Annotated in this window: 95 protein-coding genes and 6 pseudogenes; 34 read left to right on the top strand and 67 right to left on the bottom strand. The window is 67.4% G+C overall.

Annotated features, from left to right (window positions below):
* Positions 1-254: 254 nt before the first annotated feature.
* The 3 genes from A3CU_RS46425 to A3CU_RS54640 are packed head-to-tail and all read right to left on the bottom strand — an operon-like array spanning position 255 to position 1,678.
* The gene (locus tag A3CU_RS46425) at positions 255-1,304 is read right to left on the bottom strand and encodes a tyrosine-type recombinase/integrase (RefSeq protein ID WP_084143675.1); all 1,050 of its coding nucleotides are present in this window, start codon (positions 1,302-1,304) and stop codon (positions 255-257) included.
* A gap of 42 nt (positions 1,305-1,346) precedes the next feature.
* A complete protein-coding gene (locus tag A3CU_RS54645; protein WP_245617303.1) occupies positions 1,347-1,523 on the bottom strand; it encodes a hypothetical protein in 177 nt (58 codons plus the stop codon).
* The gene (locus tag A3CU_RS54640) at positions 1,520-1,678 is read right to left on the bottom strand and encodes a hypothetical protein (protein WP_245617302.1); all 159 of its coding nucleotides are present in this window, start codon (positions 1,676-1,678) and stop codon (positions 1,520-1,522) included. Before A3CU_RS54640 ends, A3CU_RS54645 begins: the two co-directional genes overlap by 4 nt.
* Before the next feature lie 479 nt (positions 1,679-2,157).
* Between A3CU_RS54640 and A3CU_RS0124460 the strand changes: the two genes are divergently transcribed.
* Positions 2,158-3,402 (top strand): metal-dependent hydrolase family protein, encoded by a 1,245-nt coding sequence (locus A3CU_RS0124460; RefSeq protein WP_211246499.1) that lies wholly within the window; start codon positions 2,158-2,160, stop codon positions 3,400-3,402.
* 282 nt (positions 3,403-3,684) lie between these two features.
* On the top strand, positions 3,685-5,496 hold the full coding sequence (gene nhaA / locus A3CU_RS0124455) for a Na+/H+ antiporter NhaA (RefSeq protein WP_027944527.1): 1,812 nt from the start codon (positions 3,685-3,687) through the stop codon (positions 5,494-5,496).
* A 152-nt stretch (positions 5,497-5,648) separates the two neighbouring features.
* On the opposite strand, the pseudogene A3CU_RS51355 reads toward nhaA, so the two are convergent.
* A pseudogene (locus A3CU_RS51355) lies at positions 5,649-6,435 on the bottom strand (5-dehydro-4-deoxyglucarate dehydratase); the annotation flags it as partial.
* A 48-nt stretch (positions 6,436-6,483) separates the two neighbouring features.
* On the bottom strand, positions 6,484-7,851 hold the full coding sequence (locus A3CU_RS46410; protein WP_084143673.1) for an MFS transporter: 1,368 nt from the start codon (positions 7,849-7,851) through the stop codon (positions 6,484-6,486).
* A gap of 156 nt (positions 7,852-8,007) precedes the next feature.
* Here A3CU_RS46410 and A3CU_RS46405 point away from each other — a divergent pair, with 156 nt between their 5' ends.
* Positions 8,008-8,916: a LysR family transcriptional regulator gene (locus tag A3CU_RS46405; protein WP_052372085.1), complete on the top strand. Its 909-nt coding sequence runs from the start codon at positions 8,008-8,010 to the stop codon at positions 8,914-8,916.
* A 92-nt stretch (positions 8,917-9,008) separates the two neighbouring features.
* On the opposite strand, the gene A3CU_RS0124435 is transcribed toward A3CU_RS46405, so the two are convergent.
* The 3 genes from A3CU_RS0124435 to A3CU_RS0124420 form a co-directional block, all read right to left on the bottom strand.
* Positions 9,009-9,167: a hypothetical protein gene (locus A3CU_RS0124435; protein ID WP_156960525.1), complete on the bottom strand. Its 159-nt coding sequence runs from the start codon at positions 9,165-9,167 to the stop codon at positions 9,009-9,011.
* Between the two features lie 27 nt (positions 9,168-9,194).
* Positions 9,195-10,430: a threonine/serine exporter family protein gene (locus A3CU_RS46400; protein WP_052372083.1), complete on the bottom strand. Its 1,236-nt coding sequence runs from the start codon at positions 10,428-10,430 to the stop codon at positions 9,195-9,197.
* 666 nt (positions 10,431-11,096) lie between these two features.
* On the bottom strand, positions 11,097-12,248 hold the full coding sequence (locus tag A3CU_RS0124420; RefSeq protein ID WP_027944525.1) for a glutathione-independent formaldehyde dehydrogenase: 1,152 nt from the start codon (positions 12,246-12,248) through the stop codon (positions 11,097-11,099).
* A 264-nt stretch (positions 12,249-12,512) separates the two neighbouring features.
* Between A3CU_RS0124420 and A3CU_RS0124415 the strand changes: the two genes are divergently transcribed.
* Positions 12,513-12,902 (top strand): MFS transporter, encoded by a 390-nt coding sequence (locus A3CU_RS0124415; RefSeq protein ID WP_027944524.1) that lies wholly within the window; start codon positions 12,513-12,515, stop codon positions 12,900-12,902.
* On the opposite strand, the gene A3CU_RS0124410 is transcribed toward A3CU_RS0124415, so the two are convergent.
* Both A3CU_RS0124410 and A3CU_RS0124405 read right to left on the bottom strand, forming a co-directional pair.
* Entirely contained in the window at positions 12,874-14,232 is a 1,359-nt protein-coding gene (locus A3CU_RS0124410) for an NAD(P)/FAD-dependent oxidoreductase (protein ID WP_027944523.1), read from the bottom strand. The two genes, A3CU_RS0124415 and A3CU_RS0124410, sit on opposite strands and share 29 nt — an antisense overlap.
* A gap of 123 nt (positions 14,233-14,355) precedes the next feature.
* The gene (locus A3CU_RS0124405; RefSeq protein WP_027944522.1) at positions 14,356-14,646 is read right to left on the bottom strand and encodes a 3-hydroxyacyl-CoA dehydrogenase NAD-binding domain-containing protein; all 291 of its coding nucleotides are present in this window, start codon (positions 14,644-14,646) and stop codon (positions 14,356-14,358) included.
* Between the two features lie 143 nt (positions 14,647-14,789).
* Here A3CU_RS0124405 and A3CU_RS0124400 point away from each other — a divergent pair, with 143 nt between their 5' ends.
* Positions 14,790-15,365: an NADPH-dependent F420 reductase gene (locus A3CU_RS0124400; protein WP_027944521.1), complete on the top strand. Its 576-nt coding sequence runs from the start codon at positions 14,790-14,792 to the stop codon at positions 15,363-15,365.
* 66 nt (positions 15,366-15,431) lie between these two features.
* Here the strand turns inward: A3CU_RS0124400 and A3CU_RS0124395 are convergent, their stop codons facing one another.
* The 3 genes from A3CU_RS0124395 to A3CU_RS0124385 form a co-directional block, all read right to left on the bottom strand.
* On the bottom strand, positions 15,432-15,818 hold the full coding sequence (locus A3CU_RS0124395; RefSeq protein ID WP_245617307.1) for a hypothetical protein: 387 nt from the start codon (positions 15,816-15,818) through the stop codon (positions 15,432-15,434).
* Positions 15,819-15,970: 152 nt separating this feature from the next.
* Positions 15,971-16,210 carry a hypothetical protein gene (locus A3CU_RS52665; RefSeq protein WP_156960524.1) on the bottom strand — a complete coding sequence of 80 codons (240 nt, stop codon included), beginning with the start codon at positions 16,208-16,210 and terminating at the stop codon, positions 15,971-15,973.
* A 117-nt stretch (positions 16,211-16,327) separates the two neighbouring features.
* The gene (locus A3CU_RS0124385) at positions 16,328-16,978 is read right to left on the bottom strand and encodes a trimeric intracellular cation channel family protein (RefSeq protein ID WP_027944519.1); all 651 of its coding nucleotides are present in this window, start codon (positions 16,976-16,978) and stop codon (positions 16,328-16,330) included.
* Between the two features lie 169 nt (positions 16,979-17,147).
* On the opposite strand from A3CU_RS0124385, the pseudogene A3CU_RS55950 reads away from it, so the two are divergent.
* From A3CU_RS55950 to A3CU_RS0124370, 3 genes and pseudogenes are all read left to right on the top strand, one after another.
* Positions 17,148-17,291: pseudogene (locus A3CU_RS55950) on the top strand (Clp protease N-terminal domain-containing protein); the annotation flags it as partial.
* A gap of 196 nt (positions 17,292-17,487) precedes the next feature.
* The gene (locus A3CU_RS55945) at positions 17,488-18,009 is read left to right on the top strand and encodes a hypothetical protein (RefSeq protein WP_169739680.1); all 522 of its coding nucleotides are present in this window, start codon (positions 17,488-17,490) and stop codon (positions 18,007-18,009) included.
* Between the two features lie 51 nt (positions 18,010-18,060).
* Positions 18,061-19,077: an MsnO8 family LLM class oxidoreductase gene (locus A3CU_RS0124370; RefSeq protein ID WP_027944516.1), complete on the top strand. Its 1,017-nt coding sequence runs from the start codon at positions 18,061-18,063 to the stop codon at positions 19,075-19,077.
* Here the strand turns inward: A3CU_RS0124370 and A3CU_RS52660 are convergent.
* The gene (locus A3CU_RS52660) at positions 19,011-19,409 is read right to left on the bottom strand and encodes a hypothetical protein (RefSeq protein ID WP_156960522.1); all 399 of its coding nucleotides are present in this window, start codon (positions 19,407-19,409) and stop codon (positions 19,011-19,013) included. The genes A3CU_RS0124370 and A3CU_RS52660 overlap by 67 nt on opposite strands.
* 150 nt (positions 19,410-19,559) lie before the next feature.
* Here A3CU_RS52660 and A3CU_RS0124365 point away from each other — a divergent pair, with 150 nt between their 5' ends.
* From A3CU_RS0124365 to A3CU_RS0124345, 4 genes are all read left to right on the top strand, one after another.
* On the top strand, positions 19,560-21,188 hold the full coding sequence (locus A3CU_RS0124365) for an MFS transporter (protein ID WP_027944515.1): 1,629 nt from the start codon (positions 19,560-19,562) through the stop codon (positions 21,186-21,188).
* A gap of 169 nt (positions 21,189-21,357) precedes the next feature.
* A complete protein-coding gene (locus A3CU_RS0124355) occupies positions 21,358-21,639 on the top strand; it encodes a hypothetical protein (protein WP_027944514.1) in 282 nt (93 codons plus the stop codon).
* 243 nt (positions 21,640-21,882) lie between these two features.
* Entirely contained in the window at positions 21,883-22,023 is a 141-nt protein-coding gene (locus A3CU_RS51345; RefSeq protein ID WP_156960521.1) for a recombinase family protein, read from the top strand.
* 100 nt (positions 22,024-22,123) lie between these two features.
* The gene (locus A3CU_RS0124345; RefSeq protein WP_027944513.1) at positions 22,124-23,446 is read left to right on the top strand and encodes a dicarboxylate/amino acid:cation symporter; all 1,323 of its coding nucleotides are present in this window, start codon (positions 22,124-22,126) and stop codon (positions 23,444-23,446) included.
* Between the two features lie 19 nt (positions 23,447-23,465).
* On the opposite strand, the gene A3CU_RS0124340 is transcribed toward A3CU_RS0124345, so the two are convergent.
* Entirely contained in the window at positions 23,466-24,782 is a 1,317-nt protein-coding gene (locus A3CU_RS0124340) for an aromatic ring-hydroxylating oxygenase subunit alpha (RefSeq protein WP_027944512.1), read from the bottom strand.
* Between the two features lie 239 nt (positions 24,783-25,021).
* Between A3CU_RS0124340 and A3CU_RS46395 the strand changes: the two genes are divergently transcribed.
* Complete coding sequence (locus tag A3CU_RS46395) at positions 25,022-25,951, top strand: LysR family transcriptional regulator (protein ID WP_052372081.1); 930 nt, start codon at positions 25,022-25,024, stop codon at positions 25,949-25,951.
* A gap of 288 nt (positions 25,952-26,239) precedes the next feature.
* Here the strand turns inward: A3CU_RS46395 and A3CU_RS0124330 are convergent, their stop codons facing one another.
* The 4 genes from A3CU_RS0124330 to A3CU_RS0124315 form a co-directional block, all read right to left on the bottom strand.
* The gene (locus tag A3CU_RS0124330; RefSeq protein WP_027944511.1) at positions 26,240-27,466 is read right to left on the bottom strand and encodes a Zn-dependent hydrolase; all 1,227 of its coding nucleotides are present in this window, start codon (positions 27,464-27,466) and stop codon (positions 26,240-26,242) included.
* A gap of 122 nt (positions 27,467-27,588) precedes the next feature.
* Positions 27,589-28,704, bottom strand: a complete 1,116-nt coding sequence (locus A3CU_RS0124325) for an ABC transporter substrate-binding protein (protein ID WP_052372079.1) — start codon at positions 28,702-28,704, stop codon at positions 27,589-27,591.
* Positions 28,705-28,744: 40 nt separating this feature from the next.
* On the bottom strand, positions 28,745-29,620 hold the full coding sequence (locus tag A3CU_RS0124320; protein ID WP_211246498.1) for an ABC transporter permease: 876 nt from the start codon (positions 29,618-29,620) through the stop codon (positions 28,745-28,747).
* On the bottom strand, positions 29,617-30,450 hold the full coding sequence (locus A3CU_RS0124315; RefSeq protein ID WP_027944508.1) for an ABC transporter ATP-binding protein: 834 nt from the start codon (positions 30,448-30,450) through the stop codon (positions 29,617-29,619). The genes A3CU_RS0124320 and A3CU_RS0124315 overlap by 4 nt, the downstream gene beginning before the upstream one ends.
* Before the next feature lie 121 nt (positions 30,451-30,571).
* Here A3CU_RS0124315 and A3CU_RS0124310 point away from each other — a divergent pair, with 121 nt between their 5' ends.
* Positions 30,572-31,315: an IclR family transcriptional regulator gene (locus tag A3CU_RS0124310; protein ID WP_245617300.1), complete on the top strand. Its 744-nt coding sequence runs from the start codon at positions 30,572-30,574 to the stop codon at positions 31,313-31,315.
* A 129-nt stretch (positions 31,316-31,444) separates the two neighbouring features.
* Here A3CU_RS0124310 and A3CU_RS0124305 read toward each other — a convergent pair whose 3' ends face one another.
* From A3CU_RS0124305 to A3CU_RS0124275, 7 genes are all read right to left on the bottom strand, one after another.
* Complete coding sequence (locus tag A3CU_RS0124305) at positions 31,445-32,209, bottom strand: DeoR/GlpR family DNA-binding transcription regulator (RefSeq protein WP_027944506.1); 765 nt, start codon at positions 32,207-32,209, stop codon at positions 31,445-31,447.
* A 60-nt stretch (positions 32,210-32,269) separates the two neighbouring features.
* Positions 32,270-32,923: an HAD family hydrolase gene (locus A3CU_RS46390; RefSeq protein ID WP_052372078.1), complete on the bottom strand. Its 654-nt coding sequence runs from the start codon at positions 32,921-32,923 to the stop codon at positions 32,270-32,272.
* Positions 32,920-34,179 carry an NAD(P)/FAD-dependent oxidoreductase gene (locus A3CU_RS0124295; protein WP_027944505.1) on the bottom strand — a complete coding sequence of 420 codons (1,260 nt, stop codon included), beginning with the start codon at positions 34,177-34,179 and terminating at the stop codon, positions 32,920-32,922. Before A3CU_RS0124295 ends, A3CU_RS46390 begins: the two co-directional genes overlap by 4 nt.
* On the bottom strand, positions 34,176-35,579 hold the full coding sequence (locus A3CU_RS0124290; RefSeq protein ID WP_043842347.1) for an NAD(P)/FAD-dependent oxidoreductase: 1,404 nt from the start codon (positions 35,577-35,579) through the stop codon (positions 34,176-34,178). The genes A3CU_RS0124295 and A3CU_RS0124290 overlap by 4 nt, the downstream gene beginning before the upstream one ends.
* Positions 35,576-37,015, bottom strand: coding sequence for an FGGY family carbohydrate kinase (locus A3CU_RS0124285; RefSeq protein WP_027944503.1), 1,440 nt, complete (start codon positions 37,013-37,015; stop codon positions 35,576-35,578). Before A3CU_RS0124285 ends, A3CU_RS0124290 begins: the two co-directional genes overlap by 4 nt.
* Complete coding sequence (locus A3CU_RS46385) at positions 37,012-38,532, bottom strand: amino acid permease (protein ID WP_052372076.1); 1,521 nt, start codon at positions 38,530-38,532, stop codon at positions 37,012-37,014. Before A3CU_RS46385 ends, A3CU_RS0124285 begins: the two co-directional genes overlap by 4 nt.
* Positions 38,533-38,645: 113 nt before the next feature.
* Positions 38,646-38,855, bottom strand: coding sequence for a hypothetical protein (locus tag A3CU_RS0124275; RefSeq protein WP_027944502.1), 210 nt, complete (start codon positions 38,853-38,855; stop codon positions 38,646-38,648).
* A gap of 396 nt (positions 38,856-39,251) precedes the next feature.
* On the opposite strand from A3CU_RS0124275, the gene A3CU_RS50000 reads away from it, so the two are divergent.
* Together A3CU_RS50000 and A3CU_RS49995 are read left to right on the top strand one after the other, a co-directional pair.
* Positions 39,252-39,587, top strand: coding sequence for a hypothetical protein (locus tag A3CU_RS50000; protein ID WP_027944501.1), 336 nt, complete (start codon positions 39,252-39,254; stop codon positions 39,585-39,587).
* Positions 39,587-39,997: a hypothetical protein gene (locus A3CU_RS49995; protein ID WP_027944500.1), complete on the top strand. Its 411-nt coding sequence runs from the start codon at positions 39,587-39,589 to the stop codon at positions 39,995-39,997. The genes A3CU_RS50000 and A3CU_RS49995 overlap by 1 nt, the downstream gene beginning before the upstream one ends.
* Before the next feature lie 64 nt (positions 39,998-40,061).
* Here A3CU_RS49995 and A3CU_RS55195 read toward each other — a convergent pair whose 3' ends face one another.
* Complete coding sequence (locus A3CU_RS55195; protein ID WP_281174142.1) at positions 40,062-40,196, bottom strand: hypothetical protein; 135 nt, start codon at positions 40,194-40,196, stop codon at positions 40,062-40,064.
* A 174-nt stretch (positions 40,197-40,370) separates the two neighbouring features.
* Entirely contained in the window at positions 40,371-40,799 is a 429-nt protein-coding gene (locus A3CU_RS0124255) for a pyridoxamine 5'-phosphate oxidase family protein (protein ID WP_027944499.1), read from the bottom strand.
* 82 nt (positions 40,800-40,881) lie between these two features.
* Here A3CU_RS0124255 and A3CU_RS46375 point away from each other — a divergent pair.
* Positions 40,882-41,817 (top strand): annotated as a pseudogene (locus A3CU_RS46375) (AraC family transcriptional regulator); the annotation flags it as partial.
* Positions 41,818-42,953: 1,136 nt separating this feature from the next.
* Here the strand turns inward: A3CU_RS46375 and A3CU_RS0124245 are convergent.
* Both A3CU_RS0124245 and A3CU_RS55745 read right to left on the bottom strand, forming a co-directional pair.
* A complete protein-coding gene (locus A3CU_RS0124245; RefSeq protein ID WP_169739684.1) occupies positions 42,954-43,883 on the bottom strand; it encodes a cyanobactin maturation protease PatG family protein in 930 nt (309 codons plus the stop codon).
* A 323-nt stretch (positions 43,884-44,206) separates the two neighbouring features.
* A complete protein-coding gene (locus A3CU_RS55745; RefSeq protein WP_483756959.1) occupies positions 44,207-44,971 on the bottom strand; it encodes a S8 family peptidase in 765 nt (254 codons plus the stop codon).
* A gap of 504 nt (positions 44,972-45,475) precedes the next feature.
* Here A3CU_RS55745 and A3CU_RS46370 point away from each other — a divergent pair.
* Positions 45,476-46,051: an IS630 family transposase gene (locus A3CU_RS46370; protein WP_052372072.1), complete on the top strand. Its 576-nt coding sequence runs from the start codon at positions 45,476-45,478 to the stop codon at positions 46,049-46,051.
* A 46-nt stretch (positions 46,052-46,097) separates the two neighbouring features.
* Here A3CU_RS46370 and A3CU_RS51325 read toward each other — a convergent pair whose 3' ends face one another.
* Entirely contained in the window at positions 46,098-47,192 is a 1,095-nt protein-coding gene (locus A3CU_RS51325) for a DUF3466 family protein (RefSeq protein WP_169739683.1), read from the bottom strand.
* A 1,063-nt stretch (positions 47,193-48,255) separates the two neighbouring features.
* Positions 48,256-48,435: a hypothetical protein gene (locus A3CU_RS52655; RefSeq protein ID WP_156960520.1), complete on the bottom strand. Its 180-nt coding sequence runs from the start codon at positions 48,433-48,435 to the stop codon at positions 48,256-48,258.
* Between A3CU_RS52655 and A3CU_RS51320 the strand changes: the two are divergent.
* Positions 48,433-48,715: pseudogene (locus tag A3CU_RS51320) on the top strand (transposase); the annotation flags it as partial. The gene A3CU_RS52655 and the pseudogene A3CU_RS51320 overlap by 3 nt on opposite strands.
* Before the next feature lie 875 nt (positions 48,716-49,590).
* Here A3CU_RS51320 and A3CU_RS46360 read toward each other — a convergent pair.
* The 12 genes from A3CU_RS46360 to A3CU_RS0124170 all read right to left on the bottom strand — a co-directional run bounded on the left by A3CU_RS46360 (position 49,591) and on the right by A3CU_RS0124170 (position 62,023).
* Positions 49,591-50,409 carry an ABC transporter permease gene (locus A3CU_RS46360; RefSeq protein ID WP_084143663.1) on the bottom strand — a complete coding sequence of 273 codons (819 nt, stop codon included), beginning with the start codon at positions 50,407-50,409 and terminating at the stop codon, positions 49,591-49,593.
* Positions 50,406-51,536, bottom strand: coding sequence for an ABC transporter substrate-binding protein (locus A3CU_RS0124215; protein ID WP_211246496.1), 1,131 nt, complete (start codon positions 51,534-51,536; stop codon positions 50,406-50,408). Before A3CU_RS0124215 ends, A3CU_RS46360 begins: the two co-directional genes overlap by 4 nt.
* 11 nt (positions 51,537-51,547) lie before the next feature.
* Entirely contained in the window at positions 51,548-52,282 is a 735-nt protein-coding gene (locus tag A3CU_RS0124210) for an ABC transporter ATP-binding protein (RefSeq protein ID WP_027944496.1), read from the bottom strand.
* Complete coding sequence (locus tag A3CU_RS0124205; protein ID WP_027944495.1) at positions 52,258-53,313, bottom strand: acyl-CoA dehydrogenase family protein; 1,056 nt, start codon at positions 53,311-53,313, stop codon at positions 52,258-52,260. The genes A3CU_RS0124210 and A3CU_RS0124205 overlap by 25 nt, the downstream gene beginning before the upstream one ends.
* Positions 53,310-53,840, bottom strand: a complete 531-nt coding sequence (locus A3CU_RS0124200) for a DUF4242 domain-containing protein (protein WP_027944494.1) — start codon at positions 53,838-53,840, stop codon at positions 53,310-53,312. The genes A3CU_RS0124205 and A3CU_RS0124200 overlap by 4 nt, the downstream gene beginning before the upstream one ends.
* 78 nt (positions 53,841-53,918) lie before the next feature.
* Positions 53,919-53,984: a putative leader peptide gene (locus A3CU_RS55740; RefSeq protein WP_425388278.1), complete on the bottom strand. Its 66-nt coding sequence runs from the start codon at positions 53,982-53,984 to the stop codon at positions 53,919-53,921.
* 383 nt (positions 53,985-54,367) lie between these two features.
* On the bottom strand, positions 54,368-55,567 hold the full coding sequence (locus A3CU_RS0124195) for a cytochrome P450 (protein WP_027944493.1): 1,200 nt from the start codon (positions 55,565-55,567) through the stop codon (positions 54,368-54,370).
* Entirely contained in the window at positions 55,564-56,031 is a 468-nt protein-coding gene (locus A3CU_RS0124190) for an FAD-dependent oxidoreductase (protein ID WP_027944492.1), read from the bottom strand. The genes A3CU_RS0124195 and A3CU_RS0124190 overlap by 4 nt, the downstream gene beginning before the upstream one ends.
* Positions 56,028-56,228, bottom strand: a complete 201-nt coding sequence (locus A3CU_RS0124185) for a ferredoxin (protein ID WP_027944491.1) — start codon at positions 56,226-56,228, stop codon at positions 56,028-56,030. Before A3CU_RS0124185 ends, A3CU_RS0124190 begins: the two co-directional genes overlap by 4 nt.
* 38 nt (positions 56,229-56,266) lie before the next feature.
* Positions 56,267-57,280 (bottom strand): cytochrome P450, encoded by a 1,014-nt coding sequence (locus A3CU_RS0124180; RefSeq protein ID WP_027944490.1) that lies wholly within the window; start codon positions 57,278-57,280, stop codon positions 56,267-56,269.
* 25 nt (positions 57,281-57,305) lie between these two features.
* Positions 57,306-58,802: an MFS transporter gene (locus tag A3CU_RS0124175; protein ID WP_027944489.1), complete on the bottom strand. Its 1,497-nt coding sequence runs from the start codon at positions 58,800-58,802 to the stop codon at positions 57,306-57,308.
* An 89-nt stretch (positions 58,803-58,891) separates the two neighbouring features.
* Positions 58,892-62,023 carry an AfsR/SARP family transcriptional regulator gene (locus tag A3CU_RS0124170; protein ID WP_027944488.1) on the bottom strand — a complete coding sequence of 1,044 codons (3,132 nt, stop codon included), beginning with the start codon at positions 62,021-62,023 and terminating at the stop codon, positions 58,892-58,894.
* A gap of 330 nt (positions 62,024-62,353) precedes the next feature.
* Between A3CU_RS0124170 and A3CU_RS54630 the strand changes: the two are divergent.
* A pseudogene (locus A3CU_RS54630) lies at positions 62,354-62,941 on the top strand (aminotransferase class V-fold PLP-dependent enzyme); the annotation flags it as partial.
* A gap of 87 nt (positions 62,942-63,028) precedes the next feature.
* Here A3CU_RS54630 and wrbA read toward each other — a convergent pair.
* Positions 63,029-63,640: an NAD(P)H:quinone oxidoreductase gene (wrbA, locus tag A3CU_RS0124160; RefSeq protein WP_027944487.1), complete on the bottom strand. Its 612-nt coding sequence runs from the start codon at positions 63,638-63,640 to the stop codon at positions 63,029-63,031.
* Between the two features lie 105 nt (positions 63,641-63,745).
* Here wrbA and A3CU_RS0124155 point away from each other — a divergent pair, with 105 nt between their 5' ends.
* Positions 63,746-65,032 carry an MFS transporter gene (locus A3CU_RS0124155; protein ID WP_043842344.1) on the top strand — a complete coding sequence of 429 codons (1,287 nt, stop codon included), beginning with the start codon at positions 63,746-63,748 and terminating at the stop codon, positions 65,030-65,032.
* On the top strand, positions 65,029-66,384 hold the full coding sequence (locus A3CU_RS0124150; RefSeq protein WP_027944485.1) for an LLM class flavin-dependent oxidoreductase: 1,356 nt from the start codon (positions 65,029-65,031) through the stop codon (positions 66,382-66,384). The genes A3CU_RS0124155 and A3CU_RS0124150 overlap by 4 nt, the downstream gene beginning before the upstream one ends.
* Positions 66,385-66,431: 47 nt before the next feature.
* Here the strand turns inward: A3CU_RS0124150 and A3CU_RS0124145 are convergent, their stop codons facing one another.
* The gene (locus A3CU_RS0124145) at positions 66,432-67,211 is read right to left on the bottom strand and encodes an IS5/IS1182 family transposase (RefSeq protein WP_027944484.1); all 780 of its coding nucleotides are present in this window, start codon (positions 67,209-67,211) and stop codon (positions 66,432-66,434) included.
* Positions 67,212-67,624: 413 nt separating this feature from the next.
* Here A3CU_RS0124145 and A3CU_RS0124140 point away from each other — a divergent pair, with 413 nt between their 5' ends.
* The 3 genes from A3CU_RS0124140 (at position 67,625) to A3CU_RS0124130 (ending at position 69,774) form a co-directional block, all read left to right on the top strand.
* Positions 67,625-68,203: a cysteine dioxygenase gene (locus tag A3CU_RS0124140; protein ID WP_043842342.1), complete on the top strand. Its 579-nt coding sequence runs from the start codon at positions 67,625-67,627 to the stop codon at positions 68,201-68,203.
* Positions 68,200-68,592, top strand: a complete 393-nt coding sequence (locus A3CU_RS0124135; protein ID WP_027944482.1) for a rhodanese-like domain-containing protein — start codon at positions 68,200-68,202, stop codon at positions 68,590-68,592. Before A3CU_RS0124140 ends, A3CU_RS0124135 begins: the two co-directional genes overlap by 4 nt.
* Before the next feature lie 354 nt (positions 68,593-68,946).
* Positions 68,947-69,774 (top strand): IclR family transcriptional regulator, encoded by an 828-nt coding sequence (locus A3CU_RS0124130; protein WP_027944481.1) that lies wholly within the window; start codon positions 68,947-68,949, stop codon positions 69,772-69,774.
* A 68-nt stretch (positions 69,775-69,842) separates the two neighbouring features.
* On the opposite strand, the gene A3CU_RS0124125 is transcribed toward A3CU_RS0124130, so the two are convergent.
* The 9 genes and pseudogenes from A3CU_RS0124125 to A3CU_RS0124085 all read right to left on the bottom strand — a co-directional run.
* Entirely contained in the window at positions 69,843-71,312 is a 1,470-nt protein-coding gene (locus tag A3CU_RS0124125) for a dihydroorotase (RefSeq protein WP_027944480.1), read from the bottom strand.
* A 31-nt stretch (positions 71,313-71,343) separates the two neighbouring features.
* Positions 71,344-72,708 carry an FAD-dependent oxidoreductase gene (locus A3CU_RS0124120; protein WP_027944479.1) on the bottom strand — a complete coding sequence of 455 codons (1,365 nt, stop codon included), beginning with the start codon at positions 72,706-72,708 and terminating at the stop codon, positions 71,344-71,346.
* A complete protein-coding gene (locus A3CU_RS0124115; RefSeq protein WP_027944478.1) occupies positions 72,705-73,340 on the bottom strand; it encodes an aspartate/glutamate racemase family protein in 636 nt (211 codons plus the stop codon). Before A3CU_RS0124115 ends, A3CU_RS0124120 begins: the two co-directional genes overlap by 4 nt.
* Positions 73,322-74,695, bottom strand: a complete 1,374-nt coding sequence (locus A3CU_RS46350) for an MmgE/PrpD family protein (protein WP_052372066.1) — start codon at positions 74,693-74,695, stop codon at positions 73,322-73,324. Before A3CU_RS46350 ends, A3CU_RS0124115 begins: the two co-directional genes overlap by 19 nt.
* On the bottom strand, positions 74,692-75,393 hold the full coding sequence (locus tag A3CU_RS0124105) for an ABC transporter ATP-binding protein (protein WP_027944477.1): 702 nt from the start codon (positions 75,391-75,393) through the stop codon (positions 74,692-74,694). The genes A3CU_RS46350 and A3CU_RS0124105 overlap by 4 nt, the downstream gene beginning before the upstream one ends.
* Positions 75,380-76,114, bottom strand: a complete 735-nt coding sequence (locus A3CU_RS0124100) for an ABC transporter ATP-binding protein (protein WP_245617298.1) — start codon at positions 76,112-76,114, stop codon at positions 75,380-75,382. Before A3CU_RS0124100 ends, A3CU_RS0124105 begins: the two co-directional genes overlap by 14 nt.
* The gene (locus A3CU_RS0124095; protein ID WP_027944475.1) at positions 76,111-77,157 is read right to left on the bottom strand and encodes a branched-chain amino acid ABC transporter permease; all 1,047 of its coding nucleotides are present in this window, start codon (positions 77,155-77,157) and stop codon (positions 76,111-76,113) included. Before A3CU_RS0124095 ends, A3CU_RS0124100 begins: the two co-directional genes overlap by 4 nt.
* Positions 77,154-78,173, bottom strand: a complete 1,020-nt coding sequence (locus tag A3CU_RS0124090; RefSeq protein WP_245617297.1) for a branched-chain amino acid ABC transporter permease — start codon at positions 78,171-78,173, stop codon at positions 77,154-77,156. The genes A3CU_RS0124095 and A3CU_RS0124090 overlap by 4 nt, the downstream gene beginning before the upstream one ends.
* 152 nt (positions 78,174-78,325) lie before the next feature.
* Positions 78,326-79,417: pseudogene (locus tag A3CU_RS0124085) on the bottom strand (ABC transporter substrate-binding protein); the annotation flags it as partial.
* Positions 79,418-79,679: 262 nt separating this feature from the next.
* Between A3CU_RS0124085 and A3CU_RS0124080 the strand changes: the two are divergent.
* From A3CU_RS0124080 to A3CU_RS0124065, 4 genes are read left to right on the top strand one after another with little or no spacing between them, the layout of a single operon-like run.
* Entirely contained in the window at positions 79,680-80,867 is a 1,188-nt protein-coding gene (locus tag A3CU_RS0124080) for a CaiB/BaiF CoA transferase family protein (RefSeq protein ID WP_027944472.1), read from the top strand.
* Positions 80,864-81,712, top strand: coding sequence for an HpcH/HpaI aldolase/citrate lyase family protein (locus A3CU_RS0124075; protein ID WP_027944471.1), 849 nt, complete (start codon positions 80,864-80,866; stop codon positions 81,710-81,712). The genes A3CU_RS0124080 and A3CU_RS0124075 overlap by 4 nt, the downstream gene beginning before the upstream one ends.
* Positions 81,709-82,530: a cyclase family protein gene (locus A3CU_RS0124070; protein WP_027944470.1), complete on the top strand. Its 822-nt coding sequence runs from the start codon at positions 81,709-81,711 to the stop codon at positions 82,528-82,530. Before A3CU_RS0124075 ends, A3CU_RS0124070 begins: the two co-directional genes overlap by 4 nt.
* On the top strand, positions 82,527-83,930 hold the full coding sequence (locus A3CU_RS0124065; protein WP_027944469.1) for an MmgE/PrpD family protein: 1,404 nt from the start codon (positions 82,527-82,529) through the stop codon (positions 83,928-83,930). The genes A3CU_RS0124070 and A3CU_RS0124065 overlap by 4 nt, the downstream gene beginning before the upstream one ends.
* A gap of 638 nt (positions 83,931-84,568) precedes the next feature.
* Here the strand turns inward: A3CU_RS0124065 and A3CU_RS46345 are convergent.
* Entirely contained in the window at positions 84,569-85,798 is a 1,230-nt protein-coding gene (locus tag A3CU_RS46345; protein WP_063628882.1) for a transcription termination factor Rho, short form, read from the bottom strand.
* A 1,055-nt stretch (positions 85,799-86,853) separates the two neighbouring features.
* On the opposite strand from A3CU_RS46345, the gene A3CU_RS0124055 reads away from it, so the two are divergent.
* The 3 genes from A3CU_RS0124055 to A3CU_RS0124045 are packed head-to-tail and all read left to right on the top strand — an operon-like array spanning position 86,854 to position 91,887.
* On the top strand, positions 86,854-87,774 hold the full coding sequence (locus tag A3CU_RS0124055) for an ABC transporter ATP-binding protein (protein WP_027944468.1): 921 nt from the start codon (positions 86,854-86,856) through the stop codon (positions 87,772-87,774).
* Positions 87,771-89,129 (top strand): ABC transporter permease, encoded by a 1,359-nt coding sequence (locus A3CU_RS0124050; RefSeq protein WP_027944467.1) that lies wholly within the window; start codon positions 87,771-87,773, stop codon positions 89,127-89,129. The genes A3CU_RS0124055 and A3CU_RS0124050 overlap by 4 nt, the downstream gene beginning before the upstream one ends.
* Positions 89,130-89,133: 4 nt before the next feature.
* Positions 89,134-91,887 (top strand): bifunctional YncE/alkaline phosphatase family protein, encoded by a 2,754-nt coding sequence (locus A3CU_RS0124045; protein WP_027944466.1) that lies wholly within the window; start codon positions 89,134-89,136, stop codon positions 91,885-91,887.
* Between the two features lie 186 nt (positions 91,888-92,073).
* Here A3CU_RS0124045 and A3CU_RS0124040 read toward each other — a convergent pair whose 3' ends face one another.
* From A3CU_RS0124040 to A3CU_RS0124010, 7 genes are all read right to left on the bottom strand, one after another.
* A complete protein-coding gene (locus tag A3CU_RS0124040) occupies positions 92,074-92,997 on the bottom strand; it encodes a sugar kinase (protein WP_027944465.1) in 924 nt (307 codons plus the stop codon).
* Positions 92,994-93,635 carry a bifunctional 4-hydroxy-2-oxoglutarate aldolase/2-dehydro-3-deoxy-phosphogluconate aldolase gene (locus A3CU_RS0124035; protein WP_084143677.1) on the bottom strand — a complete coding sequence of 214 codons (642 nt, stop codon included), beginning with the start codon at positions 93,633-93,635 and terminating at the stop codon, positions 92,994-92,996. Before A3CU_RS0124035 ends, A3CU_RS0124040 begins: the two co-directional genes overlap by 4 nt.
* Before the next feature lie 95 nt (positions 93,636-93,730).
* The gene (locus A3CU_RS0124030) at positions 93,731-94,549 is read right to left on the bottom strand and encodes an enoyl-CoA hydratase/isomerase family protein (RefSeq protein WP_084143657.1); all 819 of its coding nucleotides are present in this window, start codon (positions 94,547-94,549) and stop codon (positions 93,731-93,733) included.
* Positions 94,550-94,570: 21 nt separating this feature from the next.
* The gene (locus A3CU_RS46340) at positions 94,571-95,737 is read right to left on the bottom strand and encodes a CaiB/BaiF CoA transferase family protein (RefSeq protein ID WP_052372064.1); all 1,167 of its coding nucleotides are present in this window, start codon (positions 95,735-95,737) and stop codon (positions 94,571-94,573) included.
* Position 95,738: 1 nt separating this feature from the next.
* Complete coding sequence (locus A3CU_RS0124020; RefSeq protein WP_169739682.1) at positions 95,739-97,292, bottom strand: class I adenylate-forming enzyme family protein; 1,554 nt, start codon at positions 97,290-97,292, stop codon at positions 95,739-95,741.
* A gap of 223 nt (positions 97,293-97,515) precedes the next feature.
* Complete coding sequence (locus A3CU_RS0124015; RefSeq protein ID WP_027944461.1) at positions 97,516-98,766, bottom strand: type 2 periplasmic-binding domain-containing protein; 1,251 nt, start codon at positions 98,764-98,766, stop codon at positions 97,516-97,518.
* Positions 98,767-99,092: 326 nt separating this feature from the next.
* Positions 99,093-100,136 carry a LacI family DNA-binding transcriptional regulator gene (locus tag A3CU_RS0124010; RefSeq protein WP_063628881.1) on the bottom strand — a complete coding sequence of 348 codons (1,044 nt, stop codon included), beginning with the start codon at positions 100,134-100,136 and terminating at the stop codon, positions 99,093-99,095.
* A 290-nt stretch (positions 100,137-100,426) separates the two neighbouring features.
* Between A3CU_RS0124010 and A3CU_RS46335 the strand changes: the two genes are divergently transcribed.
* On the top strand, positions 100,427-101,737 hold the full coding sequence (locus A3CU_RS46335) for an MFS transporter (RefSeq protein ID WP_052372063.1): 1,311 nt from the start codon (positions 100,427-100,429) through the stop codon (positions 101,735-101,737).
* A gap of 157 nt (positions 101,738-101,894) precedes the next feature.
* On the opposite strand, the gene A3CU_RS0124000 is transcribed toward A3CU_RS46335, so the two are convergent.
* The 4 genes from A3CU_RS0124000 to A3CU_RS0123985 all read right to left on the bottom strand — a co-directional run bounded on the left by A3CU_RS0124000 (position 101,895) and on the right by A3CU_RS0123985 (position 105,073).
* Complete coding sequence (locus tag A3CU_RS0124000) at positions 101,895-103,109, bottom strand: beta family protein (RefSeq protein ID WP_281174141.1); 1,215 nt, start codon at positions 103,107-103,109, stop codon at positions 101,895-101,897.
* Positions 103,110-103,233: 124 nt separating this feature from the next.
* On the bottom strand, positions 103,234-103,428 hold the full coding sequence (locus A3CU_RS54025) for a hypothetical protein (protein WP_043842339.1): 195 nt from the start codon (positions 103,426-103,428) through the stop codon (positions 103,234-103,236).
* A gap of 499 nt (positions 103,429-103,927) precedes the next feature.
* The gene (locus A3CU_RS46325) at positions 103,928-104,659 is read right to left on the bottom strand and encodes a hypothetical protein (RefSeq protein WP_027944457.1); all 732 of its coding nucleotides are present in this window, start codon (positions 104,657-104,659) and stop codon (positions 103,928-103,930) included.
* A gap of 177 nt (positions 104,660-104,836) precedes the next feature.
* A complete protein-coding gene (locus A3CU_RS0123985) occupies positions 104,837-105,073 on the bottom strand; it encodes a hypothetical protein (RefSeq protein ID WP_027944456.1) in 237 nt (78 codons plus the stop codon).
* A 146-nt stretch (positions 105,074-105,219) separates the two neighbouring features.
* Here A3CU_RS0123985 and A3CU_RS51310 point away from each other — a divergent pair, with 146 nt between their 5' ends.
* Positions 105,220-105,546: a hypothetical protein gene (locus A3CU_RS51310; protein ID WP_245617296.1), complete on the top strand. Its 327-nt coding sequence runs from the start codon at positions 105,220-105,222 to the stop codon at positions 105,544-105,546.
* The last annotated feature ends 269 nt before the right edge of the window (positions 105,547-105,815 follow it).

Genomic DNA, 105,815 nt, shown 5'->3' with positions numbered 1-105,815 from the left:
GTTTCGATGTCATTTTGATCATAACGACGCGTCTTCGATGGTTCACTTGTATTCGCCTTCCCGACCCCCACCTGACACCGTCTCGCAGTGCCTTTTCCCTGTCGCTCACCACCACGACTCATTCACCGCAGCAACACAGGGCGGTTTGAGATCTCCGCCTGCACAGCGATCCCGAAGGGCCCACCTTCATCACAAACACAGCACCGCTCCAGTTCAGATCTCGCCTTCTACACCGAAACCCTCCCCTTTCACGTTCATGGCACACACAAGGTGTGATCCCGGCTCATGCGTAGCGCGGCGGTGTGCCGGAGGTCGTGCATCGACCAGTTGGCGCCCAGCGCGGCGTTGACCCGGCGAAAGACCGCGCGCAACGCCTCGTAGTTCAGCGGATGTCGGCGAAGCCCGTCCCCATGATCGCGGCTGCGGAGTGTCTGCCACAGCGGCTGGGCAGGCTCCACCGGAGTAGTCAGGTCCGCTAGGTAGAGGCGGATCCAGACGAACGCCTCCGGGCTGGCCGGCAGCCACTGCTCGGCCTGAGTGCCTTTGCGGACCACGCGAACGAGTTGCTCACCCCAGTCCAGATCGGCGCCTCGGATCCCGAGGATCTCCGAGGCGCGAGCGCCGTTGCTGATCGCCAGGGCGAGGATCGCGCGGTCCCGGTTGGACCGCAGCATGGCGAACAGTTCGTTCCACCGCTCGTCGGGCATCTCCCTCGGCCTGCCCTTGGGCAGTTTCGGGTTGTAGCGCAGGCGGCCCTCGGCCTTGAACGGCTCCAGCGGGTTGTGGTGCGCGTTCGGCCTGCGCCCCCGCCGGTCCAGCGGCACCGGGTTGATCAGTGGGCCCGCGCCGACATCGTCGATCCAGAACCGGTAGAAGCTGCGCAGCACAGCGTTCGAATGCCGGATCGTCCTCGGCTCGTACTGGTCACCGAGATGGCGCTTGCGAGTCACTGGGTTGACGCGGCCAGCCGTCGCCGCTGACGTGGTTCGCGCCGCAGTCCTGGGCTTCGTGGCCTGTTTGAGCCACAGCACCAGATCCCGCACCTCGGCAGGCGTCGCCTTGTCCCACTCGACGCCAACGACCTGCAACCACCGCCACCAACGCAGCAGGTCATAGGCGTAGCTGCGTACCGAGCCCAGCCGATTGTCCTGGGCCACGAAATCGACGAGGAACCGTCGGATCGGCTCCACCGGCACACCATCAGGGCCGACCACCAGCCACGGCACCACGCCCTCGGCCGGGGCCACCCGGCCCCATCGGGGAAGCCGAATCGAGCTGACATCCCGCTCGACATGATCGAACACGCCATCCACCTCTCTGTGATCAAGGTGGATGAGGTCTACCGGTCAACAGCCCCCAATGACCTCCACGATGTCGGCGTGTCGCCCCGTAGTCCGGTCAACAGGTAGCTCGAACACGGTGTTGGCCACCTCGCGGATGGTGATCCGATCCGGGTCGGCTTCGACCGACAAGCCCGCTACCCTAATTTCCGGAACCTGCTGCTGCGGGAGCACAGTGGTCATGGTGCGCACACCGGCCGGATGCCGCCGTCGTCACGCAACTCGGCGATATCGTTGGCCAGGCGTACGACGGCTGCCTCCAGGGTGAAGCCGGGGCCAACCCCGGCGCATGCACCCCACACGATGAGAGAATCCACTGTGGACTCTGTGTTGGTCATCGTGAGCTTGTCCGACCGGCACCGCCGCCCGCAGTTCCTCGGCCGACTCCGCACTCACCACGCACAACCGGTCACTACCCCGGAGCACCCACAACTGGGCCGTCTCGCCGGTCTTCGCCTGCAGATCGCCCAGCACCGGCGCCGCCGCAACCGTCAGCGCCGACGAGGCGAAGCGCGGCCCAACGTGATGAGGCGATCGAGCATTCCCACACCAGTCGAGCCGTTGTCCGCCTTCGCCACCACCACACCGTAATGCCAGTGGTCCACTCGGAGTACGATCTGCGGCCCGACGACTACGTGGCCCGGGCGGGCGCTCGCGACAACCACCGTGAGGGAAACGGATGTGCTGCACCGCCGCCCGCAACGACCGACAATCACCGAAGAGCAGTACCCTCGCACACCCTTGATGGACCTTGACGACCAGCACGCCGAGACGCGAGACGGCTCACGATGCTGCTGACGAGGTGATGGTGATGGCCGTGGCAGAACACGATGGAAACACAGACGTGGTCTTGGTCGCCGACCGATCCTGGGACGGGATGGCAGACCAGCCAACGGGTCATACCGAGGTGCTCATCCGCGGCACCCGCGTCGCCGAGCTCGGCCCGCAGGTGGATCGACGGCAGGCCAAGGTGTCGGAGCTCGGTGACCGTCTGCTGCTACCCGGATTCATCGACTGCCACATCCACACCACCCTCGATCCAGCCCACCTGCTCGGTGCCTTCGTCTCCGATCCGGCCACCGTGATCGCCTTACACGCGCTACCGGTGCTGCGGGACTTGCTGGACCGTGGTTTCACCACCATCCGGGATCTCGCGGCCTTCACCAGCGAGCCGATCACGCTGTACCTACGCGACGCCGTCGCGGCCGGGTTCGTCAGCGGGCCGCGCATGATCGTGGCTCCGCATCTGATTTCCGCTCGTGGTGCCCATGGCGACTTCTCCTCCCTGCTGGCTCCGGAGTTCCGCCGGGAGATCGGTGTGCTCGCCGACGGGCCCGCGGCCGTCCTCCGGGCGGTGCGGGAAGAGATCCGAGCCGGCGCCGACTGGATCAAGTTCGGCGCTACCGGCGGGTTCGGCACGCCCACCGACGATCCCGGCCAGGCCACCTACAGCCAGGACGAGATGGACGCCCTGGTGGCGGGCGCCCGGGATCTGGGCGTCCCCGCTACTCCGCACGCCTACGGCGACGAAGGCGTCGCGCGGGCCGTGCGCGCCGGGGTGCGCTCCATCGAGCACGGCAACCTCGCCTCCAAAGAGACGCTGTTACTGATGCAACAGCGCGGCGTGTTCCTCGTACCGACCCAGTTCATGGTCATCGACGCGCTCGACCACCTCGAAGACGACACCTACTGGCAGGGCAAGGACCCCGCCGAACGCGAGAAGTTCGACCGCTACGCAGACCAACTCCGCGAGTCCGCACGCAACGTCGCCGCCAGCGACGTCCACGTCGCCTTCGGCACCGATGCCGGCATGTTCCCCCACCGCGAGAACTGGCGAGAGTTCCCCACCATGGTGGAAGCCGGCATCACCCCGCTACGAGCCCTCCGCGCCGCGACCAGCGTCGCCGCCGACCTGCTCAACCGATTCGACCTCGGCCGGCTCCAACCTGGCGCCACCGCAGACCTCATCGCACTGCCCGGTGACCCCTTCGACGACATCGAGGCCACCAGGCAGGTCGATTTCGTCATGCAGGCCGGCACCATCCACCGCCCAGCCGGCTGACCAAAACACCACCGGCCGAGAGAAGCACCCCCTCTGCCGCCGGCGCGCACAACCGCAGCGGGCTGGGAACCTTCCCTCTTCCCGGGTTTGCACCAGTCGCGCGGGGGTAAGCAGTTTCCGCGGCGTGGAGCTGGCATCCCTTCTGCCGGCGACCGTTCACGATCTTGCTGAGAGTGATCGGTCAGGGTGGTATGGCTGCACCGCTCTATCCTGCAGACGCTGGCGCCATGCGCACGCTGATGCGCCGGCGACGACGGAGAGCCGAGACAATGCGGGTGCACCGTGACACAGTCGCCCTTCGAGCTGCGTCGGCGAGCGGTGCTGCGGTTCTTGGACAGTGAACCGCTGGCTGCCGCAGTACTCGGTATCGTCACCGTCGCCGCGTTGGTGTGGGCGAATCTCGGGCACAGCTACGAGGCGTTTTGGTCCACCAAAGCAGGGGTGGGAGTCGGCGGGCTGGACCTGTCGATGCCCGTGGCGAAGTGGGTCGACGACGGGGTCATGGCGGCGTTCTTCTTCTCCGTCGGCTTGGACGTGCGGCGCGAGTTCACCCTGGGCGAGCTGCGCGACCGTACGCGGGCGGTACTCCCGGTGTGTGCCGCGCTGGGCGGTATGGCCGTTCCGGTGCTGGTGTTCTTCCTGGTCAACGCTGGGAGCCGGACCGCGGACGCATGGGGTGTGGTGATCTCCACCGACACCGCGTTCGCGCTTGGCATGCTGGCCTTGGTCGGTCCGGCCCAGGCGCCCCGGCTGCGGGTCTTCTTGCTGACGCTCGCGGTCGTGGACGACATCGGTGCATTGAGCGTGATCGCCATCTTCTACACCCGCGCCCTGTCGGCCATCTGGCTCGTGGTCGCCGGCGGAGGCCTGATCGTCATCTGGCTACTGCAACGGGCCCAGGTATGGCGGGTCATGCCATATCTCGTGGCCGGGGCGCTCGTATGGCTGGCGATGTACCGCTCGGGGGTGCACCCCACGCTTGCCGGAGTGCTGATCGCGCTGCTGATGCCCGTCTACCCCACGCGCCTGCAGGACGTCGACACGGCCTCACGCATCGTCCACCTGTTCCGGCAAGCCCCGGTAGCCCGGGCCGCCCGGCTGGCTCGGTGGAGCATCGACCGGTCGGTACCGATGAATCAGCGCTTGACCGATCTGATCCGTCCGTACGTGAACTATCTCGTGGTGCCGCTGTTCGCCTTGTCCAACGCAGGAGTACCACTGTCGGCGCAGGCACTGTCGGCCGCGCTGTCATCCCGGCTGACCTGGGGCATCGTAGCCGGGCTGGTGCTCGGCAAGTTCGTCGGGATCACGGGGACCTCGACACTGGTCCGAGGGCTGCTGCCCGGCAAACGCACACCCAGCCTGGACGGACCGCGGCTCGCCGGTGTCGGGACGCTGTCCGGGATGGGCTTCACGATCTCGTTGCTGGTCGCGAGCCTGGCACTAACTGATCCTCGGTTGCAGGACGAGGCGCGTGTCGGTGTCTTGCTCGCCGCCGTGCTCGCGCTAGCGCTGGCGTGGGCCGTGTTCGCCATCGGGAACCAGGTCCGGCCGCTGCCCACCCCGGCGGACAGGAAGCTGCAACGGCAGGTGGACCCCGAGCGGGACCACATTCGTGGCCCAGTCGAGGCCGAGACGACCATCGTCGTCTACGCGGCGCTGGATCATCGATACCGGACCCGCACGTTCGAGGTCGAAAACGAAGTCCGCGAAGCGCTCGGCGACGAGCTCCGCCTGGTGTTTCGCCACCACGCCACTGAGCAGGCCGATCTGGTGCAGGCACTCGCGCTGGAAGCCGCGGCAGCGCAGGGGCGGTTCTGGCAAATGCACGACGAGATCGCTGGTCGTCCAGACGGGTCAGACGCCCGCACGTTGCGCCAGCTCGCCGGCGGCCTCGGCCTCGACGTGGAGCGGTTCTCGCACGACGTGCGCACATACGCCCAGCTCGGCCGCGTTGAGGACGACAACCTCGATGCCTCTACAGCCAGCCTGCCCAGCTACCCGGTGTTCTACGTTGACGGTCGCCGGCTCGCCGGCCCGGCCAACTCCTGGAACATCGTCCGAGCCGCACACCAAAGTCAACAGAACCAGTAGGCCGGCGCTGAAGATCGTCTACCCGGCCATCTGTCGGCCGGTGCGGGGGTGGCCATGGCTTTGGGTTCTCTCCGGGGCGAAATGTGAGTAGCTCCTCGGGCCGGCGCAGCGGACGACCAGCGAGGACGAGCGGCGAAACGGTCAGGCCGTGGCGTTGGGGGCAGTCCGGTGACCAGTTCGGCGAGGACGGCGAGTTCGTCCTCGCCGAGGTCCACCAAGGGGGTGCGGACTGGGCCGGCCGGACGGCCGATGACCTTAAGACCTGCCTTGATAATGCTGACCGCGTAACCCTCGCGCCGGTTACGCAGGTCGCAGTAGGGCAGGACGAAGTCGTTGAGGTGCTTGGCCACGAGGTCGTACTCGCGGCCGCGGACCGCGGCATAGAACTCAAGCGCGAACTCGGGCAGGAAGTTGAAAATCGCCGAGGAGTAGGTGGTCACACCCAGCTCGAGGTAAGGCAGGGCGAACAGCTCCGCGGTCGGCAGCCCGCCAATGTAGGTCAGCCGGTCCCCGACGCGGGCACGAATGCACGTCATCTGCTCGATGTTGCCGACACCGTCTTTGAAGCCGACCAGGTTGGGACAGCTGGTACGGCGGGAACAGCAGGATACCGTCGGCGCCGGCGCGCTCCGCCGCGCGAGCCAGTTCGATAGCGGTGGCCGTGCCGTAACCCGCCGGTGCGACGATCGGGAGGCCGGCCGGTGCCTCCTTTACGGCGGCGGTGACGACCCTTTCGACCTCCGCAGGGGTCAGCGAGAAAAACTCACCCGTGCCGCCAGCGGCGAACAGGCCGGCGGCCGGGCGCTGCGACAGCCAGGCAATGTGCTCCCGGTAGCCGGCCTCGTCGAAGGAGTAGTCGTCGCGGAAGTGGGTGACGGGAAAGGACAGCAGGCCGGAACCCAGCTTCCGGGCGAGCGCGGCGGGGGTGTAATCGGTCACGAGGGCCGTTCTCCCGGGTGGTAGAGCTGTACTCGTGGGTAGTGGCGCTCAGGGCGCTTCGAAGGTCGTGGTGCGTTCCTGCGTCCCGACCGCTGGCGCGGATGCCGCGGGTGCGTCGTCGGCGCTGCGGCGAGGACGGAAGGCGAAGACGGAAGCGGCGCCGAGTAGGCAGGCAAAGGCCAGCGCGTACAGGCCGCCGGTGACCTGCCCGGTGGCGGACTTGACCAGACCGAAACCGTAGGGGGCGACGAAGCCGCCCAAGTTGCCCAACGAGTTGATCAGCGCGATGGCGGGGGCGACCACCGCGGGGGCGAGCCCGTTCTGCGGGAAGGACCAGAACAGCGGGCTGGCGCTCTTGAACCCCATCGCGGCAATGCAGAGGAATACCAGCGCCAGGACCGGGGAGACGATGGCGGCGAAGAAGGTACCGACTGCCGCGGTGAGCAGCGCCCCGACCAGGAGACCCTTGCGATTGCCCCGGCGGTCACCGATACGGCCGGTGATGTACATCGCGATGATCGCGCAGATCCACGGCAGCGCGGAGAGCAAGCCGACCGTGACGTCATTGGTGCCCTTGATCCTGCCCACGATGGTCGGCAGCCAGAACGTGTTGGCGTAGATGGCCAACTGGATGGCGAAGTAGACCCAGCAGAACAGCAGCACCTTCGGACTGACCAGCAGCCGCCACCGGGACACGCCGTGTGCCCGGCTGTCGGCGGTCTTGGCCGCGTCCTCGCGGCCGATCTGCTCAGCGAGCGCGGTCTTCTCGGCGGCGGTGAGCCAGCGGGCGTCCCCGATGCGGTTGTCCAGGAGGAAGTAGGCGATGACGCCGACGACCACGGACAGCGCTCCCTCGATGCCGAACATCCACTGCCACCCGTGCAGCCCGGCCACGCCGTCGAGGGTCAGCAGCGGGCCGGACACCGGGCCCGTGATCGCGGTGGCGATCGAGGAACCGGCTATGAACAGCGCGGTGGCCCGCCCGCGGTGGCTGTTGGGCAGCCAGCGGGTGAAGTAGTAGATCACCGCCGGGAAGAACCCGGCCTCGGCGACCCCGAGCAGGAACCGCAGAACATAGAACGACGTCGGGCCCTGCACCAGCATCATCGCCGCAGACACCAGCCCCCAGGTCACCATGATCCGGGTCAGCCACATCCGGGGGCCGAACTTCTCCAGCAGCAGGTTGCTGGGGACCTCGAACAGCGCGTAGGCGATGAAGAACAGGCCGGCGCCGAGGCCGTACGCCGCAGCGCTCAGGCCGATATCGGTGTGCAGGTGCTTCTGCGCAAAGCTGATATTGCCACGGTCGATCTGGTTGCAGATCAACATCACGATGAACAGCGGGACGACGCGGCGTGACACCTTGCGCACCGCGCCTGCGAGCGCACCGTCGCGCTCCTGCGTAGAAAGGGTCATCGTTGACTCACTTCTGACGGATGCGGTGCTCCGCAGTCGGCCGGCAGCTTCAGCGCCGGTCGTGGCGGGCGCCATGGACGGATGCGAGTCACGGTAATAAGCGCGACCGATACCTGTCCAAGTCTAATTTGGCAGCTTCTGATACCTTTCGTGCATATGTTCACATTGGCTCAGCTTTCCGGCTTCGTCGCGGTCGCCGAGGAGTTGCACTACGGCCGTGCTGCGGCGCGACTTCGCATGACCCAGCCGCCGCTGACCCGGCAGATCCAGGCCCTCGAGCGGGAACTGGGCGTCCAACTGATCGACCGCACCGACCGCGCGATCCGGTTGACCCCGGCCGGCCGCGCTTTCCTCCGCGACGCCCGCCGTCTCCTGCACGATGCCGACAGCGCCGTGCTGGCCGTGCGCCGCGTGCCGACCGGCGAGGCCGGGACGGTGGCTCTGGGATTCACCGCCGCCTCCGCTCCCGCCGCCCTCGGCCCGATGCTCGCCCGCATGCGCACCCAACTCCCGCAGGTCGACCTCGTGTTGCATGAGATGGTCACGGCCGACCAGTTGGATGCGCTCTCCGGCGGGAACCTCGACCTCGGCCTCGTCCGGCCCCCGGTCACCCGCCCCGAACTGTCTTCCCGAGAGGTCAGGCGAGAACCGCTCGTCGCCGCACTGCCGGCTCAGCACCGACTGGCCCAGCGGGACAGCCTTCAGGTGGCGGATCTCGACGGCGAGGACGTGGTCATGTGGTCCCCGACGGAGTCCCGCTACTTCCACGAACTGCTCGTCGGCCTGTTCCGCGATGCCGGGATCGCGGTCCGCTATAGCCAGCACCTGACTCAGGTCCACAGCATCCTTGCCCTGGTGGGAGTCGGCGTCGGGCTGGGTCTCGTCCCTGAAGCCGCAGCGCGGGCTCGCTTCACGGGTATCACCTTCCGGCCCCTGATCACCCCGGACCCCGAACCCGTGCGACTGCATGCCGTGTGGCGCACCACCAATGCCAACCCGGCACTGCGGGCCATGCTCGACCTGCCCTGGACCGCACCCGACCTCCGGACCCACAGCGGTCTATAAGACGAGCGGCTCTGTCCAACGTTTATGATCACTTGCCGGGTTGGCCGCGGGGACCGACGCGGTGTCCCGGCCGGCACTGTGTGCACGGGCGATCAGGTGTCGACGGCCGTGCGGTCGGGGTTCCCGCGGAGGCGACGCACGAACGGGGCGCATAGCACGGCGATGATTCCCAGGCAGCCGCCCACGGCGTCGTAGATCCGGCCGATGATCGGAGATAGCACACCCTGGATCAGGCCGCCTGACAGCAGCAATGGTGCGTGGGTGACGGGCGGCCTCACCTACGCGTCGCCAGGCTTGTGCACGAGCACTCCGCCGACCACCAGGCCAACGGCGAGTGCGGTGACGATCGTGACCAGCTTCAGCAGGTCCCGGAAACCCTCGACATAGCCACCGGCCAGAGTGCTCAGGCCACGCAGGCCGAGCGAGCCGACCGTGAGCGTGAAGAAGCCGGGCAGCATCAGGACCAGCCGGGGCGGGCGGCGCGGCCCGCGCGCGATCACCGTGGCCGCGGCGGCCAGGACGACCGCGGCTACGAAGGTGCCGCCCGTCTCCCCGACGAGCTTCGTCAACGCCGACTGCACGCCGACGGCGACGTAAACAAGCAGGAGCAGCACCCAGAAGAAGCGCAGCGGGATCGCAAAGGCGAGCAGGGTTCCCACGACGAAAACGATCCAGGCCAAAAACAGCGCCCACCTGGGCAGATCGGAGTGGCCGGCGACATCGAAGAGAGCGTGGGGGGAGGCACCGGCGAAGAAGACGCCGAAAAGGACACCGACATACAGCTGGATCAGCAGGAAGATGGAGTACACGAGCCGTATCGCACCGGTCGTGATCAGACCGGCGGCCAGTTCGGCGGTCGCCGCGCTCAAATAGTCTCCGGGGACGAAATAGAACAGTGCAGGGAGCATCAGCAGGACGGGACCGCCGTGCGCAGGGTCGTTGGCGAACAGTTCGATCGTGGCGATGGAGACCACCGTCGACACCGTCAGCGGAAGGATCCGGTGCAGCCGGGGCACACGGTCGGCAATGACCACCAGAGCCGCGGCGAGCGCACCCAGCACGGCCGTCGTGGCGACCTCGTACCAGGTTGGCTGCATCGCCGGCGCGAACCCCAGCGCGAACAGCACCACGCCGAAGAACTTCAGCCACCACGGGTACGGCGCCGCCGCCGTCTCGATCTCCGTGAGCCTCCGGTCGGCCTCCGCGATGCCCATCCCGCCAGCCCGCAGCTCGGCGAGGAGCGGCCCGGTCGCGACGAGTTGGTCGAGGCGGAAGGCTTCCGGAAAGCCATGCACGATGACGGTGCGGGTAGCACCGTCCGCTGCGGTGACCGTGAGCGCCGCCCCCTCCGGCACCAACAACAAGGACGCGGCGCCGCCGAAGGCACGGGCGCTTCCGGCCACGGCTCGCTCGACGAGATGGGCACCCTCGCCGGACGAGCGCAGCAGCAAACCGGTCAGCCGGGCCAAGAACGCCGTAAGGTCATCGAGACCCGCGACCGCACGCTCCTCCATGCCCGTCTCCTCGCTCCGGGGTCAGGAATTCCTGCTTACACAAACGGCTGCTTCTGGGCATCTCAGGCAGCACGGCGCCCGTCACTCAAACGGCTCACTCGTCTGTTGTCCGGCCGCGCCCCGTCATCCTTGTCCCGTCCGGTCGTCAGCCACGGGAACCGACACCACCTGGGCCACTAGAGCGTCTCCAGCTAAAGATGACAGGCCCCGTCGCTTACCGTTTGAGAACGCCCTCGTTCCCTTTTCTTCGGCCACGGTTGTCACGCACGGCCATTCCCATAGACGACCCGGATGTGCGAGTTCAGCGAACAGCTCACCCGGCGCGCGTTCACCCAGGTCGCGCTTCGCAAGACGACTCGCAGAACTGTTGGGGGCGGTGCGGAGCTGTACAGCCAGGAACGCGGCTGAAGGCACAGGACGCGACATGTTCGAACAGCACGGTGGGACACGTCTCTACCGTGCACTTCTCGGCCGCGTCACGACAAAGCGTTGGTTGACCGGCGCGGTCGGGTCCGGATCTGCGCCGGGCCCGAGGGGCCTCTTGGTCTTGGTCAGAGCCGATTCCTCTACCCAAGCGGGCGACGCCAGCCGCGTGCCACGCGGGATCGTCGCTCCACATTGCCCACATCGACGTGAAGACTGGCGTCAGTCCGCTGCGAGCCGGGGTCAACCCGACATGGCGGGTTTGAGCACGACCTTTGTCCAGCCGTCGTCGCGTTTGTCGAAGTGCTCGTAGGCCTCCGGAGCCCGCTGTAGCGGCAGGTCCTGGGAGACGATCCAGGACGGCTTGGCCCGGCCCTCGTGGATAAGATCGCGCAAATACCGGTTGTAGCGCTTGACCGGGGCTTGGCCGTTACCGATCTTCTGACCCTTGAGCCAGTGCCACCCCATGTCGAAGGCGATCTGCCCGCTTTTCTCCAACTCGTCCTTGGAACGGGGATCGGAGGGCAGGAAGATGCCGACCACCCCGATCCCGCCGGTGAACTTCACCGAGGCCACGAGGCTGTTCATGGTCATGTTGGGGTGTTCGACGCCTTGCGGGTCGTGCGCCTGGTAACCCACGCATTCGCAGCCCCGGTCCGCGCCCCGCCCATTGGTGTGGTCGAGGACCTGCTGGACCGGATCGCCCTGGGAATCGTCGATGGGGATCACGCCGATCTGCTCGGCCAGCCGCAGCCGGTCGGGGTGGCGGTCGACGATCATCACCCTGGACGCGCCCTGGAGCATCGCCGAGTAGGCCGCCATCAGCCCCACCGGGCCGCAACCGTAGACCACGCACGTTTCGCCGGAACGCAGCCCGGCCAACCGGGTGGCGTGCCAGCCGGTCGGGAAGATGTCCGCGACCATGACGTAATCGTCTTCCTTCTCCTCGGCATCCTCCGGCAGACGGAGGCAGTTGAAGTCGCCGAACGGCACCCGCAGGTATTCCGCCTGACCGCCGTTGAACGGCCCCATCCCGGCGAACCCGAACGCCGCCCCGGCCATGTTCGGATCCGGGTTGACCGTCAGGCAGTAGGAGCTCATGCCCTCTTCGCAGTTGCGGCAGAACCCGCAGCCGATGTTGAACGGCAGGCACACCCGGTCACCGACCCGGATCCGCTCGACACCGCTGCCAACCTCGGCCACCTCGCCGAGGTTCTCGTGCCCCAGAACCATCCCGGGCGCCAGGTCGGTGCGGCCCTCGTACATGTGCAGGTCCGACCCGCAGATGTTGCTGGACGTGATTCGCACCAGCACGTCGGTGGGACGTTCGATCCTCGCATCCGGCACGTCGGTGACCGCGACGTCCCGGGCGCCGTTGTACACCAAGCCCTTCATGATCTGCCTCCAGGACATGTCGTCGAAAACAACCAAATGCGACGAGCCCGGCGACGGGTAACAGCGAAGAAGCCTTGATTCGACCCGGCAGAGCGGGCCGGCCGCACCTAGGTAGTACCCTGCCGCCACCTGGAAAAACCCGGGTCGAACCAAGCAACAGCGGACCTATCGCGTCGAGAGGACCGCAAAGAGAAGCCAGGGTGGCGGCAAAGTCGGTAGCGCTCGTGCCCGCCCTTCACCGACCCCGATCCCGCGTTCGACGCGATGCTCGACGCCGCCTGCCGGGAGATGGACGAGGACCACAGCGGGGCAGTCCGGGTGTCTCCCGATGAAGATCCGCGGTTTCGCGATGGGCGGCGCGGTTTCGTGCCGCGAATGGTGAAATTCGCCATTTCCATCTCCTTCCCCGTGCTCACCACCTCCCTGGGGCCGACCTGGACCTTCCTGGTGTTCGTCCTGCTCGGCGTGCTCGGCATCGCCTTCATCTCGACGTCGATGCCCGAGACCAAGGGCAAATCCCTGGAAGAAACTCGAACACGGGTTCCGCGACCGATACTCATCCTGAGAAGCAGGCCGGGGCAAGCCCGGCGGGCCTGCCCCGGCACCCTGACGTGCTTGCGGCGTGCTATCTCGCGACGTCAGACGGCCTGGTGAAGCTGTGCATCCGGTCCTTGCTGAGGTAGGCATCGGTGTGTTCCAGTTCCCGCAGCGTCGCCGGCTGGTTGGCGAGGAACCCCATGCGGACGTAGTCGTCCCCGGACGTGGCGTTGAGCAGCCAGTTCGTCAGCACCCGCGTCTTCGCGACGGGCGTGTGCAGCGCCAGCATGTGGTAGCCACGTGTCACGGCCTGTGCGGGCAGGCCCTTCAGTGGCACACCGAGCGGGTTGGCCACCGCGTCCGCGCCTCCCAGGTCCACGACCAGCCCCATAGCCCGGTGCCGATACGGCTCCATGGGGTGGCCGCGGAGCGTCGCGGCGACGTTCCGGGCGACCACCCGTCCCTGGCGCTGTGCGTGTTGCGCGGTGGGTGGGCAGACGGCACCGTCGCCCTTGCCCGGGTCGGGCACCGCGGCGGCGTCGCCGACCGCGAACACACCGTGGTATCCGGGGACGTCCATGTACTCGGTGACCCTGAGCCGTCCTCGCACGGTCTCCGCGTCGAGCGTGCCGATCAGAGGGCTCGGTTGCACCCCCGCCGTCCAGATGAGGGTTCGGCACGGCAGGACCCGGTGGTCGGTCAGCCGCACGGTCTTCTCATCGACCTCGGCCACCGACACGCCAAGCGAGACGTTGATGCCACGTCGCTGCAGCAAGTTCATGGCCTTCTCACCCAACTCGTCACCGAGTTCGGGCATGAGCTTGTGGGCGATGTCGATGAGATGCCACTTGATCGCGTGCGGGTCGAGTTGCGGATACCGCTCCGCGGCCGCCGACGTGAGGCGGTGCAGGGCCGCCACGGTCTCCGTACCCGAATAGCCGCCGCCCACCGCCACGAACTGCAGGCGGGCTTCCTTCTCTTCGTGATCCGGCGCGGCCGCCGCGATGTCGAGCTGTGCGATCACGTGGTCACGCAGATACGCCGCCTCGGCCAGGGTCTTCATGCCGAGCGCCTGCTCAGCGAGGCCGGGGATGTCGAACGTGCGTGTGACGCTGCCCGGAGCCAGCACGAGATAGTCGTACGGCTCGGTGACGATCTCGTCTGTGATGGCCCGGACGACGCAGACCTTGGCCTCGAGGTCCACGCCGATCGCAGCACCAGGCGCCACCCGGGTGCGGTGTAGCAGCCTACGCAGCGACACCGCCACCGACTGCGGCGTGAGCATGCCGGCCGCCACCTGCGGCAGCAGCGGTAGGTAGAGCTGATAGTTACGCGGCGCCACCAGCGTGATCGACGCTTCGTCCGGTGCGAGCAACCGTTCCAGCCTGCGCACGCACTCCACGCCGGCGAACCCGCCGCCGACCACCAGGACGCGCGGTGGTTCCATGGTTTCCCTCCACGAAAGCTCGGGCGACCCGCGCGCGGGGCGCCAGAATGCCTGGCCGATCGACTACCACCGCCGCCACAACGGGAAACCCGCCGGGCCGCCCAGGCGGGACCGGGCCTCGCACTACGGTTGCGTCTCGGCCCGACGCCAGGCATCGGTGACCGCGGCGGCGAGGTCATCGCTGGCCTCCACCCGTCCGGTGCGTGGTGCATCGACACCGAGTGTGTGCTTGAACTGCTCGGTGTGAGCTGCTGCGTAATCGCGGGCGGCGGCGCGCTGCTCGGCGACGAGGTCGAAGATGCGTACGTCGGTGCCGCCGGCGGCGAACACCGTAGCGATGCGCCTGCCAAGCGTCCCGGCACCGTCGATGGTCACCGGTCGATCGTCGAGATCGGATGGGAGGTGGTAGGCCATGGGAGTGCTTCCTTGGATCCGTGTACCCGCAAGCGGCACGGGTATACCCGCTGAAGGTGCGGCCGCGTAGCACCAGCGCGTACGTGGCCAGGTGCGTTTCTTTCGCGCTACGCGTCCATTCGGTGGGAAGGGGTGTTCTTCTCATGGCAGACGTCTCGATCATCGGGGCCGGCAACATGGGCCAGGCGATTGCGAGTGTCGTCGGCAAGGGCGGCAGCAGCGTCGAAAAATTCGACGAGAGCGACGCCGACAAGCCGGCCAGCGGCCACATTGTTATCCTCGCCGTCCCCTACCCCGCCGTCGACGAAGTGCTACGCCAGCGCGGTGACCAGCTTGCCGGGAAGATCGTCGTGGATATCACCAACCCGGTGGACTTCGACACCTTCGACTCCCTCACCGTGCCCGCGGACTCCTCGGCCGCCGCGCAGATCGCCGCCAAGCTGCCCAACTCCCGGGTGCTAAAGGCCTTCAACACCACCTTCGCCGGGACGCTGGCCGCGGGGACCGTCGGCCCGCTGACCACCACCGTCCTCATCGCCGGTGACGACGCCGATGCCAAGGCCGCCCTGGCTGGGCTGATCACCAGCGGCGGTCTGAAGGTCATCGATGCCGGCACGCTGAAGCGGGCTCGGGAGATGGAGGCGATGGGCTTTCTGCAGATCGCCCTGGCCGCGAGCGAGAAGATCCCCTGGACCGGCGGGTTCGGGATCATTGACTGAGGCCTGCCGTCATCATGATCAGCGCCCCCCCGGCCGCCGGCGCGCCCTACGCCACGACACCAGCGGTCAGCGCCGCGTCCGCTCCATGAGGTCGTCGACCACCAGCGACGCCCCGATGCCCAGCAGCCAGACATCCTTGGCCAGGCCGAGCCCCTCCTCGGTCGGCCGGATGCTGCCCTGTCGCCGCATGCCGGGCGTGCCGAAGTACAGCCCTACCAACCCTCCGGCGAATGCGGCCAGACCCGCCCCGGCGACCGCCGAGGGAATCACCGGGATCAGTAGCGCCGCGCCGAGCAACATCTCACCGCCGGACAGCAGGCGTACGAAGATCTGCGGATCGACCTTGCGCAGCCCTGGGTAGGTTCCGGAAGCGAAGCCGTGCAGCCGGCCCGCCGCTGCGGCGTCCGCACTGCGCATCGTGTATCCCGAGTTGAGGATGAAGGCGCCGGTCATCACCCGTACCGGCAGATGTGACGGCTTGACCAGCCATATCCGCTTCCCGCGCTTCACGATTCACTCCAAAACGATGATTGCGGTCCTTCCCGGCGGACCGTTGCGCCTCCGACTTGGTATTCCCCCACCGTCGGCGGTCTAAGCGCCCGCTCTCACCGTGCGCTCCTGGACCGCTGCTGCTCCTTGACCCATACGCCGATGCCGATGCCTGGCAGCAGCACGCCGCGCTGCTGACCTCGGTCGATCGGTTTCGCCTCGAGGTCGACGCCGCCGTCCGTCATCCCGAGGCCCACTGGCGGCCGCCGACCTTCACCGGCCACGCGCGGGAAGCGCTGCGTCGGCAACGGGAACAGTGGCAACGACGCCGGCGGGCGAAGCAGTTCGAGCGACAAGACAGTACTGGCAGCAATGGCGGCCCGCCCGAGAACTGACCCCGTCGGAGATCGAGAACACAGGATCGATTGACCGGCGGCACCAAGCAGCGCGATACGGCCGCGTGAACAACTGACTCAGGAATCCGGAGAATCGTGATCGTTGCCTGTTCGTGGCGGTCGTGGCGCTTGGAGGCCAAAGTAGACGCCGAGCATCCGGATGACGAAACAGACCGCCGCGGCGCCCAAAGCGGCCGGTAGACCGTAGACACCCGTTTCGACCGTGCCCACTGTGATAGCGGCGGCAACCAGAGCGGGGATGGCGTACAGGTCGCTCACTAGCACCGACGGCAGCTGCCGGACGAGGGTGTCACGAATCGTTCCCCCACCCACACCGGTGATCACCCCCAACGCCAGCGCGGGCCCGATCTGGAGCCCGAAGGACAGCGCCTTGCTCGCTCCAATAACGGAGAACACGCTCAACCCGACCGCGTCAAGCACCGTGATCGGCATCCCCAGCCGATCCAACCGCCTACTGAGGGCGAACGCGATCAGCGCGCCGCCGGCGGCGAGTACGAAGTAGCGCCAGTCCTGGAACGTAGCAGGCGGGATCGCACCGATTAGGACGTCGCGAATAACCCCGCCACCCAACGCCGTGATCATGCCGAGTGCGAGAACACCAACAACATCGAGCCGTGCAGCGCGGACCGCCGTCAGGGCTCCATTTAGCCCGAAGGCAAAGGTGCCGGTCAGGTCCAGCGCAGGCAACAACGCTGACTCGGTGGACATACCCCGTGCCTACCACAAGGCGACCGGGTGAGCTGGCACGACGACTAGTTCGGCACCGGCGGTAACTCGCTGGTCACCACCGGCCTGCGCCAGCTGCGGGGCAGGACATCGCCGAGCGGCTCGGCGTCACCAAGCAAACCCCGCAAGTACGGCCGACGAGTCGGGGGCGATGATGTTCGAGCGCTTCACTGTGGACGCCCGCACCGTTGTAATCCATGCCGAAGAGCACGCCCGCCGTCTCGGGCACCGCTATATCGGCTGCGAACATCTCCTGCTCGCCGTGGCCTCCACCAGCGCGCCCGCTAGCGCTGTCCTGTGCGAGCAGGGGGTCACGCCAGAACACGTCGAGGAGGAAATCGTCCGCCATGTCAACCTTGGTGGCGCGGCCGGCCTATCCAGTGACCTCGACCGGGATGCGCTGTCGGCCATCGGGATCGATCTGGACGCCCGGGCGCCCGTCGCCCCGAACAACCGTGCTCCACACCAACTCCAGACACTCCCACTCGCCAATGAGCTATCAGGCTCCAACCCGGTCCGTGCCGGCTCTGAACCGCGAACCCCAGGACGTGCAGCCGTCCAAGGAGCCGCCACGCCAGCTTCAGAACTTCCCCGGGCGAGGTGCCGTCTTCGACAGCTCTCTCAACCATCTTCAGAAACTGCTTGTGCCGCTCACGCACCGGCTTGGACCAGCGGCCATCCACATCCATGGACGCTTGAAACGATTCCGGGTCAGCATGGGCTCGCGCGATGCCGCACACCGTCGCGAGCTGCTCCCACTGATTGGACCAACCGGCCGTCGCGACCGCCACCTGCTGGGAATCAGTGTCGAACTTCTCGACCTCGGCGAGCAGCGACCCGACGAGCTTCACCGTCTCATCATCGCTCTGGACGAAGTTCGGCGTGGCTCGACAGGCCACGGCGAGCGTTACCTCGGCTGCCTCGTCGCCACACTCGACAAGAAGGTCATCGACTGGGTGCGCGGGACCGGTCTGAAACGACGCCCTTCGCACCGGCAGGTTCTTACGTCTTGACCAATCGACCCCCTTCTGGAATCTCGCGGTTTTGCAAGTGTTGATACGGATATGAGCTTGCGTCTTTCCGTGCTGGATCGCTCGCACGTCCGGCAGGGGGTGAGCCCGCAGCAGTCGCTGCGGGACACGGTTCGCTTCGCCCAGCAGGTCGAGGACCTCGGCTACCACCGGTTCTGGGTGGCCGAGCACCACAGCGTGCCCGGCGTCGCCGGGGCGGCGCCCACCGTGCTGGCCGCGGCCGTCGCCGCCGCGACCAGCCGGATCCGGGTCGGCACCGGTGGCGTCATGCTGCCCAACCACCAGCCGCTCGTGGTCGCCGAGCAGTTCGGCGTGCTCGGTTCGCTGTTCCCCGACCGAATCGACGTCGGGCTAGGCCGCTCGGTCGGATTCACCGACGGCATCCGGCGCGCGCTGGGGCGCGGTAAGGACGCCGCCGAGCGGTTCGGCGAGCAACTCGCGGAGTTGCTGGACTACCTGAACGGAAAGGCGGCTTCCGGTGTGCACGCCGTCTCGGCTGAGGGACTGGATCTGCCGGTGTTCCTGCTCGCCACCGGTGCCGGCGCGGGCACGGCGGCCGAGTTCGGATTGCCGCTGGTGATCGCGCCCGCCCACGGCGACGACCGGATGATCCGCATGATCGAGGAGTATCGGGCGGCCTTCCGCCCGTCGGCGCAGGCCACCGAGCCGTACGTGGTGCTCGCACGGTCCATCGCGGTCGCCGACAGCACCGAGCGGGCCCGGCGGCTGCTCGTCCCCGAGGCGTGGGCGACCGCCTACTCCCGCACACACGGCGAGTTCCCGCCGCTGGAGCTCCCGGAGCAGGTCCTCGCGCGATCGATGTCCGACCGACCGCGCGCGCAGTTCGAACGCGCCTTGCGGGGGCACCTGTGGGGCACCCCGGACGAGGTCGCGACCGCCCTGGACGAACTGGTCGCGCACACTGGCGCAGACGAAGTCCTGGTCACCACCACCGCCCATGACCCGGCCGACCGGCTCGACTCCTACCGCCTGCTGAGCAAGGTCTCCGAAGCTCGCTCTCCAGCGCTGAGCAGGCCCGCAGTCAATTGATTCCGGTTAACCGCGACGCCTTCGGAAATAAATGACGAATGAACCGTCGCAAGCACGTAGCGCTTAGCCAACAACCCGTGTGTTGTACTCAGTGTCAACGCAACCTTGCGGCCATCGGTTAGTACGGTTGTCCGGTCCGTGCCAGGTGCGGTCGCTTCGGCGATGAGGCTGGTTGTCTCCTCGTTCCAGGTGCTGGCCTGGTCCAGATCCCAGCGTGGAGTCGCCGGAGTTACGAACGATGTCCGCACGGCCAATTCCAGCTGTTTGATCAGGCACAGCAAGGTCGGCCGGCCGTATTCGCGGGCCGCATGCGACAAATCGGGCTTCCACACCTTTCCATCTTGGCTCACCGTCCGGTCCACCGCCGAAGGCCGGAAGAGGCCGCCGGAAATTTACACAGGGTATATGTATTTCGGCACCGGGACGTGGCACAGTACCCATGGTTTTCTCAGCACCGACGCTGATCCGCCCTGGAGGCACGCATGAGCAATGTCGCCACCGGCGCCCGCCGCGCGATCCACACGCCGTCGCTGAAGCCGGGCACCCGGATCGCCACCGCTCTTGCCGTGCTTGTGGCGCAGGTCGGCCTTGCCATCCCCGCCGTCCTCAACGGTCTCTTCCAGGAAGACCTGCACACCACGTCCTCGCAGCTCACCTGGATCTCCGACGCCTTCCTGGTGCCGGTCACCCTGCTGGAGTTGACGTTCGGCGTGCTCGGTGACCTCTTCGGCCGCAAGCGGCTGCTGATCGGCGGAAGCCTGCTGATGGCGGTCGGGGAACTGCTCAGTGTCCTGACCCCCGGTGTGCAGGGGTCGAACACGGCGGCGATCGCGACGCTGTGGACCGGCCAGGCGCTGACCGGTATCGGCGCCGCAGTGTTGTTCCCGACAACACTGGCCATGGTCGCCGCCGGCACCCACACGGCGCACGACCGGGCCAAGGGCATCGCGATCTGGGCTGCGGCGCTGTCCTCGGGCGGGTTCATCTCGCCCCTGCTCGGTGGTCTGGTCACCAAACTGTCGTGGGGCAGCGAGCCGACAGCAAGCTGGCGGTGGGCGTTCCTCGCGGTCGGTGTCCTCGCCGTGATCAGCGCCCTGGTGGCCTTCACCGCCCAGAACTCCTCGGCACCCCAAGGCCGTTCGCTCGACTGGCCGGGGCAGATCACCATCGCGATGTCGCTGTTCGCCTTGCTGTTCGCAGTGATCCAGGGCGCCAACGGCGGTTGGTCGGACGCCTGGGTCATCGGGGGATTCGTCGTCGCGGTCGTCTTCTTCATTTTGTTCGTCGCCGCCGAACGCCGCTCGTCGGCGCCGCTGCTCAGGCTGGATCTGTTCCGCAACAACGCGTTCGCGGTCAATTCGATCATCACCGTCGTCGGCATGTTCGCCTTTCTCGGCACCGCCTACGCGACCAGCATCCGGCTCTCGGCGATCCAGGCGTTTTCGCCGATGGAGACCGCGGTAGCTTTCGTGCTGTTGCAAGGCTTCGCGTTGGTTCTCATGCCGCTGACGGCGCGGGTCATCCACTCGTTCAACCCGCGGTGGGCGCTCGGCGGCGGTTTCCTGCTGATCGGCGCCGGTGACCTGTGGATCTCCACACACTCGGTGGCCGACCTGTCCATCCTGCCGATCATCGCGCCGCTGGTGCTGGTCGGCGTCGGCTTCGCGTTCGCGCTCTCCAGCGTCACCGCGGTCGCGGTCAACACCGTGCCCAATCATCTGGCGGGCATGGCTTCCGGCACGACCAGCCAGCTCCGCGACTTCGGCTTCACCCTGGGGCCGGCGGTCATCGGTGCGGTCGCACTGAGCAAGGCCGCGTCGGAGATACAGGGCGCGATCGCGTCGGACCCGGGGCTGCGGTCCGCAGTGGACGGATTCAGCAAGTCCGCGCCGCCTTCCGTGGCCGGTGCGGTGCAGTCGGGGCCGCTCGGTGCCAACGCCATTCCCGGAAACCCGCTCAAGGACGCCGCGTTCCATGCGCTCGACCACGCCTACTCGTTGGGCTACGTCGTCTGCGGGGTCGCCGCGCTCGTCGCCGCGGTCCTGGCCGTTGCCGCGCTGCGCGGCGCTGCGGACAAACCGCTGGTGACCACCGAGTCGCTGACAGACTGACGAATTCCTCCGCGACGTCTGTCGTTAGTGGACGGTCGCGGCGATCAGTACTCGGTGCCCGCCTGCACCAGCGCCGCGACCCGGACATCGCGCGTGCGTTCCAGGTGCGCGGTGAACAGCGTCCGGGCGGTGTCCTGATCGCCCCGGGCGATGGCGTGAGGCGATGCGATTGGCCGGGATCCCGGAAGACGCCGCACCGATCGACGTGATCAGCACCGAGTCGGGCCTGCAGTACAAAACGGCCGGCCTCATGACGTGTGAATGGTCGTTCGTCGCCGCCAACCTGATCCCCCTGGCACACGCGAACGGCAACGGTTTCGTCGCGGCCACCAGGAACTGGACCGGCGTCACAGTCGTCGATGTCGAGGAAGAGGATGGCGAAGTCGTCTTCCCGATAGAAGCGTGGGGCGTTTTTGTCCGCCGTTGGCACTGCAGCCAGCGCACACCGTGATCGGGAAGTGATTGCCCGGCGGTTGCGACCTGGTCAGAAGCTCGTCGCCGTCTACTGGTGCCAGGCCAGTCCGGGTAACTGCTTCGCGGGGAAACCTGCGGGGTCAGAGCCCAGCGTCGAAAACCCCATTGGGGAAGCAACTGAGCGGTCATGGCGGAAGCGAAGCCTGCCGCGTCGTTAGAGACTGTCAGCGACCCAAGCGATCGAACCAGTCCGCTCACGTAGGTCAAAACGTTGCGCACGGTGGCGGTGATCTTGGCCAACCCGCGTTACACCGGACGTCAGGTCTGGAACCGCCACCGCACCGACCACCGCGGGCACCAACGGACACATCGATCAAACCCGACCGGTACCTGGGTCATCTCCGCAGCGATCGACACCTGACCACCCACCGGATTCCCTCATCGTGGAACGGAAGCGGTCTTCTTCTTTTTTGATGTAGACCATCTCAGGGTAAACCGTTGTCTCGTTCCGGAGTGATCCCATGAGCCTCGTGCGGACCTATCTCAGACCCAAGGTGTTCGGCCTCGCCGTCGTCGGTGCCCTGGTACTCGGCGCGCTGCTCGGCCTGCTCGCTCGGCAGGCGTCGGCCGGCTGGCCGGCCACCACCCTCGAGACCATCGGCACGATCTTCACCGACCTGCTCCAGGTGACCGTGCTGCCGCTTGTGTTCACCGCGATCGTGCTGGGGATCTCGAGCCTTCGTGAGCTCGGCGGCGCACGCACGGCCGCCCGGCTCGGCGGGAAGACCGTGTTGTGGTTCGCCACGACCTCGCTGATCGCGGTACTCATCGGGCTCGCGGCCGGCACGATCGTCAACCCGGGCAAGGGCGCGTCCATCACCCCCGACCAGTCCACCGTCGACAAGCTGGCCGCACGGGACCACGGTTCGTGGCTCGACGTGGTGCGCGACCTGGTGCCTGACAACCTGTTCGCGGCGTTCGCCGACGGGCAGGTCCTCCAAGTCGTGGTCATCGCGGTGACGGTCGGGCTGGCCGCCTACGGCCTGGGCGAGCGCGCCGAACCGTTCGTGCGCTTCAACCGCGTCATCTTCGACCTCGTACAGAAAGTGCTGAGCTGGATCATCCGGCTGGCCCCGCTGGGCGTGCTAGGCCTGATCGGGCACGCGTTCGCCAGCTACGGCAACCAGTTCCTGCGGCCGCTGCTGACTTTGATCGCGACCGTGTACGCGGGCGCACTGCTGGTGCTGTTCGTGGTCTATCCCCTGCTGCTGCGATTCGTCGGCAAGGTGCCGCCCGCACTGTTCTTCCGCAAGGCCTGGACCGCACTGCAGTTCGCGTTCGTGTCCCGCTCCTCGGGCGCGACGTTACCGCTGAGCAGGCAGACCGCGATCAACCTCGGCGTCGATCCCGGATATGCCAGTTTCGCGGTGCCGCTCGGCACAACGACCAAAATGGACGGTTGCGCTGCCGTCTACCCCGCCGTGGCCACGATCTTCATCACCAACCTCTATGGCATCTCCCTGTCCCCCGGCGATTACGTGCTGATCATCGTGGTCGCTGTGTTCGGCGCGATCGCGACCGCGGGCGTCACCGGCTGGTTCACCATGCTCACGCTGACCTTGACCACCCTCAACCTGCCGCCCGGGGTCATCGCCACCGGGATCGCCGTGGTCTACGGCATCGACCCGATCCTCGACATGATGCGCACCGCAACCAACGTGGCCGGGCAGATCGCCATCCCGACCTGGATCGCGCGGACCGAGGGCCTGCTCGACGACGAGACGTTGCATGCACCAAGCGCTCCTCCGCTGCTGGAAACCGCTCCGGTCCCCGCAGGCGGGTGACATCAGGCCACAGTCGTACTCATGCCGAGTCCGGGAACACGCGGGTCATGGAGTCGTCGTCGCCGGCGGGGACGCGGTCGATACCGACCATCCTGTCGATGATCATATTCTGGAAGCGGTGCAGCGGTTCCTCGAATCGGAAGCACATCCGCCCGCCCCGGTAGGCCGGGTTCTCGATGCCCTGCTGGACCTTCTCGATGATCTCCAGATCCTGACGGTTGACCAAGTCCCAGAACTTCTCGAGCTGATCGAGGCCATTGGCGATATCCGGGTCATCGAGGGACTCGGGATGGGTGAGCAAGACCGCCGTCTCGACCGTGCGGTTCGCGGCGATGGGCCGGCTGAGCAATACGAAGGCGTGGTTGGGCAGGACGACCAGTGCGGTGCTGGGAAACAACCAGACGAACCGTCCGCTGTCGGCGTCCTGCCGGCCGAGCGAACTGAGCGGGCGCAGACCGTCCCAACCGCCGGCCTCGGTGTTGCGCGACACCGGGGTGGTGCACATGCCGGTGTACATGCCGGTGCCCTGCCAGCGGTAGTGATCGGAGAATTTCGACACCTGGTTGAGCTCGGGATGCACCGAAGGCAGGTGGTAGTACTCCATGAAGTTCTCGCCGACGAGCTTGTAGTTCGCGGCGACATCATAGGTGCGTCGGCGTTGCGGCACCCATCGGTCCAGCTGGTAGTCGAGGAAACGCTCCGGGAGATCGCCGAGTTGGGTGGCCAGCGGTCCGGGGTCGGTGGCGAGATTGACGAACAGGAAGAAGCCCCACGTGTCCACGGCGACCGGGAGCAGGCCGTAGTCAGCGCGGTCAAAGCCCTTGGCCGCCGAGGTGTCGAAGATTTCTTCCCGGCCGGCGGGGATGCCGGAGCCCTCGAACAGCGGTGCCCCGAGACACGTGCCGTCGGTGTCGTAGGTCCAACTGTGATAGGGGCAGCGAATGCGTCCACGCTTGCCAACCTCGCGGGCGTCCGGGGCGAGCAGCCTGGTCGCTCGATGGCGACACACATTGTGAAAGCCATGCAGCCCGCCCCGCCGGTCGCGGGTGATGATGATCGAGCGGCCGCCGACCTCCACGACGACGCAGGCGCCGGGACGGTCGACGTCGGTAGCGAAACCAACCGCCACCCAGCTTGTGGCAAAGACCTTTTCCTGTTCGAGGGCGAAGAACTCCGGTGCGGTGTAGGCGTCGGGAATCAGGGTCGAAGCCAGCTCCACCGGCAGGCGGGTGGCGCGGTAGGTGCTCTCGTCGGTGAAGCGGGCAGGGTCGACGGGGCGGGCCGGGAGTGCGGCGTACGGGTCGACGCGGTGAGCTGTGGTGGTCTCAGCGGTCATCGCAGCGGGTCTCCTTTCTCGGTCGGGCTGGGGAGGTGTCGGGCCACGAACTCGGCTTAACGCTTGCGCCGCAACGGATCGGACTCGAACGAGCAATCGTGCTCCTGCGGATTTCCCGAACCCGAGTCGGATAGCTGACGAGATGCACACTGGCGCCGGCGTGTGGTGGTCTCAGTGTCGAGCCGGCCACTTTTCTCGTCTATCGAAGAATTGAACCAGGGATCTTGTACGTTTGATACATGATCGATCGGCGTCTCCGCGTCCTCCGAGCGATCGAGCGGCACGGGACTGTGACCGCGGCGGCGGAGGTGTGCCGGCTGACCCCGTCTGCGGTCTCGCACCAGATCCAGGCGTTGTCGCGGGAACTCGGCGTCACGTTGCTCGAACCCGTCGGGCGCGGTGTGCGACTCACCGCCGCTGCGCGGACCCTGCTCGCGCACGGCGAGACGCTCGCCGCTCAGTGGGAGCAGGCACGCGCCGACCTCGCCGCACACCGCACCGGCGGGGTGGGTGGCACGCTGCGGTTCTGCGGATTCTCCACAGCCGCCGCGGCCGTCGTCCCGCAAGCCATGGCCCAGCTGCGCCGCGATCACCCCGCACTGCGGTTGCACCTGCGAGAGACCGAACCGGCCCGGTCCTTCGACCTGCTCGCCGCCGACGACACCGACATCGCCGTGGTCGTCGCAACTCCCGACATCCCGGCCGCCACTGACGGAACCTTCGACCAGCACGTCCTCTACGACGAACCACTAGACATGCTCGTCGGTCCCGAACACCCGGTGGTCGGCCGCGCGGACATCGCCCTCAGTGAACTCGCCTCCGATCCCTGGATCGGCAGTAACCCCGGGCGCGCCTACCACCAGTTGGTCACACTGGCGTGCACCAGCGCCGGTTTCGTACCAAACATCGCCCACTACGCTGACGAATGGGACACCGGCGCCGCCCTCGTCGCCCGCGGCTTCGGCGTCGCCCTCGTCCCCCGGCTGGCCGAGCTACCCGCCCGGCACGACACGCGCCGCGTCCCAGTCGGCGCCCCACCCGTCCCGATCCGCCGAGTCATCGCCGCCATCCGCGCCGGCTCCCGGGAACAGCCCGCCATTGCCGCCGGACTCGCCGTGCTGCGACAGGTCTGCGCCGACCTGTCGACAACCCTCGACGCACCCAAGTAGCAACAACCCACCTTGTCGAAGGTGCTCGATCACGAGCACGACTTCCTGCGCTCGTCGTGGACAAGCCCGTCCCGAGCCGATCCGCGGCGATTTCGCCGCCGTGGCAACACCTCTCGCGTTTTGACTGCCGGTGGACCCGACGCAGTCCGCCGGTTGAAAACCATGGCCACGGCGGCAGGGCGATCCGCCGTAACCCGCCAATAGTCCTATGTGGACATTTTCCGAGAATCGGGACTGAAGTTTATTGATCCGCTCGCCTTCCCAGGCTCGCCGGCAACCCCCACAACCCTAGGAAGCGAGACTGAGCAAGGTGGTCAGCAGCACGTTGGCACCGCGGACGAGTTGCTCGGGATCCGTGTATTCGACCGGGCAATGGCTGCGCCCCTCGTGGCTCGGTACGAAGATCATCCCCGTGGGCGTGATCGTCGCGAGGTTCTGGGAGTCGTGGCCGGCCCCGGAGGGCATGTCCTGTCGCGAGAAGCCGTGTGCGTCGCAGGCGTCGCGAATCGCCTGTTGCTTTCCGGCATCCATCGGTGTCGGGTCGATGATCTGGTCCGGCTCCCACACCACGTCGACGCCGTGCCGCTCGGCCACCTCACGGGCGGTGGTTTCGACCGCGGCGTGCAGAGCCACGATGCCGGCGCGGCTCGGCTCACGGAGGTCGAGAGTGCAGACCGCACGCTCGGGTACCACGTTGGCCGCGTCCGGAGACAGCCGCAGGATTCCGCAGGTGGCCACCGCTGCATCGCTCACCTTGGCGGCGAGTTGGGGCAGCGTGGTGAGGAAGTCGGCCGCGGCCTGCAGCGCGTCGGCGCGCAACGGCATGGGTGTGGTGCCCGCGTGGTCGGCGCGGCCCCGGAACTCCATCCGGCCACCGCCCAGGCCCACGATCGAGCTGACCACGCCGATGTCCAGCCCCGCAAGCTCCAGTTTGGGACCTTGTTCGATGTGAAGTTCGATGAAGCCGGCCACCGTCGCCGGGTCGAGCGGGGTGATCGGCTGTTCCGAGCGAAACGGGAAATCCTGCCAGGTGTCGATCAGGCGGTCACCGTCGCGGCCCACCATGCCCGCGAGGTCCTCGGCGCGGTAACCGTTGACCAGTCCATACGACCCGAAGAGGTGGCCATAGTTGCCCTCCTCGTCGGTGAAGACGAGCGCGCGGACCGGGCGGGCCAGCGGCAGGCCCTCCTCGGTGATCCGGCGCAGGCACTCCAGCGCCGCCAGGGTGCCGTACGCTCCGTCGAGCGGACCGCCGTTCGGCACCGTGTCAATATGCGATCCGCTCCAGACGGCCGGGGTCCGACCCTCGTCATCGGGGTGGTGGGCCGTCATGTTCCCCAAACCGTCGAAGGTGAGTTTGAGGCCGGCCTCCTGGCAGCGGTCGCGGTACCAGCGCCGGGCAAGGATGTCCTCGGCGGAGAAGGCGGTGCGGCTGATGCCTCCGCCGTCCCGCGCACCGATGCGCGACAGCGCCCGCAGGTCGGCCAGCAGCCGATCGCCGTTTATCTCGATCATCGCAGCGCCTCATCTCTGGCTACCGAGTGGCCCAACGTCCCGCTGCCGGATCTTGACGGGCGTCGAGCCGAGTGACGGGCTGAGTATGGCGGGGCGCGAACCGCTTCGCGCCGGCCACCGGATCAGCCGCTGACGAAATCATTGGTGTACGTCTTGCTCAGGTCGATCTCCTTGTCACCGATTTCGGGGTTGGCCACGCGCTGGGTCTTGAGGACCGCCTCGACGCCGTCCTTCGAGAAGGTGCCGTCCTTGCTGAGGGTCTTCTTGAGATCTTCGATGACCTTCGCGTACTGCCCCTTGTCACCGGCCGCGAACTTCTCAGGCATCTTGTCCGCGATCTCCTGGCCCGAGTGCGTGGCGACGTAGTCGAGCGCGCGCTTGACCGCCTTTGCCAGCTTGCGCGCCGTGTCTTGGTTCTTCTCGAGCCAGTCCGTCTTGGCGTAGAGGCATGCGGACGGCCACGAGTCGGAGCCGAAGACTTGCTTGAGGCCGTCGGCGGTCCGGACGTCCTCGAGGATCACGGGAGCCTTCCCGAGTTGCTTCGCGAGGGCCGAGATGTCCGGCTCGAGCATGACGGCGGCGTCGACCTGGTTGTTCTGGACGGCGGCGACGGCGCTGGAGCCCGAACCGATCCCGGACACCGCGGCGTCGGTGGGCTGGGCGCCGTTCTTCGACAGGAGGAACTTCACGAACATGTCCGTGGAGGAACCGGGCGCGGTGACACCGACGTTCTTGCCTTTGAGGTCCGTGATGCCCTTGATGGTCCCCTCGTTCTTGGGCGCCACGACGAGGGCGAGACCCGAGGAGAGGCCCATGTCCACGAACGCCTTGATGCTCTGGTTCTTGGCCTGCATCTGGATCGCGTGCTCGTAGTAGCCGGACGTCACGTCGGTGCTGCCGCCGAGCATCGCGGTGAGAGCCTTCGCCCCGCCCTGGAGGTCCTGGAGCTCGACGTTGAGGCCCTCCTCTTTGTAGTAGCCGAGCTGCATCGCGAGGGTCGTGGGCAGATAGGTAAGGAGCGTCTGGCCACCGACGCCGATGATCACCTTGGTACCGGAACCGCCGTCTGTGCTGCCCGCCTGTCCGGGCGGGGCCGATGCCGGAGTGCCGCACGCGGCGAGGGCGAGGACGGCTGCGGCAGCCATGCCGGCGACCGCCGTGACGCGCCGCCGGCTCAGCAGCCGGGAACCCGCCGGGAGGGCGCCAGCATTCCGGGATTCACGGGACGACGACGTCATGAGAAATAGTCCTTCCTTGGACTGTGGTGCGGTGTGGTTACTAACTCGAGCGAACGGGGCGCCAGCGGAGCAGGTGGCGCTCCAAGCGGTTGACCGCGAGGTCGACGATGAGGACGACGATCATGAGGATGAACATGCCCGCGAAGACGCCCTTCGTGTCGAAGACCCCCTGGGCTTGGGCGATCGCGTAGCCGACGCCGCCCGAAGCGCCGAGGTACTCACCGACGACGGCGCCAGTGATCGCGAAGCCGACGCTGATGTGCAGACTCGAGAAGATCCAGGTGAGGGCGCTGGGGATGAAGACGTGGCGCAGGAGCTGTTTTTCGGTGGCCCCGAGCATCCTCGCGTTGTCCACGAGAACGTGGTCGACGCTCTTGACGCCCTCGAGCGTGTTGAAGAAGACGATGAAGAACACCAGTGTGAAGCCGAATGCGACCTTCGACCAGATACCGAGGCCGAACCACAGCAGGAAGATCGGAGCGAGGACGACGCGCGGCAGGGCGTTGAACATCTGAAGGAACGGCTGGAAGAGCCGCTCGAGCACGTTGACGCGAGCGAGGACGAACCCGAGGGCGAGGCCCGCCGCGCCGCCGATGAACAACGCCAGGACCGCCTCCTGGAGGGTGAACCACAGGTGCGGGAACACGTAGCCCGAGGAGGTCCATACCCAGACGGTCTTGAAGATCTCCGAGGGCAGCGGGAAGAAGAAGTCGTCGATCACGTCGGTCCGCACGAGGACTTCCCAGATGACGAGGACGACGAGGGCGAGCGCGACCTGGAGCAGCCGCATGCCGACGCTCACGGTACCCCTGCGGCGCGCCTTGCCGTGCGTCGTCGTGCCCGCCGGTGCAATGCCGTCCTTGCCGGTGCCGGCCGCGGTGGCCGGCCTCTCGGGGTTGAGGTCCGCGCGCGTCACGCTCCACCTCCCGCGACGGCCGAGTTCTCGTAGGTCCTGGAGACCTCGACGCGCAGGCGACCCCAGATCTCCCGATGGAGTTCGACGAACTGCAGGTCGTCGCGGATCTCGAGGAGATCGCGTGGCCTGGGCAGGGTGATCTCGTAGGTCCCGACAACCGTGCTGCCGGGACCCGCGCCGAGGATCACGACCTCGTCCGAGAGGGCGATCGCCTCGTCGAGGTCGTGCGTGATGAAGATGACCGCCTTGGCGGACTCCTGCCAGAGGGTCAGGAGCTCGTTCTCCATGATCTGGCGCGTCTGGACGTCGAGCGCCGAAAACGGCTCGTCCATGAGCAGAATGTCCGGGTTGCCGATCCAGGCCTGCGCGATGGCGGTGCGCTTGCGCATACCGCCGCTGAGCTGGTGCGGATAGCGGTCGGCGAAATCCTTGAGCCCCACCTTCGCGAGCCAGTTCAGAGCCTCGGCGCGTGCATCAGCCTTGCTCACGCCGGCCAATGTGAGCGCGAGGCTCACGTTGTCGATGACCGTCTTCCATGGCAGGAGCGCGTCTTGCTGGAACATGTAGGCCGCACGCCGGTTGACTCCGCTGACCTGCTCGCCGAAGCTCTGCGCCGTCCCAGCGGTCGGCGCCAGCAGCCCGGCCGCGATGTTCAGGATCGTGGACTTGCCCGAGCCCGTCGGCCCCACGACCGACACGAATCGTCCGGGCCTGACCTTGAGGTTGATGTCGCGCACCGCACAGTAGGTGTCGCCACTCGGAGTCGTGAACTCCTTCGTGCAGCCTTCGAGGTCGACCGCGTACTCATCGGCAGGCGGCTGTCCAACCATCCCATCCCTCCCGATCCACCACATTGTGGATTAAGATCCATATTATGGGCAGACCGTAGCAGCGGTGTGTGTCACACTCAAGGCCGTGACGGACCCAAGTCCCGGGGTTGCGCCCCTGTTGGTGCTGAAAAAGATCACCGCGATTCTGAGCACCTTCTCGCTCCCCATGCCGGAGCTCGGGCTTGCCGATATCCGCGCCGCAACGGGCATTCCCCACTCGACCGTCCAGCGGCTCGTGGCCAACATGGTCCAGGAAGGTCTGCTCGACCGGCACGGCGACAGGTACCGCGTGGGACTCAAAGTGGCCCACTGGGCGGCGCCCGCGACGACGGGACTCGACTACCTCGAGATCGTGCGGCCGGTGCTCCAACGCCTCCGCGACCAGCTCGCGGAGACCGTGTGCATCTTCCGCGAGTCCGGGAATCAGCGAGTGTGCGTCGCGATGGCAGAAACGCGCCACGTGCTCCGCTGCGCCGTCGAGGTCGGGAGCATCAGCCCGCTGTATGTCGGATCGGCCGGCCGCGTGATCCTCGCATGGAACCAATCCCTCGCCGACGAGATCTACGCGTCCGGCCTTGATGCGTTGACGGAGGCGACCATCACGAGCCCGGAAGCGCTCAAGAAGGCCGTCACCCAGACGCGCGCCGACGGTTTCGCGATCACGGCCGGCGAGCGCGTCACGAGCGCGAGCGGCCTCTCCGCCCCGATCTTCGGACCTCATGCCGAGCTGTTCGGCGCGCTCACGGTCATGGGGCCGTCCGTGCGGATGCCGCGCGAGGTGTGCGAATCGTTCGTCGAACCGGTCCTCGCGGCAGCAGACGAAGCCACGCGCCTCCGTAGCGGGAGAATCCCGAAGGGCGAGTGAGCCCACAGCGACAGGGGGAATCGTTTATTCCACAGTGGACTGTCGTTAGTGGATGATGAACTCGACCCGTCCGACTCGCCGTGGATACCCGCCGCGCCGCGGTAGTAGGTGTATTCGTTCCCGTTCAGCTTAGGCGGTGACGATCTCCACCGAGTGGTCGTCCAGAGCGGCTTTCAGCTCTCCGTCGGGCTCGGTGTCGGTGACGATTCCGGTCAGTTCGCCGAGCGAACACACGCGGTGGCCGGCGATGCGGCCGAACTTCTCGGCAGCGACGAGAGCATACGAGCGGCGGGCGTTGTGGAGCACCGTCTTCCGGACGGTGATCTCGTCGAGGTAGTAGTCGGTCAGGCCGACCTCGTGGTGGAGACCACCCGAGCCGAGAAAGGCGAGGTCCGGGTAGACGTTGGAGAAGAACCGGACGGCGGTGGCGTCCGACAGGGCCAGATCACCGGACCGCACCCGCCCGCCCGAAACCAGCACGTCAAGACCCGGACGATCGGCCAGCTCGGTCGCGACCACCAGCGAGTTGGTCACCACGGTGGCTTCGAGCTTCGGCGGAAGCGCGTGCGCGACCGCGGCGGCGGTCGTGCCGATGTCGATCATGATGATCTGGCCGTCACGGACCAGTGAGGCCGCCGCCTGCCCGATCCGCCGCTTCGCCCCGGCGCCGAGGCGACGGCGCTCCTCGACCGGAAGTTCCTGGAACACCGACGGCTCGGCCGACGCGGCGCCGCCGTGGACCCGCTTGAGAACGCCACGTTCCTCCAGTGCGAGCAGGTCGCGGCGGATGGTCTCGGCGGACACCCCGAGCTCGCGTACGAGCACATCGGTCCTGACGATTTGGGCGCTGTGCACCATCTCCGTGATGCGTGCATGTCGTTCGGCGGCGAGCACACCTCATCATACTGTGGAATTCTGTGGAATCGTGGCCGGACCACACAGAAACCCAACGCCTCAGCGGCGACCCCACCGAACTGTCTCCGGCTCGCTGCCCAGACGTCCGGCGGCCCTGCGGTACACCGCATCACTCGGGTTGACCAGGATTCGCCGTCCGGCCCGCGCCAGCAGCGGCAGATCCGACAGCGAGTCGGTGTAGGCCAGATCCCATCGTGGGCAGCCGGCGAGTTCGAGCTGCCGCACTTTCTCGGCTCCGTAGTTGTGGAGGACGAAACGGCCGGCCGCGGGATCGAGCCGGGACGCGATCAACTCGACCGCACCGAGGCCGGCGCCGTGCAGATACGCCGAGGCGAGTTCGTGTTCCGACGCGGTGACGACGATGACTCGCCATCCCGCCTCGCACAGTGCGGTCAACACCGCGACACCGTCCCACGCGACCCGGCGCGAGCACGCCATTCGCTTACCCAGTTCCCGGGCGAGGGCGTCGTAGCTGGGCCGTGGCATGCCGGCAACCGCGCGGACGGCAAGTTCGCGCAGCACGCCAGGGCGCCGATGTTCGTGGCACCAGGCCCTGGCCAGGCGCGGACTGTTCGCGGCGACGGCGAGCGCCCGCCCGGGCGACCGCAGGTACCGGTGCCGGGCCAGAACGGCGAACGTGTCGCCCGTGTACAGCACGCCGTCCAGATCGACGACAGCGGTGCGCGAGGTCACCGGCGCAGCGAGATCCGCACGTCGCCGTGCCCGGGACGAGCGGCGTCAAGCAGGTCGCCGGGGATGCGGAAGACACGGCCCGGCGCGGCCGGCCACATCAGCCGCTTCTCGGCGATCACCTGGGCGCCCTGCGTCGCCACGACCCGCGGGAACGGGACGTACTCATCGACCCAGGCCAGGTACCGGTCGCGGGCGGGGCGGCGATCACCCGGCCGGTACATCGTGGGGGCTACCCACCGCAGCGGTGCGTCGGCGACGATGCGAATTCCCTTTTCCAGCGGCCGGCGGTCACCGCGCAGGTACTCCAGGACAGTCGCGGCGACGTGCTTCCCGTCGAGTGCGGCCACATCGGCGGTGTCGACCGGGTGCAGCATGTTCCCGGCCGCGAACACGCCAGGACGCTCGGTGCGCAGCCCCGTGTCGACGACCGGCCCCAGCGTGGCCGGGTCGAGTTCGAGCCCGGTGGCGCGGACCAGTTCGTTGTCCGGGATCCAGTCACCGGTGAACACCACGGTGTCGCAGGGCACCGTCGTGCGTCGCCCGGTGTCGAGATCTTCGATCTCGACGGCTTCAACGCGGTGCTTGCCCAGAATTCGGGTCACCTTGGTGCGGGCGCGCACCGGAGTCCGCAGGGCCAGCTTGCCTGGCACCGAAAACACGGCGTATGCCTCGGGCTTCGGGTACTCGCTGGTCATGAGCACGGTGGCACAGCCCGCCTCGCGCAGGGTCAGCACCGCCGACCACGAGACCAGCTCGCTGCCGACAATCACGGCCCTGCTGCCGACGTGCCGGTGGTGGAGGTGCACGAGGTTCTGCAGCTGCCCGGTGGTGTACACGCCATCCGGACGGTCACCGGGCACCATCCTGGCCGGGCGCGGCCGTTCGCGCGCGCCGGTGGCCAGCACGACTGCTTCCGGATGCACCTCGAACAGTCCGTCGGGGGAAGTGACCTCGAGCGCGCCGTCGGGCGACCACCCGGTGACCATCGCGCTGGTGCGAATCACCGCGCCGGCCCGTTCGGCGCCGGAAACCATGCGGCGGGCGTAGTCCGGGCCGCGGTGGAACCGGTGTAGGTCGCGTATCCCGAAGCCGGGGTGAGCACAGTGCCGTGGAATCCCACCGGCCTGTTGTTCCCGGTCCAGTACCAGCACTTCGCCCGGCAACACCGGAGCCAGTTCCTGCGCCGCGCGCAGACCGGCCGGGCCCGCTCCGACGATCGCGACCGCCGGTGTCAGCCGGGTGCGTGCCGTGCTCATCGGTGTGCCTTCCTTTCGTTGCCCTGCAACATCTCGGTCACATTGGCGCCGCAGTAGAACCCCTGACAGCGTCCGTTCATCGCGCGGGTGCGCCGGCGCAAGCCGTCGATGTCGCAGGGCGGAATCACGCTGTTCAGTGCGTCCCGGATCTCGCCCTGGGTCACCCGCTCGCAGAAGCAGACCACCGTGCCGTAGGCGGGGTCCTGCGCGATCCGGTCTCCATCCGCGTGGGGCCGCAGGCGAGCCTCCCCGATGTTGGGCATTCGCGGTGGCGCCGGCAGATCGGTGCGCTCGCGCAGGTCCAGACCCGCCTTGGCGAGCAGTTCCGACAAATACTCGGCGATGGCCATGCTCGAGGTGAGCCCGGTTGAGCGGATGCCGCCGGCGACCGCGTACCGCTGCTCGGCGTCGACCTCGACGGTGTAGTCCGGTGCGTCGCTGGCCGCACGCAGCCCGGCATAGCTCGCGGTCACCTCCTCCTGAAGGAGCCGCGGCATGATGCGTTCGCCCTTCTCCCGGAGAAACCCGAACCCGTCCTCCGTGGTCGAGGTGTCCGTGCGGTCGGTCATGTCCTCGGCGGTGGGCCCCAACATGACGTTGCCGTAGATGGTCGGCGACACGAGCACGCCCTTGCCCAATTTGGACGGCACCGGCAGCACGATCTTGTCCACCAGGGGCCGGGCCTGCTTGTCGAAGACCAGGAGCTCGCCCCGTCGGGGATACAGGTGGAACCGGTCGTGCCCGAACTGAGCGTCGATCGTGTCGCTGCCAAGACCGGCCGCGTTGACCACCCACCGGGCACGGAGGTCGCCTTGGCTGGTGTGCAGCACCGTCGACTCGGCGCCGACGGTCACCGAGTCGACGCGGTGCGATCGCAGCAGTCGCGTGCCGCGCCGGACCGCGTCGGTGGCGAGCGCGAGATTCGTGGTCCACGTGCAGATGATGGATTCGCCGGGCACCGTCAGGCCGCCGAGCGCACCCGGGCCCAAGGTCGGCACCTGCCGGTACACCTCCTCGGACCCGACGATCTCGCTCTCGGCGTACCCGTTCTGCTGGGCCTTTTCGCGCAGTCCCGGCAGCGCCGCCAGTTGCTCGTCGTCCCAGGCCACCAGCAGCGCACCGGTCGGCTCGTACGGGATGCCCGTCTCGTCGGCGAAGGCCTTGAGAAGGTGATAACCGCGTGCCACCAGACGCGATTCGAGGGTGCCCGGCTTGGCGTCGAACCCGGTGTGCAGGATCGCCGTGTTGGCCTTACTCGTGCCATCGCCGACGTCGCAGCGGGACTCGATCAGCGCCACGTCCAGCTGATGTCCGGACAGCAGCCGGGCAATCGCGGAACCGACCACGCCGGCGCCGATCACGGCGACATCGACGCTTCCCAAGGCGGGTACGGAAATCATGCGTTCTCCTGGTTCTCGCGGATAAGCGTGGCATCGACCGCGGCTCGCCAACGGGCACGGAAGGCGGCCGCCTCGACGGCACGCATCCGGGGGGTGAAACTGGTGTCCGGGGTCCAGCGGACGATCGCCTGCCCGAGCGGAAGGCCGGGCTTGGCCGCGACTCGCGCGAAACCGGCTGCGCCGAGCGCGGTAGCGTGCGCCGAGGGGTACACGTCGACCTGGACCTGGAGCAGATCGGCGACCGCCTGCATCAGCACCCGGCTGCGGGTGAGACCACCGTCCACCCGCAGCCGTGACAACCCGCCGCCGATGTCTCGAGCGGCGCAGTCGGCGAGTTCGGCTACCTGGGCGGCGATGCCGTCGAGCACCGCCTTGACCACGTGTCCGGCCTCAGTGGACAGTGTCATGCCGCTAAAGCTCGCCGTGGCGTCGGGTGCCCACCACGGGGCGGACAACCCGGCCAGGGCGGGTACGCACAGCACGCCGTCGCTGTCGGCCGCCGCGACTCGGTCCAATTCGGACGCGCCCTGGATCAGCCCGAGACTTTGCAGCCACCGCACCGCCGATGCTGCCGTGGCAACCTGACCGTCGAAGCAGTACGAGGTCTCGCCGCGTATCCGCCACGCGGCTGAGGCCGCCAGCCCGGAGGTCGACCGGACCGGCGCCTGCCCCATGTTCGCGAGCAGGAAAGCGCCGGTGCCGAAGGTGCACTTGGCCTCGCCCGGATCCAGGCAGCGTTGCGCCAGTAACGCAGCCTGCTGGTCGACGACGAGGCCGCCGACCGGCACGGTCCCGCCGAAAAGCGTCGTCTCGCCGACCAGTTCGTCGTTGGCCACGATGCGCGGCAGCTCTTCCCCGGCAAGGCCGAAGAGCGCGAGGAGTTCGGGGTCCCACGACACGGAGTCCAGGTCGGTCAGCAGCGACCGGCTGGCGGTGCTGACGTCGGTGACGAACTCGCCGGTGAGCTGGTGAATCAGCCAAGTGTCCGAAGTGGTCACCACGCCTTCGGTGGTGAGGTTTTCCCGGACCCAGCACATTTTCGGCGCCGAGAAGTAGGAGTCCAGCACCAGCCCGGTGCGTTCGGCGACCATTCCCGCGGAGTCGCTGCGTTGCGCGCAGATCTCCGCGGCCCGCCGGTCCTGCCAGACGATGGCTTGGCTGAGCGGGCGCCCGCTCGGCCGATCCCAAGCGAGCACGGTCTCGCCCTGGTTGGCCAGGGTGACGCAGTCGATGGGCACGCCGGCCTCGGCGACCGCCTGCCGCCCGGAGTCCAGGACCGAGTCCAGCAGTTCTGCAGGGTCCTGTTCCACGCCGCCGCCGGAGAGGTAGCGCGGGCGGATCGGCAGTTCGACGACGCTTCGCACCTGGTCCGCGCCGTCGACCACCATCGCCTTGGTGCCCGAGGTCCCCTGGTCGATCGCCAGCACGGTCGTCATGACCGGCCGCCTTCCGAGACGGAGCGCCCCTCGTGCGGGTTGGCGTCCAGCGCCCTGTCGATGTCGTGCATGTCCGGCATGGTCAGGCTCTTCGCGCCGTAACGGATGAGCAGGTAGCCGAGATAGAGTGCACCGATGCCGAACATGATGAGCACGTAGATCCACGGTTCGGCGAACGAGGCATCCCGGAAAATCAGCAGTTCGTAGCCGAGCCAGGCGACCGCCAGGACCAGGACCGGGACCTCCCAGCGGCCCAGCTCGAAGCCCTTCGACGGCGGCAAGCTCCGGCGCTTGACGATGTACAGCAGCACAGTGGCCGCGTAGATCAGCGCGGGTAGCAGGGTCGCAGCCGAGAACAGTGAGAACAGCGCCTGCGTGGAGCCGGCGAACAGCGCCAGCACGATCTGGCTGACGACGAACATGAACATCGAAGCGTTCATCGGCGTGCCGGTCTTACGGTTGATCTTGTTCAGTAGTTGCCAGCCGGGGAACCGCTTGTCGCGCGCCATCGCCCACACCAGGCGGGCGCCGCTGAGTGAAATCACCAAGCCGCAGGAGAAGATCGAGATCACGACGAGCACCAGCAGTGCGTTGCCCACGTAGGAGCCGAGTACGCGAGCAATGACGTCTGCGACCGGGGTATCGGACTGTGCCAGCGCCACCGGGTCACCGGCCAGTGCGGTCACCGCGATGAGGAACAACATGCCCAGGACACCGAGCCCGAGCACGGCCTGTGCCATGGCCTTGGGCACCACCCGGGCCGGGTTCTTGGTCTCCTCCGCCAGGTTCGCCGCCGACTCGAAGCCCACGATGGTGAAGGCGCCGAGCAGGAATCCCAGCGCCCACGGACCGGCCGAGGTCAGTCCGCCGAGCGCGAAGTAGCCCTCGCTCGGGACGTCGCCGGTGCTGAACAGGGTGCCGAAGTCGAGCACACCGGTGACCGCGCCGACGATGAACAGCAGCACGGTCAGCGTCACCATCCCGATCATCTGGATGGTGACCGCGACGTTGTTGACCCGCTGGCTGGCCCGGGTGGACAGCGCGACCAGGATGGCTTGCAGCAGAAGGACAACCGCGGTGATGACCCAGGCATTCTGGTTGGTGCCCTGGTAGTGGAAGAGCACCGGCAGGATCGTGGCCGCAATCGTGTAGTCCACGGCGACGACGACCACCCCGAGGAAGGTGAACGACACCCAGCCCATGATCCAGCCGAGGACCGGGTTGGCCAACCGGGAAATCCACTGGTAGGCGTAGCCGCTGACGGGAATGCGCGCGGCGAGCGAGCCGAAGACCAGCGCTACGCACAGTTGCCCGAGGACGACGACCGGCCAGGTCCAGATGCCCATCGGGCCGGACGAGCTGAGCACCGATCCGTAGGCGGTGAAAATGCCGGTCGCGATCGACACGAACCCGAACGCCACCGCGAAGGACGTGTACCAGCCGAGCTCTCGTTTCATTTCCTGCGCGTAGCCGAACTCCGAGAGACCGTTCGCACCGCGTTCACCAGGCGACGTCATGGGCGCCCTTCCTCCGATCGTGGACAGCGGTACGGGGATCGACGACGAGCATCTTTGACCGCTTCTGTGGATATCTGTGGGGAGTTGTGGAGAGTATGGAATTAGTCGCACGGTCAAGCAACGGGTCTGCGAGGTGGCTCACACCGTCCGTCGAGGAAGGCATGGAAGACCGCGTCACCGATCAGCTGGGCAGCGGCCAGGAGGTTGTCGCGGGTGGTCTCCGCGTGATTGGCCGACCGCAACGTGCGATCCCAGTCACGCAGGTAACCGGCCCACGTCTTCGACAGGCCAAGGGTGATCTTGGTCAGGTCCAGCAGAGGCATCGGGCAAACCCTCCGAGTCAAGGTGTCGAACAGCGGCGTGCTCCACCTCGAGAACTCACCAAGATCACGCAAAGAGACAGGCGGAGATGCCCCTGTTTGGTCACACCGAACACGCCGCGACCGTCACGACGGATGACCAAGAGCCCGCCCGATTCGCAGATGTCCAGGCGGGTGCCGGGCACCCAGCCCAACGCCGTCATCACCGCGTGATCGGCCACACTGCCCCGGCAGTCCACCGCCGCCAGCCCATACACAACACTGCTCACGCGCGGCGGGTCCAAGCCCCGATCGCGCAGCACGCTCTACGCCTACTTCGAACGCGTCCGGCCGCACCTGATCACCTGGTCGAACCACTAACAGAGCCTGCGCGAGATCACCGAGAGGGACGTCGCCGACGTGCTCAACAGGCAACGCGGGCACGACCGGCAAGGCACGTTCACCTCGCTACGATCACTGTTCAGGTTCGCCCACCGGCACCGCCCGGTCTTCACCGACCCGGCCCGCCGCCTGCATGTCGGCCAAGCCCCGAAGCACGCGACGATGCCCATGACCGAGCAGAAAATCGCGATAGTCAAACGCGCCGCGGTCACCGCGGTACAACGGCTCACGGTAGCGTTGGTGGCCATCTACGCGGCCCGCGCCACGGCCATCCACCAGCTCACGCTCGACGACATCGACTGTCCCGACCACGCATCCGTATCGACGGTGTCGTACGGCCAGAGCCTGAGCTGATGCACCGTCCGCTGCGCGAGTGGCTGACCAAGCGGCATCAGCTCTGGCCGCACACTCCGAACCGGCATGTCCTGCTCTCCCTGGCGACCGCGGCCGGGACCGAGCCGGTCAGCGACTACTTCCTGTCCTGGCATCTGTCCATGCAGAACGTCGCGTTGGAACGCTTGCGCGCGGACCGCATTGTGCACGAAGCGCTAGCGGTCAACGCCGACCCGCTGCACCTGGTCGCGGCCTTCAAGGTGTGCATGCAGACCGCGGTCGAACACCGACATCGCGCGCAAACTCCTCGCCGGCCCGATCGAGGGCACACCAGCAGGTCCGAACCAGTAGGTCGACAACGCCTTGCGTCGTCCCATGCCCCACGTCACGAGACCGGGTTCACGACCAGCCCGATGCGATTCGTGCGGTAGAAACCAGAAGTTGCTTGAGTTCCCACAGGTCCAGCTTCAAGGTGCGTGAACATGAGCACTCCGGCTACTGGCCGCAGGGCCGGACCGGGAGCGTCGACGAACAGGGCTGGCGCGCCCCCAGGATCACACCGTCTTCGGCGCCGAAGGCCAGCCTGGCCACGTCGGTCGGGTCGGTGATGTCGGGGTTGTCCGCACGCATGTCGATCAACGTTACGGGCTCAAAGCGCACCCGCGTGGCGGATTCACGATCGATGTGCTGACCAACGACGAGCTGGCCACCGTCCGGGAACAGATCGTGAGCACAGCGCGGTCTGCAAGTCGAATTCCCGCGCACTCTTCGAGGATGGCGACAGACGTGAATATGTCGCGGAGGTCAATACTGGTAGCGGCTTACGGCCTCCGGGTGGATGACAACCCGGACCATGTCGGCCGCCATGATCCCGGCCAGATCGGCGGCGCGGACCGGATCGTCGAGGTCCCAGTAACGGGCACCAAGGCGAGCGGCCAGGTCGTGTGCTCCGTCGGGTTCCACCGTGGTGCGGCCGGCGACCGACAGCCAGCGCTCGTGTTCGCCCACCGGGGCGGCGACGACGATCGAGGCGCGAGGGTCACGGCGCAGGCGCCGCACCTTGAGCGAGTCCGGCTCGGTGAACAGGTGGATCGTGCCCTCGGCGGTGACCTCGAACCACACCGGCCGAGGCTGGGGCGGGAGCGGCGCCCCGGCCACGGACAAGAACCCGTGCAGGGGACGCCGGAGGAACTCGAGGTCCTCGGTGGTCAGCGAACTGGTGTCGGTGCTCATGAGGTCGATTCAACACGACCGGCTCGGACGAGCCCATAGGCAAGAAGCCGGATCGCCTGTGTATTCGTCTAACCTCGGTGAGGTGGACGTGTTCAGTGACCTGATCCGCGGGGTGCGAGCCCACGGCTCGTTGTTCGGCAGTTCGACCCTGTCCCCGCCCTGGGCGTTGCACTTCGTGGACGGCGCGCCGCTGACTCTGTGCACGGTCCTCACCGGGGCGGGCTGGATCGTGCCGGAACACCATCCGCCCGAGCCGCTTCGTGCCCGCGAGACGATCATCGTGCGTGGTCCCGCCACGTTCACCTTCGTCGACGAAGTCGGCACCGGGGCCGAACCGGTCGCGTGCGGCGAGCATTGTGCGACGCCCGAGGAGGGCGGGACCCGGCACCGGCGCGGCTGGCACGACCGCGACGAGGACGGCAGCGCCGGATCCGGGGCGACGACCTTGATCGTCGGCGCGTATCCCGTACGTGGCGAGATCAGCCGCCGGCTGCACGAGGCGCTGCCCGTCGTGCTGCGCGTGGACGCCGGGGGCGCGGCCGACGCCGTGCTGGACCATCTCGCCGCCGAGGTCTCCGTCGACACGCCGGGCCAGCAGGTGGTGCTCGACCGGCTACTGGACTGGATGCTGGTCTGCACGCTGCGCGAGTGGTTCGACCGGCCCGGCGGCGAGCCGCCGGCCTGGTGGGCTGCCCAGCGGGACCCGGTGGTCGGTGACGCGCTGCGCCTGCTGCACGCCGAACCGGCGGCACCGTGGACGGTCGCCGCGCTGGCCGCGCACACCGGGGTGTCGCGTTCGACGCTGGCCAAGCGGTTCGCCGATCTGGTCGGTGAACCGCCGCTGACCTACCTCACCCGCTGGCGCATGACGCTCGCGGCGGACCTCCTGGCCGAGCAGGAAACCGCAACCCTCGCGGACATCGCCCGCACCGTGGGGTACGCCGACCCGTTCGGGTTCAGCGCGGCGTTCAAACGGATCCGAGGCGTCAACCCAAGCGAGTACCGGCGCATCGCTGTCTCCTCGGCGGCCGAGCCATCCGTCCCGGCCCGCGGCAGCTCGACGCGGTGCTGCTGGAGCTGCACACCGAAACGCCCTACCGCCGCGCTCGCCCTACGCCTGGCCGACCTCGATACCGAGCAGTACCTGGTCCAGGTACGGGAACCCGCTGGCAACCCATCAGCCACGCCTGGCACAGAGCCTGGCCGACCACGCCGCCAGCCGCGGCCCGATCCTGCCCACGACCAACTCCTGCGTTACCGCGACGGCCGTGCCTTATCCACTCGCCGCTACGACCACCTGTAGAAACGCCTCGGCCAACTGCTGCCCTGGAGCGCCACGCAAACCACCTCTACCCACTGGCTGCGCCCCAACGCGACAGACCAAACTGGTCGGGGGCGGGACTAGACGTAGATACGACGTCGATTACCAGGTGTAGGGACAGCAATAGCAGCCGCAGATGTCTATCGCCGGGTCGCAGGGCGCGTACCCCAGGCAGCACAGCGAGAGCCAATACTGACACATGCTCGACGCATACGGCCTGCTGCAGCATTCCCACCAAGCTTGCGGCACTATGACGTCCGCCTCGCGTGGCGCTGATGCATATTCGGAAGTCATCCAGTAACGCTGCTGTGACCGTTCGGTAACGTCAGCTGTAAAACCAGGCACTCCCATCTCCAACAACTCCTTAAACTAACTTCGGCGCTTCTTCGCTGATCCATTCATGCAACCTTAAATAGCGCGATAGTGAAGTTATTCTGTTAGTGAAGGGTAAAGATCTAGCCGCTCCCGCAATCGGTTGTGCCATACCAGACCCCATCGTAGAACCAGTTGCACATACAGTCACCACTGGCTGTGTAGAAGCAAGTGTAGCAAAGCCGTCCATCAGGGCTACAGTTGCTCCAAGACTGTTGCGGCATGATTCTGCGAACATTAATGGGCCAGCTCGATCTCCTGGCAATATATCTAGCGGTGGCCCGCGCTATGTTGCTTTGTGCCGTGAAGCCTGGCAACATTTTTTCTCCTAAAATTCGTTCTCCTTGTGGAACTGTTCTGTACGATATTCATGTAGGTTTTGTTTGCCGTGAGTGAATTCCTTCCCTGCCTCCTCGCGCTTTCACGTGAATAGTTCATTCTCGTAGTACCTCCGTTCGCGGTCAGGGGCGGTCGTAGTATGGTGAGAGCTTGGTGACAAGAAATGGGAACTCCTCGGTCACGTCAACTCGCGCGAAGTATTTCTCGGTTACGTCGGTACGCCGGTCGGTGTACGAGAAAATAGTGTCGACGATCCGTCGGGTGCGACTGAGTGGTGAAGGCCGAACCTGGACTTCAGTGAGCGAGGCGCCAGCGCGATGGGCCTCGGCGGTTCTGACATAGATAGCAGGGTAGCGCACCGCCAAAAAATTGAGTGCTCGGTGCTCATCGGTATTTCCGGCATTATCCGCGATACGTAGAATCCTGTCCAGCAACTCGGCAGCCGTGGCCCGAAAGTACTCCTCGTCTTCCTCCTCCGGTCGGGGGATTGCAGTGATTAGTTCGTCGCGCTCGAAGGAGTATAGATTGTCGAATGCGACAACGGGGACTATCAGTCCTCCACACGCTTCCGCTGGGGCAAGGGGCCCGCGCTGACCGATCACAACGTCGAGATCGGCGGGTTGGGGTTCAGGTCGCACGGCCTCGATCAATAACTCGACGTCGGCAGGGTCACGAGGGACTAACAGATAGGTTTCTAGCCCCTCGATTGTAAACACCCAACACATTTGACGCGCCAGGTAGCGGTTGTTCCGCTCTCCCAGCACGGAACGGAGCATCTGTCGGTCGGTTTGTCCCTCAGTCTCCTCCCGTGCGGCCACCTGGGTGAATTCTTTTTCCACCGAGGGACTGGGGAACCGCGGCTCCACTTTACCCAGCGCAAACACGAAGGAAGGCGTCGTCGGAGGTTCTGTCGTATCGGAGCCGGGAACAGCGGACAGCCCTCCATCGGCAGGCCTCGCCGGTGCAGCTTCACCGGCCGCCGCGGAGCCTGCGTAATCTTCACCCGGCGCGGAGGACGGGTTTTGCTGCTCGGCAATTTCAACCTGCTCCATTATTACCCCATATCTCGCGTCGCGGCCTTAGGAACTACTTCGAGAAAGTGATCCAGCGGTTCAATCGACGAGCGCGTTCAGCGCACCCGGCACATGGCCGGATCCCGATAACCGAGGTCGCTCTCTTGACGACATCACCCAAACCAATGTCTTCCTCTTTGATAAACCCAGGGAGTCTTACCCGATGTGGAGGCTTCCGCTCTTCGCTGCCCGTGCAGTTGTTTCCAATTCGTTTCTCATGTGTTGTCAACGGGTCCTCCTCTCGGCACCCTTGTCAACATCTGATACGCATTCCAGGAGTCCAGCAACGGAGCCACAACATTTCAACAACGTTGTCTCGGAGAAGAGACGACGGCACTTTTCACCTCGAGCGCCGAAGCATGTGGAAATAGTGACCACAATAACGCAACTGACGCCGTGACAACGGCCGCAGCAACGCTCGTCCCACTTAACGTCACCGACCCACCGTCGGGGGCAATGCTGGTAATACCCTCGCCGGGAGCTCCCACACCACGTTTCCCTGACGAGCTGCCAAGGTTCGACTGCGGCATCAGCCGCCCATCGGTACCATACCCCACTACTGGGATCACCCAGGGATGGCGAGTAATGGCGCTGCTGCCGAGACTTCCTTGATTGCCCGCCGCCGCAACCACCAAAACGCCCTTACCGGCCGCGAAATCCAAAGCCTCGCACAATTGGTGCTGGGCACTGGCGGACGGCGCTGCCATGGATGAGCTTAGGTTCACTATCCAGGCGCCGGCCCTGACGCAGTCGCAAAGAGCTTGGGCTAACTGCTGAGGTGTCGCGCTTGGCAGCTGCTCACGCTCAACGACAGACTCGCTGAAAATCGGTCGGACGAGCAGGCTGCAATCAGGACAGATGGCCGGGGCTGACGAACGCCGAGTCGCCGCAAAAATCCCAGCGACGAACGTTCCGTGACGACACGCCAAACTACTCGTCCGCGTGCATCCGCCCGACATGCGCGGAATCTCCCGAATACTCGCCGTAGCCAAGTTCTGATGACCTAGGAAAACAGGTCCGTCAATTAATCCAACTACGACCTGCCTCCGGCCACTGGATATCGCCATAAGCGCCGGAAGTCCCACCAACCCCAGAACCTCCATTAACTTGCCTTCCAAGACGGGTGTGCCCGAGATAGGCATTAAAAATTTAACTTCATCACCACAAACGACGTCGCACATCACCCATCGTGGGTGATTTGGGCGGCGACGTGACCACCGAGCGGTTCCCAGGAACTCCAGCCTGGTCTCGTGTTCGTACCAGGCCCAGTTGTGTGTCGTGGCCGGATGACGGGCGAAACCCCTGAAAGGAAGCAGTCTGTCAAGATCAGCTTCATCCCGTGAGGGCTCCCTGGTTACCTATCCTGCCATACTCGACGCTGCCGCGCGAACTGGTGTGGTTCCTGTCGCGTCTGTTGGCCGCCCACCGCCGTGAGCTGGGCACTCGTCCGGGATCGCGGGCGTTGTCGTGCTTTCGCCAGGCACTGTTCGCGTTGGTGTGATTCCGGGAACGGCGGCCTCGAAGGTGTTCGATGTTGTCGGCCTGTATCTTGATCCGCCCGAGGGGCGATCGTGCTGTCGGTGGACGAGAAGAGCGGGGTCCAGGCGCTCGATCGGGCACAGCCGATGTTGCCGCTGGACTTCGGCAAGACCGCGCAGCGCACCCACGAGTACGTGCGGCATGGCACCACGAATCTGTTCGGCTCCCTCAATGTCGGCACCGGTGAGGTCGTAGGACGTTGCTTCCCGCGCCGACGTGCCGCCGAATTCATCAAGTTCATGGACGAGATCGTCAAACCGCACGGCGATCGCGAAATTCATGTCATACTCGACAATCTCTCCACCCATGACGGCACCGATGTCGAAAAATGGCTCACCAAGCACCCGAACGTGAAGTTCCATTTCACCCCCACTGGAAGCTCTTGGCTCAACCAAATCGAAATCTGGTTCGGCATCATCACTCGCCAAGCAATCCGCCGGGGAACCTTCGGGTCTCTGCGGCAACTCATCGACACCATCAACAACTACATCATCAACTGGAACCAGGATGCTCAACCGTTTACCTGGACTGCCAAACCCGGCGACATCATCACCAAAGTTCGCCTGCTTCACCGAGACTTCAGGAAAATGATCGCCAACAACTCGTAACACCCATTTCATTACGACACACTAGGCTCGCGATACTCTCTTCGCGCTACACCGGAGTAAGCAAGAAGGCTCCATATTGACCGCTACTCTTGTAACCCGAGCCCACGATCTGTCCCTTGTCGTTGATATCCGACGCTTTCCAAAGTTCCCAACCGGAACCCGGCGGAATAAGATCATTCAAGTCATACATCGCGCCATCCCACAAGATGAACGCTTTCGACTTCGACGATCCGATTTGATCTGGCTGAGTGTTACTTGCGCCCACGATCTCGCCGAGGTCATTAATCCCAAAGGCGAAGGTCTGGGAGCCGAACAACGTGGGAAGCTCAGTCATTGCGCCTCCGTCGTAGATAAAGGCGCGCCTATCTACGTCCTTGTTGCTTGCGGTATATGAGAAACCCACAATCTGCCCGCTGCTATTAATGTCATACGCGCTACACCAGTTTCCGCCTAGGCTACCGAGGTCGATCATTTCTCCATTGCTGTACAGGAAAGCGTCGCTGTTGTTGGGGTTACTGGGGGCTTCTGACATCCCAACGACTTGACCCGAATCGTTGGCCGCGTTTGCTATCGACCTACGTCCGCCCACATTCAGAGTCCCTAGATCAATAACGGTTCCGCCGCTCTCCAAAAAGGCCTGTCCTCGATACGTCGTACCGCGGCCGTGCCACGACATCCCAACAATCTGACCCTGCGGATTACTGCGCCCTGCTGAGTTAAGCAAATCGCCTGGCAGCATTTTGACCGGTGTCATGGTTCCCTTGTCCCAGGAAAAAGCTCGCTGGGCATCCCACGTGTCGACTATGCGGGTATATGATCCCGAAGTGCCGGCCACTCGCCCAAAGTTATCAATGCCGGTGGCGTAGCTGTAGTCATCATTGTCCAGCGTACCCAAATCGATTGGTTGTCCGTCTTGCCACAGCACGGCATGTGTGGTCTTGTTGTCAACTAGTTTGGACCAGCCGACAACCTGCCCGGATTCACTGATGGAATATGCGTCGGCGTCTCCTCCAAGCGAATCTAACTCTGTTATCGTGTATGTCCTGCGCGGGGCAGGGCGTCCGGTGAAGAGCGACGGGGCGAAAGCGCCGTACTGATGGGGGTAGATGGGCCTCCAAGAAGGCCCCTTGGGCTCAGGCATCCTTTCTATGTGTCGGCTTGTCTCATGCTTCCTTGGATCTATGTCTCTGCGCATCTGCTGTTCCATTCCGTGATTAACTGGCACTGCACGTTGACGAACCCGCGTCAGAACCCCTGTAAGACTCGGACTGACTCCCTGATCGACGAGTGCCCGCTCCGAAGCTCACGAGTCGATCTCGAGTTGTTGGTCGAGCCATCTGGCCGAGCGCCATCAGGTCGAAGCGCACTTGAGGCGGCAAGCACGTGCGCACGTGGCTACAGCCCTGGCCTCGATTTGACGAGGGAGTCCCTACAGTCAGTTGACAGGTTGGCGACTTCATCTCGTCGTTACTAGCCTCCCACGAGGGATTCGGCCGGCCACTGAATACGTCGATCTCGACCTCCATTGGACTATCCTCCCGATAGTCGCACAACGCGACAATCATTGCTCACTCTGTGGCCTTCAGAGTCTCCGAGATCAAACGATACGAACGGTACCAGACACGAGCCTATTGGCACGATAAGGGCCAAGTGATCCGCTTGGATCTTTCTGACTGTCTGATCGTGCTACTTTTTGTAGATTAGTCGATCGTCTAGCGACAGAATTCCATTTCTTGCTCCACAACACTAGGGGCGAAAGTCACTCGATTGTTTCTACACTGAGCCCGGATCCACCGATCGAATGAGCGTGCTGCTTCCAGGGGAGACGGCGGCGCAGGTCGGCGAGGTGGCGCTGTGGTGGGGATGGCGATCTCGTTCCCTCCCTGTCGCCGGTCGGCCGGGTGGTGCAGGGGTTTGAGGGTGTGCCGTGCCTGCCACGTGCGGGTCGCAGCGTCGTGTCCCGCTCGGCCAACTGGAGCAGCTCGCACACAGCCTCCTGACATGCACGACCCCGCCATCCCGCGCTGCGGCAAACCAGCAAGAGTGGCTCGCGTTCTCGCTGCCCCTACTGACTCTTGAAATTACCTGCCCAACGCACTCACACCGATGCGAGCCCGCCGACGTACCGCAACGCGGAGATCCACGCTGTCCGGGCTGACCAGCAGGCTCCGCGTCGCTACCAGCGGTCGCGCGGGCCAATCAGATCAGCGCGCAGGAGCCATGACCGCGGCCGCGGCGACGAAGGTGTTGGGGCGCGCTGAGCACACAACGGCACCGCCGACCAGCGGCCACACCGCGTCGGCGAGGAACGACCCGCTCAGGTCCATCAGCACGTCGAGCGAGCGGCAACAGCGGCATCCGCGACCACGGCCAGGGTGAGTCACGGCATCGCTCCGGCCACCCACCGCTCCGGCACCTCCATCAAGGGCAACACCCCGCCAGAACCGGAAATCGCCGCCTCAAACGAACGTTCTTCCTCGCCGCCTTCGCCGCCCTTTCCGACCCGGTCAGCCGCGCCTACTACGACCGAAACGAGCCAAAGGCAAGAAACACAACGCCGCCCTCATCTGCCTCGCCCGATGCCGCTGCGACGTCCCGTTCGCCATGCTCCGCAACAAAACCTGCTACCGAACCCCCGCCTCTCCCCTTGCCCAAACGACATGAACGCACAGCTACCGCTTACCAACCTGCACCTGATTAAAATCGGCCCCATGCTGACCACGCGAAAGGGCGATGCCGCGTAGATCGCCGGCCCGTGTTCGGGCACACACTCCCCGCCGTTGCCGGCCCGACGAGGCGGCAATCCCTACGCTTGCCGGCCTCTCGGCACGAGGCCGCGCGCAACTCGTCCACATCGAACGCAGCCGGCTCTGGCCCGGCGCCGCCGCCGAAGCACTGCGCGCCTGGGAGCAATTCGCCCGCGACCCCATGCACCGTCTATGGGATCCCAGCCACGGCTGCGGAGTACTGCAGTGCTGCCCCGACCCCGATGAGCTACGCCGAATCCTGCAACTCGTCGCAGCAAACCTCCCAACCAAGGACGCTAGAGCTTTCCGCAAGCACCTCACGACCCTCGACGAACTATGGTGACCGGGACCTACACCGGTTGACAAACCCATAGGGACACCCCCGGACGGGTCGTCGGTGGCGTAGGTCATCGCCGCCCGGCCGCTCGCAGAGTCCCGATCGTGGCGATCTCGCGACGAGCGGCCTCCTTGCCGGAACCCGACTGGCACAACAGCAACGCGGCCACCTCGCCACCCGAACCGGCTTCGGCCTCGAGGTAGGTCTCGGCCGCCTTGATCGAGGAGGCAGCGAGGGCACCACGCCCTCCCGCACTACGGCAGCGTCACTGCCGCTCCGGCGGCCTCGGCGAAATCGAACGCCGCCACAAGCGTGCACGGCGCCTGTAGCCACGGCCACAGCACATCGGGCACGCTCACCCGCTTTCGACCGGAATGCGTATCACCGTCACAGGAATTGTGACCGCCGCCCGAAAACAGGACTCCCCTGGAGTATCCCGAACAACGGTTTGACATCTACCTGACGAGGTCTTTCCCCAATGTTGGACCGCCTGTGCGCAAACGCTTCGGGCTGCCGGTGCCGTCGGTCCCTTGACGACGGTTGCGCGGGGTGAAAATCCAGCGGGCGAGGACGTCGAGCAGGTAGCCGAGCACGCCGATCACCAGGATGACCGCCATGACCTTGTCGTAGGCGAGCTGGTCGCGCGAGTTGAGGATCTCGTAGCCGAGCCCGGAGGTCACCCCGAGCATCTCGGCGGGCACCAGGACGACCCAGGCGATCCCCAGTGCCAGGCGGAATCCGGTGAGCAGGTGCGGGCGGATCGCCGGGAGCGCGACGCTGGTCAGGGTTTCGGTCCGGCCCGCCCCGAGCGAGCGGGCCACCAGCAGGAACCCGCGGTCGATCGAACGGACCCCCTGAGCGGTGTTGAGCACGATGGGCCAGATGGCCGCGGCGGCGACGAGGAAATACACCGGACGGTGCCCGATGCCGAACAGCCCGATCGCCACCGGCGCCCACGAAAGTGGTGAGACCATCCGCAGGAACTGGAACACCGGCCTGGTCGCGGCGTCCAGCTCGGGGATCGAACCGACCGCGATCCCCAGCACCAGACCCAGTACGGCGGCGATCAACAACCCGGCCAGCAACCGGAACAGGCTGGTGAGCACGTCCTCGGCGAGCACCCCCTGTGCGGCGAGGTCGCCGATGGCGGGGATGGCGTGCTGCGGGCCGAACGCCGACAGCAGGCTGTCCGGGCGGGCGATCACCGAGGTCACCAGCCACCACACGGCGACCGCGACGACGATCCCGGCCGCCCCGAGTTTCCAGTTCTTCACTGTGGCTGCACCTCTTCGGTCCTGGTCAGTCCAGCGGGCAGGCCACCGAGACTGGCCCGGACGAACCGGTCGTCGACGAGATCCCGATGCACCTCCCCGGCACGCAGACCGTCCACAAACGACTTGTCACCGTCGACGACGGTTTCTCGCATCGCGTTCACCAGACTGGTGGTGTAGCTCGCGTACGGATATGGCTCGAACCCGATCCGCTGCCCCTGCCAGTCCGGGTGGTGTGGTGCGCCGTGTCCGGCCGGATAGCTCAGCGCACGGGTAATCGCCGGCAACGGCTGCGGCAGATACCGTTGCCCGGACAGCAGTTTCGCGGCGTCCGGCCGGTGACCGTCGACCCACCGCTGCGCGGCGACCAGACCGTCGGTCAGCGCACGGGCCCGGTCCGGAGACTGGTCGAGCAGATCCTCCCGGGCGACGACGACACAGCAGGCGTGGTCGCGCCAGACGTCGCCGACGAACCGCTGGATCCGGCCGACGTTCTTCGCCTCGGCGACGGCGTTGAACGGGTCCGCGACGATATAGCCGCCGATGGTGCCGACCTGGAGCGCCGGCACCATGTCCGCCGGGCTCAGCACGAGCAGTTGCACGGTGCCCTGATCGGCAGCGGGCGCCTGCCGGACGACGGGCGTCAGCCCGGCGGCGCGGAGCATCTGCTGGACCACGACATTGTGGATCGACCACCAGAACGGCACCGCGACCTGGCGGCCGGCCAGCTCGCGCAGATCGCGCACCCCGTTCGAGACGGTGAGCGCGGAACCATTGGTGTGGTTCCAGGCGAGGATCTTGACCGGCGCGCTGAGCGCGTATCGCAGTTGCACCGCGAAGGGCATCAGCAGGTGCACGACTTCGACCTCACCAGCGAGGAAGGCCTGCGCGAGCGATTCCCAGCTGCGGAACAGGACCGGTCGCTGCGTGGCGACCCCGGCGCGCGCGAAATGTCCCTGTTCGTGGGCGACCAGCAGGGGCGCGGCGTCGGTGATCGGCAGGTAGCCGATCCGCAGCGGTTCGCCGGGACTCCGCGCGCCCGCGTCCGAAGCGGCAAGATCGGCGATGCCCGCCAGGCCACCGGCGGCGCCCAGGGCGAGCCCGGCTCGCAGCGCGACTCGGCGCGTCACCGCTCCTGCCGTCACGGCGTTGCCGCCGGTGCCGAGCCGAGCTGGGAACGGTACGCGTCCAGCAGTTCCTGGCGCAGCACGTGCCCGGCCAGCTCGTCGTGGTCGGCCGGCGGTTCAGTGTGCCAGCGCCGGGCGATCCGGCCCGACCCGTCCAGCGCCGCGATCGAGGTGGCGAGGAACAGCGCCTCGTCGACGTCGTGGGTGACTATCACGACGGTCAGACCGAGCGAGCCGACCGCCTCTCGTAACCACCGCTGCAGGTCGCGTCGGGTCGCCGGGTCGAGCGCGCTGAACGGCTCGTCCAGCAACAGCACGCTCGGCCGGATCGCCAGTGCCCTGGCCACGGCCACCCGCTGCGCCTGCCCACCGGAAAGCTGGTCGGGGAACGCGCCGGCGAGCGGGCCGAGGCCGAACAGCTCCAGCAGGTGAGCGACCCACTCCTGCTTGAACCGCGCCCGGTTGCCGCGAAACCGGCCGCCCAGCGCAACGTTGTCCCGCACGGTCAGCCACGGCAGGAGCAAGGGCTGCTGGAAGACCGTCGCGGTGATCTCGGTGCAGGCGAGTTGCCCGGAATCGAGCGGTTCCAGGCCGGCCAGCATCCGCAGCAGCGTCGACTTGCCGGTTCCGCTCGGACCGAGCACGGCCAGTCGCTCGCGCGGCTGGACGTCGAGATCGAGCCCGTCCAGGACGGCCTTGGCGCCGTAAGTCTTGACCGCGCCGGTCAGGCGAAGTGCCGCAGCTCCCATCGCAACTGTCCTTCCGTGGGTGACTGGATGGGCAGGAACGCGGCCTCACGCAGGCGCCGGCTGGTGCCGCTGGCGGCCACATAGCCACCCCCGCCGGCGACCGTCGCCTCCAGCCGGGTCGCGGCGACCGCGAGCCGCGCGCCGTCGAGGCGCAGCCGGATGAATTCGCGCACGGCGTGGCGGCGCGTGTCCTGCGCGAAAGTCCGCGAGCGGGCTCGCAGGTCGTCGAGCAATGCACTTTGCTCGGCCAGGTCCGTGGCCAGCTCGGTGTTCGTGCCTTTTATCCGTTGTTCCGCCTCGGTCAGCGAACGTGCTGCCAGCCCAACGCAGAACGCCGTCTGTGCCAGCAGGAACGTGGGCCGGAAAGCGGCGACGAACGCCGGCAGGTCGGTACTGAGCACGGCTTCATCGGGCACCTCGACGTCGTGGAGCCGCACCGACGACGAACCGGTGCCGTTGAGCGCGAGCAGTTTCGGCGCGGCTGCCGTCTCGACTCCGGGGTCATCGAGCCGCACAAACACGACGGCGCGGCGGTCATCGGGCAGCCGTGCCGGAAGCACGATCACCGCGCCGGGGAACAGGTTCGACGCCCACGGAATCGGTCCGCTCAGGCGGAGCCCGCCGCGCACCGGTTCCGCCACCACCGGCACCGGTGCGATCCCGGCGATGTCCCGCAACGCGGTCGCCATCGCGGTCGAGCCGACCAGCACACCCTCGTGCAGCGCGGGTTCGATCGTGGCCGTGAGCGCCGTGGCCCGCCCGCGGGCCAGGTATTCCAGCACCATCCGGTGCGCCCACAGGGAGAACGCGGAGCTGAGACATTCTCCTGCGACCTCCGCGATCACCTCGATCGTCTCCCCAAGCAGATCGCCGCCGTCGGCGCCGGCGCCGAGCCCGAGGACACCCAGCTCACCGAGCAGGCGCAGTCCGGGGCGGACATCACCGTCCACGGAATCCGTCTCGGCGGCACGGGCGGCGAAGAACTCGCGCACCCTCACCGCGGTGTCCTCTTCAGCGAGGCGCACGGTCACCGCCCCGGTCCTTCGAGCGCGTGCAGGCGGTCGATCGGAGTGTCCACGGCCTTTCGCGCCGCGCGGACCACGTCTTCGTCTGGTGCGTCGTAGAGGCACAGGCATTTGGCCATGTCCTCCCGCACGTAGGTGCGCAGGAAACTCGCCTCCGGCACGTCGGCGTACAGCGGCGCCTTCGCCTTCTTACGCGCGAGGTAAGTGTCCATGTCCAGCTCGGCGGGCAGGTCCCATTCCACGAGGTACCCGGCCTTCGGCCGCGCGGCCTTGAGTTCCGCCAGGTCGGCGCCCACCAGCCGGACCTCGTCCGGGCCGCGTGCGTCGCTGCCCGGAAACTGCCCGCGCAGCGCCTCGGCACCAGCCCGCTCCGCTTCGACGATCACGAACAACCGCTCGTGGCCGGCGGCGACCTGGGACTCGATCAGTTCACCGCCCACCGAGGCGGCGAGCTCCCCGATCCGCGCCAGCACAGCGGTCACGGCCGCGCGCTCGGCACGCTCGGGTGTCACTTCGAACAGGTACAATGGCATGATCGGCTCCTCGCCAAATTCGTGCTCATCAAAGGAAAATTGCGACCGAGACCCCGGCCGCGCGCGCCCGGAAAGCGACTATCGGCACACGGCGCTGGCGACCCGTTGAAGGTCGATATGGCGCCGCTGCACCAGCGAAATCATCCGCACACCTCGCACCGTAACGAACAGACCGGTCAGCCTGCCAGGATCCGGCGCTATTCCCATGGTCATGTCCACTACGCGGGATCACGCCCTGCCGGCGTAGCGACTGCTTGACACGGCGTCGATCCTGTTCGCCAAAAAAGCACCCGAGCCATCGGGATCGACCGCATCCTCAGCGAGGCCAAGGTCGCCAGACGAGTCTCGACCAGAACTACGGCACTGGTGGTCGCCTACGTACTGCCGAGGACAGTGCGTTCAGAGGTTGTGCAGGCTCTCGGCGAGGTGAGGTTGGGAAGGAGGCGTCGGGGCGTTGCTTGGCCAGCTTCCGGTAGATCTTCACCGCCTCGATGATCGTCGCCATGGGGCCGGCAGCCACGCCGACGTCAGGCCTCCCAGCTGACCGGGAGCCGCTCCAGGTCGTACATGTTGGCTTCGGTGCGCAGCGGCACCTCGTGCGCCGGGATGGCGAGGCGCAGGGTGGGAAACCGGGTGAGCAGGGCAGGCAGTGCGGTGCGCAACTCGATGCGGGCCAGGTGCTGACCGAGGCACTGGTGGATGCCGTGGACGAAGGTGAGGTGCCCGGCGGCGTCACGGCGCAGGTCGAGCACGTCCGGGTCAACGAACCGCCGGGGATCGCGGTTGGCGGCGTTCATGGAGATCATCACGGTTTCTCCCGCCTTGATCGCCTGGCTGTCGATTTCGACGTCCTCCAGGGCGACCCGTACCGTGCCCGCGCTGATACCGGTGTAGCGCAACAGTTCCTCGACGGCACTGTCGACCAGTTCCGAGTCGCTTCGCAGTGCGGCGAGCTGACCAGGGTGGAGCAGCAGGGTGTAGACGGCCATTCCCAGCACGGTGGCGGTGGTGTGCAGGCCGGCGCCCAGCAGGAAGGCCCCGACCCCGGCGAGTTCCTCGTCGGTCAGATCGCCGGAGGTCAGCTCACTCAGGATGTCGTCGGTGGGCTCGGCCCGCTTGGCCGGGATGAGATCCCGGACATACTCCTGGATCGAGTTCCACGCGGCGGCCATGCTCTGCGGGGTAACGCCCTCGCGCACCAGCAGTCCGTTCACAAGGCTGCGGAAGTAGTCGCGATCGGCGAGGGGGACGCCGAGCAGTTCGCAGATCACCAGTGCCGGGATGGGCCGCGCGTAGACCTCCATCAGGTCCGCCGGCCGGTCTTCGCGTTCCAGCGCGGCGAGGCGGTCGGCGGTGAAGCCGGCGACCTGCTCGGTGAGCAGGCGCATCCGGCGGGCGGTGAACTTGCCTGCCAGCTGCTTGCGGAAGCGCGTGTGCTCGGGTGGGTCGATCCCGAGGAAGTCGCCCGTCGGCGCGGGCGGCGGTGTTTCGGTCATGCCCGGTATCGGAAGGTGCATGAGCTCGTACCGGTTGCTGAAACCGGGGTGCGCGAGGACCGCGCGGGCCTCGTCGTAGCCGGTGGCCAGCCAGCCGTTGTGCCCGTCGGGGTAGAGCATCCTGCTCAGCGGCCGCTCGTCGCGCAGCCGGACCAGCTCCGGCGCGAGCACAAACGGGTGCTCCCCGGACCACCGGAACAGCAGCTCGGGTTGGGTGAACACGTCGGTCATCGTCGACTTCCTTTACTCGTAAGCGTTTGCGGGATCGGCCGCGTGGCGCACCATGCGGCCCGCGGCGCGGACGCCGCGAGGGTGCGCACCCCGGCGAGGCCGGGCTGTCCGCGCAACGCACGGGGCACCAGGCCGGTGGCAATCACCACCACGCCGTAGGACAGGACCTCGCCCCCGTCCAGTTCCACGGTGTGCTGGTGCGTCCGGAGCCGCTCGGCGCGCCGGCCGAGCAGCCAGTCCACCTCCAGTGCGTCCAGCCGTCCCTGATCGCGCAGGAAGACCTTCTCGACGGGCCACCGCCCGGTCAGGATTTCTTTCGACAGCGGAGGCCAGCCGTAGGGCGGGTGCGGTTCCTCCCCGACAATCCGGATCCGGCCCGCGAAACCCTTGCGGCGCAACGCTTCCGCCAGTGTGAGGCCACCGACAAAGGCACCCACGACCAGCACGTCGTCCGACAGGTTCACGTCGCGTCCTCGATGTGGATGGCGGCGGCCGGGCACAGCATCGCGGCCTCCCGCACCTTGTCGTGCAGACAGGCGGGCGGCGCCGGATCGAGCAGCACCACGATGCCGTCCTCGTCGCGCTGGTCAAAGACTTCCTCGGCGGCGATCGCGCAGTGGCCGCCGCCGACGCACTTGACCTCGTCCACGCTCACTTTCACGGTGTTCTCCTCTTCGATTCCTCGGCGTCCGCCGGGGATCACGCGTCCCACGTGACCGGAAGGCTGTTGATGCCGGACAAGCCCTTCACGGCTCCGGGCCGCAGCGAGACGTCCTCCGCCGGAACGGCCAGGCGCAATGAAGGGAACCGCGCGAACAGGGCGGGAATCGCGGTCCGCAGTTCGACGCAGGCCAGATGCTGGCCGAGGCACTGGTGGATGCCATGGCCGAAGGCCAGCTGACCCGTGGTGCTCCAGCGCAGGTCCAGCCGATCGGGATCGGGGTACCTGCCGGGGTCGCGGTTGGCCGCCCGGATCGAGAACGTGACGGTCTCGCCCGCCTCGATCAGCTCGCCGTCGATTTCGACGTCCTCCAGCGCGGCCCGCAGTGCGGTGTGGGCGATGCTCAGGTAGCGCAGCAGTTCCTCGACCGCGTTGTCGGTCAGTTCCGGATCGGCGCGCAGTTCGGCGAACTGGCCGGGGTTTCCGAGGAGGACGAGGGTGCCGAGGCCGATCATGTTCGCGGTGGTTTCCAGGCCCGCGCCGAGCAGAAAGGCCCCGACCCCGGCGAGTTCGTCGTCGGCCAGGTCGCTGGTGAGCAGCTCGCAGATCATCAGTGCGGGAATGGGCCAGGCGTACGCCTCGACGAGATCGAGCGCCGGGCCGCGCCGCTCCATGGCATCCAGGTGGTCGGCGGTGATCCGCTCGACGCGTTCGGTGGGCACGCGCGTCCGCCGCGGGGTGAACTTGCCCGCCAGGAGCTTGCGGAGACGAGTGTGCTCCGGCCGGTCGGTCTTCTGGATGTCGCCCGGTGTCCCGGCAGGCAGCTTGCCTGCCAGCGGGTGGTGCATCAGTTCCGGCCGCGAGCTGAACCGCGTGTCGCCGAGGACGGCGCGGACGTGATCGTATCCGGTGGCGAGCCAGCCTTCGCTCCCGTCGGTGTGGGTCAGCCTCGTGATCGGCCGGGTCGCACGGATCCAGGCCAGTTCGTCCGGCGGATCCAGCAGGCGCCCGGCGGGGAGTTCGGTCGGCAGTTCCGGGACAGGGTTGGTCATTCCGGTACCTCCTTTCCGTGGGATATCAGGCTTGTGTGGCGGTCTTTTCGGGTTCGGGTGCGGCGGCGGGCGCCCTGCCCCTCATGACGAAGCGGGCGAGCACGGCGGCGGCCAGCACGAGGACGGCGGTGGTCCCGCAGGTGACCGTCATTCCGGCGGTGAACGCCTCCCGGGCGGCATGGGCGATCCCGGCATCGCTGAGGCTGAGCGCCTCGCCGATCGAGGCGCGGGCTTGTGCGGGCGCAGTCGCGGGCATCCCGGACGTATAGGTCGCCGCCAGGAGGCTGCCGAGGATGGCGACGCCAAGGGCGCTCCCGGCCTGCTGCATGGTGTCGTTCGCCGCGGAACCGACACCGGCATGTTCCTCGGGCACAGCCCCCATGAGTGCCGCGACCGCCGCCGGCTGCGCCAGGCCCGCCCCGGCACCGAACACGGCCAGAGCCGCCACCACGATCCCGAAGCCGCTGTCCGGCGAGAGGCTCGCCAGCAGGCCGAAACCAGCCGCCGCGACGGCGAGTCCGACGGCCGTCATGGTGCGGTTGCCGATCTTCTGGCCGAGGGTCGCGCCGAGCAGGTTGGTCAGGATCGTTCCCACCGCCATGGGCACCAGGACCGTGCCCGCCTTCGTCGGGCTGTAGCCGAGCACGAATTGGAGGTACTGCGTCAGCACCAGAACCAGACCAGCGAGCCCGATCTGGGTCAGGACGAGGGCGAAGCTGCCGCCACTGAAGTCGCGGTTCCGGTAGAGCGCGAGCGGGACCATCGGGGATGCCGTCCTGGTCTCCCACACCGCGAACGCCACCAGGGTGACCACGGCCACCCCGAACCTGATCAGGGTGGCGGGATGGGAGAGGCCGGTCACCGGCAGTTCGATGATGGCCCAGACCAGCGTGGCCAGACCGATCACGGACAGGACCGCGCCGACCGGATCGGCCTTACGCGCGGGCGCCTTCGACTCGGGCATCAGGGCCAGCGCCGTGATGATCGCGAGGATCGCGACCGGGACGTTGACGAGGAAGACCGAGCCCCAGCCGAAGCTCGTGACCAGGGTGCCGCCGAGGATCGGGCCGCCGATCAGGCCGACCATGACCACCGACGACCACACCGAGGTGGCCTTGCGGCGCTCCTCGTCGTCGAACACGGTGATCAGGATCGACAGCGTGCTCGGCAGGATGAGCGCACTGCCCACGCCCATCAGCGCGCGGCAGCCGATCAGCTGAAGCGGACTCGTGGTGTACGTCGCCCCGAGCGAAGCCAACCCGAAAAGGACCAGCCCGATGATCATCACGCGCCGTCTGCCGTACCGGTCGGAGAGGCTGCCCGCGGTGAGCAGCAAGCCGGCCAACGTCAGGATGTAGGCGTCGGTGATCCACTGGATGTCCTGGGCGTTCGCCCCCAGGTCCCGGATGAGCGCCGGGATCGCCACGGTCAGCACCTGGCTGTCAATCGTCAGGACCAGCGTGCTGAGGCACAGCACGATCAGGATGAGCCAGCGCCGGGGATTTCGTTCTGTATTGGACACAGATGTAACGATGTCGGCCGGTACTGAAAGCCGTCTTACAGCGACCTGACAGCCAGACGCGGGGCGCTGTCAGACTCGGTCAGCTCCGGTCATGCCTGGTCGGGCGCCAGCCGGGCGAGTGCGTCCTCCCGGGGCATCTCGGCGCCCCGGCGGAAGGCCTCGTCGTAGCCTGCCCGGCCGAGCCGCCGCGTCAGCTCGCCGACGAGCCGGCGCAGTTCCGGGTCGCCGTGGTCGAAGGCGCCGCGGATGGTCTGGCTCATGCCGAGCGCGGTGGCCGCACCGGCCGGATCGTCTTCCAGGAACAGCAACCCGGCCAGGTGCTGGGCGGCCGGTGCGGGGTCGTGGTGGGCGAACGCCGCCTGAACGGTCCTCGGCAGCAGTTCCCGCGCGCGAGCGACGTCCCCGGCCGCCAACCTGTTCGCCATCCGGGCCGGCGCGATCCGGTCCTCGATCATCGCGTCGGCCATGGGCACCGTCTCGCGAGCGAACACCTCCAGCCGGTCGAGCTCGGCGTCGGACCGCTCCGGCTCACCCGAGCGGCGGTACAGCTCGGCCAGGCAGATCACGGCTTCGATCTCCGCGAAGCCCTGGCCGCGGTCCCGTGCCGTCCGCGCGGCCGTGTCGGCGTCACGCCGGGCGGTGTCCAGATCGCCGATCCGCATCCGCTCGGTGGCAAGCGCTATCCGATAGGGGATCTCGTCCTGTGGGGCGAGCGCGATGCTCCGCCGGTAGGCCTCGATCGCCCGCTCGTGGTCGCCGTCGACGGAACAGGCCTGCGCCACTCCGGCCAGCGCCATCGCCGTCCACAGGTGATCGCCCGTCTCTTCGAACCTGCGCAGTGCGGTCGCTCGCGCGGACACCCCGCCCGCCCAGTCGCCGCGATCGTGCCGGAGAACCGCCTCCACCAGATACGTGCAGGCGATCGCCCACCGGTCGGAACGGCTCCGCACCCCTTCCATCACGCCCTCGACCAGCTCGTCGAGACCGAGAAAGGCGCCGACCGAGAGCGTCACCACCAGCAGCATCGGATAGCGCTCGTGCGCGCCGGTGCGCGCGCAGTCCTCGATCACGGCCCGCACCACTTCGACGTCCGCGGGCGGTTCGCTCCCGGCCAGCAGCTGGGCCGCGGTGAACGCGGCACGAGCGGCCGCGGGCATCACGTCGCCGAACTCGAGCACCCTGGCCACGAACGTTTCGGCCCGCGCGTCGTACCGCGACGTGTTCCAGTACCAGTACAGCGGGCCGAGGAGCATGACCGCGGTCTGCGCGTCGCGGACGTCGACCGCCGATCCCAGCGCGGACACCAGGTTGTCGTACTCGGCGTCGAAGAGAGCCAGCGAATCCGCTTGCCGCGCGGTGCGCAGCAGCGGCTCGTGTTCGGCGGCCAGCGCGGCGAAGTGCCCCGTGTACCGGCCCCTCACCGATTCCCGCTCACCGGCCAGCAGTAGCTGGTCCGCCGCATATGCGCGAACGGTCTCCAGCATCAGGTAGCCGTTCCCGGTCTGCTCCACAATGGACTTGTCGACCAGCGAGCCGAGCACGTAGACAACATCGCCCGGCGGGAGAACACGCTCGTCCGAGCACACCGCCTCGATCGCGGCGTCACCCGTACCCGCGGTGAACACCGACATGCGCCGTGCCAGCACCCGCTCCTGCTCGCTCAGCAAGTCCCAGCTCCACTCGATCACCGCGTGCAGCGTGCGCTGGCGCGGCTGCGCCGCCCGGTTGCCGGTCGACAGCAGCCTGAACCGGTCATCGAGCCGTCGCGCGATCTGGTCGACGCTCATCGAGCGCAGCCGCGCCGCGGCCAGCTCCACGGCGAGCGGCAGGCCGTCGAGCCTGCGCACCACGTCCACCACCGAGTCCACTGTGGACCCGGTGAGCACGAACCCCGGCCGTACGGCGGCCGCGCGGTCGACGAACAGCCGTACCGCGGCCGACTCGGCGGCGACGGCGCTGTCCCGGGGCAGGGCGAGTGGGCCGAGACGGCACACGGCCTCGCCCATGACCTCCAGCGACTCCCGGCTGGTGGCCAGGATGGTCAGGTGCGGACGGCGTTCGAGCAGCCTGCGCGAGAACTCCGCCGCGGCGCCGACGACCTGTTCGCAGTTGTCCAGTACCAGCACGGCCTCGCCGCCGCCGAGAAATTCGGCGACCCGGTCCACCGGCTCGGCCCGGCCGCTGCCGGGCGATCGCCCGGCAGTGGTGCTAAGTGCCCCGAGGACGGCAGCGGCCACCCCGTCCTCGTCACGCACCCCGGCCAGCGGGACAAGCCACAGCCTGCCTTCCCGGTAGGCCCGGTGCCGCGACGCAGCCACCACGGCCAGCCGGGTCTTGCCCACCCCTCCGGGACCGGTGACGGTGACCAGCCGGGCGGCGTCCATCAGTTCGGCGAGCAGTTTCAACTCGTCGTCCCTGCCGAGGAAACTGGTCAGCTGGGCGGGCAACCGGCCGGGCGGCGGCTCAGCGGAGGCGGCCGGTCGATCCGGCCCGCCGCGCAGGACGGCCAGATGGGCTTCCCGCACCTCGGCCGAAGGATCGACGCCGAGTTCGTCGGCGAGCTTTCCGCGGACCTCCTCGTACAGGGCCAGTGCGTCAGCCTGGCGGCCGACCGCGTGCAGCGCGCGCATGCGCAGCGCGGCCAGCCGCTCGCGCAGCGGGTGCTCGGCGGACACCGTCTCCAGATCCGCCAGGACGTCGGTGGGGTGGCCGAGCCGAAGTTCGGCCTCGAAGCGGTCCTCCAGCGCAGCGATCCGCAGTTCGTCCAGCCGCGCGGCGGACGCCCCGGCGAACGGAGCCCCGAGCACGTCGGCGAGCGCGGGTCCCCGCCACAGCGCGAGCGCCTCGCCGAGCAGACCGGCGGCCTCCCGCGGCATCCCGGCAGCGAGTTCCCGCCTGCCGCGAGCGGCGAGCGTCTCGAACTTCAGCGCGTCCACGTTCTCCGCGGGCAGCACCAGCCGGTACCCCAGTCCCGTGGACTCCAGCGTCCCGGCGCCGCCCAGCGCCCTACGCAACCGGTACACCAGCGCATGCAACGCGTTCCCGGCGTCCGACGGCGGATCCTCACCCCACAGGTCGCCGATCAGCGAGCCGGACGAAACCCGCTCCCCTGCGCTGAGCGCGAGCCTGGCCAGCAACATGCGCGGCCTGGCACCCGGGACGTCGATCGACGTCCCGGCGTCCGCATGAGCACGCACCGGCCCCAGCACCGCTACCCGCATACCCCCACCAGCTTCACACCTCGCCCCGACCAACGCATCGTAGAATGATCCCGGCGAACCGGGCCCCACCGGACTGCCATCCGCACGACGCCCCGAGCCAATCTCTTCGCAAGCCCTATGGTTCTTCGCACACGGCTACACCGACACCATCGCGGCACGATTCCACACCGCGCGGACGCTCACGATCGACAACGCCAGCCACCGGCCACACACCGAACAACCAAAGGCAGCCGCCACACGCCTGCCCCGCTTCCTAAGCCACGACCTCGCCGAGTGCGAACCGGGCAAGCGCGGGTCTTTCGCGGATCCCCAAGCCGCTGAGGAACAAGCATGCCGCTCTTCACTGATTCCACTTATTCCGCTGTCCCCGCCGTCGCGGGCACCCAGGTGCCGTTGGTGACCGGCACCGTCATCGATTACGCCAATCTCGACCACACCGTGTCTGGAAGCCGTACGGGAAGCCGTCGACGAGTTCCTGCCCTGGTACGCGAGCGTGCACCGGGGCGCGGGATTCGCCTCGCAGGTGTCCACAACGGTCTATGAGCGCGCTCGGCAGGCGCGCGCCGCTTCGTTGACACACGCGAGAACGACGAGATGATCTTCACTCGTAACATGACGACGCGCTGAACCTGCTCGCACGCAGTCCGCCGCCTCGCACCTCGGTAGTGCTGTTCGACACCGAGCACCACGCGGCACTTCTACCATGGCCCGCCGAGACCACCCACCGCATCGCCACACCCCGCGCCCGGACCGAGGCAGTAGCCGAAGTGGATCGTGCGCTCGCGGCCTGCCCGGACGAAATTTTACCTGGTGGTCCTGGCCGACGCGTCCAACGTCACTGGCGAGGCGCTTGCCATCGCCGAACTCGCCGCCGTCGTCTGGCGGCACGGCGCGCGGATCGCGCTGGACGCCGGGCAAGCCGAGTTGGTCATCATTTCCCTGTATGGCAAGGATTTGACGACCAGCGCGTGGTTCAAAGGTGGGTGACCTGTTCGAGACGACCAGTCACGCGCCGTGCATCCCGGCGGCGACGTATCCGGTGATCGTGGCCAGCCGGGTGCCCTGGATGCGAAGGGCTTCCAGCGTTTTCTTGTCCGGCTGGGCAGACTTGCGGGAGACGAAGGAGCCGCCGTAGGGGTTGCCGGATTCCAGTAGGTGTGGCTCGGCGTAGCCGAGCGGGACGACGATGGCGCCCCAGTGGTAGAAGATGTTGTTGATCGCGAGCAGTGTGGACTCCAGTCCGCCGTGCGCGGTGGACGCGGTGGTGAACGAGGTCGCCACCTTGTTGGCGAGTTTTCCGTTGGCCCACAACCCGCCCGTGGTGTCCAAAAAAGACTTGAGCTGCGCCGCCGGGCCACCGAAGCGGGTGGGGCTGCCGACCGCGAGCCCGTCGGCCCACTCCAGGTCCTCCAGCGTCGCCAGCTCCGTGTGCGAGCCGGAGTCGACATAGGCCTGCCAGCGCGGGTTGGTCGCGATCGCGGCCGCCGGGGCGGTTTCGGCGACCGTGCGCAGGCGCACCTGCGCGCCGGTCTCGCGCGCACCGTCCACAAGCGCCGAGGCCAGTTGTGCGGTGTTGCCGGTGGCGCTGTAGTACACGACGAGAATCCGGGTGCTCACCCGCGCCAGCCTAGGCGATCCGGACGCCGCGTCTGGAGTATCCGAACCAATCCTAGGATTTGGTCAACGTTTCCAGCAAAGTGAGCCGGCCCTACCTTTCGGGGCGTGACGACCACAACTCCGGTTCCCCGGCGCACCGCCCCAAGGACGGCGGCGCTCGGCAGCATGGTCGGTACGACCATCGAGTGGTACGACTTCTACCTCTATGCCACCGCGACCGCGCTGATCTTCAAGCCGCTGTTCTTCCCGAACATCTCCTCGACCGCGGGCACCCTCGCCACCTTCGCCACCTACGCCGCCGGGTTCGGTGCGCGGCCGATCGGTGCGGTCATCTCGGGGCACCTCGGCGACCGGCTCGGCAGACGCACGGTGCTGGTCGGCGCGCTGCTGGTGATGGGCGTAGCCACGACGGCGATCGGCGTGCTGCCCACGTTCGCGCAGGTCGGACTCCTCGCTCCGGCGCTGCTGGTGGTGCTGCGGGTCTTCCAGGGGCTCGCGGTCGGCGCCGAATGGGGCGGCGCCGCGCTGTTGTCGGTCGAACACGCCCCCAGCGGCAGACGTGGCCTGTTCGGCAGTTTTCCGCAGATCGGTTCGCCCGCCGGGATGCTGCTCGCCACCGGTATCTACGCCGGGGTGCGCGCGCTGGCCGGCGGCGACGCGTTCGTGTCCTGGGCCTGGCGGCTGCCCTTCGTGGTCAGCATCGTACTCGTGGCCATCGGCCTGGTGATCCGGTTGCGCCTGACCGATGGTCCGGAGTTCGAGGAAGTCAAGCAGCGCAACGAGATCGCGCGGCTGCCGGTGGTGGAAGTGCTGCGTACCCAGCCGCGGAACGTGGCGCTCACCACCGGCTTGCGGCTCTCGCAGATCGGCCTCTACGTACTCCTGACCACCTACTCACTCACCTATCTGCAGAACTCGTTCGGCAAGCAGAGCCAAGTCGGGCTGTACGCGGTGATGGTGTGCTCGGCGCTGGGCCTGATCAGCACACCGCTGTGGGCGCATCTGTCCGACCGCTACGGCAGGCGACCGATCTACCTGTTCGGCACCGTCGCAGGCGTCGTCGCGTTGGTGCTGTTCTTCATCGCCGCGGACTCGGGCTCCGAAATCGCGGTGGTGCTGGCGATCGTGTTCGGGGTGAACATCGCCCACGACGCGATGTACGGCCCACAAGCCGCGTGGTTCAGTGAGCTGTTCGACACGCGTGTGCGCTACAGCGGGGTTTCGCTCGGCTATCAGGTGGGGGCGGTGCTCTCCGGCGGGTTCGCACCGCTGATCGCGGCCGCTCTGCTGGTCGCCGGGGGCGGCAGCCCGTGGTTGATCGTGATCTATTTCGCGGTATTGACCGTGCTGACGTTCGCGTCGGCCTATTTCGCAAAGGAGACTGCTCGTTGAGCCGGATCTATCTCAACGCCTTCGACATGGCCTGTGTCGGGCACCAGTCGGCAGGGCTGTGGCGGCATCCCGAGGACCAGGGACATCGCTACACCGATGTGCGGCACTGGGTGGAGCTGGCGAAACTGCTCGACGAAAGCGGTTTCGACGCCTTGTTCCTGGCCGACGTGCTCGGAGTCTACGACGTGTACAACCGTTCGCGGGACGCCGCAGTGGCCGACGCCGCGCAGGTCCCGGTCAACGACCCGACGCTCGCGGTGTCCGCGATGGCCGCGGCCACACAGCGGCTCGGCTTCGGACTCACCATCTCTCTGACCTACGAGCAGCCGTACCAGCTGGCCCGCCGCCTGTCTACTTTGGACCATCTCACCGACGGCAGGGTGGCGTGGAACATCGTCACGTCCTATTTGGAAAGCGCAGCGCGCAACCTCGGCCTGGACGGGCAGATCCCGCACGACGAGCGGTACGAGATCGCCGAGGAACACGTCGATGTCTGCTACCAGCTGTGGGAGTCCTCCTGGGAGGACGACGCGGTGGTGCGGGACGCCGAGCGCGGCGTGTTCACCGACCCGGCGAAGGTGCACGACATCAACCACAAGGGCAAGTACTTCACCGTGCGCGGCCCGCACCTGTGCGAGCCGTCACCGCAGCGGACGCCGGTGCTCTTCCAGGCAGGCGCGTCCCCACGCGGCATGAAGTTCGCCGCCTCGCACGCCGAGGCCGTGTTCGTCTCGGGCCCGTCGCCCAGCGTGGTGCGCAAGACCGTGGACAGGCTGCGGAGCGCGGTTGCCGAACAGGGCCGGGACCCGCGTTCAGTCAAGATCTTCACCATGCTCACCCCGATCACCGCGGAGACGAGCGAGCAGGCGCAGACGAAGCTGCGCGAGTACGAGGAGCTGGTGAGCGTGCCGGGCGCGTTCGCGCTGTTCGGCGGCTGGACCGGCGTGGACCTGGCCGAACTGGACGTGGACAAGCCGCTGACCTACGCCGACGTCGACGCCAACCGCTCGGCGCTGGCGTCCTTCACCACCGCGGACCGGGCGTGGACGCCGCGCGAGCTGGCGGGGTTCGTCGGTCTCGGCGGCCGGGGCCCGGTCATCACGGGTTCCCCCACCGAGGTCGCCGACGAGCTGGAACGTTGGGTGGACGAGGCCGATGTGGACGGGTTCAACCTCGCTTATGTGACCACGCCCGGCACTTTCGCCGACTTCGCCCGCTGGGTGATCCCCGAACTGCGGCGGCGCGGCCGGGTGCCTGAGCACACCGAGCCCACCACGCTGCGGGAACGCCTCGGCTTCCCGTCGCCGCGGCTGGCCCCGCCACACCCCGGGGCGGCGTACCGGCGGTCCTAAGGGATGTCTCGTAACTGTTTTTGTGGTTGGTGGGGTTGGTGTTGTGGTCAGCCGAGGAGGTGGATGTTGTGCAGGTGGGCAATTCCGGAGACGGTGTCGGCCAGAGTGGTGGCGGCGCGGCGGTAGTCGCGCAGGATTCTCCAGCACTTCATGCGCGCCAGGGCGTGTTCGATCCGGGCACGGACCCTGCGGTGGGTGGCGTTGAGTTCGTCCTTCCACGCCGGCAGTTCGGTGCCTTTGCCCGGCTTGCGATAGGGCATGATCACATCGAGGTTGCCCCGGTAGCCGCCATCGGCCATCACCGGGCGCTCGGCGAGGGTGTCGGCGATACCGGAATCGCGGTAGACGGTGCAGTCGTTGCGGTTACCCGGTTGCGGGTCGCCGGTGGCGATCACCAGACGGGTCTCGGCATCGATGGCGACCTGCACATTGGTGGAGTACCGGTAGTTCTTGCTGGGCGCGGCGAGCCGGTGATCCCTCGTCGGGACCAGGGTGCCGTCCACGATGGCCACCGAGTCGATGCGGCGTTTGCGCACCGGCGCCAGCGCCAGCAGCGGGCTCAGGCTGTCGATCACCCGATGGGCCGCCGAGTGCGATACCCCGAATAGCGGCCCGATCTGGCGCATGGTCAGGTTCGTGCGCCAATAGGTCGCCACCAGCAGCACCCGATCCGCCAGCGGCAACGCCCACTGCCGACCAGGCCGACCATCGGCGATCTCCTCCCCACCACGCTGGGCTACCAGGGCCACCAGCTTGCGGAACTGACCAGGCTGCAACCCCGTGAACGGAACGATCCACTCCGAACGCGACGCCGAGATCACCTGCACCACAACGTGATCAACTACCACACCACCCCAGCCACTCCCAAGCAGGGGTTACGAGACATCCCTTAGACTGTGTTTTATCAGCGCGCCATCGTATTTGCGCTGGCAGGCCGTGCCGACGTGAGTTTCTAACGTGTGCTGTTATTTTGTTCTGCACCAGAATGTCGTGGTCGCATACAGCCTGTCAACAATGTCCAGCCCGCGGACGCGCAGTTTCTTTTCGCTGCGGAAAGAAAGAATTCCGTCCAGCTGGTGGGATGACCGGCGAGGCAGCGCCGGGCCATGTCACGATCCCCGCGTGATCCGGTTGGTTTTGACCTGGTGCGACCGCACCGTCGATTTTCTGCTCGTCGCCTCAGGTAGCTGTCGTCGTGGCTTGGACAGGGCCCATACGACCGACCACCGGAGCAAAACCCATGATCTCGAAAACCGCATCGGTCGACGTCCACCCGGACGCCGATCTGCTGCCGCTGCGTCGCCTCATCCATGCCGAGCGTGACCTGTGGACACCCGCTCAACTGCGTGAGCTCACCACCAAGACGGCCGCCGAACTGGGCACGCCACTGCTGCGCCTGGCGCGGTTCGTCCCGGAAAAACGGTGGTGGGCACGGCTGGCGCTCACCACGGGGGTCGAGCTGTGGCTGCTGTCGTGGCTGCCCGGGCAGGGAACCCGCCCGCACGACCACGGCGGCGCGGCCGGCGCGTTCACCGTCCTCAGTGGATCACTGAGCGAAAATTACCGTTACCCCGGCGGGCCGATCCGTCACGCACACCGGCACCAGGGCGCGGCGGTCGGTTTCGGTGCCGGTCATGCCCATCAGGTGGCCAACCGCGGGGACCTGCCGGCCTCCAGCGTGCACGCCTACTCCCCACCGCTGGTGCCCACCCGGGAGTATCGCAGCCTGCACGAGATCCCGGCCGAGATCCCGCCGCTGGCAACGAGCAACCTGCCCCTGGCCGAACTGCTGGCCCTCATCGATCATGACGAGCCATGAACGTAGAAGCATTTCTCGCCGATGCGCGGGCGGAGATCGACCGCGTCGCCCCCCGGGCCGCGTACGAGCTGCTCCAGGCCGGCGGGCTGCTGGTCGATATCCGTCCCCACGCCAACCGGCTGGCCGAAGGGGAGGTCCCGGGCTCGCTCGTCATCGAGCGCCTGGTGCTGGAATGGCGGCTGGACCCACAGGGGGCTCACCGCGTCCCACAGGTGCAGCCCGACACCCGGGTCGTTGTCATGTGCAACGAAGGCTATGCGTCCAGCCTGGCCGCGCGGGACCTGAAGCGGATCGGGCTGCGTCACGCCACGGACCTCATCGGCGGTTTCCGCGGCTGGGTAGGTGCCGGCCTGCCCAGCCGGCCGGGCGGCTCACCGGCCATCACCTGACGAGCACACGATTTCCGCCGACATTCGGCCCTGGCGGGTGCGCACCATCAGTCGGCACTTGGCCCATCTGAGGCTCAACCGCCGCCGGTTTCTCGATCCAGCCACATCACCCACCCCGGCACCCACAGCGACCGGCTGCGGGCGAAGGCAATGGAGCCGGGCACGTGGTGCTCATCCCGGCGGGGACCGGACGGGCCGCGGCGGAGTCACCGGCTCGCGGGCTGCCGTCATCCGTATCGCTGACCGGAACGGGCAGGGGTCGCGCGCGGGTTCGGAAACGGTAAAGTGTAGGAAGCAGTTGACCACCCACGTTCCCACCAACGGAACGCGAGCAGGATTTCGAGGACCACCGGTTTGAGCACCCACAGTACCGTCGGACGCAAGCCCGCGGCGCCGGCCGAGAGCTCCGGAACGGAGGCGGCCGCGCGGGTCGCCGACGTGCTGCTGCTGTTCACAGGCGGCCCGCGATACCTGGGGGTGAGCTCGATCAGCCGCGAGCTGGGGCTGGCCAAGGCGGTGGTGCACCGGATCCTACAGTCGCTCGTGTCGCGCGAGATGCTGGCGACGGATCCCGGCGTGTCCGGGTACCGCCTGGGGCCGGCGGCCGTGGCGCTGGGCGCGAGTGCGTTGCGGCGGTTCGACGCGCGCACCGTCGCCACGCCCGTGCTGCGGCGGCTGCGGGACGAGACCGGTGAGACGACGACGTTGTCCGGGCTCGTCGGTGACGAGCGCGTCTACCTCGACCAGTTCGAAAGCCCGCGCGAGATCAAGATGACCGTCGACATCGGGCGGCGGTTCCCGTTGCATGCCGGGTCGTCGGGCAAGGTGATCCTCGCGTTCCTGCCGGCCGACCGGCAGGAGGCGTTGCTGGCCCGGGAACTGCCCGCGTTGACGGAGAAGACAATCACGACTCCCGATGACCTGCGGGCCGTTCTCGCGGAGACCGCGCGGGACGGCGTCGCGGTGTCGCTCGGTGAACGTCAGCCGGGCGCGGGTTCCGTCGCGGCGCCGCTGTTCGGGCCCGACGGTGAAGTACACGGGTCGATCAGCGTGTGCGGGCCGCAGTACCGGTTCACGCCGGACGTGGTCGCCCGGTACCGGGATCTGGTCCGGGCCGCGGCCGAGGAGATCCGGCACGACTGGGCTTGGCTGCGTGAATCCGGGGGCGCCGAAGGCCGCTGAGCCGCGGCCCGCCCCAACGGCGACTGGGCCCTCCGTCCCGGAGGACGAAGGGCCCGCTGCAGCCGGGTTCAGCGGCCGCGCTTGAGGTAGCGGCCGATCGGGTCGCCGGTGATCTTGCCGTCGGTGTAGACCTGGTGGCCGCGGACGAAGGTGTCGGTGACCTTGGCGGTCATGGGGAAACCCTCGAACGGCGTGTACTCCTGGGTCGATTCCGAGTCGGCGGCGTGGACTGTCCACCGGACGTCCGGGTCGACGAGGGCGAAGTCGGCGTCGTACCCCTCGGCGATGGTGCCCTTGTTCAGCAGGCCGTAGCGGCGGGCGGGGTTCGTCGAGGTGAGCTGGGCGATGCGCTGCAGCGACAGCCCCCGCTTGGTGCCTTCGCCGACCAGACCCGGCAGGAGGTATTCGGCGCCGCCGAAGCCCGACTTGGCGAGGAAGACATCGTCGCGGTCTGCACCGAACTTGAGTTCGTCGCGGCAGCAGGCGTGGTCGCTGACGATCCAGTCGACCTCGCCGGCCAGGACGTGGCGCCAGAGGGCCTCGACGTCCTCTCGTTCGCGCAGCGGCGGGTTCACCTTGCCGCCGATGCCGGATGCGGTGTCGACGTCGGCGAGCAGGTGGCCGATCGTCACCTCACGGCGGAAGTCGATGTGCGGGAAAGCCGAAGCCATCGTCAACGCGGCCGATAGCGCCTTCTCCGATGACAGGTGCAGCAGGTTGATGTTCGGCAGACCCGTCTCGTGCGCGAGGTACGAGGCGATGGTCACCGCCAGCCCCTCGGAGTGCGGCGGCCGCGAAGCGCTGTACGCGCGCAGGCCCGTCAGCGACTTGTCCTGCTCCACCAGCTTCGTGTACGCCGTCATGATCTCCGCCGTCTCGCAGTGCAGCGAGAGCGACAGGTGGGGTGCGTACTCCGTGAGGATCTCGCGGGCGTTCTGCACTCCGCGCATCACGAATTCGAAGTGCGCAATGTCGTAGCGCTCGTCCGGTGGGATCATCAGGAAGTCGCTCTGGCTGGTGGAGCGCCCGTGCAGGCCGTGGCTGCCGTAGAACATGAAGATCTTGAACGACGTGACGCCGTGCTCCTCGACGAGGAACGGGATCTCCGAGATGTGCTCCGAGCTCATCGGCGCGAGGTGGAAGGCGTAGTCGACGTACGCGTTACCGTCCGAAGCGGACAACACCTCGGGGAAGAAATCGCGGTAGCTGCCACCCTTGTTCAGGTAGTACTGGCCTGTGCGCATGTAGGTCAGCGACGTCGTGACGCCGCCCTGCGCGCTCGCGCGGCTCTCGGTGCGGGTGTCGGTGGCGAGGTCGTTGTAGATGCCCCAGTGCTGGTGGGCGTCGACGACACCGGGGAACGCCAGGAGGCCGCGGCCGTCGACCACGCGGGCGGCGTCATCCTCGGGCAGGTTCGGCGCCACGCGCGTGATGGTGCCGTCATTGACGGCGATGTCCACGAGTTCCGGCTGCGTACCTTCGGGGTCCTCGGGCCGGACGACGCGGACGTTCTTCACGAGCAGTTCCGTGGTTGCCATTCTTCTCCTCCGCTTGCGGTGTAAGGGAAAGTCAGTTGCGGCGCCGTGCGACGTCGACGGCGGCCAGGTACGCGAGGCCGAATGCCGGCAGCAGGCCGTTGCCCGGCAGGTAACCGGCGGCGCCGTGGCCCGAGATGCTCGCGGCCGCGCCGCCGGCGGCGTAGAGCCCGGGGATCGGGTTGCCGTGCGTGTCGACGACGGCCGCGTTCTCGTCAACCAGCAAGCCGCCCTGAGTGTGGAACAACGCGGGCACCACGCGCACCGCGGCGTACCGGCCCGCGAGCGGGCGTTCCCAGTTGGTCCGGCCGAACTCGTCGGCGCGTTCGCCCCGCGCGGTCGCCGCCGCCGTAGCCAGTTCCTCGGCCAGCGCATCGGCCGGCAGGCCGGTCGCCGACGCCAGTTCCACCGCGTCGCCGGCCCACACGAGCGCACCCGACTCGACAGTGTCGCGGAAGTCCTGGAACTGCTGGCACTGCTGGAAGATCGTCTCGTCGAGCACGATCCAGCCGGTCGCGCCGGGCCGCGCGGCCAGCTCGGCGGCGTACTCCGAGTAACCGCGGGTTTCGTCGCCGAAGCGGCGGCCGTCCAGGTCGACGAGGACCGCGCCGTGGATGATCGTCGCCCAGCCGACGAGCGTGCCCGCATTGGCCGCGACGGCACCGTGCCCCTGGTACGCGTCGAGGAAACCCGTTGCGGCGCCGAGCTTTTCACCGATGCGCAACGCGTCACCGAGCGACTGGTCACTGCCCTGGTACAGCGCGTCCGCGATCTCCGGCAGGTACCGGGCGACCAGTTCCTTGTCGGCGCCGAACCCGTTGGTGGCCAGCAGCACTGCCCGCGTCGGGATCTGCTCCTCGACCCCGTCGGGATAGCGCACCACAACCGCACGCACACCGTCCACATCGGACAGAACCTCGGTCAGCTTCGCGGGCACGAGCAGCTCGATGTTCTCGTGCTCCGCGACGCGCCGGGCGAGGTGGTCGATCACACCCGAGCCATGGCGGCCGGGGATCGAGTGGCACCGCGTCACGGCATGGCCTGGGTAGTTGAAGTCCGTGACCAACGACAGCGGCAGCCCGGCCGAGTCGGCGAGCCACTCCGCGAGTGGTGCGCTCACTTCGGCCAGCGTCCGGGCGAGCCGCGGGTCGGCCTGGCCCTTCGTCTTCGCCATGATGTCCGCGACGAACTGCTCCGGCGAGTCCTTGACGCCCGCCGCGGCCTGCCAGCGCGAACCGGCACCGGGGAACATCGCGGTGGACATCGACGTATTGTTGCCGCGCCGGAAGTGCTCACTCGCCTCGACGACGAGCACGTTCAGGCCCAGCTCGGCCGCGCGCAGCGCCCCGGCGAGCCCGCCACCCGCACCGGCGACGACGAGGTCCGGTCCGTCGGTCACCGCGCCCCCTCAACGGTCAGCAGCCGCATCGCCAGCTCCGTCGGATCGACGATGCGCGCCGGCAGGTCGGCGGGTTCGACGTCCACGGCCGAGCAGCCGTTGATCACGGCCGTCGCGCCGAGCGCGGCGAGCTCGGCCACCGCCGCACCCAGCGCTCGGTTCCACACCTCGGTCTCGGCGATCGCGGAGAACGGCAGGTCCAGCACGCGGATCCCGACGAAGTACGCGTCGAGCGCGAACGCGCTGATGCGGCGCTCGAATTCGGCTTTGATCGCCTCGTTGCGCACCACCGCGCCGAACCGCACGCCCTTGGCGGCCAGGTAAGTAGCCGACAGCTTGAGGATGCCGTGCACGGGCCGCGACGGCTCGGCGACGGCGTTCGGCACGGCCGGGTCCAGCACGCAGTCGGGGAACGCGAGGTCGAAGCCGTCGGCAGCTTCCTTGAGCAGAGCGGCGACTTCCCGCTCGGAGTCGCGCACGGCCTCGTCGGTGTCCAAAGTGACCGGTGCGGAGGGACCGACGTTGCGCAGCTCGATCCGCAGGCCCGGCGGCGCGAGCCGGTCGTAGCGCGCCTGGCGCCGGGCGACCTCTTCGGCTGGCAGGTGGATGGGCGTCACCGCGAGGGCACGCATGAGTTCAGCTCCTTCTCATCGGTTCCGGCCAGCTCGCGCAGCGCCGCGCCGACGCGGGGCAGGCTGGGCAGTTCGCGGCCGAGCGCGGCGGCCCGGTCCACGAGTGCGGGCTGCCGCGGCAGCCACGTCTTGAGCAGGCCGAGCACATCGCGCTCGGTCAGCGGGTGGTAGTCGGCGTCGCCGACCGGGTTGGGCAGTTCGCGCGTGAGCGTGGCGCCGTCGTCGAAGCACACCTGCACGCGGGTCGCGCGCTCGTCGGGCAGGCGCGCGGTGAGGTCGGCGGCCTCGACGAGCCGCACCCGCCGCGCCAGCGCCCGCACCGCCGGGTCGTCGACGACGCTGGCCGGCCCGACCGCACCGGTGAGCGCGGCGGTCGCCACCACGAACGGCGTGGAAAACATCGCCGAAAGCCGGTTCGACCAGTCCACTCCGGACAGTCCGGCGCCCAGCACGTGGCTTTCCACCACGATCTTCGTGATGCCCTCGGTGCGGAACCCCGGTTCACCGCGCAGGTCCAGCACAGCGTCGGCCGCCGGGTGCGTGAAGGAGCACGACGCGTGGCGTTTGAAGTAGCCGCGCGTGATGTCCCAGCGCGACCCGAGGTCGGTGGTGAGCTCGGCCGGGTCGAACGAGCCGAGCAGCGTGCCGAGCGAGAGCGCGGCTGTTCCGGTAACGCGGGCTAGGCCCGCCGCCGCCATCCGCGCGGCGGCGAGCCCCGCGGTGGCCGAGGCACCCATCCACGCGTTGCGCACCGGGTTGCCCTGCGTCGCCGAGTCGAAGTGCCCGGCGATCGCCATCCCCGCCGCGGTGTCGATGGCCGCGGCGGCCGCACCCGGTGCGAGGCCGAGCAGCCGCGCGCACCCGGCCGCCGCACCCGGCACGCCCCAACTGCCGTGCGGGTGCGCGCCCGCCTGCAACGTCGTCGCGCGACCGAAGCGCGACGCCACCTCGTAGGCGGCCAGCAGCGCCGCCGCGGTGTCGGCGCCCGTGCTGTCCAACTCGGCCGCCAGCGCCAGCACGGCCGGGAAGCCGTGCGCCGCGGGATGCCCCTTCGCGTATTTGTTGCCCTCGTCGAGTTCGAGCGACACGAGCGCCATCGCGTTGAGCCACGCCGCGGAATCGGTGGCGACGAGCCGCCCGGTGCCGACGAGCGGCGCCGGGCCCTCCGGCGCGCGCCAGGCCGCGACGAGCGCCCGCTGTTCGGGCAGCGAAGCTCCGACGGCGGTCACACCGAGCACGTCGAGCAGTACGAGGGCGAGCCGGTCCAGCACCGCTTCTGGCGCGGCCGAGGCGTCCACTTCGGACACCCACGCGCCGAGTGCCGCCGTGGCCTGGGCTGCCTGTTCGCTTTTCACAGTCCCAAATACGCCTTCCTGACCCGATTGTCATCCGCGAGCTCTGCACCCGTCCCCGCAAGCACAGTTGCCCCGCTTTCGAGCACGTACGCGCGGTCCGCGATCGCGAGCGCCTGCTTCGCGTTCTGTTCCACCAGCAGCACTGCCACGCCGGTGTCGCGAATCCGCCGCACGGCTTCCAGCATCGTCCACGTGAGTTTGGGCGACAGCCCGGTCGACGGTTCGTCGAGCATCAGCAGCCGCGGCCCGGCCATGAGCGCGCGGCCGATGGCGAGCATCTGTTGCTGCCCACCGCTGAACGTCTGCGCGACCGTCGTGCGGCGCTCGGCGAGCACCGGGAACAGCTCGTAGACCTCGGCCAGCGACTTCGTGGCCTGCGCGGAGCTGCGAGTCCAGGCGCCCATGCGGAGGTTCTCCTCCACGGTGAGCGTGCCGAACAGCGCACGGTCCTCCGGCACGTGCACGAGGCCGTCGCACACGAGCTGGTCCGGGCGCCGGCCCGCGGTGGGCACGCCATCGAGCGTGATGGAACCCGACATCGGTTTCAGCTGGCCGCAGATGCTGCGCAGCGTCGTGGTCTTGCCGGCACCGTTGGCCCCGACGAGCGCGACGATTTCGCCTTCACCCAGCTCCAAGTCGACGTCGTGGAGGATCCGCATGCGCCCGTAGCCGGCGCAGACCTTGTCAAGCTTCAGCACGAGTCGGCTCCTCTCCGAGGTAGGCGTCGATGACCCGGGGGTCGCTGGTGACCTCTTCCGGCGACCCGACGGCGAGCATGCGGCCCTGGTCGAGCACCAGCACGCGGTCGGCCAGGCGCATCACGGCGGCCATGATGTGCTCGATGAACACGAGCGTCACACCCTCCTGCTCACGCAGCGTCGCGAGGAGGTCGAGCACAGGTTCACGCTCGGCCGGGACGAGCCCGGCGAGCACCTCGTCGAGCAACAGTACCTTCGGCCGCATCGCGAGCGTCCGCGCCAGTTCCAGGCGCTTGAGCCCCGCCGTCGGCAGGTCAGGTGCCGGGCGATGGGCCCACGGCCCGAGCCCCACTCGCTCGATGACGTCGAGTGAATGCTGCCGCAGTTGCCTGGCGCCGAACCGGTGGTGCTGCGCGGCCAGGGACACGTTCTCCAGCACGGTCATGCTCGAGAACGGCCGCATCAGCTGGAACGTGCGCACCATGCCGGCCCGCGCGATCCGGTCCGGCGACCGGCCCGTGACGTCGGCGCCGGCGAGGTGCACGCGGCCGGTGTCGGGCGTCAGCGCGCCCGAGATGACGTTGAACAACGTGGTCTTGCCGGCGCCGTTGGGCCCGATCACGCCGAGGATCTCGCCTTCGGCGACCTCGAAGTCTACATCGGACAGCGCCCGCAGCCCGCGGAACGCCTTGCCGACGCCGTTCACCTGCACGATGCTCATCGCCGCCACCTCGCCGCCAGCGTTCCGACAATGCCCTTCGGCAGGAGCCGCACGATGAGGATCAGCAGCACGGCGTAAAGCACCACGTCGAGGCCGCTGCGGCCCTGCAGGAACCCGAGGAATCCGGGTGGCGTACGCAGCAGCGTCGCCGTGACGTCGGTGAGCGAGCCGACGATGATCGCGCCCACCACCGGGCCCCAGATCGTACCGATTCCGCCGATCACCACGGGCACGATCGCCTGGATCGACACCGCGGAGCCGAACCCGAGGTCGGGGTTCACGAACAGGTAGTACTGCGTGTAGAAAGCCCCGGCCACGGCCGTGATCGCGGCGGACAGCGCCACGGTGACCAGCTTGTGGTGCAGCACCGGCGCACCCAGCGACGCGGCCGCCAGCTCGTCGTCGCGGATCGCGGTGACGTAGCGGCCGGTGCGCGAGTGCAGGAACGCGATGCTGATCGCGACCGCGGCCCCGGCCAGCACGAGCGCCACCCAGAAGTACGCGGGCGAGTCGGCCGGGAACTGGATCAGCCCCAGCGACGAACCCTGGATCAGCGGCACGTTGAAGCCCACTGCCTTGTTGGCGAACGCGCTGCTCGTGGCGATCAGCCGCAGCATCTCGGCGAACGCGAACGTAGCCAGCGCGAAGTACGCGCCCTGCAACTTGTAGCGGAACGAGAAGTACCCGACGAGCACGGCGACCGCAGCGGCCACCACCATGCCGGCGAGCATCCCGAGCCACGGTGACACGTTGTGCTTCACCAGCAGGTACGCGCTGGTGTACGCGCCGAGCCCGAAGTACGCGGCGTGGCCGAAGCTGAACATCCCGCCGAAGCCGCTCATGATGTTCCAGCCCACCGCCATGAGCAGGAAGATCAGGATCCGTACGGCCACCGCGCCCTGCGCCGCGGGCAGGATCAGCGGCAGCGGGATCGCGACCAGCACGAGCACCGCGAGGATGAGGTACTGCCGGTTCTGCGGGCGCAGCGGCGGCGCCTTCACGCTCCCCGTCGTAGCCGGTCCCGCGATCGTGATGGTGCTCATGCTCGCCTCCCGAACAGGCCCTGCGGCCGGAGGAACAACACCAGCACGAACACCACGAACACGCCGAGCAGGGAGCTCTGGCCGCCGAGGTAGATCGTGGTGAGCTGTTCGACCAGCCCGATCAGCAGGCCGCCGACGAGCGCGCCGACGACATTGCCCATCCCGCCGAGCACCACCACGACGAACGCGGTGATGTTGAACTGCTCGCCGAGCGTGGGCGTGACAGTCACGAGCGGTCCCGCGAGCGCGGCCGCGGCGCCGGCACACGCCGTGCCGATGGCGAACGTCAGCGTGTGGATGCGCCGGACGTTGATGCCGACGAGCTCCGCGCCCGGGCCGTGGGCGGCGACCGCGCGGATCGCCGTGCCGAGGCGAGTGCGGCGCAGCAGCCAGAAGAGCATCGCGCCGAGCAGGATCGCGCCGATGAACGCGTACAGTCGCGAACCCGCGACCACGGCACCCAGCAGGGAGAACTGGAAGTCGCCGGGCAACGCGATGCTCTTGGGCTCGGCGCCGAAGAACATCAGCAGCAGGTTCTCGAGCAGCAGCGAGAGCCCGAGCGTGATGAGCAACTGGTTCTCGAGTGTCTTGCCCGCGTTGCCCGACAGCAGGCCGCGGTGCACGGCGGCGCCGAGGAGGAACAAGGCCGGGACCGCGACGATCAGCGTGACGTACGGGTGCATGCCGGTCGCCTGCACCATGCCGAAGGAGATGAACATTGCGACGGCCAGCAGTGCGCCGTGCGCGAAGTTGACGATGTCCAGCACGCCGAAGATCAGCGTGAGGCCCATCGCGATGAGGCCGTAGAGTCCGCCGGTGAGGATGCCGGTGACCACCGACTGCCACACCACCAGCTCGCTGCCCGACATCAGCAGCGCGACGACGATCGCGACCACGACGAGCGCGCCGACCACGCCGGCGCGGCCGAGGAAGGCCCGCTGCTGTTTCACCTTGTCGTCCGGAGGGGAGATTTCGGGGGCGAGTGTCGCCCCGGGGGAGGTGTCGAGTTCGCTCATGGCCGCCATGTCACCGTGTAGTCGGGCCGGGATTCGGCTTTGTCCGGGGGAAAGACCTGCTTGACCTGCCCGTCCTGCACCTGCATGAGGACGGGGAACGCGTTGCGGTTGTCGCCGTTCGTGGCGAAGGAGATCGGTCCGTGGCCCACGGTCAGGGGCGCGACCTGGGACGCGGCGATGGCGTCGCGGACCTTCTCGAGGTCGGTGCTCGCGGCCTTGTCGACCGCCGCGGCGATGACCTGGACCGCGTCGTAGGACAGCACCGCTCCGGTGCGCATGGGGTCGCCGAACTGGCGCTGGTACTGGGCGCGCAACGCGACGGTCTGCGCGTTGGTGGCGTCGTAGTGGTAGTTGGTGCTGAAGTACAGCGCACCCAGCTTGCCCGCATCGGTGACGAACTTCGGCTGGTCGTAGGCGCCGTTCGAGACACCCCACACCGCGTTGAGGGGTGGTTTCACCGAGTCGATGGCCTTGGCCGCGAGCAGGCTGTCGCGGTAGTAGCCGGCGACGGCGAGCACGTCCGCACCCGAGGTCTTGACCTGCGTGATCTGGGCTGTGAGGTCGCTGACGGTGGTGGCGTCGTAGCTGATGTCCGGCCCGACGGAGAAACCGAGCTTCTGCGCGGCCGCGGTGAACGCTTCGGCAGCACCGCTGCCGAAGTCGCTCTGCTCGTGGAGGAACGCGACCTTGTGGACCGGTTTCCCGGCCTGCTGAGAAACCTCCTTGAGGTACTGGGCGGCGGCGCTCGCGATGGCCTCGCTGCCCGGCTGCACACGGAACGAGTACCGGTAGCCGTGGCTGAAGATCGCGTCCGAAGCGGTCACGTCCATGACGAACGGTACCCGGTTGCGTTCCGCGACCACGGCGGCGTTGGTGCTCACCGCGCTCTGGTAGGTGCCGACGAGGGCGACCGCGCCGGCGGAGATGAGCCGCTGGGCCTCGCTCTGCCCGATGTCGGCCTTGCCCTGGCTGTCACCCGTGATGAGCTCGACCTTGCGGCCGCCGAGCGACTTGATGCCGCCGGCCGCGTTGATGGCGTCGACCGCCAGCTGCGCACCCCGGCGCATCTGGAGGCCGTCTACGGCGTTCGACCCGCTGACCGGGTGGAGCGCGGCGATCTTCACCGGGCCCACGTCCCGGCCCGCGGCCGCACCGCCCGCCCCCGCCGGGGCCGAACCCCCGCACCCGGCGGCCGCGAACAGGGCGCACGCGCTGAGCACGGCGATGAGCTTTCGCGCAGACATGTCACCTCTTCCCAATGGACGCCTCTTCCTACCGAAGGGGCTGGCGTTCCGCTTGGAGAAACGTTAGAAATGTTGTCGGCTATCGTGACACCGGCCTCGCGGTCAGGTCAATATCTGCGCATAACTTGACGGACGCCGCTATCAGTGCAAACTTGAAAACCAGGCCGCGACACAGGCCAGAAACATCGCGTTGACTCTTGTTCCTACTGGCGAAACGATGAGCGCAGGCTCACGCGTCGGAGGAGAAAGGCAGGTAGGCCCCATGACGGGCGCTTTGTCCGGGATCCGGGTACTCGACACCGCCACCCTGTTCGCCGGCCCGCTGGCCGCGACGCTGCTGGGCGACTACGGCGCCGAGGTCATCAAGATCGAACACCCGAACGGCGACCCGGTCCGCAGCCACGGCGCGCAGCGCGACGGGGTCGGCCTGTGGTGGAAGATCCTCGGCCGCGGCAAGAAGGCCATCACGCTGTACCTCGGTTCGCCCGAGGGCCAGGACGTGTTCCGCCGGCTGGTGGCCGACACCGACGTGGTGGTGGAGAACTTCCGGCCGGGCACGCTCGAGCGCTGGGGTCTCGGCTACGACGAGCTGAGCAAGATCAACCCCGGTCTCGTCCTCACGCGCGTGACCGGGTTCGGGCAGATCGGCCCCTACGCCAAGCGGCCCGGCTTCGGCACGCTCGCCGAAGCGATGAGCGGGTTCGCCGCGATCACCGGCGAGCCCGATGGCCCGCCCACGCTGCCGCCGTTCGGCCTCGCCGACGGCATCGCCGCGCTGACCACGGCATTCGCGGTCATGACGGCGCTGCGCGCGCGTGAGCAGACCGGTCGCGGGCAGGTCGTGGACCTCGCCATCATCGAGCCGATCCTCACGCTGCTCGGGCCACAGATAATCGCCCACGACCAGCTGGGCACGCTACAGCCGCGCACCGGCAACCGGTCCACGAACAACGCGCCGCGCAACACCTACCGCACGCGCGACGGCAGCTGGGTCGCGATCTCCACGAGCGCACAATCGATCGCGGAACGCGTGATGCGGCTCGTCGGGCGCCCCGAACTGGTCGACGAGCCGTGGTTCGCCAGCGGCGCGGAACGTGCGAAGCACGCCGACGAACTCGACGAAGCCGTGGGTTCGTGGATCGCCGAGCGCGACCGCGACGATGTGGTGAAGGCGTTCGAGGAAGCCCAGGCCGCCGTCGCCCCGATCTACACCGCGGCCGACGTGATGACCGACCCGCAGTTCGCGGCGCTCGGCAGCATCACGACCGTCGACGACGTAGAACTCGGTCCGGTGAAGATGCAGAACGTGTTGTTCCGGCTGTCGCAGACGCCGGGCTCGATCACCTCGGCCGGCGCCCCGCTCGGCGCGCACACGGCGGAGATCCTCGGGCGCTACGGGTTCGGCGAGCCGGAACTGGCTTCGTTGCGCGAAAAAGGCGTGATCAAGTGACGGTGATCCGCAGCTGGCTCTACGTTCCCGGCGACCGGCCGGACCGCATCGCGAAGGCGCTCGCCGGCCCGGCCGACGCCGTGGTCGTGGACCTGGAGGACGCCGTCGCCGTGGCTGCCAAGGAGGACGCGCGCCGCACGGTGCTGACGACGCTGGCCGAGGGCGCGGAGTTCTTCGTTCGCGTCAACGCGCCCGCCACACCGGCCGGCGAAGCGGACGTCTCCGCACTGGCCACCGCGGAGGCCAAACCGGCCGGTGTGCGCGTGCCCAAGGCCGAAGACCCGGCCGAGCTGCGCCGCGTCGCCGATGCGCTCGGCGTGCCGGTGTATCCGATTCTGGAGTCGGCGCTGGGCGTGGAGAACGCGCTCGCACTGGCCACCGCGCACCCGCTCGTCGCCGGGATCTCGCTCGGCGAAGCCGACCTCGCGGCGGATCTGCGGGTGGCGGGCGGCGGGGACAGCACGGCGTTGACCTGGCCGCGCTCGCGCGTGGTCGTGGCCGCCCGCGCGGCCGGGCTGCCCAGCCCGGTGCAGAGCGTGTGGACCGCCGTGCGCGACCTCGACGGGTTGCGCACGAGCACCGAAGCGGGGCGCCGCGCCGGGTTCTTCGGCCGGTCGGTGATCCACCCCTCCCAGATCCCCGTGGTGCACGAGGTGTGCGCCCCCGACCCGGCCGAGACGGCGTGGGCGAGCGAGTTGCTCGGCCGCCTCGCGTCGTCGGGCGACGCCGCGTGGATCGATGACCACGGACAGTTCGTCGACGCCGCGGTCGTGGCGCGCGCCCAGTGGGTGCTCGCGCTCGCGGGGTCGAAAGAGAAGCACGTCGAGGAAGGCACGCACTCATGACAGGTACCCAGGATCCGTTGCTGGCGGCGATTTCCGGTGGCGTCCGGCTGATCGAGCTCGGTCAGCCGTTCTTCACCGGGATGCCCTGCTCGCCGAACCATCCCGGATTCCGGATGACCCTGATCCGCCGCCACGGCGACATGCGCCGCCCGGACGGCGGCTCGGCGGCCAACGAGATCATCGTGACCGGCGGGCACGTCGGCACCCACATCGACGCGCTCTCGCACGTCAGCCACGACGGCGAGTTGCACGGCGGCGTCGACGCTGACGAAGCCCAGCAGGGCGGAGTCTTCCGCACACACGGCGCCGAGCACTTGCCCGGCCTGCTGCGCCGTGCGGTGCTGCTCGACGTCGCCGCGGTGCACGGTGTAAAAACACTGGAGCCGGGTTACGGCGTGACGGCCGAGGACCTCGACTCCGCCGCGAAGCGCGTCGGCACCGAGCCCGGCCCCGGGGACGTCGCGCTGATCCGCACCGGCTGGGCGCGCAACTTCGGCGACCCGACGGCGTACCTGGGTAAGGAAACGGGTGTCCCGGGCGCGGACACGTCCGCGGCGGAGTGGCTGGCGGCACGCGAGGTCGTCGCGACGGGTTCGGACACCACGGCGTTCGAGCAGATCCCGGCTGGCACCGGGCACGCCGTGCTGCCGGTGCACCGGATCCTGCTGGTGCAGTCTGGCATCTTCATCATGGAGCACCTCAACCTCGAAGCCGTCGCCGAAGAGGGGCTGGCGGAGTTCGCGTTCCTGCTGGCGCCGCTGCGCATCGTCGGCGGCACCGGGTCACCCGTGCGTCCGCTCGCGGCGGTGACGGCATGACACAGTCGATCGTCCAGCGCGTCGCGGAGTTCGCGGCTTCGATGCGGGTCAAGGGCCTCCCTGCGGAGCTACGCGACGACGCCGCGCGCCGCGTGCTCGACGTGCTCGGCAACAGCCTCGCCGCGACATCCGAACGACCCGCGAAGGCCGTCGGCGCGCTCGTGCAGGAATGGGGCGGCTCCGGCCGGGCCACGGCCATCGGACTCGGCGCGAAGCTACCTGACCCGAACGCGGCTCTGCTTAACGGCACGCTCGCGCACTCGCTCGACTTCGACGACACGCACCTGCCGTCGGTGCTGCACCCGTCGGCGTCAGTCGTGCCGGCGGCGCTCGCCGTCGCCGAGTCCCGCGGTGCCACCGGGGCGCAGCTGCTCGACGCGATCGGCATCGGCGTGGAGATCACCGTGCGGCTCGGCATGGCCGGCTACGACCAGGAGCTCGGCAACTCCGTGTTCTTCGAGCACGGCCTGCACGCGACGGCCATCTGTGGCGCGCTCGGCGCCGCGGCCGCCGCGGCCCTGCTGTCCGATGTGGACGAAGCCGGGATCGCCGACGCGCTCGGTATCGCGGCCAGCATGGGCTCCGGGCTGCTGGAGGCCAATCGCACCGGCGGCACGGTCAAGCGCGTGCACTGCGGATGGGCCGCGCATGCCGCGGTGTCGGCGGCCGGGATGGCGCGCCACGGCATCACCGGCCCGCCGACCGTGCTGGAGGGCCGCTTCGGTTTCCTGCAGGCGTTCTGCGGCGACCAGGTCCACGTCAACGAGATCGTCGACGGCCTCGGCACCGACTGGGAGCTACCGGGCATCTTCTTCAAGCCTTACCCGTGCAACCACTTCACGCACGCGGGCATCGACGCCGCGCAACGGCTGCGGGCGCGCGGCGTGGACCCGGCGGACATCGAGCACCTCGAACTCGGCGCGCCGACGGCCGTGCTGCGCACCATCGGCGAGCCGCGTGAGGACAAGATCCAGCCGAAGTCCGGTTACCACGCGGCGTTCTCCGGCCCGTACACGGTCGCGGCGGCTTTCCTCGGCGGCGGCGGGCTCGGTGTGTTCCACGAGGACTTCACCGACGACGCGGCGGCGAACCCGGACCGGCTCGCGCTGGCGGCGAAGGTGCATTGCGTACCCGACGAACGCTGCGACGAGATCTTCCCGCACCAGTTCCCCGCCGTGCTCCGCGCACGCCTGCGCGACGGCAGTGAACTGGAGGAACGCGTGGACGTCAACCGCGGCGGGCCCGACAACCCGTTGTCAGCCGAGGAGTTGGCCACGAAGTTCCGGCTCAACGCGACGCGCGTCGTCACCGAGCAGGCCGCCGACCGGATCACCGAGCTCACCTACGGGCTCGCGGGCCTGGCGGATCTGTCCGAGCTCACCGGGCTGCTGCACGCCTGAACCCCCGGCCGGGCGGAGTGCCGACCCTCCGTCCGGCCGATCCCACCGTTTCTCATTCTTGACGATATGGGGATAAAGACTTCAATCTCGAAGATCCACACTATTACACATGAACAAAGTTCCGAGCTGATCGACAAACGCTTGACGCAAAAAAGGTCGGCGGTAAACGCTACAGGGTTCATCGTGAGCACCCCTTGCCTTTTTTTCCAAGTTTAGGGATAGCTTATTTGCAGAGCTAGCACAAGCCCTCGGTTTTGAAGTCCATCATCCGCGGCAAATTTGGCCCCAGGCAGGTAGTTTTCCAGATTATCCTCCCGTACTCCTTGCCGCCCTCAAGAGAGGCCTCACAAATTCCCTAAAGGAATCCACTTGAGGCACCAATCATCCGAACTCTCGACGGAATTTCTCTGCAAAAATTCGATACGACTGAGTATACATGTCACCCGAACTCGCGACGCGCTCTAGTGGCCGTTTGCCTCAAGCTCAGCGATCAATCGCTGAGTGCCGTCATCACCCTTTCCCGGAGATCCCTCCCCGCCGGCATTGTGAACCAGGACCGGCGTATCCCCTGCCAGAACCGTCACACCTTTGGAACCAGTTCAGCGACTGTCTGGAGTGGTGCCGCAGGTAACGCTCGTTCATGCCGATGTGTTGATGGTGCGTGCGGCGGTGTCAGGCTGGCGGCGCAGCGGCTCAGCGCCGGAATTGCCGCTGTTGTGGGGAGTGGTCTTGGTGATCTGGGTGAGGAACTCGGCGTTCGTCCCAGTGGCGCGCAGTCCGTTGAGGAGCATATCGATGGCTTGGTGGGGATCCCGGCGGTACAGGGCGCGGCGCAGTGCACCGCCGGCCGCCAGTTCCCCGGGCGAGCACAACAGTTCCTCCTTGCGCGTGGCGGTTTTGCTCACGTCGACCGCAGGGTAGACACGTTTGGTCGCGATCGTGCGATCGAGCGCGAGTTCGGCGTTGCTGGTTCCCTTGTATTCCTCGAAAATCAGCGTGTCACCGATCGAGCCGGTGTCGACCAGCGTGGTGGCGAAGATGGTCAAGGAGCCACCCCCCTCGATTGCCCGGGCGGCACCGAGGAATCGCTTGGGTGGGGTGAGGGCGGCGGAATCGATACCACCCGACAAGATGCGTCCTCCAGGTGGCGCGGCCAGGTTGTAGGCGCGGCCCAGCCGGGTCAGCGAATCAAGCATCACCACCACATCGCGGCCCATTTCCACCAGACGTTTGGCGCGTTCGATGGCCAGTTCGGCAAGCGCGATGTGCTCACCAGGTGGACGGTCGAAGGTGGCGGCGATGACCTCGCCGGGCACGGCGCGGGTGAAGTCGGTGACCTCTTCCGGGCGCTCGCCGACGAGCACGTGCATGAGGTGGCATTCCGGGTGGTTCTTGCCGATCCCGTGCGCGACCGCGTGCAGCACCGAGGTCTTGCCGGCCTTCGGAGGCGCCACGATCAAGGCTCGCTGGCCCTTGCCCACCGGCATGAGCAGATCGATCACGCGCGTGGTCAGACCGTGTGGCTCGGTCTCCAACCGCAGGCGCTCGTGCGGGTAGACGGGGACCAACTCGGAGAACTTCGGCCGGGTGGTGGCCCGCCGGGGGTCCTGCCCATTGACGGCGTCGACCTCGGCCAGGGAAGGGCGTTTTTGGCCGTTGATGGCGTGCTTCACGCGGCCGGTGATGGTGTCTCCACGGCGCAGACCATGCGTGCGGATCAGCGTCGGTGGGACATGGACATCGTCCGGCCCTGCCAGGTAGCCGTCGATACGGACGAACGCACGGTTGTCCACGATGTCGAGGAGTCCGGCGACCGGTTGCTGTGCGTTGTCGTGGTGTGATTGACGGGGAACATCGTTGCTGTACATATGAATTTCTTTCTAAGATGCTTGAGCATTGTGAATGCGGGCTGGCCGGAACAAGCCGGCACAGCCGCGGAGAGAGCCCGTTCGCACCGGGAACGGCTTGATAGGCAAACCGGCTCCCGGGGAAACCTCAGGGAATTCAAAAAACGCTTTTGGGGGACACCATCCTGAGCCCGCAAGCGAAAGACGTAACGGAGAGTACCAGCTTGGTGAGCAAGAGCGCAACTACGTGCACTCGGACGCGCCTGCACGCCCCGGACCTGACGGACCCATCCGCGTCCGCCCACTGGTAACTGGGCCATCATCGGTTCGAAGGTCTTGTCATGCCGCTGATCGCCGAACCAGGCCACGATTGTCAGAACTATCTGGCCAGATCCTTCATGCCACCGCCGCCGCTATCGACGTTCTATCCTGGGTGAGTCTTTCCTGAGGGTCAAGGACGACGACGGCCTACGGTCTACGGGGATGGATCCCTGGCTTCACTATCTGCCTGTGGCTGAGGCGTGGCCCCCTTGTGTAGCTGGTCATTGATTGCGTCGGCGACCGAAGGTGGCAACATCGTGCCCGGCTCAAGGGGATAGCCGAGCTTCTCGGCTAGCGCCCGGTGTTGCAGGGCGCTGTGGCTGGGGCGCTGGTGCGGCCCCACGGTGGCCGCCGAGAACGGATCACTGGATGCTTTTCGTCGGCCTGCCTGGTTGCCAAGTGACAGAGATCGCTTGTAGTCACATCGATCCGTCACGGCGTGATGGTCCTGCCCGAAAAAGAACGGGTGCCCGGCCGCTGACGATGACGTCGACTACGGACACCGCGCCGGCGGCGAGGCTCATGGGTTCGGTAGGTAGGCCCGCGACGGTCGGCGTAGCGCGAAGCATCCGGCGCCGGGCAGCCGCAGCGCCGCGGCCACCCAATAGCCGCAGGTCAGGAAGGCCGACGGCCGACGGTAGGGCATCCACGGTGGACACGGTTGATTCCTGTTCCGGAAATGTTCAACCAGTTGTTCCCGGCCACGTCATTCGCGGTCCCTACGTTTCGTGAAAGTTCACGAAGGAAAGGAACCGATGGACATCACGCTCGCGGTCCGGGCTCGCGGGATCACCAAATGTTTCGGTGATGTGGTCGCGCTGGATGGCATCGATCTGGATGTGGCCCAAGGGCAGATCCACGGACTGGTCGGCCCGAACGGCGCCGGAAAGACGACCCTGCTCGGCCTGCTGCTGGGACTGGCGGTCGCCGACGACGGCCGCCTCGAGATCCTGGGTACGCCGGTCGGCCGGGCGCTGGACACTGCCGACGGTGTAGCCGGTTTCGTGGATGGACCAGGCCTCTACCCGTCGCTCACGGCCAGGCAGAACCTCGCCGCGCTGGCCACCCTCCGCGACACGCGGACAGTGGGGATCGACGACGCGCTCGACCAGGTCGGGCTCACCGATGTCGCCGACGACCGGGTTCGGGGGTTCTCCCTCGGCATGCGCCAACGACTCGGGCTCGCCGCGGCCTTGCTCACCTCACCACGACTGCTGGTGCTCGACGAGCCTTCCAATGGGCTGGACCCCGCCGGCAAGAAGCACGTACACGGCGTTCTCACTCGGCTCGCGGCGGAAGGCACCACCATGGTGCTTTCCAGCCACCGGATGGACGACGTCGAGGCGCTGTGCTCCGAGGTCACCATTCTCGCGGCCGGGCGGGTCGCCTTCTCCGGTCCGCTGAGCAAACTGTCCGCCAAAAACGACGAACTCGACTATCGGCTACGCACGTCCGACCCGCAGGCCACGCGCCGGGTGGCTCTCGATACGCCAGGACTCCACGTCGTGGACGGCTCAGACGCCGAGGTACTTGTCGTGCGCGCGCTGGTACCCGCCCTCGACGAACTCGTTGTCCGGCTGGTGAAGGCGGGCATCGCGGTGCGCGAGCTCATACCCGTGGTGTCCCCGCTGGAAGCCGCGTTCCTCGCCCTCATCGAGCAGGAGACCAACCGATGACCGTGAACATCGCCGATGCCCCGGTCGCCGCTGCCCGCCCCGTCTCGGTGGCGCGCGGCTACCGCTTCGAACTGGTCAAGCTGCTCTCCCAATGGCGGATTCGCCTGCTGGTCCTCGCCTGCTGGATCGCGCCGGCGCTGTTCGTCGCTGGGGTGAGCCTGCAGAGCTCACTCCCGACCGACACCCTGTTCGGTCGCTGGATGAACGCCACGGGGTGGGCCGGACCACTGGTGATGCTCGGTTTCGCGGGCATCTACGCCCTTCCGCTGTTGACCTCGCTGGCGGCCGGGGACGTGTTCGCTGCCGAGGACCGGCTCGGCACCTGGCGCCACCTGCTGGTGGCGGTCCGGTCGTACCGGCGAATCTTCGTGGCGAAGGCATTGGCCAGCCTCACCGTGATCCTGGTGCTCGTGGCCGGGATGGCCGTTTCCAGCTCGGTCGGCGGGCTCGTGACGGTGGGCAACCGGCAGCTGGTCGGCCTCGACGGCCATCTGCTGGCGCCGGGCGACGCCGCTCTGCAGGTCCTGCTCGCGTGGATCTGCATGCTCGCCCCGACGCTGGCCCTCGCCGCGATCGGACTCCTCGGGTCCGTCGCGTTAGGACGGTCGCCGATGGGCCTGCTGTTGCCCGTCGTCGTCGCGCTCGCGATGGCGCTCGCGCAGATGCTGCCGCTGCCCGTCGCCGTCCGCCTCGCCCTGCCCACCTCCGCCTTCATCACGTGGAACGGCCTGTTCACCAGCCCGGCACAGGGCGGTCCGCTGCTGGTCAGCATCGTGGTCAGCCTGGTGTGGGCGATGGCCGCGACCGCGCTGGCCTACCGGCTGTTCATGCGACGCGACTTCACCAACCTCACCTACGACGGCTCGGGGCGTCGCGCGATCGCCGCCGGGGCGCTGCCGCTGGCCGGGCTCCTCGGCGTCACGGTCGTGGTCATCGCCGCCTCGACCCCATCCCTGGGTTCCGGGATCGAGCAGGACAAGCTGCAGCGGTCGCTCGCCACGGCGTTCGCCCACCTCTACCGCCTGCAGACCGCACAGCTCAACCGCCCCGACGTCACCGAGGCAAAGCTGGCGGTCACCGCGAACTGCACCAAGGGTGACGGGCTGGTCGCCCCCGAAGGCCCGGGCAACGACTGGCGTTGCGTCGTTTCCTGGCATCTCCCCGGCGTCGAAGCCACTGGTTCGGCCATCTACCAGCTCGACGTCACCTCGGACGGGCGGTTCGTCGCCGACGGCGACGGACCGAAGGAAGTGAACGGCTACTTCCAGGTGCGGACCCCAACCGGGGACCAACCCAACCCGCTATGGCAATTCGACGGGAACGTCGAATTGCTTTCCTCCACCCCGAAGGGATAACCAAATGCAGGTAACACGCCGTAGGCGTGTCGAGACAGGCGGTCTTCTCCGTAGAACCATCCGTCATCGGATTCCCCTGGTAACGGCAGGCACCACCGCTGTCGTCATGGCTGCCGCGGGCACCGGTATCGGTTACGCCTCGACGCAACAGTTCGGCACCGACCAGGTCGGCCAGATCACCGACAAGGGCCAAGTCGTCTCCGGCGACCAGTACATCGCCCCGTACGGCGACCGACTCGTCATCGACAACGGCAAGATCATGTCGTCGGCGGTCAGCCCGGACGGCACCCACCTCGCGGCCTCGATCACCGACGGTGGCATGGCGATGTCCATTGTGGACATCAAGAACTGGAAGGTTCAGCAACTCGTCGGCAACTCCGCGTCGGCGAACCTGCGCATCAAGGGCAACGACGTGGGTCAGGAGGGCCCCACGTACTCACCCGACGGTAAGCAGCTGTGGCTGGGGCAGACCGACGGGTATACCAAGTTCACCGTGAACCCGGACGGCACCGTCGCCAACCCGACGTTCATCTCGATCCCGGCCGACGGGCCCAAACACGCGCTGGTGGCTCAGCCGGTGTTCTCGGCCGACGGCTCGACCGTGTACTCCGCCGTGAACGGCCAGAACCGCGTGGTCGCCATCGACACGGCGACCGGCGCCATCAAGCAGAGCTGGGCCGTGGGCAACGCCCCACGTAGCATGGTCGCGGTCGGCAACAAGCTCTACGTGAGCAACGAGGGCGGGCGTCCGGCGCAGCCGGGCGACACCACGATGAACTCGTACAACACCCAGGTGCCGGCCAACCCGGTGACCGGCGCCACCACCACCGGCACGGTCAGCGTCGTCGACCTGGCGAACCCGGCCGCTCCAGTCGGGAGCATCGACGTCGGTCTGCACCCGACCGCCGTGTACGCCAAGAACGGCGCGGTGTTCGTCACCAACACCGCCACCAACGACGTGTCGGTCATCGACACCGCCAACGGCAAGGTGGTACAGACCATTGCCACTCAGCCGTGGCCGGAGGCCTCGGTGGGCTACGAGCCCGACGCGGTGACCCTTACCGATGACGGCCACCTGCTGGTGACGCTCGGCCGCGCCAACGCGGTCGCCGTCTACCGGTACACGAACCCGTTGGAGCCGGTCAGCTACGTCGGCCTGCTTCCGACGGACTACTTCCCCGCGGAGATCACCACCGTCGGCGACGAGGTGGTCGTGTCCAACACCCGTGGTATCGACGCACGCCGTCCCACCACCAAGGGCGGGTACGGGACCCACGACACGACGTCGAGCCTGACGCACTTCAAGCTGCCGGACGACAAGACCATCCGGCAGCAGACCGACAAGGTCTTCCAGCAGAACGGGTGGACCAACAACTCCGTCCAGCTGGCCACGAGCAATGGCAACAAGAAGCCGGTGCCGGTCCCGAAGAAGCTCGGCGACCCTTCGACGATCGAGCACGTCTTCCTGATCGTCAAGGAGAACCGGACCTACGACCAGGTCTTTGGTGACCTGCCGCAGGGCAACGGCGACCCGTCGCTGGCGCAGTTCGGCGAGAACGTGACGCCGAACCAGCACGCGTTGGCCCAGCAGTTTGGGTTGTACGACAACACGTACGACGTCGGCACGAACTCGGCCGAGGGCCACAACTGGCTGATGCAGGCCGACAACCCGGAGTACACCGAATCCTCGGCCGGTGAGTACCTGCGCAGCTACGACACCGAGGACGACGCTCTCGGCCATCAGCGGACCGGCTTCATCTGGACCGGTGCGCAGGCGGCGGGGAAGACCGTGCGGAACTTCGGTGAGTTCCAGCAGTTCCTGACCAAGCCGTCGGACGCGAGCTGGCAGAACCTGTACTGCGACAGCAAGAACATGGCGGCCACCGGGCAGAACACCGCCTACCCCCTGGTCTCGTCCTCGCCGATCCCGTCGCTAAACGACGTGTCGGTGCCTGGCTTCCCGAAGTTCGACACCAGCATCCCGGACATCTACCGGTACGAGATCTGGAAGCAGGACTTCGAGAAGAACGGGCCGGCGAACCTGAACATGTTCTGGCTCTCCAGCGACCACACCGGTGGTCCGGCGAGCCCGGCCGCTCAGGTCGCGGACAACGACCTCGCCACCGGCAAGATCGTGGACGAGATCTCGCACAGCCCCTACTGGAAGAACTCGGCGATCTTCATCGTCGAGGATGACTCCCAGGCCGGCCTGGACCACATCGACGGCCACCGTGCCCCGATCCAGATCATCAGCCCCTGGGCCCAGCACGGCACCGTCGACAGCCACTACTACTCGCAGATCACGATGATCCGGACCATCGAGCAGATCCTCGGGATTCGCCCGATGAACCAGAAAGACAGCGCGGCCACCCCGATGGCAGCCGCGTTCACCGACAAGCCGGACTTCACGCCGTTCAACGCGGTGCCCAACCGGACGTCGCTGACCGACGGTCTGAAGACCCCGCCCGCCTGTGGTGTGGACACCCCCGCGCCGCAGAACATCAACGCCGCGCCCGCGCCGTCCGCGACGGTGCCGGCGGACAAGCAGCAACTGGCGGCTCAGTGGGCGGACTGGCAGTCACGGCAGCGCCTGACCGGTCCGGACGCCGTGCCGGACTTCGCCAACCCCGCGCAGATGAACCACCTCACGTGGTACCAAACGCATGGGTGGACGCAGCCCTACCCGGGTGAGGACAAGGTCTACGCGCCGGCCGAAGTGCCGGGTGCCTACATCCCGTCCTCGGAGTCCGACGGCTGACACCGCCTGAACATCTGAAGTAGACCCCTGGCCGGTGTCCTCACCGGCCAGGGGCTTTCCAGAAGCGCTGGACTGCACCTGCCGTCTCTACCTGGACAACTCCTTCTGACCGATCAAAACCACCCACGAAGAACTTCCGAAACCGACCAATAAGTCGCGGTGACGTTCGTGGGGCGGGACAGCGCATTACGCCGTGGCGGTGTGGGGCCTCGGGACGATGGCGCCCGGCACCATGATTACCTCTGCGGCGCACCGAGCCGCGGTGTGGACGGCCTTGTCGGGTGGTTCGCCGTTGAGCCGGGCGGCGAGGTAGGCGCCGTTGAAGGAGTCCCCGGCGCCAGTGGTGTCCAAAGGCTGCCCTACGCGGCGGACCGGGAACCGCCGGACCTGGTCCGCGGTCGCGAGGACGGTGTCGCCAGGGCCGTGCTTGACCACCACCTCCTCGGCACCTGTCCGGCGATAGCGGTCGATGGTCTCGTCAACGGTGTCGCCCCAGAGCGCGAGTTCGTCTTCGGCGCTGGTGAGCGCGATCGTGACCCAGGGCAGGACACTTGCCACGGCATTTCGGGCGGCTGCTGGATTGTCCCAGCCTCGGGGGCGATAGTTGAGGTCGAACGCGATGTGGCCGTGGCTGTCGCGAGTGCGGCGGAGTGCGTTGAGCAGGCGGGTTCGTGCGTCGGCGGTGAGGGTGGACAGGGTGATGCCGGACAGGTAGGCGAGGTCGGCCGAGGCGATGGCGTCGTCGATGTGCCGCGGGTAGGCCGCGGTGAAGCAGTCGCGGGCGGCGGAACGGTCCCGGTAATAGGTGAAGCTGCGTTCGCCGTGGGAGTCCGTGTGGACGAGGTAGAGACCGATCGTGCGGGTGGGGTGTCGCCAAAGCAGGTCGGTGCGGAGCGCTTCGTCGGCCGCCGCACGGGCGAGGCCATCGGAGAGGTCATCACCGCCGATGGCGGAGGCGAAGGCGACCTGGGCCTTGGGCGCGCCGCGTTTGAGGTAGACGGCGGTGTTGAAGGTGTCACCTGCGTAGCCGGGGCGCAGCAGTCCGTCGTCACGCCGGACGAGTTCGAGCATGCATTCGCCGATGGTGACCACGAGTGGGCGGCTGTTCATCGGGTGCCGCTCCTGGTGGCCTGGGCGAGGGCGACGGTGATGTCCTCGGCGTTGTAGAGATCGCGGCCGACACCGACCGCGAGTGCGCCGGCTCGCAGCCATGAGCCGACGTCCCCCACATTGATGCCCCCGGTCGGGATGATGCGCGCACCCGGCAGCACGGACAGCAGTGTCGTCAGGTAGGCCGGGCCGCCGAGATGAGCGGGAAACAGTTTCGCCATGCCCCGCTTGGCCGCGGCGGCCACCTCGGCGGGGGTGCTTCCCCCTTCGACGAACAGCACGTCGGCGTCATCGGCCGGGCCCCGCACAGTGGGCGCGGGAAAGGGACTGACCAGAAAGTCGGCGTCCAGCTCGAGCGCGCGGTCGGCATCGGTGGCGTTCAGGACGGTACCCATGCCAATAAGCACGCGGTCGCTCGTCCTGTCGCGCAGTTCGGTCGCGGCGGCGAGGACCTCGGTCCAGCCGGGGATGGTGGTTGTGAGCTCGACAGCCTTTGCGCCTGCCCGCACGAGTCGGTTGACCAGGGCGATGGCCGATCCGATGTTGTCGGCGCGGAGCACGGGAACGACCGTGGCCGCGGCGAGGGCGGCGATGGTTTTCTCCTGCCGGTCGGTCAGGTCGGGTGAAGGGGAGTTCATGCCGTCCTTCCGGAATGGGTCGTCCGCTGACAGCCTGCGGTTGTCGATCGAGATCGCTGGACGGTCAAGCCCGGGATCGCGTTCGTCCACAAGCGTCAGGCGCCGGTGAAGCGCGCCTGACGCTTGTGGACGAACGCGTCGATGCCCTCACGTCCGTCGGCGCTTTCGAACAGGCGACCGAGGGCACGTTGCTCGGCGGCCAACGCGGCCCGCCGGTCCCCCGCGATGCCGTCGTCGATGACCGTCTTGGCCTCTCGGACCGCGAGCGGAGCGTTGGCGGCGAGGGTGCTGGCGAAGTCAAGTGCGCGAGGCATCAACTGCTCCGTCTCGGTGATATCGATGAGCAAATCCCGGCGCAGCGCCTCGTCGGGGCGGATGGTGCGGCCGGTCATGACGATTTCCTTGGTGAACCGGACACCCGCGGCGTGCGCTAGGCGTTGGGTCCCACCGCCACCGGGTATCAGGCCGAGTTTTATCTCGGGTAGGGCGAAGCGGGCGCGCTCGGAGGCGATGATGAAGTCGCAGCACAGCGCCACCTCGAAGCCGCCGCCGAACGCGTAGCCGTTGACCGCGGCGATGGTGGGTTGCGGCAGCGCTTCCAGCGACTCGAACACCTGGCGAGAAGTGAGCTGGTACTCGGTGAACTCTTGCGTGGAGACCTGGAAGTACTCACCCACGTCGGCACCGGCGATGAAGCCGCGACCGGTCCCGGTCACGATCACCGCCCGGATCTCGGGAGCGCGCCGGATTCGAGCGATCTGCGTGCCGAGCGCGACGACCAGTTCACGAGAGAGCGCGCCCAGCTTGTCTTCCCGGTCGATGCGCAGGACCCGTACGACGGCGTTGTCACCGATGGCATGGTCTTCGAGCGCCAGATTCGGGTGCGGATATTTGGGCTTGTTGTTCGACGACATGGGATTTCCTGCTCGCTCCGGTCAGTGGGCGTGGTCGGTTGATTCGCTCGATACCCGATCACCGAATGCGTCGCCCAGGATGGCCGCGGTGTGCTCGCCGACCCGCGGTGGCGCAAGGCGCTGCCGCCACGGGGTGGCGCTGAACGTGATGGGGCATCCGATGAGTTCGATCGGTGCGCCGTCCGGCCCGTCCACGGTGACGAGCAGGCCGGAGTTCGTGAGGCGCAGTTCGTCGACGGCGTCCTTGGTGCTGCGGACTTGGGCGGCCCAGATTCCGTTGGGCAGCAGAGCATCGAGCCAGTGCTGGGTGGTATTCGTCCGGGTGACCGCTTCGAGAGCCCGCTTGACCGGGTCGCGTTCGGTCCACGCGTCGAATGTGGCGAGCTCGGGTCGTTCCACCGCGGCGGCGACGACGTCGAGAGGCGCCATGGCGATGGCGATCCAGCCGTCGCTCGTTTCGTATATCCCGAACGGGGCGGACAGCCAGGACTGGCCGATCCCGGACTCCGATCGGTGATAGTCGGTGTGCTGGTTGACCATTGCCGAGATTTCCTGGCATTGCATGGCGATGGCGACCGAATACAGATCGACCTCCACGCGCTGGCCCACTCCGTGGGTGTTCCTGGCGACGAGGGCGGCGAGGATCCCGGTGGCCAACGTCAGGGCGGTGGCGTGATCGACGATCGCGGTGCCGGCGGGAGTGGGCGGGTCGCCGCGCCGGCCGGTCGAGGCGGCAAGCCCTGACATCGCCTGAATGAGCAGGTCCTGTCCAGGCCGGCCGGCTTCGGCCAATGCCGTGTCCCGACCCCAGCCTGATCCGGAGCAGTAGATGATGTCGTTCTTGACGGCCTTGAAGTCGTTGTAGCCCAAGCCGAGCCGGTCCATCACGCCCGGCCGGAAATTTTCGACGACGACATCGCAGGTACGCGCGAGATCGAGCAGGGCCGACGTGGCGCGGGGGTCCTTGAGGTCGACTGCGATCGAGCGCTTGTTGCGATTCATGGCCAGGAAGGCGGCCGATTGCCCGGCGACGTAGTCGCCCATCATCGCCAGGTCACGTTCCCATTCGCCCGCCGGCCGCTCGACCTTGATGACGTCGGCGCCAAGGTCGGCGAGTAGCTGGGTGGCGAACGGGCCCAGCATCATCTGGGTGAAGTCGAGCACGCGGATGGAGTCGAGTGCTTGCATATCAGTCCTTTTCTCGGTGCGACAGCAGATCTCGCAGCGCGGCGCGGTCGATCTTGCCCGCGGGATTGCGAGGCAGTGCGGCGACAATGTGCACTGCAACCGGCTTCTTGTAGCCGGCGATCTGCTGTGCACATGCCGCGGTGATGCGGCCGAGCAACTCCTGGGACGACAGCGCACCCGCGGCGGGTTCGAGCACCACGGCGGCGGTGACGCCCTCACCCCACACAGGATGCGACAACCCGACAACGGCAACCTCGCGGATCTCTCCCAGTTCCGCGAGCACGCGCTCCACCTCGGCGGGATGCACGTTGAAACCGCCAGTGATGATGGTGTCGGTGCTGCGCCCGAGCAGGTGGACGTACCCGTCCTGGTCGATCCGGCCACGGTCACCGGTGCGGAACCAGCCCTCGGACAGCACCGCGGAGGTCAACTCGGGCCGGTTCCAGTATCCGGGCATCACGGTGTCGGCTCGGACGATCAGCTCGTCGTCGTCGGCGACGCGGAGTTCGACGCCCCGGCAGACCCGTCCGGCGGACCCCAACCGGTCGGCCGCGGACGAATGATCACGAGGTGTCAGGACAGTCAGCGGAGCCAGCGCCTCGGCGAGCCCGTAGAACTGGACGAGCGAACCGGGAAAGACGCTGTGCGCCAAGGCCAGTGCCTCCCGGCCGATCGGCGAGCCGCCATAGGGGACGACACGAAGCCCGGTCGTCGAGGTGCCGGATTCGACTGCGGCGCGGGCGAGGCGTTCGAGCATGATCGGCACCAGTGGCAGCACCGTCACGCCGAACTCGCGGATCGCCTCGAGCACGGTGTGGGGCTCGAACCGCGCCATTGTCAGGGTGGCCGCACCGCATACCGCGCCGTCAAGCCCGATGGAACCGCCGAAGTGCGTCATCGGCGCGACCGCCAGGACCACATCGTCCGAACCCAGCGGCGGCAGGTACTCGAGCGCGCGGTTCGTCTGCGCCACCCAGGTACGATGGGTGACCACTGCCGCCTTGGGTCTGCCGGTGGTGCCGGAGCTGTACATCAGCATCGCGATGTCGCCGGGCAGCGGGGCACGCTGCGAGATCGCCGACGCCGGCGAAGATGCCCGTAGAGACGCGGGCGACATCGTCCCGGTGGCGGGCTGATCCCCGGCGACGATCAGTGTCGCCGCCGATCCCGCCTCGGCGAGCGCTTCGGCGACGGCGTCACGGCTTTCCGCTGTGCAGCAGACGATTCGGGCGTCGCAGTCGACCGCGATGGCCGCGATCTCGCGGGCATGCAGTCGCGGTGACAGCGCCACCCGGACCATACCGGCGCCGAGCACGCCACGTTCCAGGATGCGCAGGATCACGCTGTTGGGCAGGGCGAGCACGATCCGGTCTCCGAACGCGGCCGCGTGTTCGGCCAACAGGGCGGTGGCGGCACGGGCGAGCTCGGCGACTTCGGCGAAGGTCAGCCAGTGGCCATCTGCCACGTCGGCCGAACGCAGAGCAGGGTGGTCGCCCCGGGCATGTTCGATTGCCGCGAACTGCTCGGCCACAGTGGCGGCACGGCGCCTCGCCACGGTGTCAGTGCTTGTTTCATAACCCGCCCACCCGTCACCCACCGCCACCCTCAACGGAAGCGCTTCGCGCTGCGGTTCTTCGCCGATCTCGTGGCCAGCGCTCTCCTGGGTGCGTTGCTCGCGTTCTTCCTGGCCGGAGCCCTGCCCCCAAGATCGGGTACCTCCGGACGGCGGGTTCGAGGACTCACCTTGACCAGGAACCTGGCGGTTCAGGAACCAGCTCTCAGACGCGGACATGGTTGCGCCACAGGCGGTTCAGGCTGGACACGATGTCACCGGTGGGAGTTCCGTTCGTCAGCGCGGTGTGCAGTGTGTGGGAGGCGGCCCGCTGGTAGGCCGGATACCCTGGCAGGCGCGGGCGCAGGAAAGCGCGATCCATAGTGGCCACGGTTCCGCGGTAGAAGTCCGCAACCTGTTCGTTGATCCTGTCGTCGGTCCACACCGAACGGCGCCCGGCCTGTCCGCCCGCCGTGCTGTAACGGCCCCGCTGCACCGGCGCCGAGGTCGCATAGCGAACGAATTCGGCCGCGTCGCCGGGGAATTCCGACTCCGCCGAAACCGAAAGGCCGACCCCACCGGCCAGGGTTCCGACCGTTGCGTCAAGGCCGTGGACCGTGGGTGCGTCGGTGAACCGCACGACCGCGGCGCGCCCGCGTGAGCGCGAATACGTGATGTACCCGAACACCAATGGGCTGTAGATTGCGGTGTCGGCGCGATCCGCCAGACGCTCGAGCACGGTGATCGGGTCACTGGCCAGCGATTCCGGGGCACAGTGCCGCAGCAGCGCCGCGGCAAGTTCCAGTGCCGCCGCGAGCACTTCGGGATCGATCCCGGTGTCGCGCCACCAATCCGGCCGGCCATCGGCCTGGCGCTTTTGCGAACGATCGGGAGCGGCTGCGGCGACGGCTTCGCACAACGACAGCAGCGTGCACCACAGGTGGGTCGGATTGGCGGCGAGCAATACCGCCTCGCGTCCGTAGCGGAGGGCGAACTGCTCGACAGCGCCCCATCGCCTGGGGACCTCGACCGGGTCGACGCGTCCGTCCTGGTATGCGCTCACCATGCAGGCGGCATCGACCGCGCCGCCCCACAGCCGGCTCTTCCAGTGATAGCTCGCGTGGCTGGGCCCGGCGGAATCGCCTTTCCGGTCGGCGATGTCGACAGGGTCCCAGTAGGCGTCGAGCGGTGCCAGTACGCCACCGGCGACCGCGTCCCCGACGAAGGGGTGGTCGAGGGCCACCAGATCGTACTCGCGCGCCGGTTCGGCGATCGGCGCGTCCTCGAATACGTGCAGCGGCCGCGCTGTCCACTCCACCGCGATACCGGTCTCACGATGGAACTGTGCGGCGCACGCGGACAGGGCGGCGATTCCGCGGGGGTGGTCCCAGGTGATTCCGCGCAGCCGCGTCCCGGTCCGCACGGACGTGCCACCGTGCTCGCCCGGCCTGACGCCGGTTGGGCGGGGCTCGTTCATGGGACAACCTCCTCGTATTTCGCGGATTGGCACGAAGGATCGACCGGGAGCGGAGCCGCACCCTCGGTGGGTCGGATGTCGCGCACCGCCGGACGGACGCGCCGACGGCAACGACCTTGGTAATACGATTTACCAAACGTGCCGCATTGTCAAGGGTGGCGCGGTGCTGATCCGGACTAGGTTGTGTTTAAAGCGGCGGAGCCGCTTGCAGTGAGGCACGCAGCTTGCACCGCTGCGGGCTCTGAGGTGGTTCCTGGCGAGGACAGCTCCGCCGTGGTGAATTGACCACTACCCGCACCGCCACGCAAACCACTTCAAAACAGTCTCTAGCGGGTGCCGGGCGCGGCGCTGGACGCCCGCACGACCAGCACCGGGCCTGGGTCGTCGATGGACTCGTGTCGCGCCGGCTTGTCGTCGAGTTGTTCAAGCATCAGGGCGACCGCACGCACCCCCATCTCAAACAGGGGAAGCCGGACCACGGACAGTTTGGGGTGCAGGAAGTCGGCCAGGGGAAGGTCGTGCAGTCCGACGACGGACAGGTCAGCGGGAATACCGACTCCGAGGTCGTTAGCGGCGCTGAGGGCGCCGACCGCCGACAGCGAGTTCGCAACGAAGACCGCGGTAGGCCGGTCCGACGAGGTGAGCAACGCGGTCATGCCGCGATACCCGGCCTCTGGGGTGTGTCCGCCGCCGACGACACGTGCGGCCGGCGCGGGAAGTGCTGCCGCCGCAAGGGCGTCCGCCCACCCTTTGCGCCGCTGGCTCGTGCGGCTTCTGGGCCCGTCAACCTGCAGGAGGCCGATATCGCGGTGGCCCAGGTCGATGAGATGGGAAACCCCGAGGCGAGCGGCGGCGTAGTCGTCGACCGCCACGCTTCCGATCGGACCGCGCGAGCGATCGTTGAGCAGGACGGTCGGCACCCGCTCGGCCGCGATCTTCGCCACCAGGGCATCGGCGGGCGTGCCCGCTCGCTGGAGCAGCAGGCCGTCGATGGCTCCGCTGGCGACCACGCGCTGGAACAGTGCGTGATCGGTCGCGAGCGCGTCCACGTCAGCCAACATCAGGGCGTACCCCGCCCGGGTGGCCTCCGCCTGGGCTCCGGCGATGATCTGGCTGTAGATGGGGTTGCTAGCATCATGCACCGCCAGGCCGATCACGCCGGCCTTCGCCTTCCGCAGTGCCCGGGCGGCGAAGTTGGGGGTGTAGTCGAGCTGCATGGCGGCTCGTCGCACCCGTTCTTTGGTCTCGTCTCGCACCCGGAGCGTTTCGTCTCCGTTGAGCAGCCTCGACACCACACCGGGCGACACGCCCGCCAGCCGGGCCACGTCGGCCGCGGTAGCCGTCGACGATCCTCGCGAAGGGACGGCCACGCGCTACCTCCTGATGAATCCGCCTGTGGTTCGCCTCACTCTACGGCCTCGGCACATCCGGACACCCCGCGCGCGGTGGGAAGACCGCTCGCGGCCGAGTCCCGCTCGCCCGCGGAACGCGCGTGGTTGTGCGACCACGGCGTTGACAGTGACTCAGGCCATATGTACGGTCCGGTAAATCGAATTACCAATGACTCGCTCCACTTCACCTCTCGAATCTCCGGAGAAGCCTCAATGCCGTCATCGCCCACACCTCGCCGCACATCGTCGTCGGTGCCGAAGGAGACCGCGTGAACGCCACCGACACGACCACCCGGTCGACCGGGAAAGTCAAGATCATCGCAGCGGCGGCCATCGGCAACTTCGTCGAGTGGTACGACTTCGCGATCTACGGATACTTCTCTCCCGTCCTGGCCACGGTGTTCTTTCCCGAGTCCACCGGCCTGAGCGGGCTGCTGGCCACCCTTGCGGTGTTCGGCGCCGCCTTCGTACTGCGCCCGGTCGGTGCCCTGATCTTCGGTAACCTCGGTGATCGCCGGGGACGGCGCTGGGTGTTGTCGGTCGTGATTTTGACCATGGCGGGCGCGACCAGCCTGATCGGGCTATTGCCCTCGTACGCCTCCGTCGGCGTGCTGGCTCCACTCGCGCTCGTCACGTTACGCCTGATCCAGGGCCTGTCCGCGGGTGGAGAGTTCGGAGGCGCGGCGTCATTGTTGTTCGAGCACTCGGTTCCCGGCAAACGAGGCCTGTTCGGATCCGCCCAACCCGCCAGCATCGTTGCCGCACTGGCCGTCTCGGCGGGACTGGGCTCCGCGCTGACCTCAGGCATGTCCACGGATTTCCTGCACTCGACGGGATGGCGCATTCCGTTTCTGCTCGCGTTTCCGCTGGGCGCTGTCGGGTGGTTCATTCGGCGCGGTATCGACGAGACCCCCGCGTTCACCCGGATGCAGGAGCAGGGGACGGTGTCGGAGCGGCCGTTGCGGGAGGTGTTCGCAAGCCAGTGGCGGCTGATCCTGGCGGGCACTGCCGCGCTCGTATCCTGGACCGCGGGCGGATATGCGACGCTGCAGTTTCTTCCCGCCTTCTTCGGCGGTGTCCTGCACAGGCCGCTGTCGGCCGGGCTGACCGCCTCCCTCGTGGGGTTGAGCGCCTATGCCGTGTTCATCGTCTTCGGCGGCTGGCTTGCCGACCGCATCGCAGGCTGGAAGGTCATGACCGCCGGCGCCGTGGGACTGGCCGTTGTCGCAATTCCGTGCTACCGCTTGATAATTCACGGCGGCACGGCTCAGATCGGCACCGCGGTCATACTTTTCGCGGTCTTCCTCGGCCTCACCGCCGGGCCCACCACCACCGTGCTCTCCGAACTCACCCCCGACAGCATCCGCAGCTCGTATCTGTCGATCGTCTACGCCATCGCCAACGCAGCCTTCGGCGGCTTCGCCCCCTACATCGTCACCGCGCTGATCTCGTCCACCGGAAACCTGTTGTCGCCGAGCTACTACCTCATCGCGCTCCAGTTGTGCGCGGTGGCCGGACTGGCCGCCGTCGGAGTCCACAACCACCGCCGTTCTCGCACCGGATCAGATCCGGCAGCCTGAACAACGGACTTCGGGATCCACGCACCCACGGCAGGAAGGTCTTCTCCAGTCTCCGGGCCGCCCGGCCACGGACGCCGGGCCAGAAACCCGGTCGACACGTCTCCTCGCAACGGTCTTTCCGTTGTTCGAGCAAGTGCGGTTCAAGCAGCTCAGGATGTTATGCCGCGGTGCGTGTGGCGAGGTACGCAAGATGATGTGAGGTCGCGAAGGCGACCGGCTTGTTGGTAGAGCCGAGGCCGGTCCCTCGCCCGTCGGCTGCTTCAGAAATCTCATGGTCTCCCCAAGAAAAGTCTGGACCTGAGAAGCTGTCGGACTCGACGAGGTGGCGGCAGACGATACGAAGAGTGCTTGCACGAGGGTTTTCGGTGCGCGGTTGACGTGCCTCATCGCCTGAGTCACCCATCCGTTCTCTGGAGTACAGCCAGTGATCTGGGCATGTGTACGTCATACTGACGTGCTTGCTGGCATATGCGGTCGTCGACAGAGGATGCACCACGCCATAGTCGCCAAGGCGGACCTCGACAACACCGCCCCGGACCAGCGACTCCCATAGGCGCTCCTCGGTCCGAGGCTGCTCCCATGTCGAGGTTTGTGTCAATGCAGGAGGGACGGAGCCGCTCAACACACTCATCGACCGGAACGGACCGAACTCGCCGAGAATCCCGATCGTGGCGCCCACACGGTCGGTCAGCTGAATGGTCACGTCCGGGACATACTGAAGATCGATGATGAGATCAAGATCGGGGCTCTCGACCCGAAGTTGTTCGAGAATCCTTTCGAAGGTTGCACGGTCCGCCTTCGCTGTTCGGACCCGGAGAGCGCCACCGAGACCCAACTCGTGACACAGGCGGCCAACCATGGCGACCTGGTGGCCGGTGGTGTCACTCCGAATGACGGGAATGAACGGGATCGGCTCCTGCTGGTCGAGGAGATCTACCGGGTAAGCAAGCCGGTCGGCCAGTTCGCCGAGCGCCCCTGCCGGTCCACCACCGAAGCCAGCCAGATGAACAACGTCGGAGGCATCGACGATGACGTGGCGGCCAAGTTTGTAGAGCTTTCGCACGGCTGCCTCGATCTCATCGAACTGCTTCGCCGGCGCCATACCCGCTGCCTCCAGTTCGAGCAGCGACTGAAGGGTCCGGACGTGTTCCATGTCATCAACGGCGTTGATCGCCATGAACTCGCCTTGCTTCGCGCGGAGCGCGACCAACGTGCGGAACTCCCCAGGTGCGATCACAGCCCTCCAGTTACCGATTGCAACAGGTAGGTTACAGATTTCAGAGTAGATCCCGCGCCGTCGGAGGGCATCCGCCACAAGCCTGAAACCGACCAAACGCGGGTTGGCCAGTGTCAGCCACCAGAAGGCCGACATGGCGCGGGATAGGCACGCGAAGGCTCTGTAGGGCCGCCGAAGATGCATGGCCGCCGGGCGGGAAGCGGAAGTCCGGACCAGGTCGATGAAGACGCAAGCCTTGCCGAGACTGCTAGGCGGTGTTTTAAAAGCGTAGCCACTCGTTGATCGCGGCGATCTGGATCGTGGATTCGTAGCGAACCGGCAGCTTGTCGTATCGAGTTGCCACGGCCCGGTTGCGTTTGAGGCGGCGCCAACGGATTCCGCCGATAAGTTGTCGTTTGGTCCACATCGGCGGGCGCCCCGGCTTCTGCCCAACCGGCAGCACCGTCTCCAGCACCGCCCACTGCGCGTCGGTCAGATCGGCTCCCCCGTCACCGCTACGCTGGCCACGAGGTCTCCGATGTTCACGATCGTCTTGGTCGATGATCGATATACCGGAGACCTCGACTATTTGATCAACAACACGCCGACATCGCCCACCCCTCCACGTCTCCGCTGGCCACACCATTGAAACGCGCCCCTAGGGGCAAGGAACCGCCGGCGTCGGCCTAGCGATGCGGCTCCGATAGCAGCGAAGCGAGGCCGGACCGGGGAATGCCTCCCCTATGATCCCAACACACCGGGCCTGGCATAGGTACGCCAAGGAAACGCAGCTCCTCCAGCCATCGGGACCGTCGATCGCGACGGTGATTCGTGTCCCCAGGGACTTGAACCCCCACGGTGTCCGAGGAGGAAGATGCACGCTAACCACACTGATCCGTCTGCAGGCGTGACGGCCTCGTGGGTTTGTCGCGGTGGTCCCACGCTGCACCTGCGGAAGACTAGGGTGTTCATCGTTATGGGTGCGGTAACCAGGCACTGACTTCGGCGATGGCGTCAAGTGTGGCGTTGTCGAAATGCCCTGTGGCGGTTTCCGCTTCTGCGACCGCCATAATGGTGCGTTCACGGTGCGAGCCATAGTGAAGGCCGGTGAACGAGATGTGAGAGAGCCCGAGCAGAGGTGCACCCAGCGGTTCGATGTCCCCGGAGCCCTGGACCCGCTCGACCCGCTCGAAGTCTTCTGCCTGTGCCCGAGTGCGGAATCCTACCCACACGACGGAGACCACCACGGCGTTGCCGTGGCCGTCGCCGAGCGCCCAGATCACCCGACGCAACGAGGTGCACGGCGTCCTTAACAGGAAATCCCGCACCTCACCGGTGGCTGCAGCCTCACACCTGAACTGCTTGACTTCTTGGCGTACGGCCTTCCTAAGTTCCTTCAGACCCAACTTCGACCACGTTTCGCCAGTCTTGCCGTGCTGTGCCGACTTACGGCCTTCCGCCTTGCGGGTAGCAGGGTCGCGACCAGCCAGTGCGTCGGTCACATCGCCGGCGGAGTTTCCAGCAAGCACATCACCCGCCGCGCCAGTCCCACCGGCGCCAAGACCGAAGCCCCCACTCACACCCACACCGCCGGCAGCGACCACACAGACCACCACAACAGCTGCCACGAGCGTCTTCGCGCCGCGGCCACCCGACGGTTTGTCGTCACCGACAGGCACTTTGACGCCATTGATGGTCCTGACCATGCGGTGAACCCCTTCCCTCGTACGTGGCAACCACATCAGCAGCAAACCCCTGCCCGGTTACCGCAGGACCGCAATAATGACCGAACCAGTCTCCACAACTGCCCGGTCGATGGGGGCCAAAACTCGCGAACGCAAGTCGGAATCACCCGTTTGCCGCACCGGCCGTTTCGGACACGCTTAGTCCGTTTTTGGAAGGCGGAGGTCGATCTGGAATCCACGCTCACCGTGGGTTATCTCTGCCTCGCAAATTGCGTGGTTTCCATTTTCTTGCGCTGCGACGACGAGGTTCTTGTACCGGGAGCTCATCGCTGCGGTGAGCTCACCGACTCGCTCGCCGTCAAGCCGGACTTCGACCGCGTAGGCGCCTTTGTGCTTGCCGCGCGACACGCTCGACGACACGAGTTCGGCTGCCACGCGGGTTAGGTGCCTTATCGCCGAATGGTAGCGTGCCAACGCTTCCTGGTGATTCTCTTCTCTAGTCACGGTGACGTGTCGTCAAACATTGATATGTACCAGCGTCACTTGGGTCGAGTGAAGCAGTAGGGGCAAGATATGTTGTCATGGCAGAGAACGACGCGACTTTCGTGCTGGTAACTGGCTCAGGGGCTACATCGTTTCTGTGGAACCCGGTGGTCAGAGAGATCGTGCTGGGCGGGCATCGCGCCCTGCCCGTCGAGTTGCCCGGCCACGGGTTCGACACGGTATTCCCTGCGGGCTATGGAACTCCACAGGACCTCGAGCTTTTCGCCGGGTCGCCCTCACCTCTGGCGGGGTTGACCCTCGACGATTACCACCATCGACCGCGCGGCATTCTGTCCCGGATCCACCCAAGCGGCACCTCTGCAGCTCAGCGTTGGGGGAAAAGCGCCGGTCACAAGTCCAGATGAACCAACAGCTCAAGATAATGTATCCTTTAACCAATCCACAGCGGGTTGATCCTGATAGCTCGGCGACATACACATCACGCCGTTACCACAACGCACCGCGGTGGACGATTGTCAATCGTGGCCCAGCCGGAGAGCACGGTGTCGGCCGCAACCGGCGCGGTATCGACTACTCCTTTGGACGACTCGGTCGAGTCCGGCCCGGGCAACGGCCGCGCCGACGCCACGTCCATTCGCTGCCCCAACTCCGGTCCCCCGCAGCCCAGCGTGAA

Origin of the sequence: Amycolatopsis taiwanensis DSM 45107 (genome assembly GCF_000519205.1) — a bacterium.
Taxonomy (GTDB): domain Bacteria; phylum Actinomycetota; class Actinomycetes; order Mycobacteriales; family Pseudonocardiaceae; genus Amycolatopsis_E; species Amycolatopsis_E taiwanensis.
Note: the sequence above shows the minus strand (reverse complement) of the source record. Positions and strands in the feature narration are given on the sequence as shown.

Bases quoted from the DNA above. Each gene is read 5' to 3' on its own strand.
- A3CU_RS46410 (WP_084143673.1), bottom strand. From the start codon at position 7,851: ATGACCCTTTCTACGCAGGAGCGCGACGGTGCGCTCGCAGGCGCGGTG.
- A3CU_RS0124255 (WP_027944499.1), bottom strand. From the start codon at position 40,799: ATGAGCACCGACACCAGTTCGCTGACCACCGAGGACCTCGAGTTCCTC.
- A3CU_RS0124055 (WP_027944468.1), top strand. From the start codon at position 86,854: ATGGACATCACGCTCGCGGTCCGGGCTCGCGGGATCACCAAATGTTTC.
- A3CU_RS55745 (WP_483756959.1), bottom strand. From the start codon at position 44,971: ATGGCGATATCCAGTGGCCGGAGGCAGGTCGTAGTTGGATTAATTGAC.
- A3CU_RS0124065 (WP_027944469.1), top strand. From the start codon at position 82,527: ATGACACAGTCGATCGTCCAGCGCGTCGCGGAGTTCGCGGCTTCGATG.
- A3CU_RS0124035 (WP_084143677.1), bottom strand. From the start codon at position 93,635: ATGAACTCCCCTTCACCCGACCTGACCGACCGGCAGGAGAAAACCATC.
- A3CU_RS0124400 (WP_027944521.1), top strand. From the start codon at position 14,790: ATGGCAGACGTCTCGATCATCGGGGCCGGCAACATGGGCCAGGCGATT.
- A3CU_RS0124050 (WP_027944467.1), top strand. From the start codon at position 87,771: ATGACCGTGAACATCGCCGATGCCCCGGTCGCCGCTGCCCGCCCCGTC.
- A3CU_RS0124325 (WP_052372079.1), bottom strand. From the start codon at position 28,704: ATGACGTCGTCGTCCCGTGAATCCCGGAATGCTGGCGCCCTCCCGGCG.
- A3CU_RS0124295 (WP_027944505.1), bottom strand. From the start codon at position 34,179: ATGAGCACGGCACGCACCCGGCTGACACCGGCGGTCGCGATCGTCGGA.
- A3CU_RS55195 (WP_281174142.1), bottom strand. From the start codon at position 40,196: ATGCGTGCGGACAACCCCGACATCACCGACCCGACCGACGTGGCCAGG.
- A3CU_RS0124170 (WP_027944488.1), bottom strand. From the start codon at position 62,023: ATGCGGGTAGCGGTGCTGGGGCCGGTGCGTGCTCATGCGGACGCCGGG.
- A3CU_RS0124420 (WP_027944525.1), bottom strand. From the start codon at position 12,248: ATGAAGGGCTTGGTGTACAACGGCGCCCGGGACGTCGCGGTCACCGAC.
- A3CU_RS0124290 (WP_043842347.1), bottom strand. From the start codon at position 35,579: ATGATTTCCGTACCCGCCTTGGGAAGCGTCGATGTCGCCGTGATCGGC.
- A3CU_RS49995 (WP_027944500.1), top strand. From the start codon at position 39,587: ATGCACCGTCCGCTGCGCGAGTGGCTGACCAAGCGGCATCAGCTCTGG.
- A3CU_RS0124180 (WP_027944490.1), bottom strand. From the start codon at position 57,280: ATGACCAACCCTGTCCCGGAACTGCCGACCGAACTCCCCGCCGGGCGC.
- A3CU_RS55945 (WP_169739680.1), top strand. From the start codon at position 17,488: ATGAGCTATCAGGCTCCAACCCGGTCCGTGCCGGCTCTGAACCGCGAA.
- A3CU_RS0124415 (WP_027944524.1), top strand. From the start codon at position 12,513: ATGCTCGACGCCGCCTGCCGGGAGATGGACGAGGACCACAGCGGGGCA.
- A3CU_RS0124345 (WP_027944513.1), top strand. From the start codon at position 22,124: ATGAGCCTCGTGCGGACCTATCTCAGACCCAAGGTGTTCGGCCTCGCC.
- A3CU_RS0124125 (WP_027944480.1), bottom strand. From the start codon at position 71,312: ATGGCAACCACGGAACTGCTCGTGAAGAACGTCCGCGTCGTCCGGCCC.
- A3CU_RS0124330 (WP_027944511.1), bottom strand. From the start codon at position 27,466: ATGATCGAGATAAACGGCGATCGGCTGCTGGCCGACCTGCGGGCGCTG.
- A3CU_RS54645 (WP_245617303.1), bottom strand. From the start codon at position 1,523: ATGACCACTGTGCTCCCGCAGCAGCAGGTTCCGGAAATTAGGGTAGCG.
- A3CU_RS0124100 (WP_245617298.1), bottom strand. From the start codon at position 76,114: ATGAGCATCGTGCAGGTGAACGGCGTCGGCAAGGCGTTCCGCGGGCTG.
- A3CU_RS0124245 (WP_169739684.1), bottom strand. From the start codon at position 43,883: ATGGAGCAGGTTGAAATTGCCGAGCAGCAAAACCCGTCCTCCGCGCCG.
- A3CU_RS46395 (WP_052372081.1), top strand. From the start codon at position 25,022: ATGATCGATCGGCGTCTCCGCGTCCTCCGAGCGATCGAGCGGCACGGG.
- A3CU_RS0124275 (WP_027944502.1), bottom strand. From the start codon at position 38,855: ATGCCTCTGCTGGACCTGACCAAGATCACCCTTGGCCTGTCGAAGACG.
- A3CU_RS51325 (WP_169739683.1), bottom strand. From the start codon at position 47,192: ATGCCTGAGCCCAAGGGGCCTTCTTGGAGGCCCATCTACCCCCATCAG.
- A3CU_RS0124115 (WP_027944478.1), bottom strand. From the start codon at position 73,340: ATGCGTGCCCTCGCGGTGACGCCCATCCACCTGCCAGCCGAAGAGGTC.
- A3CU_RS0124395 (WP_245617307.1), bottom strand. From the start codon at position 15,818: ATGACCGGCGCCTTCATCCTCAACTCGGGATACACGATGCGCAGTGCG.
- A3CU_RS46340 (WP_052372064.1), bottom strand. From the start codon at position 95,737: ATGCAAGCACTCGACTCCATCCGCGTGCTCGACTTCACCCAGATGATG.
- A3CU_RS0124385 (WP_027944519.1), bottom strand. From the start codon at position 16,978: ATGTCCACCGAGTCAGCGTTGTTGCCTGCGCTGGACCTGACCGGCACC.
- A3CU_RS46325 (WP_027944457.1), bottom strand. From the start codon at position 104,659: ATGGTCAGGACCATCAATGGCGTCAAAGTGCCTGTCGGTGACGACAAA.
- A3CU_RS51310 (WP_245617296.1), top strand. From the start codon at position 105,220: ATGGCAGAGAACGACGCGACTTTCGTGCTGGTAACTGGCTCAGGGGCT.
- A3CU_RS0124090 (WP_245617297.1), bottom strand. From the start codon at position 78,173: ATGAGCGAACTCGACACCTCCCCCGGGGCGACACTCGCCCCCGAAATC.
- A3CU_RS46400 (WP_052372083.1), bottom strand. From the start codon at position 10,430: ATGGAGGAGCGTGCGGTCGCGGGTCTCGATGACCTTACGGCGTTCTTG.
- A3CU_RS0124030 (WP_084143657.1), bottom strand. From the start codon at position 94,549: ATGTCGTCGAACAACAAGCCCAAATATCCGCACCCGAATCTGGCGCTC.
- A3CU_RS0124365 (WP_027944515.1), top strand. From the start codon at position 19,560: ATGAGCAATGTCGCCACCGGCGCCCGCCGCGCGATCCACACGCCGTCG.
- A3CU_RS0124000 (WP_281174141.1), bottom strand. From the start codon at position 103,109: ATGTCGGCCTTCTGGTGGCTGACACTGGCCAACCCGCGTTTGGTCGGT.
- A3CU_RS0124210 (WP_027944496.1), bottom strand. From the start codon at position 52,282: ATGGGAGCTGCGGCACTTCGCCTGACCGGCGCGGTCAAGACTTACGGC.
- A3CU_RS0124340 (WP_027944512.1), bottom strand. From the start codon at position 24,782: ATGACCGCTGAGACCACCACAGCTCACCGCGTCGACCCGTACGCCGCA.
- A3CU_RS0124285 (WP_027944503.1), bottom strand. From the start codon at position 37,015: ATGACGACCGTGCTGGCGATCGACCAGGGGACCTCGGGCACCAAGGCG.
- A3CU_RS0124195 (WP_027944493.1), bottom strand. From the start codon at position 55,567: ATGACCGACGTGTTCACCCAACCCGAGCTGCTGTTCCGGTGGTCCGGG.
- A3CU_RS54640 (WP_245617302.1), bottom strand. From the start codon at position 1,678: ATGACCAACACAGAGTCCACAGTGGATTCTCTCATCGTGTGGGGTGCA.
- A3CU_RS46345 (WP_063628882.1), bottom strand. From the start codon at position 85,798: ATGTACAGCAACGATGTTCCCCGTCAATCACACCACGACAACGCACAG.
- A3CU_RS0124405 (WP_027944522.1), bottom strand. From the start codon at position 14,646: ATGGCCTACCACCTCCCATCCGATCTCGACGATCGACCGGTGACCATC.
- A3CU_RS0124095 (WP_027944475.1), bottom strand. From the start codon at position 77,157: ATGAGCACCATCACGATCGCGGGACCGGCTACGACGGGGAGCGTGAAG.
- A3CU_RS0124080 (WP_027944472.1), top strand. From the start codon at position 79,680: ATGACGGGCGCTTTGTCCGGGATCCGGGTACTCGACACCGCCACCCTG.
- A3CU_RS0124015 (WP_027944461.1), bottom strand. From the start codon at position 98,766: ATGAACGAGCCCCGCCCAACCGGCGTCAGGCCGGGCGAGCACGGTGGC.
- A3CU_RS0124135 (WP_027944482.1), top strand. From the start codon at position 68,200: ATGAACGTAGAAGCATTTCTCGCCGATGCGCGGGCGGAGATCGACCGC.
- A3CU_RS0124045 (WP_027944466.1), top strand. From the start codon at position 89,134: ATGCAGGTAACACGCCGTAGGCGTGTCGAGACAGGCGGTCTTCTCCGT.
- A3CU_RS0124040 (WP_027944465.1), bottom strand. From the start codon at position 92,997: ATGAACAGCCGCCCACTCGTGGTCACCATCGGCGAATGCATGCTCGAA.
- A3CU_RS0124315 (WP_027944508.1), bottom strand. From the start codon at position 30,450: ATGGTTGGACAGCCGCCTGCCGATGAGTACGCGGTCGACCTCGAAGGC.
- A3CU_RS0124070 (WP_027944470.1), top strand. From the start codon at position 81,709: ATGACAGGTACCCAGGATCCGTTGCTGGCGGCGATTTCCGGTGGCGTC.
- A3CU_RS0124410 (WP_027944523.1), bottom strand. From the start codon at position 14,232: ATGGAACCACCGCGCGTCCTGGTGGTCGGCGGCGGGTTCGCCGGCGTG.
- A3CU_RS46405 (WP_052372085.1), top strand. From the start codon at position 8,008: ATGTTCACATTGGCTCAGCTTTCCGGCTTCGTCGCGGTCGCCGAGGAG.
- A3CU_RS46385 (WP_052372076.1), bottom strand. From the start codon at position 38,532: ATGACGTCGCCTGGTGAACGCGGTGCGAACGGTCTCTCGGAGTTCGGC.
- A3CU_RS0124370 (WP_027944516.1), top strand. From the start codon at position 18,061: ATGAGCTTGCGTCTTTCCGTGCTGGATCGCTCGCACGTCCGGCAGGGG.
- A3CU_RS0124200 (WP_027944494.1), bottom strand. From the start codon at position 53,840: ATGCCATTGTACCTGTTCGAAGTGACACCCGAGCGTGCCGAGCGCGCG.
- A3CU_RS0124140 (WP_043842342.1), top strand. From the start codon at position 67,625: ATGATCTCGAAAACCGCATCGGTCGACGTCCACCCGGACGCCGATCTG.